This window comes from Spartinivicinus poritis (assembly GCF_028858535.1).
GTDB lineage: Bacteria > Pseudomonadota > Gammaproteobacteria > Pseudomonadales > Zooshikellaceae > Spartinivicinus > Spartinivicinus poritis.
In genome coordinates, this window is record NZ_JAPMOU010000025.1 from 1 (window position 1) to 94255 (window position 94255).

Annotated in this window: 73 protein-coding genes and 1 tRNA gene; 40 read left to right on the plus strand and 34 right to left on the minus strand. The window is 42.8% G+C overall.

What is annotated here, in order from left to right; genetic code table 11:
• Positions 1–56: 56 nt before the first annotated feature.
• The 3 genes from ORQ98_RS17835 to ORQ98_RS17845 are packed head-to-tail and all read right to left on the minus strand — an operon-like array spanning position 57 to position 6248.
• Positions 57–3302 (minus strand): toxin VasX, encoded by a 3246-nt coding sequence (locus tag ORQ98_RS17835; protein ID WP_274690165.1) that lies wholly within the window; start codon positions 3300–3302, stop codon positions 57–59.
• 21 nt (positions 3303–3323) lie between these two features.
• Positions 3324–4175, minus strand: a complete 852-nt coding sequence (locus tag ORQ98_RS17840) for a DUF4123 domain-containing protein (protein ID WP_274690166.1) — start codon at positions 4173–4175, stop codon at positions 3324–3326.
• A 3-nt stretch (positions 4176–4178) separates the two neighbouring features.
• Positions 4179–6248 carry a type VI secretion system Vgr family protein gene (locus tag ORQ98_RS17845; RefSeq protein WP_274690167.1) on the minus strand — a complete coding sequence of 690 codons (2070 nt, stop codon included), beginning with the start codon at positions 6246–6248 and terminating at the stop codon, positions 4179–4181.
• A 520-nt stretch (positions 6249–6768) separates the two neighbouring features.
• Here ORQ98_RS17845 and ORQ98_RS17850 point away from each other — a divergent pair.
• Positions 6769–7212, plus strand: a complete 444-nt coding sequence (locus tag ORQ98_RS17850; protein WP_274690168.1) for a hypothetical protein — start codon at positions 6769–6771, stop codon at positions 7210–7212.
• A 186-nt stretch (positions 7213–7398) separates the two neighbouring features.
• Here the strand turns inward: ORQ98_RS17850 and yddG are convergent, their stop codons facing one another.
• The gene (gene yddG / locus ORQ98_RS17855; RefSeq protein WP_274690169.1) at positions 7399–8304 is read right to left on the minus strand and encodes an aromatic amino acid exporter YddG; all 906 of its coding nucleotides are present in this window, start codon (positions 8302–8304) and stop codon (positions 7399–7401) included.
• A gap of 126 nt (positions 8305–8430) precedes the next feature.
• A complete protein-coding gene (locus tag ORQ98_RS17860) occupies positions 8431–9162 on the minus strand; it encodes an AraC family transcriptional regulator (RefSeq protein WP_274690170.1) in 732 nt (243 codons plus the stop codon).
• Positions 9163–9503: 341 nt separating this feature from the next.
• Between ORQ98_RS17860 and ORQ98_RS17865 the strand changes: the two genes are divergently transcribed.
• Positions 9504–10133 (plus strand): cupin domain-containing protein, encoded by a 630-nt coding sequence (locus ORQ98_RS17865; RefSeq protein WP_274690171.1) that lies wholly within the window; start codon positions 9504–9506, stop codon positions 10131–10133.
• Between the two features lie 546 nt (positions 10134–10679).
• Positions 10680–16088: a C80 family cysteine peptidase gene (locus tag ORQ98_RS17870; protein WP_274690172.1), complete on the plus strand. Its 5409-nt coding sequence runs from the start codon at positions 10680–10682 to the stop codon at positions 16086–16088.
• Positions 16089–16171: 83 nt separating this feature from the next.
• On the opposite strand, the gene pdxR is transcribed toward ORQ98_RS17870, so the two are convergent.
• Positions 16172–17638, minus strand: coding sequence for a MocR-like pyridoxine biosynthesis transcription factor PdxR (gene pdxR, locus ORQ98_RS17875; protein ID WP_274690173.1), 1467 nt, complete (start codon positions 17636–17638; stop codon positions 16172–16174).
• Positions 17639–17753: 115 nt separating this feature from the next.
• Here pdxR and ORQ98_RS17880 point away from each other — a divergent pair, with 115 nt between their 5' ends.
• The 17 genes from ORQ98_RS17880 to pdxB all read left to right on the plus strand — a co-directional run bounded on the left by ORQ98_RS17880 (position 17754) and on the right by pdxB (position 34271).
• The gene (locus ORQ98_RS17880; RefSeq protein ID WP_274690174.1) at positions 17754–17900 is read left to right on the plus strand and encodes a hypothetical protein; all 147 of its coding nucleotides are present in this window, start codon (positions 17754–17756) and stop codon (positions 17898–17900) included.
• On the plus strand, positions 17887–18516 hold the full coding sequence (locus ORQ98_RS17885; RefSeq protein ID WP_274690175.1) for an FMN-binding negative transcriptional regulator: 630 nt from the start codon (positions 17887–17889) through the stop codon (positions 18514–18516). The genes ORQ98_RS17880 and ORQ98_RS17885 overlap by 14 nt, the downstream gene beginning before the upstream one ends.
• Before the next feature lie 218 nt (positions 18517–18734).
• The gene (locus tag ORQ98_RS17890; RefSeq protein WP_274690176.1) at positions 18735–19571 is read left to right on the plus strand and encodes a c-type cytochrome; all 837 of its coding nucleotides are present in this window, start codon (positions 18735–18737) and stop codon (positions 19569–19571) included.
• Between the two features lie 74 nt (positions 19572–19645).
• On the plus strand, positions 19646–19888 hold the full coding sequence (locus ORQ98_RS17895) for a hypothetical protein (protein ID WP_274690177.1): 243 nt from the start codon (positions 19646–19648) through the stop codon (positions 19886–19888).
• Between the two features lie 140 nt (positions 19889–20028).
• Positions 20029–20910 carry a type 2 periplasmic-binding domain-containing protein gene (locus tag ORQ98_RS17900; RefSeq protein ID WP_274690178.1) on the plus strand — a complete coding sequence of 294 codons (882 nt, stop codon included), beginning with the start codon at positions 20029–20031 and terminating at the stop codon, positions 20908–20910.
• Between the two features lie 235 nt (positions 20911–21145).
• Positions 21146–22270 carry a beta-ketoacyl-ACP synthase III gene (locus tag ORQ98_RS17905; protein ID WP_274690179.1) on the plus strand — a complete coding sequence of 375 codons (1125 nt, stop codon included), beginning with the start codon at positions 21146–21148 and terminating at the stop codon, positions 22268–22270.
• Between the two features lie 256 nt (positions 22271–22526).
• Complete coding sequence (locus tag ORQ98_RS17910; RefSeq protein ID WP_274690180.1) at positions 22527–23150, plus strand: type II secretion system protein N; 624 nt, start codon at positions 22527–22529, stop codon at positions 23148–23150.
• 6 nt (positions 23151–23156) lie between these two features.
• Entirely contained in the window at positions 23157–25064 is a 1908-nt protein-coding gene (gspD, locus tag ORQ98_RS17915; RefSeq protein ID WP_274690181.1) for a type II secretion system secretin GspD, read from the plus strand.
• A gap of 71 nt (positions 25065–25135) precedes the next feature.
• Positions 25136–26620 (plus strand): type II secretion system ATPase GspE, encoded by a 1485-nt coding sequence (gene gspE, locus ORQ98_RS17920; protein WP_274690182.1) that lies wholly within the window; start codon positions 25136–25138, stop codon positions 26618–26620.
• Positions 26621–26646: 26 nt separating this feature from the next.
• A complete protein-coding gene (gspF, locus tag ORQ98_RS17925; protein ID WP_274690183.1) occupies positions 26647–27870 on the plus strand; it encodes a type II secretion system inner membrane protein GspF in 1224 nt (407 codons plus the stop codon).
• Between the two features lie 9 nt (positions 27871–27879).
• Positions 27880–28503 carry a type II secretion system minor pseudopilin GspH gene (gene gspH, locus ORQ98_RS17930; RefSeq protein ID WP_274690184.1) on the plus strand — a complete coding sequence of 208 codons (624 nt, stop codon included), beginning with the start codon at positions 27880–27882 and terminating at the stop codon, positions 28501–28503.
• On the plus strand, positions 28481–28879 hold the full coding sequence (gspI, locus tag ORQ98_RS17935) for a type II secretion system minor pseudopilin GspI (RefSeq protein WP_274690185.1): 399 nt from the start codon (positions 28481–28483) through the stop codon (positions 28877–28879). The genes gspH and gspI overlap by 23 nt, the downstream gene beginning before the upstream one ends.
• Positions 28876–29598, plus strand: coding sequence for a type II secretion system minor pseudopilin GspJ (gspJ, locus tag ORQ98_RS17940; protein WP_274690186.1), 723 nt, complete (start codon positions 28876–28878; stop codon positions 29596–29598). The genes gspI and gspJ overlap by 4 nt, the downstream gene beginning before the upstream one ends.
• 215 nt (positions 29599–29813) lie before the next feature.
• Positions 29814–31199: a type II secretion system minor pseudopilin GspK gene (gene gspK, locus ORQ98_RS17945; protein WP_274690187.1), complete on the plus strand. Its 1386-nt coding sequence runs from the start codon at positions 29814–29816 to the stop codon at positions 31197–31199.
• 9 nt (positions 31200–31208) lie between these two features.
• On the plus strand, positions 31209–32456 hold the full coding sequence (gene gspL, locus ORQ98_RS17950; protein WP_274690188.1) for a type II secretion system protein GspL: 1248 nt from the start codon (positions 31209–31211) through the stop codon (positions 32454–32456).
• Positions 32453–32926 carry a type II secretion system protein M gene (locus ORQ98_RS17955; RefSeq protein ID WP_274690189.1) on the plus strand — a complete coding sequence of 158 codons (474 nt, stop codon included), beginning with the start codon at positions 32453–32455 and terminating at the stop codon, positions 32924–32926. Before gspL ends, ORQ98_RS17955 begins: the two co-directional genes overlap by 4 nt.
• Before the next feature lie 181 nt (positions 32927–33107).
• Positions 33108–34271, plus strand: coding sequence for a 4-phosphoerythronate dehydrogenase PdxB (gene pdxB / locus ORQ98_RS17960; RefSeq protein WP_274690190.1), 1164 nt, complete (start codon positions 33108–33110; stop codon positions 34269–34271).
• 178 nt (positions 34272–34449) lie between these two features.
• On the opposite strand, the gene ORQ98_RS17965 is transcribed toward pdxB, so the two are convergent.
• From ORQ98_RS17965 to ORQ98_RS17975, 3 genes are all read right to left on the minus strand, one after another.
• Positions 34450–34614 carry a PA1571 family protein gene (locus ORQ98_RS17965; RefSeq protein ID WP_274690191.1) on the minus strand — a complete coding sequence of 55 codons (165 nt, stop codon included), beginning with the start codon at positions 34612–34614 and terminating at the stop codon, positions 34450–34452.
• A 459-nt stretch (positions 34615–35073) separates the two neighbouring features.
• Positions 35074–35505 carry a hypothetical protein gene (locus ORQ98_RS17970; protein ID WP_274690192.1) on the minus strand — a complete coding sequence of 144 codons (432 nt, stop codon included), beginning with the start codon at positions 35503–35505 and terminating at the stop codon, positions 35074–35076.
• Between the two features lie 168 nt (positions 35506–35673).
• Positions 35674–36888: a pyridoxal phosphate-dependent aminotransferase gene (locus tag ORQ98_RS17975; RefSeq protein WP_274690193.1), complete on the minus strand. Its 1215-nt coding sequence runs from the start codon at positions 36886–36888 to the stop codon at positions 35674–35676.
• Positions 36889–37099: 211 nt separating this feature from the next.
• Between ORQ98_RS17975 and msrB the strand changes: the two genes are divergently transcribed.
• A complete protein-coding gene (gene msrB, locus ORQ98_RS17980) occupies positions 37100–37501 on the plus strand; it encodes a peptide-methionine (R)-S-oxide reductase MsrB (RefSeq protein ID WP_274690194.1) in 402 nt (133 codons plus the stop codon).
• A 31-nt stretch (positions 37502–37532) separates the two neighbouring features.
• Positions 37533–38036 carry a glutathione peroxidase gene (locus ORQ98_RS17985; RefSeq protein ID WP_274690195.1) on the plus strand — a complete coding sequence of 168 codons (504 nt, stop codon included), beginning with the start codon at positions 37533–37535 and terminating at the stop codon, positions 38034–38036.
• Between the two features lie 21 nt (positions 38037–38057).
• On the opposite strand, the gene ORQ98_RS17990 is transcribed toward ORQ98_RS17985, so the two are convergent.
• Both ORQ98_RS17990 and ORQ98_RS17995 read right to left on the minus strand, forming a co-directional pair.
• Positions 38058–40442, minus strand: a complete 2385-nt coding sequence (locus ORQ98_RS17990) for a hybrid sensor histidine kinase/response regulator (RefSeq protein ID WP_274690196.1) — start codon at positions 40440–40442, stop codon at positions 38058–38060.
• 65 nt (positions 40443–40507) lie between these two features.
• Positions 40508–41245, minus strand: coding sequence for a hypothetical protein (locus ORQ98_RS17995; RefSeq protein WP_274690197.1), 738 nt, complete (start codon positions 41243–41245; stop codon positions 40508–40510).
• Between the two features lie 324 nt (positions 41246–41569).
• Here ORQ98_RS17995 and ORQ98_RS18000 point away from each other — a divergent pair.
• From ORQ98_RS18000 to ORQ98_RS18010, 3 genes are all read left to right on the plus strand, one after another.
• A tRNA-Glu gene (locus ORQ98_RS18000) sits at positions 41570–41645 on the plus strand.
• A 172-nt stretch (positions 41646–41817) separates the two neighbouring features.
• The gene (locus tag ORQ98_RS18005; RefSeq protein WP_274690198.1) at positions 41818–42795 is read left to right on the plus strand and encodes a carbohydrate kinase family protein; all 978 of its coding nucleotides are present in this window, start codon (positions 41818–41820) and stop codon (positions 42793–42795) included.
• Positions 42788–44008: an AGE family epimerase/isomerase gene (locus ORQ98_RS18010; RefSeq protein WP_274690199.1), complete on the plus strand. Its 1221-nt coding sequence runs from the start codon at positions 42788–42790 to the stop codon at positions 44006–44008. Before ORQ98_RS18005 ends, ORQ98_RS18010 begins: the two co-directional genes overlap by 8 nt.
• A 29-nt stretch (positions 44009–44037) precedes the next feature.
• Here ORQ98_RS18010 and argF read toward each other — a convergent pair whose 3' ends face one another.
• The gene (argF, locus tag ORQ98_RS18015) at positions 44038–45036 is read right to left on the minus strand and encodes an ornithine carbamoyltransferase (protein ID WP_274690200.1); all 999 of its coding nucleotides are present in this window, start codon (positions 45034–45036) and stop codon (positions 44038–44040) included.
• An 800-nt stretch (positions 45037–45836) separates the two neighbouring features.
• On the opposite strand from argF, the gene ORQ98_RS18020 reads away from it, so the two are divergent.
• Positions 45837–46484, plus strand: a complete 648-nt coding sequence (locus ORQ98_RS18020) for a hypothetical protein (protein WP_274690201.1) — start codon at positions 45837–45839, stop codon at positions 46482–46484.
• Positions 46485–46890: 406 nt separating this feature from the next.
• On the opposite strand, the gene astB is transcribed toward ORQ98_RS18020, so the two are convergent.
• The 8 genes from astB to ORQ98_RS18060 form a co-directional block, all read right to left on the minus strand.
• Entirely contained in the window at positions 46891–48228 is a 1338-nt protein-coding gene (gene astB, locus ORQ98_RS18025; RefSeq protein ID WP_274690202.1) for an N-succinylarginine dihydrolase, read from the minus strand.
• A 60-nt stretch (positions 48229–48288) separates the two neighbouring features.
• A complete protein-coding gene (gene astD / locus ORQ98_RS18030; RefSeq protein ID WP_274690203.1) occupies positions 48289–49764 on the minus strand; it encodes a succinylglutamate-semialdehyde dehydrogenase in 1476 nt (491 codons plus the stop codon).
• Between the two features lies 1 nt (position 49765).
• Positions 49766–50806 (minus strand): arginine N-succinyltransferase, encoded by a 1041-nt coding sequence (gene astA, locus ORQ98_RS18035; protein ID WP_274690204.1) that lies wholly within the window; start codon positions 50804–50806, stop codon positions 49766–49768.
• 288 nt (positions 50807–51094) lie between these two features.
• A complete protein-coding gene (locus ORQ98_RS18040) occupies positions 51095–51895 on the minus strand; it encodes a DUF1338 domain-containing protein (RefSeq protein ID WP_274690205.1) in 801 nt (266 codons plus the stop codon).
• 74 nt (positions 51896–51969) lie between these two features.
• On the minus strand, positions 51970–53007 hold the full coding sequence (locus ORQ98_RS18045; protein ID WP_274690206.1) for an arginine N-succinyltransferase: 1038 nt from the start codon (positions 53005–53007) through the stop codon (positions 51970–51972).
• A 1-nt stretch (position 53008) separates the two neighbouring features.
• Positions 53009–54238, minus strand: coding sequence for a hydrolase (locus ORQ98_RS18050; protein ID WP_274690207.1), 1230 nt, complete (start codon positions 54236–54238; stop codon positions 53009–53011).
• A gap of 793 nt (positions 54239–55031) precedes the next feature.
• Positions 55032–56258, minus strand: coding sequence for an aspartate aminotransferase family protein (locus ORQ98_RS18055; protein ID WP_274690208.1), 1227 nt, complete (start codon positions 56256–56258; stop codon positions 55032–55034).
• Positions 56259–56355: 97 nt separating this feature from the next.
• Entirely contained in the window at positions 56356–61176 is a 4821-nt protein-coding gene (locus ORQ98_RS18060) for an NAD-glutamate dehydrogenase (RefSeq protein ID WP_274690209.1), read from the minus strand.
• A gap of 442 nt (positions 61177–61618) precedes the next feature.
• Between ORQ98_RS18060 and ORQ98_RS18065 the strand changes: the two genes are divergently transcribed.
• The 5 genes from ORQ98_RS18065 (at position 61619) to ORQ98_RS18085 (ending at position 66215) form a co-directional block, all read left to right on the plus strand.
• Positions 61619–62614, plus strand: coding sequence for a GlxA family transcriptional regulator (locus tag ORQ98_RS18065; RefSeq protein WP_274690210.1), 996 nt, complete (start codon positions 61619–61621; stop codon positions 62612–62614).
• Between the two features lie 460 nt (positions 62615–63074).
• Positions 63075–63845, plus strand: a complete 771-nt coding sequence (locus ORQ98_RS18070) for an ABC transporter ATP-binding protein (RefSeq protein ID WP_274690211.1) — start codon at positions 63075–63077, stop codon at positions 63843–63845.
• Between the two features lie 61 nt (positions 63846–63906).
• On the plus strand, positions 63907–64683 hold the full coding sequence (locus tag ORQ98_RS18075) for an ABC transporter substrate-binding protein (protein ID WP_274690212.1): 777 nt from the start codon (positions 63907–63909) through the stop codon (positions 64681–64683).
• Positions 64684–64812: 129 nt separating this feature from the next.
• Positions 64813–65526 (plus strand): ABC transporter permease, encoded by a 714-nt coding sequence (locus ORQ98_RS18080; RefSeq protein ID WP_274690213.1) that lies wholly within the window; start codon positions 64813–64815, stop codon positions 65524–65526.
• A complete protein-coding gene (locus ORQ98_RS18085; protein ID WP_274690214.1) occupies positions 65526–66215 on the plus strand; it encodes an ABC transporter permease in 690 nt (229 codons plus the stop codon). Before ORQ98_RS18080 ends, ORQ98_RS18085 begins: the two co-directional genes overlap by 1 nt.
• 93 nt (positions 66216–66308) lie before the next feature.
• Here the strand turns inward: ORQ98_RS18085 and ORQ98_RS18090 are convergent, their stop codons facing one another.
• Positions 66309–66797: a DUF411 domain-containing protein gene (locus ORQ98_RS18090; protein WP_274690215.1), complete on the minus strand. Its 489-nt coding sequence runs from the start codon at positions 66795–66797 to the stop codon at positions 66309–66311.
• Between the two features lie 358 nt (positions 66798–67155).
• A complete protein-coding gene (locus ORQ98_RS18095; RefSeq protein WP_274690216.1) occupies positions 67156–67530 on the minus strand; it encodes a hypothetical protein in 375 nt (124 codons plus the stop codon).
• A 243-nt stretch (positions 67531–67773) separates the two neighbouring features.
• Between ORQ98_RS18095 and ORQ98_RS18100 the strand changes: the two genes are divergently transcribed.
• The 3 genes from ORQ98_RS18100 (at position 67774) to ORQ98_RS18110 (ending at position 70545) form a co-directional block, all read left to right on the plus strand.
• On the plus strand, positions 67774–68373 hold the full coding sequence (locus ORQ98_RS18100; protein WP_274690217.1) for a DUF1326 domain-containing protein: 600 nt from the start codon (positions 67774–67776) through the stop codon (positions 68371–68373).
• 133 nt (positions 68374–68506) lie between these two features.
• Positions 68507–69277 carry a DUF2182 domain-containing protein gene (locus tag ORQ98_RS18105; RefSeq protein WP_274690218.1) on the plus strand — a complete coding sequence of 257 codons (771 nt, stop codon included), beginning with the start codon at positions 68507–68509 and terminating at the stop codon, positions 69275–69277.
• A gap of 26 nt (positions 69278–69303) precedes the next feature.
• Positions 69304–70545 (plus strand): MFS transporter, encoded by a 1242-nt coding sequence (locus ORQ98_RS18110; protein WP_274690219.1) that lies wholly within the window; start codon positions 69304–69306, stop codon positions 70543–70545.
• Here ORQ98_RS18110 and ORQ98_RS18115 read toward each other — a convergent pair.
• From ORQ98_RS18115 to bufA2, 3 genes are all read right to left on the minus strand, one after another.
• Positions 70542–71321 (minus strand): HvfC/BufC N-terminal domain-containing protein, encoded by a 780-nt coding sequence (locus ORQ98_RS18115; protein ID WP_274690220.1) that lies wholly within the window; start codon positions 71319–71321, stop codon positions 70542–70544. The two genes, ORQ98_RS18110 and ORQ98_RS18115, sit on opposite strands and share 4 nt — an antisense overlap.
• A complete protein-coding gene (gene bufB / locus ORQ98_RS18120) occupies positions 71314–72198 on the minus strand; it encodes an MNIO family bufferin maturase (RefSeq protein ID WP_274690221.1) in 885 nt (294 codons plus the stop codon). Before bufB ends, ORQ98_RS18115 begins: the two co-directional genes overlap by 8 nt.
• Positions 72199–72282: 84 nt before the next feature.
• Positions 72283–72744 (minus strand): BufA2 family periplasmic bufferin-type metallophore, encoded by a 462-nt coding sequence (gene bufA2, locus ORQ98_RS18125; protein ID WP_274690222.1) that lies wholly within the window; start codon positions 72742–72744, stop codon positions 72283–72285.
• A gap of 551 nt (positions 72745–73295) precedes the next feature.
• Between bufA2 and ORQ98_RS18130 the strand changes: the two genes are divergently transcribed.
• Complete coding sequence (locus ORQ98_RS18130; RefSeq protein ID WP_180566833.1) at positions 73296–73520, plus strand: cell division protein ZapB; 225 nt, start codon at positions 73296–73298, stop codon at positions 73518–73520.
• 60 nt (positions 73521–73580) lie between these two features.
• Here the strand turns inward: ORQ98_RS18130 and ORQ98_RS18135 are convergent, their stop codons facing one another.
• Positions 73581–75704 (minus strand): methyl-accepting chemotaxis protein, encoded by a 2124-nt coding sequence (locus ORQ98_RS18135; RefSeq protein WP_274690223.1) that lies wholly within the window; start codon positions 75702–75704, stop codon positions 73581–73583.
• 211 nt (positions 75705–75915) lie between these two features.
• On the opposite strand from ORQ98_RS18135, the gene aceK reads away from it, so the two are divergent.
• From aceK to ORQ98_RS18155, 4 genes are all read left to right on the plus strand, one after another.
• The gene (gene aceK / locus ORQ98_RS18140; RefSeq protein ID WP_274690224.1) at positions 75916–77685 is read left to right on the plus strand and encodes a bifunctional isocitrate dehydrogenase kinase/phosphatase; all 1770 of its coding nucleotides are present in this window, start codon (positions 75916–75918) and stop codon (positions 77683–77685) included.
• Positions 77686–77795: 110 nt separating this feature from the next.
• The gene (locus tag ORQ98_RS18145) at positions 77796–82265 is read left to right on the plus strand and encodes a transporter substrate-binding domain-containing protein (protein ID WP_274690225.1); all 4470 of its coding nucleotides are present in this window, start codon (positions 77796–77798) and stop codon (positions 82263–82265) included.
• A complete protein-coding gene (locus tag ORQ98_RS18150) occupies positions 82258–82659 on the plus strand; it encodes a response regulator (protein WP_274690226.1) in 402 nt (133 codons plus the stop codon). The genes ORQ98_RS18145 and ORQ98_RS18150 overlap by 8 nt, the downstream gene beginning before the upstream one ends.
• 265 nt (positions 82660–82924) lie before the next feature.
• Positions 82925–83074 (plus strand): hypothetical protein, encoded by a 150-nt coding sequence (locus ORQ98_RS18155; protein WP_274690227.1) that lies wholly within the window; start codon positions 82925–82927, stop codon positions 83072–83074.
• Between the two features lie 54 nt (positions 83075–83128).
• Here the strand turns inward: ORQ98_RS18155 and ORQ98_RS18160 are convergent, their stop codons facing one another.
• The 7 genes from ORQ98_RS18160 to ORQ98_RS18190 form a co-directional block, all read right to left on the minus strand.
• Positions 83129–84664, minus strand: a complete 1536-nt coding sequence (locus ORQ98_RS18160) for a methyl-accepting chemotaxis protein (protein WP_274690228.1) — start codon at positions 84662–84664, stop codon at positions 83129–83131.
• 322 nt (positions 84665–84986) lie between these two features.
• Positions 84987–85334: a PilZ domain-containing protein gene (locus ORQ98_RS18165; protein WP_274690229.1), complete on the minus strand. Its 348-nt coding sequence runs from the start codon at positions 85332–85334 to the stop codon at positions 84987–84989.
• A gap of 282 nt (positions 85335–85616) precedes the next feature.
• Positions 85617–86504: an agmatinase gene (speB, locus tag ORQ98_RS18170; RefSeq protein ID WP_274690230.1), complete on the minus strand. Its 888-nt coding sequence runs from the start codon at positions 86502–86504 to the stop codon at positions 85617–85619.
• Between the two features lie 23 nt (positions 86505–86527).
• Positions 86528–87694: a carboxynorspermidine decarboxylase gene (gene nspC / locus ORQ98_RS18175; RefSeq protein WP_274690231.1), complete on the minus strand. Its 1167-nt coding sequence runs from the start codon at positions 87692–87694 to the stop codon at positions 86528–86530.
• A 23-nt stretch (positions 87695–87717) separates the two neighbouring features.
• Positions 87718–88917 carry a saccharopine dehydrogenase family protein gene (locus tag ORQ98_RS18180; RefSeq protein ID WP_274690232.1) on the minus strand — a complete coding sequence of 400 codons (1200 nt, stop codon included), beginning with the start codon at positions 88915–88917 and terminating at the stop codon, positions 87718–87720.
• Positions 88918–89146: 229 nt separating this feature from the next.
• A complete protein-coding gene (gene speA / locus ORQ98_RS18185; protein ID WP_274690233.1) occupies positions 89147–91114 on the minus strand; it encodes a biosynthetic arginine decarboxylase in 1968 nt (655 codons plus the stop codon).
• Between the two features lie 195 nt (positions 91115–91309).
• Positions 91310–92281, minus strand: a complete 972-nt coding sequence (locus ORQ98_RS18190) for a hypothetical protein (RefSeq protein WP_274690234.1) — start codon at positions 92279–92281, stop codon at positions 91310–91312.
• Between the two features lie 212 nt (positions 92282–92493).
• On the opposite strand from ORQ98_RS18190, the gene ORQ98_RS18195 reads away from it, so the two are divergent.
• Positions 92494–92961, plus strand: coding sequence for an Lrp/AsnC family transcriptional regulator (locus ORQ98_RS18195; RefSeq protein ID WP_274690235.1), 468 nt, complete (start codon positions 92494–92496; stop codon positions 92959–92961).
• Between the two features lie 165 nt (positions 92962–93126).
• Here the strand turns inward: ORQ98_RS18195 and ORQ98_RS18200 are convergent, their stop codons facing one another.
• The gene (locus ORQ98_RS18200; RefSeq protein WP_274690236.1) at positions 93127–93603 is read right to left on the minus strand and encodes an NUDIX hydrolase; all 477 of its coding nucleotides are present in this window, start codon (positions 93601–93603) and stop codon (positions 93127–93129) included.
• Positions 93604–94255 lie beyond the last annotated feature (652 nt).

Here is a 94255-nt window from a genome sequence, read left to right on the forward strand (position 1 = left end):
ATTTATACCTTCTCAATCAAATTGCCATACTGTTCAAATATACAGCAGCTAATGGCTTAGGTATAGTGATAATTAGGAAACTTTTTATAGGCCTGCAAGGCTTCCTTGGTCCAGTTAAGTTCAATTTGCATCAGGTTATTATTTGGAAAACTGATATCCATATTGTCTATAAAGTCATAAGTATAATTTTCCAAGCCTGCTTTACTTATAAGCTTTCGCTGATTATTAAATTGAGGTAGAGTAACTGCCACAACAGATAGTTGCAATGGGGTAGCTTTTTTATTAAAGCTAGCTTGGGTGATACCCATACAGTGAATAGTAATGGATAGGCTATATTTTTTGTAAACTGCATGAGGGGAATTAGCGTTTTTATCAAAATGTTGACTGGTTTTAGTAGTGGCTTCTATTTCTGCTGTGCTAATAGTTTCTGCTAATTTCTGTTGTTCTTCTTGATAGCTCCAACCTTTACTCTCATTTCCCCAAATTGAGCTGGCTAGCCAGCGCATCAGTGGCGGTCGTTTATAAAGCTCATAAACCATTTCGCCAATTAGAATTAACAATGAGCCAGCCAATAACCAAGGCCAGACCCCAGTAATCGGGGTTGCAAAGCGAGATAGGGCAGTGGTAAAGCTTTGGCCTGTTAAACGGGCAAACCGGTAGGCACGATAAGCATAAAACAGTTGCTTGGTGTTACCTATTAATACACTGATGTCACCTACTAAGCCAAAAGCAGCCCCTACTGCAGATGCTGTATCTTTGTTTTTAAGGGCCTTACTTATCTCAAAGCTTTTTACACCCAAGTCTGCTAAAGTACCTACGGCATCAAAAAAAGCAATTGTAAATGTTCCTCCAATAAATAATTTACCCAGTTTTTCAGCAAGTAGTGGGTTACTTGTAGATGTAATCCCTTCCTGAATTGGATGACGCAAGCCTTCCATTAACATGGAGGTGGTTGCAGAAACCACTCCTAATCCATCAGCGACTAATGACAACCAGTCCTCAGAATTTAATTTAGGTTTATTACTAACTTCTGAATAAGTCGACCAAAATGTAGCGATACTCATTAAACTTAAAAACAAGGGTATTTTAATGCTAGAGGCTATACCTTTGACTGTTTGGGTTCTGCCAACACCATAACCATTTAATATCCCTTGTCGTATATCACGAGCATGACCGTCTATTTCACTAATTGTTTCAGGCGTTAAACCACGTATTACAAACCCACAATTACCTGCATTGGTAGGTGCCGGTGAAATCATTTCGCTGATTAAGTCAGACCTTTGATGAATGCGTTGATTCATTTCATTAAATTGATCAGTAATCTCTTTAAGTTCTGCTTTTGCCAAGGCTATGGCAGATTCGTTATTATTTCTTGTAGCGGTTTTATATCTTTTTTTAGCTAACCTTTTTTCCTTGGCAAGATCACGAAATGGCCTGGCTAAATCATTAATTTCATCCAACGCTTGTTCAGCCTTAGCGATACTGGCTGTTGATGGGTATTCAATGGTAAAATCCCCTTCGCGAGCAGCCGATAATATGGTTTTTTTAAAGCCTGGAGTAAAATTGATCGCTAAGTTATTTAAGCGTTGATACATATTATTGCCGCTGGCTCGGGTAGCAGCTTCTTTTAGCTCATCGATATAGGCTGGAGTGAGTGCTGCTAGAATGCCACCTGCCAGTTGTGGGTGGCGTGACATTTGTTGGGCTAACTGGGGTGAAATCGCTGATATGTCAGTTACACTTATTAATTCTTGTGCATCGTTATTTGCACTAAAAGCACCTTGAGCAGAGTCCAGTGAACCCATTAAATTATTATAGTCACTAACAGCAACATCATAACCTTCTAAAAATAATGCAGCATAATTATCTCGGCCAATTTTTTCTAAATATAGCTCGCGAGCTAGCTTAATACCCTTGCCTTTACTATCTGTACATAAATGGGTAATACAGGCCAAGTGATTTTCGAGTAAGTGCTTATGTTGGTCTGAACTTTCCATGTCAAAATACCAGACCAGTTGATTAAACTTGGGGCTAAAGACTTTTCTATCGGCAATGATGTTGTCTTCCAGTTTAGTTAGGCGCCTGGCTAATGTATCCACATTGGCCATATAGTTGTCTAATTCTCGGGTTTTGACAAGATCTCTAATACGCGCACGGCCAAACCAACTGTCGTCGATATACATGGCGGTTTTTTGTTCTCGATAATCATCCGTAACTTCCATGACTTGCTCGTAGTGCGCTTCGCCCAGTTCTGCTCTGAGTTCGGCTTTTAATTGTTGTGCATCTTGCTGGTGTTGTCTGATTTCTTTGCTAAGTTGCTGGCCTCGCTTGGTTAATTTGTGCTCCCTGCCATAAGTTTCATGGCTCAGCTTTTCTTTTTTAATAATGGCCTGGTTTTGGGCTTGGGTAATACGCTCCAGCTTTTTGGCTTGTGCTGGGGTTAAGGGAGGGAAGTTTTTGGTATCTTCATTTTCCTTTAGTTGATCGGCTATTTCGTAGCCTCTGATTTTATACAGCCCATTAATAAACTTACCAGTATTTAATTTTTGTTTATTTTTTTCATACCAGTCATTTCGCTCATTAAATAATTTACCTTGCAGGGCGTCGATATCTTTTAAAATACCAAACAGGTCGTGCAAAATCAGTAGGGCACTATCATCAGGAGGCACACCATCCGTCAGGGTAGACATCGCTTCGCCACCGGATTGGCAAGCCAGTTTATCGTGAATCCAGCTAAAAGGCTTTTGCTCAAAAGGGAGCGACATCTCAGGATCTAATTGGGTTGCGGGTAAGGGTAACTGACACTCTGCCACAATATCGGCAGCATCTTTGACTGGAAGCATATCTTTACTGCCTATTGCGCAAAAAGCACTGATAGAAAATGTTTGCATATAGCGGCTACGGCAGTTGTTTATATTATTGATAATTTCGCTACGCTTTTTCTCACTCCATTTCACTTCTGAGTAAGCGGCGTGCAATGTACCCTGTTTAGGTAGTTTAATAGGTGAAGATGATAATTTGCCCTGGGCATTAATGGACTTTTCTATTAACTGTTGTGGATTATCTGAATGAATGTAATACAGATAACCTTCTCGTGGTAGTCTTACGCCAAGCGGTTTGGCTTCTGTATAATAACCAGGGTTAACTGCTAAGTGGGGTGGTGGCTGTGTTTCCACCATGGCATAACGAACAGGTATCAAATAAATAAACTTGCTTTTATAGGGGCAACTCTGGCCAGGTTGCTTCGGGTCAGTGGCCGGCTCGTTAAAAGCCGCCACATTGGCTTCGTTATATTGAGACATCTTACTACTTCTACTTCCTTTCTAACTTCTGCCTGCCACCTGTTGAGCTTTAATGGCTGCTTTCCTGATACGTTGCGAGGGTGTTAATTGGCTGCTGTGAGTGATTAACTGATGTATTTCGGGGTGTAAGGCTGGGTTCATTGCATCAGCCCCTAAATAACCAACCACATTGGTAAAAAAGAATATATCCTGAGCAGTTGTAAACTGCCGTGTATTGGCGGTATTAACCAACTTTTCTAACCAGGTTTGTTGTTGCTGTTGGTCTTTTCCGGCGAGCAAGTGAGGGAAGTAATGGCTGATATGTTTTTGTAGGCGGTTAAGAAACCCTTGGTATTTACTGTCACTAATGGCTTGCCATTGGTTGGCTGCTAACCGAAGGGAAGAGCTATAATCCCCAACAATCGGTGCTGGGTTGTGAAAGGCATGCCACTGATTGGCATAACAATGTACTTGGTTAATAGGGCCAAATAAATACGCCAGTTGTTCTGGTGTAGAGGTTGCAAACAGCCGCCAACTGAGGGTTGGATCGTATAGTCGAAATAACCCTTTACTGCCGGATGGGGTGATAACGTTTAACCACCATTGGCAGTGTTGCTTAACCGCTTCAAAAGGAGCTTCACTGAATAAAACCAGACCCCAATGCTGGCGAACCCCTCGTTCCATAAAACTATACCACAGGTCTGAATATAGCTCGGTTTGGATTAGCTCTGGTGACTGGTCAATCATGGATTTATATTTGGTCATCAAATATAAAGAAAAATGTTTGGGGTTAGCTTCTGTTTCATAAAGCCAGCGTTTTATACCTGGTTCACGTACGGTATCCAGCAGTAAATAACAAGGTAAATCAGGCCAAGCGTCATTGGGATCAACCATACTTTATTTATCCTGTCCTTGCGTATTGGCCTCATTAGCTTCCTCGCACTCTTCACATATGAGTTGCTCCCAGTTGAAGGCTTTTTTACTGTTTTGCTTTTGTGCCGGTATGGCTAAGGGTTTCTGACCCGCTTTATCTTTATCCGCTTCAGTAGCCTGAGCAGGTTCCTGAATACTCACCCCGCTGCCACTGCCTGGACTGCCACCTTCATTGATTTTAATGGTGGCCCCCTGAAAGGCGACACCAGATGGGTCTAATTTGGCAAAACTACCGCCGCCTTTTAAAGTGAGTTCCACCCCTGCATCAATGACCACTTTATCGCCCGCTTTAATATGGATTTCGTTACCTGCCTGGATCAGGGTTTTGCTGCCAGCTTTACTATGTAAACTGTCGCCTATTGTGGTATGGCTGTCTTGCTTGATGCAGGTGTATTGGTTGCCATCAATTTTTTGATGGTAATGGCCTTTGACTTGTTCATAGCTGTTATTGCCCACAATTAAGTGGCGCTCGTTTTCCACCGTTTCTCGTTTATCATTTTTGACTTGAATATCCAGGTCTTTTTCCGCATGGATAAATACTTGTTCGTTGCCTTTTTTGTCTTCAAAACGAATTTCGTTGAAACCATCACCGCCTGGGGTACTGTTGGTTTTAATGGTGGTGCGGGTTTTATGATCCGGTAGTTGATAGGGCGGTTTATCTCGACCGTTATATAAACAGCCCATTACAATCGGTTGGTCTGGGTCGCCGTTGATAAACTTGACTAACACTTCGGTGCCAATCCGGGGCACTTGTAGGTCGCCCCAGTTTTTGCCAGCCCAGTTTTGTTTAACCCGTACCCAACAAGAACTGTTCTCGTCGTGTTTTCCATCTCGGTCCCAGTGGAATTGAATTTTGATGCGGCCGTATTTATCACAATAAATGTCTTCGCCTTTGGGGCCGGTCACAAAGGCTGTTTGGCTACCCCGAATTTTGGGTTTAGCCACTAAGGGCTGGGTTTTAAATTGGTGGTCCCTTGGGGTAGCCAGAATTTGATTACGATAACTGAAACCTTTTCCAGTGTCATATTCTTCCAACACTTGGGTTTGGCTGCCCTCATGCATGACATCTGTCAGTAACCAATAATGATCGTAGCGACTGTCATCGTAATTTTTCAGCATGAAAAAATGTCCGGCGGCTACATGGGGGCAATCGCTAAACCCATCGCCGGTTCTTTTTACAGCCTGATAGGCTTTGAGGGTATTTTGCGCTTTTTGTTGCCCTGCTTCGGGGGTTTGATAGGATGCATTATGGTGATAAACCGTTAAACCGCTGAGTCCTGATTGGGTATCTTGTGCGGTGGCTTTTGTTTCCAGATCCAGGCGGGGCCGCTCAAAGTTATAGTCACGATAAATAACTGTGTTTGGGTTAGCTTTGGTGGTGACATAAAATTGGTTAATAAAATAATGGGTGGTTTCCATACCTGCCTGATATTTATACTCTAGCTCAGGGCTTACTGGAACCGGTTTAAAGCTGTAATGGCTGTCGCTAATGACCATCACACAGTTGTCGTTTGTTTGCTCAATAAAATAGTGCAGCCCGTCTTCGGCCATCAACCGGTGAATAAAAGCTAAGTCAGATTCCTGATACTGGGTGCAATAGATTCGGGTCGGTAGCTGGCCTGTGATTTGAAACTTGAAATCATCGGTTGTCAGCCCTGCATTTAACAGCACTTGCCGGATAATGGCATCTGCGGTGAGCTGTTGGAAAATCTTTAAATTAACTCGGTAATGAAGTAAAGACACTTTGGGTGTCAGTTCAAACCGATAGCGGCAAAAGCGACCAATGGGGTCAGACACTTCATTGGCATGAATAATACCGTTAATGTAACGGGGGTCGTCAGCCGTATGGATAACTAGCTGGGCAGGCCGCTGAAGTATCTCATCAAGATCCAGATCAAAATTTTCGCATACAGTGTCGATAGTAAACACATAAGGGCGGGAAATGCCTTCTTGTCCATTAAACTGGACCACCCGAAGTGTGTCTTCAACCCCTTTGATGGTAAAGGTAAAACGGCTTTGGTTTCCTAGATCCATGGCTGACCTTTAATCAATAGGTGTTGCAAAAGCTAATGGATATGGGGAGCAAGGTATTCTTCCATATCAGACACTAGATTTATTTTATGTCGCCTTTTGCGTCACCTTGATAATTAACAAAGAAAGACTGGTGGCTACATTAAAAGGCAAAGGTTAAAAGCGCAAGGGCAGGAACGGTAAGTTAGTAACAAAACGACAGATAAATACTGTTAAATTATAGTGTTTATTTTGGGTTGATGGTTTTTTGATCTATATTTATCCTGCGCGAATAAATTAAGTCAGTTGATTTATTAACCTCTGTTTTCTGAGATTTACCCCTTATTTCAGCTGCTTATATAAGCTAATGGTATGAACCTTCAGGTAGTCTTGTTACTCGAATGATCTATATAGGGTACCGCTAATAATGGTTCAAGGCCCCGTCAGCTCGCGCAGAGGTCATAAACTATTATTAGCGGTGCCCTGAATTGTCTCCCCATGGATGGCTAATTGTGTACCCAAAGCGTAGGGTTTGGAGGGGATTATGAAGAAAAGCATTATTATCGGTGCAGCGCTTGCTGGCCTGTTAATGTCAGGTTCGAGTTACGCTATTGATATTAGCGTCAGTGTGGGTGTGGGTAATGCGCGGATTTCTGCAAGCAGTTATCATAGCCGACCCTATTATGTTGATCGGGTACGCCATGTTCACCGCCATAGTGCCCATTGTGGTCACTTTAAACCAAGACACCATTATCGCAACCATCGTAATCGCCATTACCGCCCACGGCATGGCTATTATGAACAACGTCGTTACCACCAGCCCAGGCGCTATTATCGTGAGCCAAGTGGGGTTGTTTATTATCGGTCAAAGAATCATGATCGATATTCCGTAAAGCAGTACCGTGGTGGTGGGGTCTATAAAGGAAAAACCATTCGCTATTTGCCTAATGGTACTGTGATTGAAAAACGCCGGTATTATCGATACTAATATTATAATCGTTACTCAATAAAACCTCCCATTTTGACTCTGTCAACTTGGGAGGTTTTACTATTATACCCTTCCCGAAGGACTTTAATTGATAAAAAGAATGCTGGCTGGAACTCATCGCTCGACGGCCTCACCTAAAAATCCTACGCTTTGGGTATGTTTTTTGATTGTTAGGGCGAGTGAGGATCAATCAGCAACATCTATTAAATCACTATTTTTCAAGTGGCCTTTACGAGCTGGCATGGCAATGAGTGCACCTACAACAATTGCGATACAGGCAAATAATACATTGATTGTGGCTGTCGCTTGATTAAATAGAATTAAAATAATGGTTGATATCAGTGGGGTACTATAGGCAATTACGCTTAATAATTGCAAATTACCATGTTTTACTCCGTGATCCCAGGTAAAAAAGGCGATTCCAATTGGGCCAATACCTAAACCAATAATACTCAGCCATTGAAGTAAATTTAGTTGCCAGTTTGCTTCTTCTAACAATAAGTGAAAAAGGGTTGCTAGCAATGCAACACAGCCACAAAATAACCCCACAGTATCCGTTGGTACATTTTTAATAAATCGACTGGCAACTGAATAGCCTGACCATATTAAGGCACACCCAAACGCAGCAATATAGCCAATACTGTATTGTAAATTTAGGCTGGCGTTATTATTACTAATTAATAACCAGCAGCCAATCAAGGCAACAATTGCACCTATGATATATCGTTTTAATAATGTTTCATTGGGTAATAGTGAGGAAAATAATACGATAAACAAAGGCCATAAATAGCTTATTAAACTGACATCGACTATCGGTGCATTTTTAATCGCAAAAAAATAACATAAATGAAAACCAAATAACCCTCCAACCCCTATAAACCAAGCTAAGGGCGGTTGTTTAATCATACTGATTAAAGGTTGCTTGCAAATAGCCCACTTGGTGAGCATGAGTAAAAATGCAATACCAAAGGTTAGCGCCAATAATTGAAAAGGGGGAACAGGGCCCGCTAATTGTGACAATAGTGCTAAGGTTCCCCATAAAATTATTGACATTGAGCCAACAATGGTCGATTGCCATTGAGTGAGTTGCATATAAAAACTACCTGATTCGCTTGAAGGTGTAGAGTTACCCTCTAGACTATGCCAAGCAAGCTGGGTTTGTCTTTGCCGAAAAGGTGTTTTACTTTGCTGGTATGGTGAGATAACAATATATTTGGGCTAGCGGTAGTAACGAGGCGCATGACCAAAGTACCGACGAAAACGGTCACTAAAAGCCGATAAATTACCATAACCCACGGATTCCGCTATTTTTTGTATGGTCAAATTGGATGTTCTCAATAGGTGTTGAGCCTGTTTCATCCGTCGTTGAAGCTGGTAATGAAGCGGGGGTAAGCCATAAGCTTTTTTGAATACGGTTGATAATTGTCTAGGGCTGAGGTGAACCAGTGCTGCGAGCTGCCCAAGTGTGAGATTTTCAGCATAGTGGGAGTCAATGTATTCTTTCACCAGGGTAGCCCTAGCATCAATTTTGAATAAACCACTACTTCCTTGCTCGTGTAGTAACTGTATCAGTAGCTGTATCATTGCGCTTAATATCGGTGTAGTTGGGCTCATTTGATGAATAGCCAGCTCCTGGTTTAAAAATTGAGCATAATTAGCAATGCTGTGATTCATTTGAATCGCGGTGGGCAGTTGTTCAATCAAATATGAAAAGTTACTTGGAACATCAGCGACTAAAAATAGATTGTCTGCCTGGCCTTCAAAGGTATGGTCAGCACCCGCAGGGATAATCGCGCAATGCTGTTGATTAACCCATTGTTCACTCTGATTTAGCTTTAAATGCAATTGCCCTGCAACTGGTAATATCAGCTGATGAAAGTCATGGTGGTGAGTAAGTGCACCGGTTTGGTATCGTCTTTGCTCTAGGACTATGGTAGAGGAGTCATTCATGGTACGGATATAGTGAGTTTTTTACACTATACCTGACATGAGGTGATGTTTGAACCATTTTGCTCTGTAACAAGCTATACCCAATGCGAAGGGTTTTTAGGTGAGGGACGACGATATCAAAACCTAAAAGTGATTCGCGACGGGTATAAGTTGGTGTTGCTGAGATAATTATCAATGGTGAAGCAGAGGTCTCTACAGGATTTGTCCCCCCACAATCAAAGGCACTGCTCTTATAAATACTAGAGGTGCCCTTTAATTATGGCTGGTATATTTCAATTACTTGTAAAACTATTAATATAGTGATCTAGTTACAACTGTGAAATGACATTAAGGGAATAAGAATGATAAGCAATTTTTTAACAAAAATACGACTAGTACACTATATTTTGGGTATTAGCTTAATAGTAAGTACTGTTATTTTAAATGCCAATGGTAAAGAGAGTAAAAATAAATTATTAACAGCAGCAGAAATTATCGCTCATTTAAATCTACAACCTTTACCAGAAGAGGGGGGGTATTATCGAGAAACCTATAAGTCAGCAGATACTATTCAATACCATTTTACAAATGATGCTTCAACCGTCATACGGGCAGTGAGTACTGCTATTTATTACATGGTTTTACCAGATAATTTTTCTGCATTACATCGAATTAAACAGGATGAGGTTTATCATCATTATTTAGGTGAGTCGGTGGAAATGCTGTTGATTTATCCAGATGGTAATCACCAATTAATCACCTTAGGTAAAAATATTGCTAACGGCGAACAGCTGCAAGTGGTTGTGCCTTCTGGCACCTGGCAGGGGGTTAAACTTTCAAAAAGAGACTCCACTGGCTATGCATTACTTGGTACGACAGTTGCGCCAGGATTTGAGTTTGATGACTTTGAGTTAGCGAATGCCGAGCAACTGGTTGAGCAATATCCTAGGTTAAAATCATTAATACATAAATATACTAAAGGGCACCTCTAATAATTGTTTATGGCCTCTGTGCAAGCTGATGGGGCCTTGAACACGGCGGCTTGTGAAGTGTAAGGTTGGTTGCCTTTCCAAGCAAGCCAACACACTTTACACGACTTATGTGGTTATGCTAAAGCATTAACCAAAATGCTTTAGCATAATATAGTAAATATTCGTGTTAGGTACCTTGGTCTCAACAAAATTATTGCTAATTTTTATAAAAAAATCATTTGATTAATGTTAGGCCCTTTCAAATAAAACAACTGATTTAAAATTAATTTGCTAGTAGTCACTTCTTTATAATATCTTTTCCTAAGAAAATTTCTCTAGTTGCCCATGCGTAAAGTTATTTACTGGCTTTTACGTGTGGGGTGCAAACAGTTATCCATTCGTAAATGACTGTTACTAACGTATTTTGGCGATAATTCAAGTGTTATACAGTCAAACTTATTCGTTATCTTCATTTCTTCCTTGGTATTAACAAGCGTCAGGCTTAATAGAAATTCATTTACAGTGGGTAACCGGTAGTGCTTTGTTGTAAAAAAGAGGTTATTAATTATGCCAACTGATAAAAGTGCTGGTACGTCAGCGCCAACAGTAGATCTTAGTCGCCTTAGTTTTGAAGATAAGCTGGCTAACTTTATTTTAGCGACCGCCTACTCGAATGAGCATGTCGAGGGCTGGGTAGAAAATGTAGGGTCAGAAGAACCCTCCAATAAGAAATTAAGTGAAAATAAGAAAAGAGAGCTGCTTAAGATTGCCAAACAAAAATTTACCGAAAAAGTCGCTAAATATGTAGAAGCTTGGCAGCCCTATTTACAAGATGGACAACAGCTCAATGTTAGGGCATATGTTGAAAACACGTCATTTGAAGCGCAATTTAAAGCAGCAGTAAAAGATAAGTTAGATATTAATGCCTTAAGTGCTCAGCAATTAGCTGACTATATGAACCATCCTGAAACCATTCCTGGAATTGATGAGGCTTCAGTAGAAAACATTAAAAAGATACTGCCAAAGGAAATGAAAAAAGGCTTGGCGCCGGGTGGGGCCAGTGAAATTCATTATGATACGGTTGCTGTGACTGTCATTGATCGTACCCTGTACATTGCTTCTAATACCAAAACCCGTAAAGGCGTGACGCCTGGGGATACACCAACTACTGTGAATGGGTTGGGAGAGCAAAATACTTATCTGTCTTATTCGCTTTTTAATGATGGTGTGAATCCTGTAGCGGGTAATGAGGGCAACCAAGCTGCTAATCGTATTGCTGTGGTTGAGCAGTTACAGCAGGAGTTTCAAGGCATTGCAGATTTTGACAAGGTAGTCTTTATTGGTATTGGTTCTACACCACAATCGGCTGCTGAAGCTGCAAAGCCTCATGCTGAAATGCAGCTTATCTCTTTTCTGCAAAAGCAAAATAAACCACTCAATGGCCTCTCCTTTGGTATTTCAAAGCCGGCTTGTGTTTCCTGTGAGACAAAGCTAACAGAGTATGAAATACAATACCGTAATGGCAGCGAAACGGGTGAAGGAAAAAATACCAACCCTAAAAACTGGCTTGCACCTGAAAGTATTCAAACAGAAAGTGGTGAGGTAAAGATTCTTCATGAAGTTGAATTTGGTCGTGGTCAACTGATGAATGAATATCGCTCGTTGGCGGTCAATCGTTGGCGTCGACCTTCGCAAGAGAATCTTGCTCGTCCCGCAGGAAGTAGGGTAGCGGAAAATAGTTATAACAAAAATATTATTGTCCAGGTGGACGGTGACCCTGTCAGTTATCAGGCGGCACTCAATCTTTATCGAAAATACCCTACAAGCAAAGTACAATGGTTGCAGTGGAACCCAACTAAAGCTGCTATTATCGATGCAGTTTCAGGTCAACCGGCCCAGTTAACAGCAGGCCTGCAAGATCAATTGCTGTTAGTTGGTCATTCTGATGCCTCATTTTCAGACGCTATATTAAATCGTGGAACCACGTTAGCTGGAATGGACGCAAACCGCTTGACCACAGCCGTATTTGAGCAAGGATTAAAGCAAGGGCTACCACAAAAAATCAGCTTGATCGCCTGTGGTCTAGGGGCAACTGATTCGAATAATGGTGCTAGATTTGTATCAGAGGTGGCTAGCAAAATAGCTAACCTGGCTCCTAATGCAAAAGTGAAAATTTCAGCACAGGATACTTTGGTAAGAATTAATGCAGCTGGACAGCGGGAAACGCTGCGCTTTTTAGAAGATGGCAGGGTAACATGGAAAGCAGGTGATCATCAGCATAAAGTCATTATTAATACTAATGGTACGGGTGGCGTTGATGATCATGTTGTGCGTGGATACGGTGAGGGTGAAATCAGCATTGACCGGGTCAGTCAGGCGCAATTAGCCGATGTAAAACTGGAAGATGCTTTAGCTAAGGTTAAGCACTCGGCATCTGATTTAGTGGGTGTAAACAGTGACGCTTTTTTTGAACCTGCTAATGAATTAAAAGCAGCTAAGCTGTATGACCTTAAGCTTGCCAAGCAGTTTGTTGAGTCAAAACTAAAAGCGATAGGCAAGCAGCCTAATGACTTTATTGATTTTGCCGATGGAACAGACTTCAAGTCTGGTCGACTAGTTGTTCAATATAAAGATGGCCAACAGTTGTCAACCCAGACGATTGATGTTGATGCTAACCAATTTCGCACCTTTAAAACCATCAGTCGTTTTCGCCAAGAACTAGCCAGGGGGACTGCACATACCTCACGTGCCTTAGGCATTTTTATGAGCTTAAAAGGGCTGGAAAGCTTATCCAATGCGTTAGAAAAAGGGGATGCTGCTGCAATTGCGGCTAACTCAGCATTAACACTTTATGGTTTTGGGGAGCTGGCAAATGCACCACAAAAAATAGTCACGGGTGCAGGAAAGTTATTAGCAAAAGCCACGACTTACACGGCAAGTGGTTTATCCGATATTGCTGCACGAAAAGCAGCCCCTGAACTAGCTAAGTTGTTTACCCGTGTCAGCCAATCCGGTGCAGCAGGTATTAGAAGTTTTAGCAAATTATTGGGTAGAGCTACCCCGCTGGTTGGGATAGGGCTGGGGGTTCATGGCATGATTGAGGATTTAAAAGACCCAGACAAAGTAAGAGGTGTCGTCAATTTTGCTTTAGACTTTTTAGCGACTGCAACGGGGGTGCTTGCCTCAATTCCTTCACCATTATCACCACTGTTTGAAGCAATGTCGATAGGTTTTACGTTAGTAAGAATTGGGTTTGGTACACTATACGACAGTATAAAACAAAAAATGAGTGAGGTACCCGATGATGCTTCCTGGCAAGAACGGGCAGAGGCCTTTTTTGTTGGCTTAGGTGATGGTATTGAAAAGCTGTTTTATGAATTCCACCCAATTGGTAATATATTGAATGCCATTCAACGCAGTGAAGCGCTGGAAAATCAGTATCGAGAAGATACACAACTATTGTCGCTGTTAGCAGATTATCGAAATTACTATAGTATTATCGAAGCAGAAGAGGGGGGGGCTGCTACGATTGATTTTGCCAATGCCCCCGCCTCTTATTATGGTGGCAATCTGCGCTTTAAATTAGCCAATGGAGGTGCAGACTCATCCCTAACTATTGGTAATATGTCGGATGTAACGGGGCAGCAGCAAGATCGAACCTTCAATATTAAAACAGAAGGCGTCCAAAATATTATTTTAGGTCTGGGCCAGTCACCTAAGTTTGAGATGGAAACGAAAACGGTCAAAATGCTATGGACAATCCCTATTAATAGCAAAAATGTCATTAAACGAAATGAGCAGGGAGGGGTTGATACTGACAGCGCTTCAAGGCAAGGGCGTTATGAAGGAAATGATAAAAATAATGTTTTTCAAGTAATTCAACGTCAACCAACCAATGCTGAAGGTGAGCCTATTGGTGCATCGATCAGTGAATACCAGTATCAAATAATGGGTAAGGGTGGGGATGACTTATTTGTGTTAGGCCCACAAAAAATAACGGCTTCTGGCGGTCAAGGGGCTGATACATATATTGCAGGAAAGAACGCCGCGAGCTGGTTAACCATTAATAATAAAGATGAAACTCATACGCCCAAAATTGATACGCTAGTGCTTGATGCGGAGCGGGAAGATATTCAAGCATTTCGTTCAGGAGTGGGTCAGGAGCAAGGTAATCTGTGGTTAGGGTGGCGATACACAGATGATCTTATCATTATTTATAAAGATAGTGCTGACAAAGAGCGTAACGTTCGAGTCAGTGACTTCTTTAAAGGTAAAGCCTATCAACACTTACAGATAAAAACAAAAAATGGATATATTTTAAATATAAATACCCAAACATATTCAGCGTCACTTGTTTTGCCACACAATGACAAAAAGTTTTTAAATGCAGCATTTGATGAGCAAGTGGAGTTTGTTAACACGAATGGCAAAGTTAAGCTTATTCCTGTTGGGTTTGACTTATCTTCGCAGCCAGCTGATACCTTAACCGGTGCCAACTTTAATGGCCAATTATTAGCTTTTAGCCAGGTTCAACAAGTGACGGGTACTCGTAGAGTTGATCATTTGGTGGGTAATAAGCTGGGAAATATGTTAAATGGCTATGGTACTGAGACAGGTGTCGATCAATTAAAGGGCGGTAATGGCAGTGACTTTTATATGCTGCAGGCTTATTTAGATAGACGTAATAACGTTGAAATTGATAATCAAGCGTCAGATAAGGTTGCCGACTTTTTGGTATTAGGCGCTAACTATAGTCAATTATCTGCTATTACCCAAGCGGGCAATGACTTACAGTTTCAAGCTGCAGCTGACAGCCAGCTAAAGCAGCAACGAATTAATCAGCTATCAACCGTTTATAATGAATATAATAAAGTTGTGAGGTATTTAAATAACCTGCTGGAAGATAAACCTTCGTTATCTAAGGCGGAATTTGTAGATCAGCTCAATCAGAAATCATTGCTAATTAATGGGGAGGCTGTTCAGGTAGCTGAATCTGAAAGAGGGACTGCAGTTGAGCGGGCGCTAGGTGAAAACATGGCGGGTCGTTTGCGTCGATTTGCCCTTAATTTACCGCCAGCCCAACCTTTTAATCATTCGCTAAAACAACAAAAAGAAAGATATGCCAAAATTGCGGCTGAATATCAACAACAATTAGCAGAAGCTATTAACTATAAAAACAACGCTAACCTGGGATCAATGAGTGTCACATTGAAAAATTGGACAAAGAGTACTGATTATCAGCATTTAACTATTCTGACTAAGGATAATCTGACGTTAAAAGTTGATAAAAATGGGAATAACTACCAGTTTAAGGTCACCGGTTTTGATGCATCTATGTCGGCAAAGCATGTTGTGCTTGATTGCAATCAATTGACGCAGCGACATCCACTACCGGAGTTGGTCAAGTTTACGGGTAGCCGGTTTGGTGATCGTTTGACGGGTAATGATAAGAATAATGTGATGCAAGGTGGAGGGAATAATGGCAGTATTTATAGCTATGATACCCTCATTGGTGGAAAGGGCCATGATGTCTATATTTATTCACCTAAAAAAGATGGCTTGGTTGTGTTAGATACGAACGCCACTGATGCAATGATCGATCTTGCATTATTTAATGCAAATTTCGCTGATATAAAGATAACAACGGTTAATATTTCCAGCCAAGAAGCCAGTATTCATTTAGGTGAAAGTATTGGTTTGTATGTAGAAGGACAACGAGGTGGGCTAGTGATTCAGCATTTTCAGCGGGATAATGCTCATCGAAACCTTGTGTTCAAGTCTCGTGATGGAAAACTATTTAGCGTTAATCCTACTTCACTTGAAAAACAACTTGTTTCAACTGAGGATAATAGCATCAATCAATTAATTCAAAGTATCAGTGGGTTTAATAGTGAAACGGCAATGAGTGGAAATACGGTTACGGCTGTAGGGGCTACTCATACTTCTAGAAATACGGAACTAGCAGTATCACTCTAATTGTTAATCGGTTTTAAGTTCTGAAGCTATAATCATTCGAGAAGGGTATAAACAAGGCAATTGATTCATCTCAATTGCCTTGTTTAGTGTGCTTTAGTTAATTTATCTAAAACTTTTTTCATCTTAAGTACCCCATGTTCTATTTGTGAGTGAGACAGGGTTGCATAACCCATCATTAGGCCCAAATATTGTTGAGGCATTGAGTAAAGGTGATCAATCGGGTAAACAGCGATACCGGCTTTTTTTAGGCTTTGCACAACCCTTTGTTGATGCTGACCACTAAAATTTTTTAACCAAAGCAAGAGATGCAGGCCCGCACTCTCGCCTTGTATTTGTATGCTTTCTCCAAAATGCGTTGTTAATGCATTGACTAATATCATACGATTATTGTCGTAGAGGCGTCGTTGTCGGCGAATATGGCTGACATAACTGCCATTATTAATGCACTCTGCTAACATGTGCTGCTCCATCCAGCTCGAATGGCGAAACCCAAGATTAATGGCCCTGCACATTGGTTTTATCCAAGGGGGTGGAAAGATGCCATAGGCAATGCGAAGAGAAGGACAAATCACTTTGGATGTAGTGCCAACATAAATAACTCGTCCTTTTTTATCTAACGATTGTAACGCATCAATCGGTGGTCCGCTGTATCGAAATTCGCTATCGTAATCGTCTTCAATTATCCAGCACTGCTGCTTGTTGCACCAATCCAGCAGAGCTAAACGTCGATGTAAGGACATGACAACGCCAGCAGGGAACTGGTGAGAAGGAGTTACATAAATTAATTTGGGAGTAATACCTTGATTAATGGTTTTTTGTTGGAGCTGGTCAAGACAAAGGCCTTGGTCATCCACGGGTATGCTAATCACATTGACGTTGGCGAGTATTAATAGGTCTCTAAAGCGTTTGTACCAAGGCTCTTCAATGACAACCGTATCGCCTGGATCGGTGGTGAGCTGAACAATTAACGCAAACAGATGTTGCGCGCTAGAGCCAATCACCAGTTGTTCTTCATTGGTGTGGCAGCCCCGGTAAGTGGTCAAGTGAGTCGTTAACGCTTTTCTTAATTCAAGTAATCCTTGAGGGTCACCATAGGCTTGGGTTTGTAAATACGACCACTTGCTGGCGAGGCGTCGCCACTGAAGGCGGATAGACTCACTCATTTCAATATGCCCATACTGGAAGTCAACCATTAATGAGGCGTCTGATGGGGCGGTTTTTTCACGATACTGATCATAGCTATGGGACAGTGTTAACAGGCGTTGCCCCCAACAAGACCAGCTTGGTTCAACTGATGTGCACTGTGAATGTTGATCGGTTAACCAAGGTGTGTCAGGAAGATTGTGGCTTACCCGCATGCCATCGCCAATATGACTAGTCAAGTAACCTTCACTGATCAGCATCTCATAGACACGCACCACCGTATTGCGGGACAACCCTTGTTCCTTGGCCAGGGTTCGGGAAGCTGGCAAACGCTGTCCAGGTTTGTAATACCCTTGGTTAATAGCATCTCGTAAGTATTGATAGAGTTTTTGGTAGCGATAGCTCAAATTGGCACCTAATAGAAATAAAAAATTGGCTATTTTTTGAGATCCAATATTGTCATAGCATATCACTATTCAATGAACAGAGCCCGTTAATGAGTCTTGATGTGGAGTGATGATAATGGCTGAAACCCTACCAATTACTGATAACACCCGTTTTTCCAGGCTTCGTAAATGTGCCAGTTATGATAAAGCAGTGATTAACCAAATTTTAGATGCGGGGATTCTTTGTTTTTTTAGGCGAGGTATACTCGATGTTTATTCCTAAAGTGTTTGAACAAAATGACACTGATAGTTTAATTAATCTAATTCGTGAATATCCTTTTGCAACATTAATTACCATTTCTGAGGCTGAAGGAATAGAGGCGAACCCAATACCTCTGTCGTTTACACAAGATGAAAATAAGCAATACTTACAGGGCCATATTGCGAAAGCAAACCCTTTATGGAAAAGCGTCAATAATGGATCTGACGTATTAGTGGTATTTAATGGCCCTAACGGTTACATCTCCCCCAATTATTATCCAACTAAACAAGAAACAGGAAAAGCGGTACCCACCTGGAATTATGTGACTGTGCAGGTAAGAGGTCGCCTGTCATTTATTCATGATGCTGATTGGAATAGGGCAATGATAGACCGTTTAACAGTTGAGCATGAAGCTTCGCAGAAAAATCCTTGGACACTCAATGATGCACCAGAGGGCTATATTGATAAAATGTTACAAGCGATTGTCAGCGTGAAAGTTGAGATTGTTTCTATTATTGGGAAATGGAAGTTAAGCCAGAATCAATCAGAAAAAAATCGCAATGGTGTGATTAATGGTTTATCAAGTCAATCTAATGCGAGTGTAATAGCATCATGGGTGAGTGCGGCTAAACAATAATAAATATATCCTTCACCCATAAGTAAATGCTACTTTATTTTTAAACCTGAAAATGATTTAGGATGGGTATCGTACGATAGTTTGCTATTTTCGTCTTGAATCATTACTTATTTTTATATTAAAGCTATTAATTGCTAGTTGTCGTCAATAGATAAGCTTGAAGTATGGCGTTGTAATACAGTTACTTGCCTAATATAAACCTAATAAATGAAAACGACGTGATAGTTAAACCTATTCTAGTGCTAGTGACAGCTACTGTATTATCAAAAACAGCGCTGGCAATTGATGTAAGTCCTTATCAATATCATCAGCAATTAACCGATGCTCAAGCAACCGACTTGAAAAAACGTTATAAAAATAGACTAATTCAATCTTGGTATGTTAATGACCCTAACACGATTGATTCCCATAGCAATAGTCAGCTTATTCGTTATGGTATTAAAGTCCTAGATAAAACCGCAGAAACAATTGGTCCCAATGTTTCTACTATTGAGAAACGATTTTCGGGTAATAATCTAAACTGCTCAAATTGTCATCTTAAAGGGCCATCAGGATTACCGGGTACAAAATATTATGGGATTCCATTTGTTAATGTAATGAATGATTATCCTAATTTTCGGGCTCGTAGCATGATGATTGGTACTGCGGCAGATCGTGTTAATGGCTGTATGACTCGTAGTATGGGGGATGGTAAAAAGTTGCCAGAAAATTCTTTGGAAATGCGTGGCATTCTTGCTTATTTTAATTGGTTAGCGGAAGGAACAAAATTGAATCAAGCAATGGTGGGGGTGGGGCTACCGCATTTAAAACTACCCAATAGAAAAGTAAATGTAAAATCGGGTCAACGTGTTTATCAGAGCCAATGCGCTGTTTGCCATGGGCCGCATGGACTAGGGACGAAGGCTGCTGGTCTAAATAGTGGTTACTTGTTTCCGCCTATTGCTGGTAATGATTCCTATAATAATGGTGCAGGCATGAGCCGAGTGATAAAAGCCAGCCGTTTTATTTATGCCAATATGCCATTTGGTGCCACTGCGCAATCGCCCATTTTATAGCTAGAAAATCATAAAGTGACATAGTCGATTCGCTCAATAAACAGGCTGTATCTGAGGGTAGAGGCATTCTATTTATGCCACATTATAGATTTCCAGCTATATCAGTAGAGCAAGCCTATGATGTAGCGGGTTATATTAATTCGCTCGCTAGACCCGAACGAGTTAATCGGCAGAACGATTTTCCTAACCCAAGGCTTAGACCCAAAGATTACCCCGTTCCTGCTTATTTTGGTGGAGATATTAAGGCGTTAGAGAAAGCAAAATATGGTCCTTTTACATCCAGTGCGACACCTATTATTGGAGGTGCCTTTAAGTAGCATTAGTTTTTTGATCTGACCGATTAGTAGTCATTGTTTAGCTATACTTATCAAGGGCTTTTACGCTATTTTAGCCAATATTATGATGGTTAAATAAGTGTTAAATGAACCCTATTTGAGGCTGAAGAAGTGTTTGTTGTATGTATAGTCCAATCAAGCATCTACTGGTTGTATTGATAGGCTTTGTTGCATTTTCTGTAAATGTCCAGGCTGAGTTATCACTGCGTTATTTTCAATTAGACAGCCGCTATATTTACCGTATTCAACTGTTAGAGCTAGCACTAGGCAAAACAGAAGCAGAATACGGCCCATTTCAGCTTTATCCTGTGCAAAAATTGGTGACTCAAGCCAGGGGGCTATCTCTTTTGGAAAAAAATATTGGTGTTGACGTAGCTTTTCTACCTACTAGTGTTGAACGAGAGCAGCGACTATTACCCATTAAGATTCCTATTTTACGCGGTATTTTAGGTTATCGGGTGCTGCTTGTTCATGAGGATTTACAGCCAAGGTTTAACAAAGTGACGAGCCTTGATCAATTAAAAAAAGGTTTTGTGGGTGGGTTTGGTGCGCACTGGGCTGATATGGCTATTTTACAAGCAAATGGCCTTAAAGTAGTTGGCATCACCCAATATGAAAACCTGTTTAAAATGTTAAGTTATAAACGATTTGACTATTTCCCTAGAGGAATTAATGTAGCCTGGAAGGAAGTGGAATTAAAAGGTGATTTATATAAAGGCATTAAAGTAGAGGAAACCTTGGCACTTTATTATCCTTATTTGGTTTATTTCTTTGTAAGCAGAAGTCGACCAGCAATAGCTGCCAGAATTGAGAAAGGATTAAAATTAGCGTTAGCTGATGGCTCTTTTGAGCGGTTATTTAAAAAGCACCATAAGTACTTGGTTCAGCAAGCTGGCTTGGAGTCAAGGCGATTGTTTCTCATGAAAAATCCGACACTACCCGCAGGTACAGTGCTTCCGGACACCAGTTGGTGGTTAAAAAATACTGGCCAGTTTCTTAATTAAGTTTTTGGGTAATCATTTACTCAAAACACAGTGTGTTATTGACGCCTATTTGGTAATGGCTAGTTAAGGTGTGATGGACTGGCCAGTAGATTCAAACGACCGTTTCTTTGGCTGACTAAAACCTGCTACCATTAGCTGAAATAGCTAAGGCTTAGGTCTAATACTGTGTTCTTGCGAGGGACATACTGACATCTAGAGTGGGGCTTAAGCCAACCATTGTTGAGGGTAGATAAGAATGACAGCTGTGTTGATTACAGGAACTGGGCTTTATACACCAGCAGAAGGCGTGTCAAATGAAGAGCTGGTTGCCTCGTTTAATGCCTATGTCACCGCCTATAACCAGGCTCATCAAGCTCAAATTGAAGCAGGTGAGCTAGCGCCATTATTAGAGTCCAGTGCTGAATTTATTGAAAAAGCCTCTGGTATTAAGCACCGTTATGTGATGAATAAAGCAGGTGTTTTGGATGTGGATAGAATGTACCCATTCTTATCTGAGCGCTCGAATGATGAACCTTCCATTCAGTGTGAAATGGGGGTGACAGCAGCTAACCAGGCACTAGAGCAGGCAGGTAAAACGGCTGCTGATGTTGATGCGATTATTGTCGCCTGCTCAAATATGCAGCGTGCGTACCCTGCCATGGCAGTGGAGATTCAGCATTATTTACATGCCAGTGGTTTTGCCTACGATATGAATGTGGCCTGCTCATCTGCCACATTTGGTATTCAAGCTGGGTATAACGCGATTATTGCAGGCAGTGCCAAAACGGTGTTAGTGATTAGCCCGGAAATTTGCTCTGGCCACCTGAATTTTCGTGACCGCGATAGCCACTTTATTTTTGGTGATGCTTGTACTGCCGTATTGTTGGAGCGCGCATCCAACAGCCAAAAACAGTCAGAAAGCTTTAAAGTGTTAGGGACTAAGCTTGCTACTCAGTTTTCAAATAATATTCGTAATAACTTTGGTTTTCTTAATCGCTGCGATGCATCAGGCGTGGGTAAACGAGATAAGTTATTTGTACAAAATGGGCGTAAAGTATTTAAGGAAGTGTGCCCTATGGTGGCGGAGCATATTAGTCAACATTTAACAGCGCTAACGCTGGATGCACAACAGTTAAAGCGGTTATGGCTGCATCAGGCAAACTTGGGCATGAATCATTTGGTGGCTAAAAAAGTGCTGGGCCGTGAGCCATTAGCTGAGGAGGCGCCAGTTATTTTAGATCAGTATGCCAATACCAGCTCCGCAGGCTCAATCATCGCTTTTCATCAACACAACCAAGGCTTGCAGACAGGCGACCTCGGTGTTATTTGTTCGTTTGGAGCTGGTTATTCTGTAGGCAGTATTGTGGTTGAGAAATGTTGAAACTGACTCAGTGGTTGTTGGATTTGAATGATGATCTATCGAAAAATTGCCAGGTAAATAAGTAATTCTACATACTTATAAGCTAAAAAATAATTTTATACTAACTAGCCAAGCCTTAAGCTGTCTTATTTTACTGGGTTGTCTAAAAAATAAACGACAGAATATTTCATTTTTGTCATGTGACAAACTTCAATATTCCCCGTCATTTGTGTATAGTTGACAACCTAGTGTTGGATAGATAATAGGTTAGCGAAGCTTGGCCCAGATAAATAGACGACGCTTGTTGGACACCAGCCTGGCGGTTGTGATTTTGGCGGGGGTATCGGGTTATGCCTACACCCAATATCGTCAAGTCAACCAAGCCATAGCAGTGGGGCCTACAACAAGCACGACTGTCAAAGGTACACAAGGAAGCGGGGTAGACGTGGGTTTTGCTATGTCTGCTGGGCAGGTGAGTCAACTTGCTGAACAACTGTTTGGTAAGGTGGTGGAAGTGAAAGAGTCTGAACCTGTTGTAGAAGATATCCCCGAAACCACTCTCAACCTGTCACTACAGGCTGTATTTTTTTCCTCTGATCCAAGTAGTGCTGCAGCATCCGTTGCATTAAACAGCCAACCTGCCAAGTATTACCGGGTAGGCGATAAAATCCAGAATAATGTAGTTATTAAAGGAATCAAGCCTACATCCATTACCTTATTGCGGAATGGTGAGCTTGAGGTTTTATCTATTGCCCGAAATAAAAGTGATGGGGTATCTTCACCTCAGCACTATGGTTCTCATTCACCCAGTCGCTTTTCTGCTATGGGGGTTAATCCTCGAGAAGCAGAGATTAGAAAAAAATTACAAGCACTGCGTTCAAGGTTTAATCAGCGAAATTAAAGTTGTATGAAACGTTATATCGGTAGTTGTGCCGTATGGCTGCTAATAGTGACAGCCGTGCCAGTAGGATGGTCAGCCCAAAATCAGCCCAGTCCTTCCACTGAAATGAAAATTAACATGCAGGATGGTGATATCCGCAGTTTTATTCAGTGGATTGCAGAGCGAACAGGGAAAAATTTTGTTATCGATCCGCGCGTAAAAGGGCGAGTCAGTGTTATTTCTCAAGAAGTGTTATCCCCTGAAGAAGCTTACCAAGTATTTTTATCTGTATTGCAGGTCCATGGTTTTACTGCACTGAATACCGGGCAAGTGACTAAAATCATTCCAGATGCCACTGCTCGTCATAGTGGTGTGCCTGTGATGGGCAATCACAAGCCTGAACCCAATGATGAAATGGTGGTACAGGTAATAAAGCCCAAAAACATTTCCGCACAAAAATTAGTCAGCACTTTAAGGCCATTAGTACCACAAACGGGACATTTGGTCGCCCACCCAGACAGTAATGCTTTAATTGTCTCCGACCGGGCTAGAAATATTGATCAATTAGTAAAAATAGTTAAGGAAGTCGATTTAGCGGGTGGTATCGATGTTGAATTTATTCCATTACAGCATGCCAGTGCAAAGGACTTGGTGAATGTTTTAAAAGGGTTAGTACCACCCATTAAATCCGGCACCATGTTAAATCGTGGGATTAGCTTTGTTGCCGATGAGCGCAGCAACAGCATTTTAATGGCCGGTGATCCCGTTAAACGAAAAGTGTTGGCTAATTTGGTGCGTCGCTTGGATAAATCTGAGCGGTCAGATGGTGGGGCTGAAGTGATTTACCTGCACTATCAAAAAGCCAAAGATTTAGCCGAAACCTTACAAAAACTGGCGGGTAACATCCAAAAAGGGGCTAAAGACGCCAAAATTGCGGATAGGGAAGTGGCTATTGAAGCCAACGAGGCAACTAATGCATTGGTTATTTCAGGTCCACCAAAAATAATGAAAACCATTAAAGAAACGGTGAGAAAGCTGGATATTCGTCGGGCGCAGGTTTTGGTTGAGGCGGTGATTGTTGAGTTAACTGACAAAAATGTAGGTGAGATAGGAGTGCAGTGGGGAACATCTGGTGGCGCTATTAATGGAGACGGCCTGTTTGCAGGTACACGCCATTCCACCAGTGAGACAGGTCTAACTCCAAGTTTTGATGGCTTCCCAGGCGGTAAAGATGGGGCAATTGGCTTAGGCAGTGGGCTTACTCTAGGTTTCTATCGTAATGGTTCATTACGATCTTTAGTAAGAGCTTTGGCTTCTAATGATAAAGCCAATATTTTATCAACGCCTTCTTTAATAACGCTAGATAATGAAGAAGCGTCTATTCATGTTGGGAAGAATATAGCAGTAACTACTGGAGAGCAAACAGGTAGTAGTTCATCTTCGTCAACAGAACCCTTCAAAACATTTGAGCGAAGAGATGTTGGGTTAACTTTAGAAGTGACTCCTTTAGTTAATAGAAGTGACTCAGTGACATTAGAAGTTAAGCAGGAAATTTCGGATCTTATCTCTGATTCTGATGCTGATAAGGTTTCATACAGTAAACGAGAAATAAAAACACATGTACTTGTTGATGATAACTCAACTTTAGTTCTAGGTGGTTTAATTAAAGATAAAATTGGTATTGGAGAAGATAAAGTACCCTTCTTGGGTGATTTGCCTGTGATTGGTTGGTTGTTCCGTGCAGAAAAAGAAGTAAAGGAAAAAACAAACCTTATGGTATTTTTAAAACCAACCATTATTCGTAATAGACAAACAGCAGAGAAAGCTTCAAATGAAAAATATTACCAAATGAAGCTACGACAAAAAGAATTTAGAGAGTTGTTGGAGAAATTAGACAAGAAATCCAATGTGCCTCTTTTGCCTGATGTAAGCTAAATGAAATTGTAATACAAAAGTAGTATTTAAAATTTTAATTAAGCGTTTAATAAGCCGTTAGATTATTACTTATGGATTTGGCTCAGCCAGTTATTAACAATTTACCCTATAGTTTCGCTAAGCGTTATGGGGTATTGGTTGCTCCTTCGGAACAAGGAGTAACGCTATTTTATACTTCACCTGTCACGCCGGTGGTGTTTTCTGAAATCGTCCGTTTTGTGGGGCAACCTACCGCAGTTGAAGTATTATCTTCAGATGCCTTTGAGCAAAAAATGGGTGAGTTGTATCAGGGGAAAACCTCTGAAACCATGGAGGCCATGGAAGACTTAGGCGATGATATGGATTTGGCCAGCCTGGCCGATGCGATTCCTGAAACCGAAGATTTAATGGAGCAGGAAGACGATGCACCCATTATTCGGTTGATTAATGCGGTGTTGTCTGAAGCGATTCGGGAACAGGCGTCTGATATTCATATCGAAACCTTTGAAAAACGTTTGGTAGTGAGGTTTCGTGTCGATGGGGTGATGCGTAAAGTCATTGAACCTAAACGACAGTTAGCGGCTTTGTTGGTATCGCGGATTAAAGTAATGGCCCGGTTGGATATTGCTGAAAAGCGGATTCCTCAGGATGGCCGGATTGCTTTAAGAGTAGCTGGCCGAGAAGTGGATATTCGGGTGTCTACCTTGCCTTCCAATAATGGCGAACGGGTGGTGATGCGTTTGCTGGATAAGCGGGCAGGTCGGCTGGACTTAAAACACTTGGGTATGTCTAGCCGCGATCACGAGTTATTGCATGATTTATTATTAAAACCCCACGGCATTATCCTTGTTTCAGGGCCAACAGGGTCAGGAAAAACCACGAGCCTGTACGCAGGCTTAACGACGTTAAACTCTGAAACCCGAACTATTTTAACTGTTGAAGACCCTATTGAATATAATCTGGAAGGGATTGGTCAAACCCAGGTCAATACCAAAACGGATATGACCTTTGCCCGTGGGCTACGGGCTATTCTCCGCCAAGACCCGGATGTGGTGATGGTAGGGGAAATTCGGGATACAGAAACCGCGCAAATTGCGGTACAAGCCAGTTTAACGGGACACCTGGTGTTGTCTACTATTCACACCAATACGGCGATTGGTGTAGTGACTCGGTTAAAAGATATGGGAATGGAGCCCTTTTTGCTTGCTTCCAGTTTATTAGGGGTGATTGCCCAGCGACTGGTGAGGGTGCTATGTGATGATTGTAAACAACCCTTTGAAGCTAGCACTGCAGACTGCGAATTGCTGGGTGTGAGCCCAAATACCCCACCTACCTTATATCGCCCTAAAGGTTGTGAGCATTGTAACCACAGTGGTTATAAAGGCCGAACCGGTATCTATGAAGTGATTGCAGTGGATGAGCCACTAAGAACCCATATCCATGAAGGGGCTTCTGAACAGCAAATGAATGCTTATGCTCGGACCAAAGGTCCTGGTATTCGTGAAGATGGTTGCCGAAAGGTGATGGAAGGGGTTACCACCTTGGAAGAAGTATTGAGAGTCACCCGTGAAGATTAGCAAACGAGCTAGCAGGTAGTTGGATTATGGCTGCATTTGAATACATTGCCTTAACCCAAGCGGGTAAAGAACAAAAAGGGGTGATTGAAGGGGACAGTATTAAGCAAGTCCGACAGTTGTTGCGTGATAAACAACTGGCCCCAATGCAAGTAACCCCTGCTAAAGGTAAAGCTCAATCTAGTAGCAGTGTTGGCTTTTCAGTGCAGCGCAGCCACCGTATCTCAGTCCATGAATTGGCTTTATTTACCCGTCAGTTAGCTACCTTAATTCAAGCTGGCATGCCTTTGGAAGAGTGTTTGCGAGCAGTGGGTGAACAGTCTGGCAAGAATAAAATCAAGTCGATGGTGATGTCAGTACGAGCCAAAGTATTAGAAGGTTATAGTTTGGCTGACAGCTTGGCGGAATACCCCAATGTTTTTCCTAAACTCTATCGGGCTACCGTTTCAGCGGGTGAGCATGCTGGTCACTTAAATTTAGTGCTAACCCGATTAGCTGATTATACCGAAGCGCGCCATAAATCCCGACAAAAAATTAAAATGGCATTAATGTATCCCATTATTTTATTAACAGCTTCGTTATTAATTGTGGGTTTTTTGTTGGGCTATGTAGTGCCTGATATTGTTAAGGTATTTATTAATTCTAATCAAGAGCTACCTGGTTTAACCCAAGTAATTATTGCAGCCAGTGATATGGTAAAGGCTTCCTGGCATATTATTTTATTGGTGGTGATTACCTTGGTGATTGGGGTTAAGCAGGGAATGAAATTTGACGGCTTTCGTTACAAGGTTCATCGTTTTAACTTAATGCTGCCATTAATAGGTAATTTAACCAAAAATACCGAAACGGCACGGTTTATTAGTACCTTAAGTATTTTATCAAAAAGTGGTGTGCCATTAGTGGATGGCTTGCGAATCGCTGTGGAAGTAGTCAGTAATGAAGTATTAAAAGCCAAAGTCAGTAATACGGCACAAGTGGTAAGTGAAGGTGCCAGCTTACGGGCAGCTTTGGAGCAAACTGGGATTTTTGCGCCAATGGTGGTGCATATGGTAGCCAGTGGTGAATCCAGTGGAGAACTGGATGAAATGCTGGCCCGTGCCGCCGAAAACCAGGAACAGGAATTAGAAGGTTTTGTGACCATGTTAGTTGGTCTGTTTGAACCTTTTATGTTGCTGTTTATGGGAGCTGTGGTACTGATTATCGTGTTGGCGGTATTGTTGCCCATTCTTAATTTAAACCAGCTAGTGATGTAGGGCTGGATTATGCAAGTGGCTATTCATCCCCTGCAATCTGACTTAAACTCCCAGAGGCTTCGTTTGAACCAAAACGGCTTTACCCTGATCGAAGTATTGGTGGTAGTGGTAATCATTGGGGTGTTGGCATCAGTTGCGGTATTAAGCTTAGGTGACGGTGGTCGTGAACGGGAAATAAGACAGCAACTGTCTGAGCTGGCATTATTATTTGAGCAAATGCAAACGACAGCTGTATATAAAAATCAGTCTTATGGGATTAAACTAAAGGAAGATCGATTGAGTTTTTTAAGCTGGGATCGCTCTAATCGAAAATGGCAAGAGGAGGTGTCAGGAAAGGATAAGGAAATTCCTTGGAAGCCGATTAAACTAGCAGGTGGCTTAACTTTCCAAAATTTAATGATTGATTCCAAAGACTCGCCAATAGGTGATTTATTAGCAAAACAACGCAAACGACTCAAAGATAACCAGATCATTAAAAAAGAATTGGGTCCAGTGCCCGATATTGCTTTTTTGTCCAGCTATGAAGTGACCCCATTTAAACTCACCATTGTCAGTGATACTGGCATTGAGAAAACCCAATATTATTTAACCACTGATGGAGTATCAGGCTTTGATATTCTATCAGAAGAGTAATCAACAAGGTTTTACTTTATTAGAAGTGGTGGTAGCTGTCGCTGTATTTGCTATTGCAGCATCTATGTTGTTGGTGGCAGGGGGCGGTGCCATTAAAAAAACCGCTTATCTAGAAGAAAAAACCTTAGCGAATTTAATTGCTGAAAACTACCTGGTTGAATTAAAACTGGAAAATGAGTGGCCGGCTGTCGGCGAGAAAACCGAGGAAGTGGTATTAGCGGGGCGCAAGTGGGAAGTAAAACATAATGTGTCCCAAGCCGGTGATGAAAAACGGATGCGCAAAGTAGTAGTGTCAGTAGAACGTAAGCTGGACTACCACGATGGTGAGCCTCATTTATTAGCAGAGTTGCAGGGGTATTTGGTGAAGTTAAAATGAAAAATACCGCTACTGTTCCTTTGCATAATTCTCTCTCAGGATTCACTTTATTGGAAGTGGTGATTGCGGTTGCGATCTTTTCACTACTTGGGCTGGCTACTTACCAATTATTCAGCTCGGTATTAAATACCCAAACGGCTGTGTTTGAACGCAGTGAAAAAGTGATTGCCTTGCAGCGGGCAACCTTTATGTTGCAGCGAGATATTGGCAATATGGTGGCGCGTAGTGTGCGTGATGAGTTAGGTGGCAATGAAGATACCTGGTCTTGTGATGAGTTTGAACAGACTTTTGTATTTACCCATCATGCTTGGGATAACCCGTTAAATGAAGAGCGCAGTGAGTTGCAACGGGTGCAGTATCGGATGGTCCCTGATGAGGAAGCAGAAGAGCAGGGTAATGATGATTTGTTTATTTTAGAACGGGATTATTGGCGGGTATTGGATAAAGCGCCCGAGCCAAAACTCTATGAGCAGAAGTTATTAGCAGGCATTAAATCATTAAAATGGCGGTTTTTGGAAAGGAAGGAAAAAACATCCGGCTCTAGAGGTATAAATACCAATATTGATGACGACTGGAAAGAGTGTAAGGATTATGCACCATCGCCTAATCAGGGAAGTACCAACAACCGTAATCTCCCTAAAGCTATAGAAGTCACCTTTGAACATACCTTATTTGGTGAGCTACGGGTATTAATTGAAGTAGCAAAAGGTAAAGTGTGATGAAGCGAATATTAGCAAATCACCTGCCAAAATCTTGTGCAATCGCAAAAAGTGTTTTCAGCTCCCTCTCCCTTTGGGAGAGGGTTGGGGTGAGGGTGAAGTTACTATTGCTGCTAACTCAGATAGCAAGGCTATTCCTCTTCACTCAGAAAATAAAGTCTGGTGTCCGATATGGAATAACAGGCTATTCTTCCGCCACCCTTGAAGGACCATCCATGGCCCATCAAGGGTTAAAAAGGCTTCCCTGCCTTAACTATAGAACACCCTATTACTCCATATCCACTGGTTTAGGTGGTGAATTTCAGAGTAATATGAGACTGAAAAACGTTAAATCTTCTTCATTGCCGCAAAAACAACAGGGCGTTGCTTTAATTACAGTCCTACTGGTATTTGCGTTAGTGGCTATTATTGGTGCGGCAATTATTCGTCAGTTAGATCTTTCTATTCAAGCCACTACCCATCATGTTCACTCTGCTATGTTGCGCCAGTATGCGCTTGGTACTGAAGAATATGTAAAGATTCTGTTAGCCGAAGATTTAAAAAGCGATAAAGAAGACGGTAAAGAAATAGATTATTTAGGTGAAATTTGGGCGCAACCTCGTTGTTTAAAAGTCAATGACAGTGGTATTGCTACCCCTAAATTGGAAGATGAAAAAGAAAAACAAAAGCGTAAAGAAAAAGAAGATAATGAGAAAAAAGATAAAGGCCCAATAGAGTGTGAAGATGGTATTTTGATGGAAGTCAAAGATGCTCAGGGGTATTTTAATATTAATAATTTGTATTTAGAAAAAACAGTTATACGAAACAGAAACAACCAGCGTAATAGTTCAAATAATGAGGAAACAGGTGAAGAAGGGAATGATAACCCAAATAATAATGAAAATGGAAAGCAAGACAGTAAGGACAAAGAGGTAACTAATAAGGATATTGAAGCTATTTTTACTAGCTATCGAAATGTAATTGAACAACAACTTTCTCAAAAAATTCCTCAAGATTTATTGAAAGAAATTACAAAGTGGATAAACAAAAAAAATACTGATGGCTCAGAAGATTTAGAGTATTTAGGTTTGAAAACACCCTATCGTGTGGCGAACCAACCATTACAGCATGTTTCTGAATTGCAATTAGTAAGGTATATTAGAGAAAAGTCAGGTAAATCCTATTACTTGCCTTTAGCAGAAAATTTGGTTGCTTTGCCAGAGCCAGACAAAGAAAGTGATAATCAAACGCCAATTAATATCTATACAGCCTCTGAAGAGCTAATTAAAGCTGTATGTCAGATGAAAGGTAAATCGCTAGATCAATCTCATTTGGAAAAGTTCCTTGAAAAGCGGGTAAAAAAAGATCAGTACAAAAATATTGATGCAATAGGTACAGAGCTAAGTTCTTGCGGTAGAGTAGATGGGTATAAAATCAAGGATTTAGAACAAAAGAAGTTAATCAGCTTAAATAGCCGGTATTTCATCGCCCAATTTACCGTTCGATTAAACGACTATGAAACTATATTAACCAGTTATTTCTATCGCAAAAGTCAAGATGAAGTAATTGTATATAAACGGCGTTGGTTACCAGAACCGATTTTTACTAAAGAGACTTCGTAAAGTGAAGCTATGAGTGATTGTTTTATTCAATGGCATGATGAGTTGCTAACAGCAGTCGATCAGGAAAAACCTTGCCTGAGTTGGTGCTGGAGTGATGCCGAAGGAAATGCAGCAACCACTGTGGTTACTGATACCATGGCGGTGTTAGTGGAGCAGTTAAAAGCCAAGCCTAAAGCGCAGACGGTTCTGGTACTACCCAGTCAGCGTTGTACAGTGACTGCAGTGAAAGTGCCTTCTAAACAGCGTAAACATATTGAACAGTCTGTGCCTTTTTTGTTGGAAGAGCAGCTGGTTGAAGATGTAGAAGAGTATCACCTGACGTTATTGGCGGTGACTGAACAACAGCTGGTACCAGTGATTGCAGTCAATAAAGTCTATCTTGCGCAGGTGCTAGGCTATTGTCAGGAGCAGGGAGTTGAGCCTGACCGGATTGTACCTGCATCTATCTTATTAGCCACAGAAGCCAATCAACTGATTGCTGATACTGATCAGGCTGTTTTAAGGTTACCTGATTGGCAATTTAGTCTGATTAATACCCAGCAGTTGTCAATGTTGCTAGGCACTGTGATTAGTTTTGAAGAAGAATTAGCGGGGGTTTATTTAGGGGATGCAGCACTTGATACGTTGCCATCTATTCCTTTGCTTAGCTGGCAACAACAAACCATGCCAACCTTGTGTTGGATGGCAACAAACTTTTTACAAAATACAGAATTAAAGCGAATTAATTTGCGCCACGGCCAGTTTAAGCTACAGCAGGCAGATAGTGGTGTATTACGACAGTGGCGCTGGTCAATTGCAGCAGGAATGGTGGCGATTGCTTTATGGGGGAGCGGCCATTACTGGCAAATAAAACAGTTGGAAAAGCAGGCAGAGCAGTATGAAACAGCTGCTGTAGAACTGTATAAGCAGCTGTTTCCCAATGATACGATTGTGGATGTCTATGATCAGTTTAAAGCGAAGTTACAAGGTCGCCGAGTTGACCAAGGCTTAGCGTTTTTACAAGCATTACATAAATGGGGGCAGGCCCAACAGAAATTACCTGATGGCCAGATTACGGTGAAAAACATTGACTTTCGTGAGCAAGGGCGGTTTTCCCTGGAAGTTAATGCAGCATCACTGGATTCAGTCGATAAATTATTAGCTGCTGTTAAGCAACAGGGGCTGAATGCGGAGTTGAAATCAGCAAATCACAACCAAGAACAAGTGGTGGCGCGTATTGTTGTGAAAAACTTGGCTGTTAAACAGGAGGCAGGATGATTCAGCAGTACTGGCAACAAATGTCGGCTAATGATCGCCGGGCCTTAATGATATTATCAGGCTTTATCCTGATTGCTGGCTTGTATCTATTGATTTGGAAGCCTTTGGCTAGTCGTTATGCGGCGGCAGAAAGTGATTTGGCTTATTGGCAGGAAGCCTATCAATTTATGGAGCAGCGTCAACAGCAGGCAAAGCAGTTAGGTGGACAAAACCAGCGAACCAGTTTAAATGTGAACCAGCTACGTCAGTTGATTACTACCCAGGCAGCTCAACATGGGTTAACAATTAACCGTCTGGAACCTGGGCAAAGAGGGGTAACTCTGTGGCTGGAGAAGGTGCCGTTTACTTCTACATTAAAGTGGTTAAATTTATTAGCAACTCGCCATCAAGTTAATGTGAAAGCGATTCAAGTGAGCCGGCAGTCAGATGCAGGGGTTGTTAATATACGAGCGGAATTTCCTGTAATCTAAAAAAACGGCCACAAAACTACTGCGCTTGCAAATACGGCGTTAAAAACTGACTCAAAATGCTTGTTTATTAGTTATAAACTCCGCTTTCTCGTCAGTTTTTGCCTTGTCTTTGCTTCGCTCATAACGTTTTGTGGTCGCTTTTATATTGAAAAGGTCTATCCAGTTTACTGAAGAACCGATTATGAAAATTGTTGCTGACGAAAACATTCCATTACTTAATGCTTTTTTCCAGTCTATTGGGGATATTACAACTTACCCTGGACGGGAGATTGGTCCTGAGCAGGTAGCGGATGCTGATATTTTGCTGGTGAGGTCAGTTACCCAGGTTAATCAAACATTACTTGCTAACAGTAGTGTCCGTTTTGTGGGCACCTGTACGATTGGTACCGATCATATCGACTTAGCCTATTTGGAAGAGCAGGGGATTAATTTTGCTGCTGCGCCTGGCTGTAATGCTAATGCGGTGGTTGAGTATGTGGTTAGTGTGTTGGATGTGTTGGCGGAGCAGCAAGGCTTTAACTGGCAAGATAAAGTGATGGGGGTTGTTGGTAAAGGCAATGTGGGGGATCGTTTATATCAAGCATTAATCAAGTTGGGGGTCACTTGTCTTGTGAATGACCCCATTTTAGAAGCAACAGAAGAAAACGAAAGCTGTGAGTATGTTTCCCTGGATCAATTACTGGCTGAAAGTGATATTGTCACTTTACATACACCATTAACAGAGGCGGGTGACTACCCCACTTATCACCTTCTGGATGCTGCTCGTTTAGACCAGCTAAAGCCCAACGCTATTTTAATTAATGCCAGTCGTGGTGCGGTAGTGGATAATCAGGCGCTGATGAGCTCACTTTTGGCTGGGAAGCCACTGACAGTAGCTTTGGATGTGTGGGAGCAAGAGCCGGAAATTAATCGTCAACTATTGCCTTTAATAACGATCGCAACCCCTCATATTGCCGGATATAGTGTTGATGGCAAAATTGCTGGTACTGAAATGGTGTATCGAGCCATTTGTCGTGCATTTGGGTTACCTAGCCGGGTGAGAGTAGAAGGTATAAAGCCGCTACCTAAGTTAAAAGCCTTAAGTTTCAGTAGTGATGCTAGTTTGGAAGAAGTGCTATCTACCTCTATTCGCTCTGTTTACGATGTAAGACAGGATGATGCACTATTTCGTAATAGCCTTCGGGCCCTAGCAGAAGATGCCTCTACGGCTCAGGTATTTGACTCACTACGAAAGCATTATCGTAGTCGACGGGAGTTTTCTACTGTAAAAATTAAAATTAAGAAATGTTCCGGTAAGGTCAGTTCTGCACTGAAGGCGCTTAACTTTAATATTGTAACAGTTTAGTGACATTTTTTTTGCAAGTGACTATCTGAAAAGCATTCTCGAAGGTATAAAAAAACACCGCTATTGGCGGTGTTTTTATGTAGAGAGCAGATCACAGGAAACTCGCTTGTTAAGGCCTAATTATCGTGAAGCTATCGGCTATGTTGTTATAAGTGACTCGCTTTATGTGACAGTTGGGTTACTTTTTCTTATAAACCCAGGCTTTTTCCAGCCTTTTACAGGCTTTCATAATCATTTGTTCCGTAATGGGAATTTCATTACCATTTTCATCAATGATGGCTGCGCCATACAATAGGTTTTCAGGTCGTGGGGACTTCGTCGTTATCATGGGTTGGGTGCGCATAAGTTACCTCTTAGCCTAATCAGTACATGAGATTTATTACCAAAGCACCTGTTATGACTGGATTATTATTAGTTTAGTTTTACTCCAAAGTGCTAAGGCGTTTAGTGGATCACACTTTATTGTTTTTAGTCCTTTTTTTGTGAGGTTAAACGAGGATGCTTACTCCCTGCAACTACCTTGAAGGGCTTTTTTTATACCATTCAGGACTATTAAAAGAAACACTGATTTGCAAAACCTTTTATATGTAAGTATACGCTTATTTAAAACGTAGGATTTCTACTTATACAGACAACTTGTCGCTACTAGTGGTCCATGCGTAAAGTTGTTACCTTATTTTGCACATGGTCCACTAGCTGCTACAAAAGGTGCAAGCAGCCATGGCAAGAGTCACTAAAGTGCTGAATGTCATGGCTGCTGTGCGTGAGAAAGGAGACAGTCAGTATTTGGTGAAATATAGGGCTATCGGCAGTTGGTAAAAAAGGTCTTCAGTACTTGCTTAACATTGTTTGCGCTTTGGGTTTGCACGGCGTTACGCAGCTGTTGAGCCAGGGTAGCCTGTTGTTCAGCTACTGAGGGTGGAAGTTCTGGGTCTTCTGGTTGGGGTAGGTTAAGCCCTGCTAAGCGAACAAAGGACATCTCCGTTAACACTGCCTGATCAATAGCATCCTGACGGATCGTATCCTGATAGCGTAAATAACCTTCGCTGCCTAACCAAAGCATGCAACCAAAACATGCCAGGTGACGGTCATGGGGAATGCCAAACTCATCAGGTGTATAACTACCAATGATATCATCCACATACAGTGTGCTGCTGCGGGGAAAAACCCGATACAGCCGAAGTAAGATGTGAGCACAATCATGATAAAAGTCGTCAATATGAATATCGGCCATAGGTTAACAACTATATAGTTTGGGTCAGCGGTTTATTGAAAATACTATCTTTAAAACAGTATCAAGAAAGGCAACCTTTAGTGATGCCCACCAATGAGTGGGGTGCATCACGGTGTAGCTACCTATAAGAAAACTTAGTTGACTTGTCGTCAAATTGTCACGCTAAGTTTAACGGAAATATTGTTCTAAAAATTCGCCAAAGCGAAGAATGGCATCTTGTAGGTCTTCAGCATGGGGTAAAGTCACAATGCGAATATGATCGGGCTCTGGCCAGTTAAAGGCAGTGCCTTGTACCAACAAGATTTTTTGCTGTAGAAGTAAGTCCAGTACCAGCTGTTCATCATTAACGACAGGGTAAACCTTTGGGTCCAGCTTAGGGAAAGCGTATAAGGCGCCCGTTGGCTTAACACAGCTGACCCCTGGAATTTCATTGAGTAACTGCCAAGTGATGTCGCGTTGCTCTTTTAAACGCCCGCCAGGTAGCACTAAGTCATTAATACTTTGATAACCACCTAGAGCGGCTTGGATAGCATGCTGGGTAGGCATATTGGGGCATAACCGCATTGATGCCAGCATGTCTAAGCCTTCAATGTAGCCTTTGGCCTTTTGCTTGGGGCCGTTGATAACCATCCAGCCTGAGCGAAAGCCTGCAGCTCGATATGACTTAGATAATCCGTTAAACGTAACTGTGAGAATATCATCAGCCAGACTGGCCAATGAGTGGTGTTGGATGTCATCGTATAAAATCTTGTCGTAGATTTCGTCAGCAAAAATAACCAGTTGATGCTGTCGGGCAAACTCAACCAGCTCTTCTAAAAATGCTTTAGGGTATACGGCACCTGTTGGGTTGTTAGGGTTGATAATGACAATACCGCGGGTTTTGCGGGTGATTTTTTGCTTTATATCATCAAGGTCAGGGTACCAGTTGGCTTGCTCATCGCAGCGATAGTGTACGGGCTTGCCTCCTGATAGGCTTACTGCGGCTGTCCACAGGGGGTAGTCTGGAGAGGGAATTAATAGCTCATCACCATTATTGAGTAGCGCTTGCATGGCCATCACAATTAATTCACTAACGCCATTACCAATGTAGATATCATCAATGGCAACATCCAGCATGCCTTTTTGTTGGTAATATTGCATGACGGCTTTACGGGCAGAAAATAAGCCTTTAGCGTCACCGTACCCTTGGGCTTGAGGTAAGTTATGAATGACATCTTGAATTAGCTCTTCAGGTGCATCAAAACCAAAAGGGGCGGGGTTGCCGATATTCAGTTTAAGTACGCGATGGCCTTCGTCTTCGAGGCGCTTCGCTTCATTGAGTACGGGACCACGGATGTCATAACAGACATCAATCAACTTCTCAGACTTATCTACCAACTGCATGGTATGACCCTGTAACAAGAAATTTTCCTGAGAAAAAGCCGTTCTATGTTGGTTGAGCAAGGTTTATTGACCAAACATCAATAAAGGCTTTTTCCAAATTAATCTAAGCCTGTGGATACCAACGATTTGGGTATACTTCTTCATATGGCTGAGATTAAGCAGAATTGTAATGGGTAAAGATAGATAAATCACTGGCTAATTGAGGTCAATTATGGCAAAAGTTGACAAATCAGACTCCCAATGGCAGCAACAGTTAACCCAAGAGCAATACCGGGTATGCCGACAAAAAGGGACTGAGCCACCGTTCTCTGGACAATATGAGTCACATGATAATGAGGGTATTTACCACTGTGTTTGTTGTGGTCAGGCACTTTTTGACTCAAACCATAAATATCACTCTGGGTCTGGTTGGCCAAGCTATTGGCAACCGATTAGTAGTGGTGCTGTTGCAGAAGCGGGTGATAATAGTTTAGGAATGCAGCGCATTGAGGTGCTTTGTAGTCAATGTGATGCTCATTTGGGACATGTATTTCCAGATGGTCCAGAGCCAACTGGACTACGGTACTGCATTAACTCTGTTGCTTTAGATTTTTCACCGAAAAAACAGTGTTAATCATAATCAATAAATTGAGTGAGAGTTATTCATGGATGGAATCTACCAAATAGCCTGTCAAACTATTGATGGACAGTCAGTTATGCTAGCTGACTATGCTGATAAAGTGATGCTGGTTGTTAATACCGCCAGTCAGTGCATGTTTACGCCACAATATCAGCAGCTAGAACAACTACACCAGCAATACCAACACCAAGGGCTGGTGGTATTGGGTTTTCCTTGTAATCAGTTCAGACACCAGGAGCCAGATAGTGAATCGGATATCCAGCAATTCTGTACCACCCGCTATGGAGTAAGCTTCCCTTTATTCGCAAAAATTAACGTCAATGGCGATGAGGCGCATCCTCTTTTTCAACTGTTAAAGCAAAAAGCACCTGGCTTATTGGGTAGTCAGGCGATTAAATGGAATTTTACAAAGTTTTTGGTTTCCCCCGAAGCCAAGCATATAAAACGTTATTCCCCGCAAACTCTACCCGAAGCAATTGAGCCGGATATTAAAAAATACTTAGCGATGCAAAACAGTCAAGCAGCCTAGCTTAATATCAGTTTGATTAATTTAGGCTGTTTTCTGGCTAGGTTTGGGGGGAATCCATTTATCAATGACTTGACGCAGCTGCTCACTTTTAAAGGGTTTGGCAATGTAGTCATCCATGCCCGCATTAAGGCACTTTTGCCGGTCATGACTTAACGCATTGGCCGTCAACGCTACTATAGGAATATGTTGGGTGGCTGAATTATGGCGTAGCTGATGGGTGGCGGCGTAGCCATCCAGCACTGGCATATTGCAGTCCATAAAAATTAAGTCAAAAATATTTTCTTCGCAAAGGTCGATACAGTCTTGGCCATGGCTGGCTAATGTGACCTGATGACCGAGCTTTTCTAGCATCCCTTTAGCAACCATTTGATTGATATGGTTATCTTCTACTACCAGTAATTGGTAAGAAGGCGCATGTGTGTCAGTTGTCGTTTGTATTGGCGTGATATTGCTTTCAGGCGTAGAAATATGGAATGTAGTTAATAAGGTTTGGTATAAATCATTTCGCCTTAGTGGCAAAGGAAGTTGCTGATTAATATGCAGCAGCTCTACTTCCTGCCGGGTAAGAAGTGATTGGTGAGGGGTTGCATAAATAATATTGATGTCAGGTGCCAAATTGTAAAATTCCTGAATAACGCCTGGGTTATCCAGAATAATGCAGGAATAGGGCGCTAGCTGTCGATCTTGTAGCTGGCTGACCAGTGGCGTTTGATTTTCTAGTAGGGTATGGGGCATCTGCCAGTAGCTGAAGTAATGGCTCAGCGTTTCTTGTAGTGCTTCGTGGCAATAAATAAGGACATGATGCTGACGTAGCTGCTGATCAATTTCTATATGGTGTACCTGCTCTGGTTTAGGCAGTGGAAGAATAACGGTGAAGGTGCTGCCTTTATCAAGCACTGATTGTACTTTTAAGCTACCTCCCATGGCTTCTGCCAGGTTTTTACTCAGTGCTAAGCCTAAACCTGTACCACCGTACTTGCGATGTATGGACTCATCTGCCTGGGAAAAAGGCTTAAATACTTCATCAATGGTTTCCTGGCTGATGCCAATACCCGTGTCAGAGACTTCAAATTGAATAGCAAATTCAGCAGGACTTTCTTTTAAAATAGAGGCAGCTACTTTTACACAACCCTCAGCAGTGAACTTGATAGCATTGCTTACTAAATTACCTAAAATCTGATGAATGCGGGTAGGGTCGCCTACCAGGTTTTCGGGAATGGCTGGATCAATATCGCACTCAAGAGAAAGGTGTTTATCCGTAGCATTTTGACTAAATAAATTGACAACATCTTCGATCGTATCTCGTAAGTCAAACTCTACTTGCTCTAGCAGTAATTTACCTGACTCAAATTTCGATAAATCTAAAATATCATTTAATAGTTGAATGAGTACTTTGCCAGAATTATAAGCGATGGTGAGCTGCTGTTTTTGTTCAGGTGTAAGGTCTGTGTCGAGGGTTAAACCAATCATCCCTAATACCCCATTAATAGGAGTACGAATTTCATGGCTCATATTAGCTAAAAATGCAGCTCGGGCATTGGCCATACGCTCAGCCTCTTGCCTGGCCCGATTGAGCATATCATTGCTGGACTGCAGTTTTTTGTTGGCGGCTAGTAGTTCACTGGTTCGCTCGTCCACGATAGTTTCTAGCTCGGTCAGGTAGTGACGGAGCTGGTCTTCTGCTTGATGACGCTTTTTCAAGTGAGAGCTAATACTCGTAAAATGCTGATTGGTGCTACTTACCAGCTCGCCAATTTCGTCTCTTTCATGACCTGGCGGGCAGGGGAGTTTAGCTGTTTCATCCTGCTCAGGATCAAGTTGTCGCATGGACCTGATGATGCCTACCAGTGGTTTAGTGAGCATGGCATAAAATAGCAGGAGTAATATGATGGATAAAAATAAGCTACGAATAAAACCTGTAATCAAGGTCATAGCGGCACGCTGAAGGAAGTTTGCTCCAATAGCATAGGTGTCAATTTCAATTTCCAGAATGCCCAACCGCTCTTGAGGGTTGTAATCGATATGCAGTATTTCGCGATAATGTCGGGTTTTACCAAATAGGAAATCACTTAAGTCTCGATAAGGCGCTGCTTGTACTGGTTCTCGTGCTTGGGCAAGGACTACGCCACTATTATCCAGTAATTGAGCACTGATAATGGTTGGTGACTCTAACAGTCCATTAACCAGCTCCTGGGAAAGCTCGGTATCTATGTTATATGCCATTCGTGCAGCAGGATTACGGGTAATATCAATGATGCTTTTTATTTGATGATCAATAAACGTTTTCTCATAACTGAAGTCCATTGCCACCTGTACAAAACTGAGCAAAGTACCAATAAAAAAAGCCAGCAACACCGTGTTTCTGGCTTGTTTGTAAGAGAGTCGCTCGGTAAATTTAATATTCATTGACTATATACTGCATTACTTCTTCAGTTTCTCAGCTTAGCAGCTGCCGCTTTATGCTCTATTGGCTAATCGTAAACATTTTTCTTTTTCCAGTCTTCATCTGAGCCTTTTATGTCATCTAATTGATCAAGCAGTTGACCACTGCCTTCAGCCATACCTGCCTTTTCACTCTCTTTTTGTTCAAGAGTGCGAATCAACGATTGTAACTGCTTAATTTGCTCAACGTATTGTTGTTTTTGGTTGTGTTTTTTCAGTTCATCCAGTGCTTGGGTATAATAACGAATGGCTAATCGGTATTTTTCTTGTTTCTCTGCTTCCTTGGCGAAAGAGCTGAATAATTCTACAGAAGTAGTGATAATCAAGCCTTTAATCTGCACAGAAAATTTATTGGCATCGGCTTTATTAAGGCGATTACTTTTGTAACTATCTGATACTTGGCGATAGAGTTCGTGTAATAGTGATTGAATTTCTTTAGCCCGCTTTTCAGAGGTGATGGCAAAGTGCTCTTGCTGTTTATTAGCAATCTCCTGTTGTATGACGCCTAGCCGTTGTTTCACCTCTTCCATTCCCTTGAGAACATCGGGAGTTACTTTTCTACCACATAGTGTTTTGATGCACTCTAAAGCCTGTTGCTTTTCTTCTAGTAGAAATACCGCTAGGCCATTACTGAGCATTTGTAAGGGGATATCGTTAAGCAAGTAGTCAGCCCGCCGAACTCGACTGTTAAATTCTGATAATAGTCGGGCCTTCTCTAGTCGAGCATTTTCTAGAGAGTGTTTGACGTATGCAATGATAGTGATCACTACAATTACTGCTACGATTGCGATAACTATGCTAAATGGTGCCACTGTCTTCCCCGTTTGGTTAGACAAAAAATAATAGTTACTGCTGAAAGCATAGCTCACCCATCAGGTGTCATGCATCTTACCGGGAGCAAGTGCTGTTACTTAGCTATTTCAGCGAGTCTTGGACACTTAACTATCTGCTGTAACTGAACTCGTCATCCCATTGTAAAAAATAAGAAAAAAACTTGACGCTGCTTATATAACTCTCTACTATAGCGCCGCCTGCTCGCGGTGGCGAGCAGCAGACGTTGAAGTATCTAGTTGAGTTAAAATCAACTGATTGTCCCCTTCGTCTAGTGGCCTAGGACACCGCCCTTTCACGGCGGTAACAGGGGTTCGAGTCCCCTAGGGGACGCCACATATTAAAAAAGCAGCCAAACTTGGCTGCTTTTTTTGTTTAATCCCTTTGTCAATGCTCTCATCCCTAGCTTTATCTTGATCGGTGAGCTTTAAACTCAACAGCAGCCGTCGTATCCTCTCACTTTACATCCCCTATTAATTTCACAACCTTTTTCATAAAGGGTATTGCCATGAGTATGGTTTATTCATTTGGTGAGCTGCTGGTGGATATGCTGGCACAGCTTGATTCGCAACAAAGTGTTAATTATCGGCCATTTCCGGGTGGGGCTCCAGCCAATGTAGCGGTGGCAGTGGCAAAGCTGGGGGGCGAAAGCCGCTTTGTGGGACAGGTAGGCGATGACTTTTTTGGTCATTGGCTGGTTGACGCAGTCAAGCAGTATGGTGTGAATAGTGATTATCTGCTTATCACTAGCCAGGCTAAAACTGCACTAGCCTTTGTTAGTTTAGATGCTCAAGGAGAGCGCTGTTTCAGCTTCTATCGAGATCAATCCGCAGACCTTTGTTTTGATCAGGCATGTTTGGATCAGGTTGACTTCTCTTCAGCTGCTATTTTTCATTGCTGTTCCAATACTCTCACCCATGAACCTCTAGCAAAAATTACCCAGGAAGCATTACAGCGTGCTCGACAACAGGGAGCAATTACCAGTTTTGATATTAATTTACGGCCAGCACTCTGGCCTGATGATCGATCGCCACAAGCAGTGATTACGGACAGCCTTAAGCAAGTTGATATCATTAAAGCCAGTGTTGAGGAGTTAGCTCAGTTAAAGCCAGATTGGAACCTTAGTCAGTGGCAGGATCTATTTTTAAATAACGGTACTCAACTCATTATTTTGACTGATGGTGCTAGGCCTGTACAAGTGGTGACGCCTGATAGTCAATTTGAGCAGGCGACACCTACGGTCAAGGTGGTTGATACCACCGCTGCCGGCGATGCTTTTGTGGGAGGCTTATTATTTGGTTTGGCTAATGGGCTCAACCAAGGACAGTCATTTACCGATTGGTTAACCTCTGATGCTCTTAAGAAGGCTGTTGCCCTGGCTGTGGCTTGTGGTGCGTTAACGGTGAGTCGAGTGGGGGCTTTTCCAGCATTGCCAAGTCTGGCAGAAGTTGTTGAGCTTATGCAACGGGGACAAGGCAATGAATAAAACAGATATGACTAAAAAAAATATACCTGATTTTCGAAGCCCTGACTTTTTATTAACCCATATTCGCTCAATATTAGGGTTTTACGACAGCCGTTGTATGGATAAGCGGCGTGGGGGTTTTTATCATCACTACAAGGATAATGGTGATATTTACGACCAGGATACTCGACACTTAGTGTCTAGTGCCCGTTTTGTATTTAATTACGCAAAAGCCACTCGTTTTATTGATCGTCAGCAATACCTGCCTTATTTGAAGCATGCTATTGCATTTTTAGAGCAAGCTCATTGGCAGTCAGATACCAGTGGTTATGCCTGGCTGCTAGGGGCTGATAACCAAGTGCTTGATGGGACTAACCATTGTTATGGCTTAGCTTTTGTGCTGCTGGCTTATGCAGAGGCGCTTCAGGCAGGTGTTGGCTCAGCTGAAAAAGTAGCGGCTGTCTTCGATTTGATGGAACAACACTTTTGGGATGCACATGATCAGTTGTATAAAGATGAGGCCTCTGCGGATTGGCAGGCCATTTCTCCTTATCGTGGTCAAAACGCCAATATGCATAGTTGTGAAGCATTAATCGCAGCCTACCAGGCCACCGGTGAGCAGCGTTATCTGTCTCGTGCGCAGTGTTTGGCTAAGAAGGTGACCCAGCAGCTAGCCAAGCAGGGGGAAGGTTTTATTTGGGAGCATTACAATACGGATTGGCAGATTGACTGGGATTATAACCGAGACAACCCACGTCATTTATTTCGTCCTTGGGGCTTTCAGCCAGGCCACCAAACTGAGTGGGCAAAACTGCTATTAATCTTAAACCGTTATCAACCTGCAAACAGGTTGGTCAATACGGCAGAGCAGTTATTTAATGAGTCATTAGCTATTGCTTGGGATAAGTCGCTTGGTGGGATTTATTATGGCTTTGATCCTGACCACCGTATTTGTGATAGCGATAAATATTTCTGGGTGCAGGCGGAAAGTTTTGCTGCTGCTGCATTATTAGCTGAAGCAACCAACAATACTGATTACTGGGGCTGGTATCAACGGATCTGGCAGTTTAGCTGGCAGCACCTGGTTGATCATCAATATGGTGGCTGGTTTCGAATTCTTGATGGGAAAAATCAAAAGTATGATGATTTAAAAAGCCCCGCTGGTAAAACGGATTATCATACCATGGGGGCTTGTTATGAAGTGCTTAACGTGCTTGGCCAGCTTTCTGGCTAAGCACCATTGTGATTTCTACTCATCAAGTATTAAGCCAGGGTTGCTACCATTACTGACTTAATGGTATGCATCCGGTTTTCTGCTTGGTCAAAGACAATAGAGTGGGGTGACTCAAATACATCTTCTGTCACCTCCAGCCCATCAAGTCCGTATTTCTCATAGATGGTTTCACCGATGGCTGTCTCTCGATTGTGAAAAGCGGGTAAGCAGTGCAAGAATTTCACTTTGGAGTTGCCTGTTAAATTCAGCACCTGTTTGTTGACCTGGTAAGGGCTAAGCAGTTTGATGCGTTCTTCCCAAATAGACTCTGGTTCGCCCATCGACACCCACACATCGGTGTAGAGAAAGTCGACACCATGGACGGCAGCTGCCACATCTTCAGTAAAAGTGAGGGTAGCACCAGTATGGGCTGCAATAGCCTCTGCCTGTTCAATCAGTTCTGGTTGAGGACGGCACTGAATAGGGCAAGCCATGCGGAAGTCTAAGCCCATTTTAGCGGCACCAATTAACAGCGAATTTCCCATGTTATTAGCTCCATCACCCAGGTAACAAAGTGATTGGGCTGATAACGCTTTGGTGCTGTGTTCTGTCATGGTGAGAAAATCAGCCAAAATTTGAGTGGGGTGGAACTCATTGGTTAGGCCATTCCAAACAGGTACACCGGCATACTTGGCTAGCTCTTCAATGGTAGCTTGGTGATAGCCACGGTATTCAATGGCGTCATACATGCGGCCCAGGACACGGGCAGTATCTTTCATTGACTCTTTATGGCCAATTTGGGAGCCACTAGGGGCTAAATAGGTCACCTGAGCCCCTTGGTCATAAGCAGCCACTTCAAAGGCACAGCGAGTTCGGGTTGAGGTTTTTTCAAAAATCAGCGCAATATTTTTTCCTCGTAACCGAGGTGCCTCGTTACCAATGTATTTAGCTGACTTTAAGTCGCTCGCTAAATTGATTAAAAACTGAATTTCGGCTGGGCTGAAATCAAGTAGCTTGAGGAAATGCCGATTGCGCAAGTTAAAGGCCATGATGATTTCCTTGTATTAAATCGTCTGGCTAATTAATAAAAAAGGGTAAATAAAATAACCGTTAACATCATGAAGGTGCTGTTAACCAAGCCGGTAAGGTTAACATGAAAAAATAGCCTAGCCCGAATTTTTCATCAGATATCGAAGAGGGTGCTCTTCCATCCACTTGACAGGACGTGTATGATTGGCCGCCTATACTTGTAATAAGGATAATGTCAAGTGTTTAGGGCTTGTTGTTTTAGTGCATTTTCTGGCAAGCGACATGCTTTATTTCAGTAGTAACAGGCCTTATATATCATCCAACAGCAGCTTAAATACACCTTATTAGTGCCTTAATCCGTCGTAAACCGTTGATTGCTGCGCTTTAGGTCTTTATAATCCGCCGGGAACTTACTCTGGGTGGGTCTTTCCTGCTGTTGAGTGCTTTTAGATGGGGTAACCTGTCAGGACTGAGTTTAAATAATCACAGCTTAATGTATCTCCCACACTTTTATTTAAGTAACACAGTTGTCCTGGGACATAGCATGTCAATAGGTTGTTACAGCATTACGGGAAGATGCCGTAAATGATGGTAAGCAAAGTAGCTTTATGGCAGCTTCATTGGGGGAATAACGTGTGGGGTGTGAAATAAACCAAGTCAACCTAACCTGCCGAGTGATTAGCTTGGCATCATGTTGTCGCGTTTGGCTTTGCTGCTGAGAGGATCGTTAGTGTATTGATGCTGCTACTGGTCAGTGAAGGTCAAGCCAATCCAATCCATTAAACTTTAACCAAGACCTGGAGAAGTGAACTAGGCACTTATGATGACAGAAATTAGTAACCTGGAACAAATTGAGCGTTTAGAACAATTAATGGCAGTAGAAGAGGAAGTACGTTCCTCTTTCGAAGAGCAAATTGAGGGCTACGAAAAACAAATTCAATTATTACGTAAGCAATTACAGTCAGCTAAGTCTGAAAATAAGCAAATGCACAATCAGACTGAGCAGCTAAAAAAACAGCTGAAGCAAGTTAATCCAGAGCGAGCAAAGCGCAAAGCGCTGGAGCAAAGAAAGCGTAACGAAGAGCTGACCAAGGGTAACCAGCTACTTAGAACCAAAGTAAGTGAGTTGAAAGAAAAAGTAGCGGCTTTGAGTAAAGACTTAGAGCAGGCCAAGCAAGAAGCAGAAACAGGTAAAGACGAAGCTGATTCAACGCAACCAGAGTCGCCAGTAACATCAGTTACGAGCAAGGTTGAGCCTGTATTTGTTTCCTCCAATGAACACTGGAAAGTGTATCCTATCGAAGCAGCGATCGCTGATGACCACCCAGAAAATGCTAAATACATAGTGCTTGATGTAAGAACAGGCTGCACTAAGTTAGCTGTGTTAGAAGAGGGTGAAGTCAACTTCCCTACCATGAACCGTTTACCTCAGGAAGTAAAAAACTTTATCCAGTCAGAAGGCGCGTAAAGTCGGTAAGCTGACCGTTACTCAGCCATAGTTGGTTACTAAAGAGGCCATTACCAGCCATCATGTAAAATTCATCATGATGGCTGGTAATGGCCTTTTTAGTTATTTTCTGTTTATTTGGGTTAAAACATGTCTTCGTGTCATTTGCCTGTTTGTTTTAGACAAATGAGCACTAGATTATAAGTAATTTTAGTGTCTGATATGGAATAACAGGATATACTTCCGCCACTCTTGAAAAACCATCCCTGGTTCCAGTAGCACTTTTATCCCAATTAAAGGCGCTATCGCAAGTTTCACAGTAGTAAACTTGCCCATCAAGATCTAAAAAGACATCCATGCCTTAGCTACAGAACACCCTGTCACTCCATATCCACTGAGTTTTGTGAATGGTTTTAGAACAGTGCTATTAAAGCTGGAAGGGGTAGACTGAGCCTAACTCTAAAATATCAGTCAGCTCATCAAGGGCTGCTCGTGACTCAACCAACAGTTTAGGGTCAGCTAAGTCAGCTTCGGTTAAGCGGTCACGATAATGCTTTTCAATCCAGGTATCTAACTGTGAAAACAAATGATCGCTCATTAAACAGGCCTGATTGATTTCTGCTTGTTCGACTTCGGTTAAAACCACTCTTAGTCGCAAACAAGCAGGTCCACCACCATTGCACATACTTTGTTTAAGGTCGAAAAATTTCACCTCTTTTATTGGGTTACTGCTCTCAATAAGCTTTTGTAGGTAGTGGTAAACAGTTGTATTTTCACGACACTCTTCGGGAACAATAATTGCCATACCACCTCTGGGCAAAGCAATTAATTGGCTATTAAACAAATAAGAGCTAACTGCATCAGCAACTGAAACAGCATTGGTAGGCACCTCAATAAAATGAAAAGGTGAATCGCCAAATGCAGCTGTAATGTCTTCTTTTACCTGCTGTTTGGACAAAAAAGCTTCTTCATGGAAAAACAGAGTATTTTGATTGCCAACTGCAATAACGTCGTTATGGAATACACCGTGATCAATTACTTGGGGGTTTTGTTGGGCATAAACCACTTTGCTGGGGTTTAGCTGGTGTAATCGAGCAATAGCCATCGAAGCTTCATAAGTTTGCCTAGCAGGGTACTTGGTAGGCGCAGGCTTGCTGGTATCAAACGCATATTTACCAAATACAAAGAACTCAACACCTGCATCATTATAGTTTTCACAAAAGCGGGTATGGTTGGCAGCACCTTCATCGCCAAAGTGATCTGCACCTGGTAAGGCCGCGTGATGGGCAAAATGCTGCTCATTGTCAAAAATAGCATTTAAAATACGCCCAGTAGTATGGTGCTCAATAGAGCGGTGAAACTTATTGGTTAAGTTGGCTGGGGTAAAGTGTACCCGGCCATCACTGGTATCAGCACTAGGTGATACAGTAGCTGCATTGGCAGTCCACATACTGGATGCAGAGCAACAATTAGCAAGCACTCTTGGTGCATGTTTGGCTGCCTCTTTTAGAACTGCTGGATCTGAGCCGGTAAAACCAAGCCGACGCAGAGTATGAATATCCGGGCGCTCTTGAGGGGCTAGTACGCCTTGCACCATCCCCAGGTCATATAGCGCCTTCATTTTCTTAAGGCCTTGCTTAGCAGCTTCTTTTGGGTTGGAAGCTGCTTGCTGATTTTGCTCTGATGCGACATTGCCATAAGAAAGGCCGCTGTAGTTATGGGTAGGCCCAACTAAGCCGTCAAAATTGGCTTCAACTGCTTGCATGGATTACTCCTAAATATCGTAGGGGTATCACCCTGAATCATGTAATTAGAGTAGATGAAATTAGTGTTTCGGGATTGATAAGCCAGGTGCTAATTTTTCTGGCAAAGTCACTTCATCTGCCTCTAAGCTGGCAACAGGGTAAGCACAATAGTCGGCTGCATAATAGGCACTTGCCCGGTGATTGCCGCTTGCACCAACGCCGCCAAAAGGCGCAGCACTGCTTGCTCCAGTGGTCTGTTTGTTCCAGTTGACAATGCCTGCTCGAATTCGGCGCAAAAAGTAATCATAACGCTCACGGTCGGCACTTAATAAACCGGCGGATAAACCATAACGAGTATTATTGGCAGCAGTCAGTGCTGCATCAAAGTCGTCATAACGAATGACTTGTAGCAGTGGACCAAACAACTCTTCATCAGGAAGTTCAGCTACTTCAGTGACATCAACTAAACCAGGGCTGAGCAAGCCCGTACCTGGCTTTAACTTAGCGGCTTTGACGAGTGGCTTACCACCTAGCTTTTCCAGATTCGCCTGGCCTGCGAGGATATGATCAGCCGCAGCTTCAGTGATGAGAGAGCCCATAAACGGTTGGTCTTCAGCATCATAAAAACCTACTTTGATGTGCTGCATAGCTTCTTGTAACCGAGCTAAGAAGGTGTCTCCTTGCTTGGTATTAGGCACAAACAGGCGTCTAGCACAGGTGCAGCGTTGGCCAGCTGAAATATATGCAGATTGAATGGTGTCATGAACTGCAGCATCAATATCATTCACCTGATCAAAAATGAGCGGGTTATTACCTCCCATTTCCAGCGCCAGGATTTTGCCAGGATTACCCGCAAATTGCTGATGCAACAGGTGGCCAGTATTGGAGCTACCGGTAAAGAATAAACCATCAATACCTGCATGATTGGCTAAGGCAATACCTGTTTCTTTTTCCCCTTGAACTAAGTTTAATGCGCCGGCTGGAATACCTGCTTGTTCCCACAGTTTAACCATTGCTTCAGCCACTTTTGGGGTAAGCTCGCTGGGCTTGAATACTACGGTATTACCTGCCAGTAGGGCAGGTACAATATGGCCATTGGGGAGGTGGCCTGGGAAGTTATAAGGGCCAAATACTGCTACTACTCCATGGGGACGATGACGAAGCACTGCTCGGCCTGCAGGTAATTCAGCGGTTTTGGTGCCCGTCCGTTCATGGTAAGCCTTAATGGAAATATCAATTTTGCCAATCATTGCCGCCACTTCCGTGCGGGTTTCCCAGAGAGGTTTACCGGTTTCTTGGGCAATCAGCAGTGCTAAAGCTTCTTTTTCTTGGCTTAGCAGGTGCGCAAACTGCTTGATAATCGCTTCCCGCTGCTCATAGGCTACATCTGACCAAGTTAAAAAAGCATTACGGGCGGCACTGACGGCGGTATCGACCTGAGCGGCGGTGGCGCTATTGCCTTCCCAAATAACAGTATTTTTAGCAGGGTCTATAGACGTAAATGGTTTGCCTTCACCCGCTTGCCAGTTGCCATTGATAAATACGGTTGATGTCATTTTAAACTCTCCTACCACTGGATAAAGGTACCACCCGTACAGAATCACCTTCTTCAACTTGAAGGCTGGCAGCAACTGTCGGCGTAATATAAATCAGGTTTTGTTTATCTTGAGTAATGGGGCTCATGCAGCAGCGGAAATTCTCAAGGGAGGTGTTGCTAATTAAATGTAATTCACCCGACTGATGATGAGCCTCTTCGCTAATGCGAATTTTTACATAATGGCTTTCTCTAATGGCCCGAATTTCATCAAAACGAGCCGTAATGGTGGGCCCCGCATCAAAAATGTCCATATAACCTTCATAGCGAAACCCTTCAGCTTCCAGCATTTTTAATGCAGGTAAGGTATTTTCATGCACTTTGCCAATCACTTCTTGGGCACTCTTCGGTAAAAGATTGGTATAAATGAGATGCTTAGGCATTAATTCAGCAATAAATACTTTTTCACCAATACCAGTTAAATAGTCGGCCTTAGAAAAATCGATGGAGAAAAAGTGACGGCCCAGGCCTTCCCAAAAAGGTGAAATACCATCCTTGTCAGAAATACCGCGCATTTCTGCAATCACTGTTTCTGCGAACCGTTGAGGAAATTCTGCCATAAATAAAAAGCGGGATTTTGACAGCAGGCTGCCATTCTTACTGTGCCGATAATCCGGATCTAGAAACAGGGTGCAAATTTCTGAACAGCCGGTATGGTCATTGGTAATACTCAGGGTGTTAACAATATTGTGAACATTCAGCTCACGGGAAGAGTGCATTAAAGTTCCCAGCCGATAGTTATACCAGGGTTCGCTGAGGCCAACGCCAGCCATAATGCCGCAAATACCGGCTACTCGGTCATTTTCGGTATCTTCTAAAACAAACAGATAGCTTTCTTCGCCTGGCTCTTTAACCTCTTTGGCAAAGGCAACTAATGATTTTTCAAGACGGTTTCGAACCAGCTTTTCATTAGGCTGCAGAGAGGTAAACCCTGGGCCTGTTTTTTCAGCAAGTTCATACAATCTATCGTAATCGTCAGCTGCGATAGGTCGGATGATCATCATAATGTGGTTACTCACTCGCAAGTGAAACTATTAAACCTCAAAAGATATAAAACCAAAAACGACAGTCGCTTTATATGAGGACTAATAGAAGACACTTTACATGTTATACCTTGATTGGTTTCATTTGTTATTTATATCCCACATTTTGCAGGTTATCGCAAAAAGTGAGTGGATATGGGACAACAGGGTATTTTGTCGCTGTTATTCCATATCAAATAGTAAATTAATTTTTAACACGCTACTGCAAAGTCCTCTTTGGGTATATAAATAGATGCTATTGGTCATCAATTACCTGGCATCGGTACTTTCAAAAATTTTATCAGCTGACTGAGCAACAAACCCTTGGTATAGCTCTCCTGAAGGTAATGGATAGCGACGTGCAAATTCATAAAAACAACTAGGAATTGCTACAGTTTGGTCGCTAAACTGAACCGCTGTTTTATTGGCTAGCGTTGCTGATTGCTCCAGATAGACGTCAGGTGCCCCTTTAATTAGTCCACCACTGGTATTAAGCTCAAACCCTTGGTCAAGCAGAAATTGATTAACATCTTCCAGTGACTGATGGGATTTTAGGGCATTAATATATACTGTAAAGTGGTTGGGGCGATAGCCAAATGCACTCATCCAGGCGGCATATTCACTTTCTGCTAATAACTGCTGATAAGTCGCATAATCGGTATTCCAGTGGCGACCAGAAAAACAGAAGTCGTCAGTGGTTACTGCATCTGTTGGAATTTGCTCAACTAAATACTCAATGATGGCGCGGGTTTCTTGAGAAAGCTGTTCAACCAGTAATTCGCTGATAAATATTTTTGGTAAAGTCGGGTCTTCATGCTGAAAATGCTTAGCATAAAGCTTCTTTTCTTTAAACTCATATTCTCCAGCAGCCTCATAACCTGCTTTAAGAAATGGCTTTGCTACTTGATTTATTGAGACTTTGGCTGAATTAAAAGTGCGTAATGCAATATGATCATTAATGATTTGCCCATCATTCTGGTCAAAAAATAACTGATAAATTTTCTGTGCATCAGGGTTGAGGCTTAAATAATCTTGCCACATGGCATTCATTAACTGGTCAATTTTTCTCATGACAACTTCCTATTACTACTTAATTACTATCAGTTGCTGTGTTTCTTCACGGCTAAAATTTTTGGTTAAATTAGTTAATTAGGGGTGCTTAATTGAACCGGTGAGTACTGGATATGGTCACCTTTTGATAGCAGTAGTGCACTGGCTTCTGCTTCTGACAGTACGGGTTGATCAGGGTTAAAGGGAATTAACATACAACGATATTGGGGTTGTAATTGGTTGCTGACTAAGTACCACTGATCAATGGATGGTTCTATGTTGGCTTTTTCACCAATGACTGGCTGACATTGTTGGCTATGACTAATGGTTTTAAGCTTTTTGGTATCCGCTTCTAACGTTGGGCCAGCATCAAAAATATCGATATAACCTCGGTGTTGAAAGCCTTCTTGCTTAAGTAATTCCATGTTGAAAGTAACATCTTCCCTGGGCTTACCAAGAATTGCCTGAGCTTCTTTGCTCAGCAAGGGAGCATAAACAGGGTATTGGGGCATTAAAGTAGCAATAAATGCATTGGAGTTAATACCCACTAAATAAATCGCTTTGGCAATATCCATACTGAAAAAATGTTTGCCTAGACACTCCCAAAAGGGCGATTTCCCTTCTTTATCTAGTACTCCCTGCAATTCAACAATGGTTCGCTCAGCAAATCGGCTTAATGCCAAATTGATAAATAATAAGCGTGCTTTTGACAGGAGCTGGTAGTGGTGCTCCCGCTGACATTGTGGGTCAATAAATAACGTACATAATCGAGTAGAGCCGGCGTAATCCTGACAAAGGTGTAATGCTGGAATACGGTTATGGATTTGTAATTCAGGTGACGCATGGACAACCGAACTAATCCGGTAATTGTAAAAAGGCCACTTTAAACCAATCGCGGCTTCAATACCGGATACGCCAATAATTTCCTGGGTGGCCTGGTTTTCCAGTACAAAGTGGAAGCTCTCGCCACCGGGCTCGTGATTTAACTGTTTTAGCGAACGCTGGGTGGAGCTGATAATACTGCTTAAATGGTCGCGATTAGCAGGCAGGGTGGTTAAACGGCCTCCGCAAATAATTGCGAGTCGCTCTAGCGCGGGTAAATCATTATGAGTCACAGGCCGGACAATTAGCATACTAGCGCTCCAGCCAGGTTTGCTGGTCACCAGTGGCCAGCTTAAACAGTAATAAGGCGGATAATTTGGTGCGAGTGACCAGGCTATCGACTTTTAGATACTCTTGATCACTGTGAATATTACCCCCTTGAACGCCCAAGGTATCAATATTGGGTAGGCCATGGGCTGCTAGGTTATTGCCATCGCAACAACCTCCGGTTGGTTTCCAGGTAATATGTAAACCTAATTCTTGACCACAGCTTTGAGCTAGCTCAAACAGTTTGGTATTGGCGTTAGATAGCACTTTCGGCTTACGGCCAAATTCCCCATGTAAGGCTAAGCTAATTCCATTCCGTTGATTAATCTGTTCAACCAGTTGATTAAGCTGTTCTAAACACCAGTTTTCATCAGCAGGGTCATGGAGGCGAATGTTGAATTTGCTGATACACAGGTCTGGCACAATATTGACTGGGCCGCCCCCTTGGATAAAGCCTGGGTTGATAGTCACCCCATCTCGCTGGCCATTTAAGTCATCCAACTGACTGATAAAGTCGCTGAGGGCGCGAATCGCATTGCGACCCAGGTGATGCTCACGACCAGCATGAGCGGCTTTGCCTCGGCATACCACGGTAAAGTTGCCGCTACCTTTGCGTGCACCCGCCAGGTCGCCATCAGGAAAGCAGGGCTCATAGATTAGCCCCACATGGTTTCGCTCTGCACAACCGGCAAATAAGGTTTTCGAGCCAGGTGAGCCGATTTCTTCATCGGGGTTAAACAGAATTTCCCAGCCAATTTTTTCAGCAAAAGGGCTGCGTTCGAGGCACTCTAATGCTTTCAGCATCACCATGATGCCACCTTTTAAGTCGGTAATTCCGGGGCCATTGAGAGTATTGTCATCTAGCCAGCGAACAGATTGAAAATGGTGGTCAATACCAAACACCGTATCCATGTGGCCACAGAGAAATACCCGAAATGGGGCATCTGGGCGCTTTACAATGCTGAGCGCATCACCCAAGGGTGAATAGATGACCTCGCCCTGATCATTGATTTGTTCATAGTCAGGCATAGCTATGATGGTTTGCTCACCATTAAGCGGGCGAGTCAATTCAGCCAACTTTTGGCGAACTTGATTAACACCTGCGGCATTGAGACTGCCAGAGTTAATATTGGCCAGTTCAATGGTCTGACTAAGCATGTCATCATGCTGGCTATCGAGCCAATCCAGGTAGGGAGCAAAGGTATTATTATTCATTTAACCACTTATCATTGTCTCAGCTTTCCTTACTGCACATTATTTCGAAAAAAGGACATAGAGACTAGAGAAGGAATGATGGAATTGCGACGGAATTTATCAGTAAAAGGTCGTAACTTGCTAAATGAGGACTAATTGCAGCAGTGATTTTTAGTATGTAGGGGGCTTTCCTTAGTGAGTTGTCGTAAAAAAGGCGGTTAGCATTCTGGCACTATAAAACTTCCCTCTTTGGAGACTGTCGCAAAAGGGTGTTGAAAATAAGTCTAGTGTCCGATATGGAATAACAGGCTATTCTTCCGCCGCTCTTGAAGTGCCGTCCCTGATTCCAGTAGCGCTTTTATCCCAATTAAAGGCGCTACCGCAAGTTTCACAGTAGAAAACTTGCCCATCAAGCGCTAAAAAGGCATCCATGCCTTAGCTACAGAACACCCTGTCACCCCATATCCGCTAGCTTTCACAGCAGCCTCTTTGAAACGTGTCGCAAAAGCTGTTCCCCCCTTTAATAAAGGGGGGCTAGGGGGGATTTAAAGTGATCGTGGTTTTGAGCCATCTCCGCTTTATTTGCTTGTAAAAATCCCCCTCAATCCCCCTTTTTCAAAGGGGGAAGCTGGATTGTGCCATAACTCTAACTCAGCTGTTTCTTGCAGCAGCTTCAGAACACCCTATCACTTCACATTTCCCAGCTTTTCGACACCCTCAAAAGGGAGGATTAAAACGGTGGCACTACCAAGCCTCTCTTTTCAAAGAAGATTTTCCAACACCTTCAATAACTGAGAGGTGCAGATTGCAGGCTTTAAGCATCTGGTCCTGCAGCTACAACGTCAGCAACACCTTTTTCAAGCCCTGCTAAACCCGCTTTAATGTCTTCATCTGGAATCACCAAAGACGGTGCCATCCGAATGACATTTGGGCCGGCCACGAGGATCATAGTGTTGTGCTCTCTCGCGGCAGCTAAGAACTTAGCTGCTTTGCCGTGCCACTCAGGTTTGAGCGCTGCACCAACTAATAAGCCTTTACCTCTTAACTCAGTAAATACTTGATACTTTTCATTAATTGCATTCAAGCCATCTTCGAACAGTTGGCGCTTTCTTAATACATCTGCTAGCACTTGTGGGTCATTGATAATATCAACCACTTCATTAGCGACGGCACAAGCAAGTGGGTTACCACCATAGGTGCTGCCATGGGTACCAAAGCCTAAGCTTGGAGCAACCTTATCAGTGGTTAACATGGCACCAACCGGAAATCCGCCACCTAATGCTTTAGCGGTGCTGAGGATATCAGGCTCAATGCCATAACCCATGTAGGCATAGAGTTCACCCGTACGACCCATACCACTTTGGACTTCGTCAAAAACCAATAAAGCGTTGTATTGGTCGCATAGCTCACGAGCACGCTTAATAAAGGCTGGATCACCACAGATAATGCCTCCTTCACCTTGCACAGGCTCCATCACTACCGCACAAGTTTTATCGGAAATAGCGGCTTCTAACGCGGCAATATCGTTGTAAGGGCAGTGGGTAATACCACCGGGTACTGGCTCAAAGCCTTTCCGGTATTTTTGCTGACCTCCCACAGAAACGGTGAATAGGGTGCGGCCGTGGAATGATTGAGTAAATGAAATTATTTCGTTTTTCTCTGGGCCAAAGTGGTCATAAGCATATTTACGGGCCAGCTTGAAGGCCGCTTCATTGGCTTCCCCACCAGAGTTAGCAAAAAATACTTTGTCAGCAAAAGTCAGCTCAGTGAGTTTTTTGGCTAGAGCCAGGGCGGGCTCGTTGGTGTAAACATTACTTAAATGCCATAGCTTGTCAGCTTGTTCTTTCAGTGCAGCCACCAAGCGGGGGTGACAGTGTCCCAAAGCATTGACTGCAATGCCACCAGCAAAATCAATAAACTCGTTGCCTTGCTGGTCCCAAACTCGAGATCCTTTACCGCGTACTGGAATGATGGCTTGTGGATTATAGTTAGGCACCATCACATCATTAAAAAGATCACGAGTCAGTGTTTGATCTGTCATTATCATACCTCTTTAGTTTTCTTGATTACTCAATTAGCACTTGAGTAATTCCTTGGTGTTGCTCTGTGGCTACCAGCTTGAACTGGCAGCCTATCAATCAAGTTAAACGGCGTAACTCTTTAACAGCCACAGATAACATGGCTAAGTCTTGCTGAGGGGCCGCTTGCATCTCAGTCATCAGTGACTGGCTGTGTTTCAAGCGAGCCATATTATTGTTGTACCAGCAGTTCAAACGTTCACTGGGTTTTGTCACCGTATCAGTTTGTAAAATCAATTGGATACACACTTGCCTTAAGGCTAGGTCTAACTCATCTGCCAGCGTAATACGCGCTTTGCGCTGCCATAAGTTACGCTGGGGCAGGGTGCTAATACTTTGCCTGAACCAAGACAGGTTTAACTGGTTATCTAAAGCAAAATACAGAGAGGCAACGGTGGTGACGGGTTCACCCTGGTTCAAGGCCACTGCCACAATATCCAGACTGCTATAGAGGTAGCGGCAGGTTGCCAGCGATGAAGCCAGGTTGGCAGGTACCCCACTTGCCGTATAATGGTTAAGAAGCTGACTAAAGTGCTGAGAGTTGCTACCAGTCAGGACTCTTGGTAGTACTTCAACCACACTGTTTAATGGCTCACGGTACTTCTCAACTACTTTGTTAATGGGGAGTGGCCAAGTTTCATGACGTAGCAGCCAAACGGTCACTTTTTCAGCAACCTCCTGAAGGCCAAGAAATAGCTCATTAAGGACTGAGTGGGTGAGGGTGGTTTGTAAACTATCAACTGCTTGCCAGAGATTATCCAGCTTAAAGACGGCATTAGCTGTCATATAAGCGCGCACAATATCGGCTGGACTGCTGTTAATCTGCTCTTGTACTCGTAGGCAGAAAGTGGGGCCCATCCGGTTAACCACAAGGTTAGTTAAATGGGTCGCTATAATTTCTGACTTGAGCGGATGACTGCCCAAGGCTTGTTGGCACTGGGTAACTAAGGGCTTGGGAAAGTAATCTGCCAGTAGTTTGCTGATATCTTTATCTGAGCTGATATCTGATGCGACCAACTCATCATGCAGCTTTATCTTGCTATAGGCCAGTAGCACACTCTGTTCTGGGCGAGAAAAGCCTTGTTGATTTTGCTGGCGCTCAGCTATTTGCTCATCATTGGGGAGAAATTCCAGTTTACGCTTTAAGCGTTTTTGCTTTTCCAGTTGATGAATTAACTGAGTGTGCTCAGGCAGTAATTCTGCTGCAAACTGGTTGGTAATGCTGAGAATCTGGCTTTGCTGATAATTGTGTTTTAACACTAGCTCAGCGACTTCATCTGTCATATCTGCCAATAGCTGGTTACGTTGCTTAATGGTCATATCGCCATTTTCAACTACTTGGCTAACGGCGATCTTGATGTTGACCTCATGGTCTGAAGAGTCAACCCCAGCAGAGTTGTCGATAGCATCAGTCGTCACATAGCCACCGTGCTGGGCAAACTCTACCCGGGCCAGCTGGGTAAAGCCTAAGTTACCGCCTTCACCAATTACTTTGCAGTGCAGCTGGTTAGCATTGACTCGCAAGGCATCATTGGCACGGTCACCCACCTCAGCATCAGTTTCAGAGCTGGCCTTCACATAGGTGCCAATCCCGCCATTCCAAAGCAAGTCAATTGGTGCTTTTAAAATGGCCTTAATCAGTTCACTAGGGGTTAACGTAGTGCTTTTCAGGTTTAGTGCCTGCTGAGCCTCTGCTGATAAGGTAATTTGCTTCGATGATCGCTCATAAATGCCGCCACCTTTAGAAAGTAAGCTCTGGTCGTAATCTGTCCAGCTAGAGCGGGGGAGCTTAAAGAGCCGCTGTCGTTCGGCAAAGGTTGTTGTTGCATTGGGATTTGGATCAATAAAGATGTGTAGATGGTTAAAGGCAGCTACTAGGCGAATATGCTCAGAAAGCAACATACCGTTACCAAAGACATCACCTCCCATATCTCCAATCCCCACGCAGGTGAATTCTTGCTGTTGGGTATTGATGCCTTGCTCAAGGAATAACCGTTTAACTGATTCCCAGGCCCCTCGGGCAGTAATCCCCATTTTCTTATGGTCATAGCCATTGCTGCCCCCGGAAGCAAATGCATCCCCTAGCCAGAAGCCGTAATCATTGGCGATTTGGTTAGCAATGTCTGAGAAGGTCGCGGTCCCTTTATCTGCAGCCACGACTAAGTAAGGGTCATCCTCATCATGCCGTACCACTCGGTTGGGTGGCGTTACCTGGCTATGAACCAGGTTGTCAGTAATATCCAGCAAGCCTGAAATAAACGTGGTATAGCAATGGACCACTTCTTGCTGAATCGTATCGCGATCAGCCGCTTCTGGAAGCTGTTTGGCAACAAAACCACCTTTTGCCCCAGCAGGCACAATGACCGCATTTTTTACCATTTGGGCTTTTACCAGGCCAAGAATTTCTGTTCGGAAATCCTCTTTACGGTCTGACCAGCGTAAGCCGCCTCGGGCTACTTTGCCGCCGCGCATGTGGACCCCTTCAACCCAGGGTGAGTAAACAAATATTTCAAACATGGGTCTGGGCTGAGGTGCAATAGCTATTTGGGTAGGCTTCAGCTTGAACGAAAGGTAGCTTTTCGGTAAATGGTCGTTGCCTAGTTGATAATAATTGGTTCGCAGCATTGCCTGGATAACGCTGAGATAGTGGCGCAGAATCCTGTCTTCATCCAGGTTGCTCACTGAGCTGAGAGATTGCTCAATATTATTCTGTAGCTGTTCGATCCGAGATTCCCGCTCTTCATCCTGATGATAGGGGTCAAACTTCCAGCTAAACAGCTCAGCCAATAGGCGAGTGATAACTGCATTGCGAGCCAGGGTTTGCTCCATATAGGTTTGGCTAAAAGGCACCTTAAGCTGTAATAGATATTTGCATACTGCTCTGAGCATCACAGCTTTACGGCATTTCAGCCCAGCTGCAACGACTAACTTATTGAAACCATCGTTTTCAATGGCGCCGGTATAGGCTTTAACAAAGGTATCCTGAAACTCGTCTTTACAACTGGGCACATCCAGGTCAACCGCGCTATCAGTAGCGATGTCAAAATCGATAATCCAGGCAGGCTCATGATCTTGTGGCGAAATGGTGTAAGGGCGTGCAGACAACACTCGGACGCCCATTTGCTCCAGAATGGGTAATACGTCAGATAAAGCCATGGTTTGACCACGACCAATCACTTTAAAGTGCAGGTTACCAAAGCTGCCTTGAGGGCGATAAAGATAGGTTGACAGAGGGTGATTATCATCAAGCTGTTCTATGCGCAAAATATCCACTAGGGCTTGAGTAGTAGCAAAGTCATCCCGATAAGCAGCTGGAAAAGCTTTTTGATAGCTTTTGTAAATACGATTGGCTTCGGCCTCTCCTAGTTTTTCTCTCAGTGCAATTTTGACATTATCCATCCATGACAACATTGCCCGAGTCATTTGGTTTTCAATTTCTTCGGTGTTGAACTGGATTTCCTGGGCATTTTCACAATGAATGGTAAATTGAACCCGAGCAGAAATTTGTTCTGAAAACTGCACATTAAATTCGACGCTGTGACCATTAAATATTTTCAGTAATAAATTCTGCATTTTTAACCGTAGCTCGGTGTTATACCGATCACGGGGAACATAAATGATTGCAGTAATAAATCGCCCATAAATATCAGGCCGAATAAACACGCGCAGCTGGCGCCTTTCTTGGGTTTCTAAAATGCCAAGGACGGTATCTTCAAGCTGCTGAAAGTTGGCCTGCATCATCTCATCACGAGGATAATGATTTAGAATATTGCGCAGGGTTTTCCCTTTATGGCTATTCAGTGGAATATTGGCTTTTTCTAAAATTTGTGCGGCTTTTCTGCGTAATAGTGGAATAGTAGAATAAGGTGTCGTATAGGCAGTGGAAGAATATAGCCCGAAGAAGCGCCACTCGCCTATGACTTTGCCCGTCTGGTCATAACGCTTTATCCCTATATAGTCTAAGTGAGCTGGCCGGTGTACGGTGGAGCGACTAATGGATTTGGTTAATACGAGTAAGGATGGCTCCAATAACCGCTCCGTCATATAAGGCGACAGTTTTAGTACTTTAGGTGTGTCTTCCCCCAGTGAACGAAAGGTACCTAAACTAGATGCGGTATCAAGGGTCAGGGAACAACTGCCGTCTTGTGGATCGCAACTCAGTTGGTAGACGCGAAAGCCTAAAAAAGTAAAATGGTGGTCAGCTACCCAACGTAAAAAATCTATCTCTTCTGCTAGTTCTTCTGCTGGTAAGGGTAAATTGGCTTGTTCAGCACTGTGAATGGCTTCGTTGAGTTTATTCACCATAGCTGGCCAGTCATTGACAGCTTGGCGAACATCACTCAGCGTTTGCTGGGTTTGCTTCACTATTTCTGCCAGCTTGGCTTCGTCGCTTTCTCTCTCAACTTCAAAGCGCATTGCCGCTTCAGTAGTCGTCACTGAGGTGTCATGGCGCGGATAAACCTGTAGCAGTTCTCCGTCATCACTTCGGCTAACAGCAATCACTGGATGGGTGATTATTTCGATAGCACAATTCAGTCGATTTAACGCCATTGAAATAGACGACACTAAAAAAGGCATGTCATCAGTAATAATTTCTACGATGGTATGACGTGATTCCCAGCCATGGTCTTCAAATGTCGGGTTGAATGCTCGTATTAATGATGTCTCAGGGGTTCTGTGTTGAAGGTAGTCCCACAGAGATAAAACACTGCTGCTGAGGCTTTCAAAGGGCTGTTTGATAATTTCATTGGTGATACTTTCAGCTAAAAACCGCTGAGCAAACTCAATGGCCGCCGATTGCGATTCAGCTGGTAAGCGTTCTTGAATAACAGCAATGACTTTGGCGATCGTATCTTGTTTTTTAGTTGTTACACTACTCATGACTGGGTCTTTTCATACCGCGAATGAATGATATTGCCCAAAACAGTTGTTGCCTAATTACAGCAGCTTCTTTGGGAGGTATCGCACTAGTACTGCCTCCTATCAAAATGCCTCTTATTGATAGGAGGCAGCACGATTAAATTATGGGGTAAAGCAACCCATAACGATAGTCACTCAATATAAAGAAAGCGACCTTGATTTTAAATGGCATGACATTTTTTCTTTTTTAGTAAGGTTGTTTGCTCCTCTAATCTGGCTATAATTGGCCAGATAGTCTCTTAGCGAACACTTTTAGGTGTCGCAAATTTTAAAACTAACCAGTACTCATTTGAAAAGTGCTCAGAGCTAAACATAACTCACTACAGCAGCTAGCTCATGGTTGGCTCTGAGTCGGTTATGTCAGTGCTCGTAATCAAGTGTAGTATTTTAAGGCTTTGCATGAATGGTCGTTACTGATTTAGCCGCTATTAGTAAAACAAATCAACCACTGCATTTTGGCTTTTTACTGTTGCCGAATTTTTCCCTTATTGGCTTTTCGTCTGCGATTGAGCCTCTGCGTATGGCGAATTGGGTAAGCGGTAATAACCTTTATGAAACGGTCACTATCAGTGCGGAAGGCGTTGCAGTAGCCAGCAGTTGTGGTGCAGCGGTTCAAGTAGATACAGCACTGGATCAGATTCCACCATTGGATGCCTTGTTTGTGGTAGGAGCCAGTCCAGTGGCCAGAACAGGTAATGAGTCAGTGATTGCCTGGTTAAGGCAACAGGATAAAAATCAGCAGATCGCTCTAGGAGGAATTGGTACTGGCAGTTATTTGCTGGCTTGTGCTGGGCTGTTGGATGGTTATCGGGCCACAATTCATTGGTGGGATATTGCTAGCTTACGGGAAGAGTTTCCTCAAACGATAGTGTCTAATCACTTGTTTGAAATTGATAGTAACCGATTTACTTGCAGTGGTGGTACTGCTGCAATGGATATGATGCTGTTTTTAATTGGTAAACACCATGGGCTGGAACTGGCATCAGCCATTTCAGAGCAGTTTGTCTGTGAACGCATTCGTCCAGGTGAAGACCCTCAGCGAGCACCACTAAAAGTACGGATTGGCACCAGTCATAGCAAGCTGGTGGAGGCTGTTGCCTTAATGGAAGCCAATATCGAGGAGCCTTTAAGCACTGATGATTTGGCTTTTCATGTGGGGGTGTCTCGGCGACACCTAGAACGTCTATTTAAAAAGCACCTGCAAAGTGTCCCTTCAAAATATTACTTACAGTTGCGTTTGGAGCGTGCCAGGCAGCTGTTACAGCAGACTGACAAGGCTATTGCCCAGGTAGGGTTAAGCTGTGGTTTTGCCACAGCATCACACTTTAGTACCACCTACCGGAGTCACTTTGGTGTGACCCCTCGACAAGAAAGGCAGCAGTTGTTGAATGAGAAGTAATCAAAATTGTATTCGCCTTTGCTAAGGTGAGAAATGTCATATTTCAAAAACTTTTTGGCTAATTGAGTATAAAGTGGTCGCCATAATAAAACTTTTTGGCAAAATATCGACATTCCTTATTGAAATATTTTGGTAATGTGGATGACAGAGCGAGGATTAAACCGTTACCATCTTCCCTGCCTGAGTTGCAAATTCAGTTATTAAATGGGCGCAATGTAACTCAAGATTGTTTTATCCACACAGTATTTTGCTGTGCTTAGCAAATTTAGCTGTGTTTATTGCTTAATTAAAGCAACGGGGAGGGTGTAATTACAGCTAAAATAATGATAGACAAAGAAAAACAATAGTTTAATCAAACACATTAACAGGGCGCTTACAAAATATTATGATGTGTTTGCTCATTTGTAGTATTTAATGAAGTGTATAGTGGAGTGTGCTTTAAAGGCGCGAGAAAACAATAATGTCAGATATACCCGCATTAGAATTAATTGATATTCATAAGCACTTTGGCAAGGCTGAGGTGTTAAAAGGAGTTTCGCTTACTGCCCGCAAAGGGGATGTAATTTCCATGATCGGTTCGTCCGGCTCAGGTAAAAGTACCTTTTTGCGTTGTGTAAATATGCTAGAAATTCCAACCGCTGGTGAAGTTAAAGTACATGGTGAACCCATTACGATGAAAATTGGACGTCGTAAGGAGCGTGTGCCGGCTGATATGCGTCAGGTTGAAAGAATTCGCTCGCGGTTATCCATGGTATTTCAAAGCTTCAATTTATGGTCACACATGACCATTCTTGACAATATCATTGAGGCGCCTATTCGTGTTTTGAAGCTATCTAAAGCTGAAGCCATCGAACGGGCAGAAGCCTTACTCCATAAAGTCGGTATTTATCAACGTAAAGACTACTATCCCAGTCATTTATCAGGCGGGCAGCAGCAACGTGCAGCCATTGCACGGGCACTGGCCATGGATCCTGAAGTCATGTTATTTGATGAACCTACTTCCGCGCTTGACCCTGAGCTGGTTGGCGAAGTGTTAAAGGTCATGCGAGGTTTAGCAGAAGAAGGGCGTACAATGTTAATTGTTACCCATGAAATGGCTTTTGCTAAAGATGTGTGTAATCACGTGATGTTTTTACATCAAGGCACCATTGAAGAACAGGGCGCACCGGATGAGTTATTTAATCATCCAAAATCTGAGCGCTTAAAACAATTTCTAGCGAGTAGCTACTAGAGCTAGCAGATCATTCGATCACTGGCTAGGGTTAATAACAATAATTGAATGGGGGTTATTCATGAGACCTTTGAAGTTAATAGGGGCAGTATTACTGGCCGTTTGTGCAACAACTGCAACTGCTAAAGAATGGAAAAAAGTGCGAATTGGCGTAGAAGGCGCTTATCCTCCATTTAGCTGGACAACAGAAAAGGGCGAATTAAAAGGCTTTGATATTGATATTGCCAATGCGTTGTGTGCAGCAATGAAAGCCGAGTGTAAATTGGTACCGCAGGATTGGGATGGAATTATTCCTGCTCTGCTTGCTCGCAAATATGATGCTATCGTTGCATCTATGTCGATTACTGAAGAGCGGAAAAAGAAAGTCGCTTTTACCAACAAATATTACCATACGCCTGTAAAATTTATTCGCAAAAAAGGCTCAGCTATTGAAGTAACCGATGCAGGCTTAAAAGGCAAAACCGTTGGTGTCCAACGTTCTACCGTTGCAGATAAATATATCACTGAAAAATACGGTGAAGTGGTGACAATCAAGCGTTATGGCACCCAAGATGAAGCTTATCTAGACATGAAAGCTGGCCGATTGGATTTATTATTGGGTGATATTATTCCATTAAACGATGGCTTCTTGAAAAAAGGTAATGACGATAAATTTGAGTTTGTCGGACCTGACATTACTGATAAGCGTTGGTTTGGTGAAGGAATCGGGATTGCCTTGCGTAAGCGCGATAAGGACTTAAAAGATAAATTAAATATGGCGATTGAGCAGATTCGCAAAGACGGCACTTACGATAAAATCAGAGCCAAATATTTTGACTTTGATATTTATGGCGACTAATCAATAAGCTTAGTTGTTACTGTAAAAAGAGGTAATCCAAAAGGGCACAATTTAATGATAGTTAAGGTGCCCTTTATTATTTTATATCCTTCGCGAATGACTTTTCATTGTGCATATTGAGATAGTTGTATGGCGCAAGCAAGTGACGCTCCACACCCAATTGATTATGCCAGCTCAATTTTAGATGGTGTATTATTAACCATTGAGTTGGCATTATTATCCTTATTTATTGCTGTTTTACTTGGCATGTTAGCAGCGCTGGGTAAACTCTCTAGAAACCTGTTAGCCCGCTGGCTGGCTAGTGTCTATACCACGGTTATTCGTGGTATTCCTGAGCTGGTATTAATGTTTTTGGTATTTTATGGTGGCCAACTGTTAATTAATGATTTGGCAGCCAGTATCGGCTATGACGATTATATTGATATCGATCCCTTCATTTCTGGCGTAATTACTATTGGCTTTATTTATGGCGCCTATATGGGAGAAACCTTTAGAGGGGCGATTTTAGCGGTCGATCAAGGCCAGCTGGAAGCTGGCAGTGCTTATGGGATGACTCGCTGGCAAGTGTTCCATCGGATTCTATTTCCACAAATGATGCGTCATGCGTTACCGGGCCTAGGTAATAATTGGCTGGTTTTGCTAAAAGCAACGGCTCTCGTTTCATTAATTGGTTTAGAAGATATGGTGAGGAAAGCGCACCTAGCATCAGGCTCAACTCAAGAGCCGTTTATCTTTTTCTTAGCTGTTGCTGTCATTTTCTTAATCTTTACTTCCATATCAGTAGCGCTGTTACAGTGGGCTGAAAACCATTATGGTGCTTGTGTTAAACGGGAGACCCACTAATGGATTTTGATATTATCAAGGATAATTATCCTCAGTTGCTGGAAGGGCTACTGCTGACGGTAGAGCTGGTTTCATTATCCCTGCTGATTGGTTTTATCTTAGCGGTGCCAATGGCGCTCATGCGTAATGGTAAAAACGTATTTTTGCGCTGGTTTGCCTGGGGTTTTATCTATTTCTTTCGCGGTACCCCGTTACTGGTTCAGTTATATTTAATTTATTATGGGATTGGCCAAGCTGAATGGGTAAGAGACACTATTTTGTGGGGCTTTTTTAAAGAAGCTTATCTGTGTGCTTTATTAGCTTTTACCCTGAATACAGCGGCTTATACGGCTGAAATTTTACGTGGTGCTATTAATACGACAGATCGTGGTGAAATTGAAGCCGCTAAAGCTTATGGAATGACACCTTGGCAAACCTTTTACCGTATTGTTTTTCCCAGTGCATTTCGCCGAGCATTACCTGCATACGGAAATGAAGTGATCTTTATGCTCCATGGCAGTGCTATTGCTAGTGCAGTGACACTGGTTGACTTGACTGGTGCAGCAAAATTAATTTACTCAACTTACTACAGCCCCTTCGAAGCCTTTATTGCTGCAGGTGTGTTGTATATGATCGTGACGTTTTTTATTGTGGGTGGTTTTAAAATGCTAGAAAGACGTTGGCATGCCCATTTAAGGCCAAGAACTTAGTCTAACTTTGCTGCCTATTTCAACATAGGCAGCTTTTTACGTTTACATACTTATCGATAAGCTTTTACTTAGTTTTCTTCGGTAAAAAGTGCATTAAAACTGTTGTTTTGCTGAGTCGATTTTCGCATAAGTTTGCGTGGTGCCATCCTTCATTAGCAGTATTACCTGATAAGGCATAAAGTTATTTTCAACTTCCATCCCTGGGCTGCCTACCGGCATTCCAGCGACACTGAGTCCAATGGCATTATCGGGCTGCTCCTGTAAAAAGCGCTTGATGACTTTTGCAGGAATATGTCCTTCAAATACATAACCCTGCTGAGACACGGCCGTATGGCAAGAGCGTTGCTTGGGTGCGATAGCAAACTGCGTTTTAATCTCAGCTAAGGCATTGGTGTTAATAACCTGGGTAGTAAACCCTGCTTGTTCAATATGATCTACCCATTTAACACAGCAACCACATTGTGGGCTTTTATAAACCTGCAGTAATGTATCCACAGTGGGTTTGTCTTGAGCAAACGTGATGATACTAAACAGTGACAAGCAAAAAATGACAGAATGACGAAGAAGATAAATAACATTCATTTCTGAAAATACCTTAATAATTGCATAAAAATACTTTTCTCTTCCCTTAGAGGCTGTTGCAAAAGCTAGTAAATATGGAATGATAGGGAATTCATCATATTTATTCGCTAATACTCTTTCGCGACACCTTCATTAAAAAGAGTCATGAAAGAGGATAAATATAAGTGTAGTGTTCGATAGGGAGCAACAAGCTATTCTTCGCCACTCTTGAAAGACCATCCTTGGTCTATCAAGAGCTAAAGCGATGTCCCTATCGCTGCTACATAATACTTTGTTACTCCCTATCCTCTATCTTTTGTGACAGCCTGTATGGAAGATACTTATAGTTTGGTTACAACAGTAAATTGGATCAGTTGAATTAGCAGTGTATTGGTGGGCGCAGTAGGCGCTCGGGAATAGCTTCAGTGAGTTGAACGGTGAGTGTTGAATAGTTGGGTATTGATGCAGGCAACCTATGCAACGGAGGCTGATTAATTAGCCCTGTTGTATTGGAAGTGACACAGGCACTGCAATCTGAGCAATGGTTATCTATTGAACTGGTTTTGTTAAAGGGGCTATTGATTGGTTTTAATTGGGGCTCACAGGCTTGACAGCTGGCATGATGGCTCGCAACGTTCAATAGCATTTGCCCTTGATTGCAGTGGCCTGCCTGCACAATAGACACTGTCATTAGTTGCCACAGTACTGTTAGCACTAACGTCGTTATCCATCGTTTAGTCTGCAATGCTTGCACTTTTTTTACCAACCAATTTAGTTATCAATCAATTTAAACTGTCATTTTGTGCAGGTTCCTTAGCTTAACATAGTATTTATTTGTACAGTAGTATTGTGTATACAGTTAGTAGCCGTATAAGATGGTGATCTCTGGTAGGCTGTAGACAAGTATCAAATTAGATACAACCCCTGAAATTATTCACAAAAAGTATATCAATTAATAAAAATAGAACGTTGATACTCATTAATTAAGGAAGATGCAATGGGTTATAAATTAGAAGGAAAACTACTCGAAGTGTGTGACTGTAATATTTTATGTCCCTGCTGGGTAGGGGAAGACCCTGATGGTGAAACCTGTAATACGATTATTGCCTGGCATATGGATAAAGGTGATATTAATGGTATTGATGTCACTGGCTTAACTATTGCGGTTACCGCTCATATTCCAGGTAATATTATGGAAGGTAACTGGCGAGTCGTTATGTATGTAGATGGCAATGCCTCGAAAGCCCAGGAAGAGGCTTTACTACAAGTCTACACTGGTGAGCTGGGTGGTCCTGTAGCCGATCTGGTACAACTCGTTGGTGAGGTGGTTGCTGTAGAGCGCGCTAACATCGAGTTTGCAGTGCATGATGGCAAAGGCACGATTCGAATTGGCAGTGATATCAGTGCAGAATTGCAGCCTTTTGAAGGCCCCACCGGTAAGTCCACTTTATCTGATACAGTATTTTCTACTGTGCCCGGTGCGCCTGCTTATGTGGGTAAAGCATCTGACTATAAAATGAAACAACCACTGTTGGGCCTTGATATTGATATGCAAGGGCATAATGCTATTCAAGGTCAGTTTTTATTTGAAGCGTGAGTTCACCCTAACAATACATTTTTTCTCATCACTTTACTGCTTTTCTTAAGTTGGTTCGCAATTTCAATCAGTGGAGTGATGAATGATTTTGCATTTATTCCCAGCGGCTAAATTTCACAAAAAATAATTTCAAATGAAAGCAATAAAATTTCAGCAGTCACTATTTGTGCCTACTACTGTCGTGTTAGTAGTGGTTGCCTGGTTGGTATTGTTTTGGTGGGAGCAATCCCCATACAGCCACTATATATTACATGGACCAGCAGCCAGTCATGGCATGCATCATCATGGGCCAGTATCACCTGCGGTAGTAATGTATTTATTAGGGTGGATGTTAATGTGTATTGCCATGATGCTGCCGACTACTTTACCGTTAATCCAGATATTTCACCGAATTGCTGCCTCACACTCTCATCGTTGGCTGTTAGTCAGCTTATTAATTTCTGGGTATTTACTGGTGTGGTTGCTGTTTGGTGTTGTAGCCCACCTTGCTCAATGGGGGGCTACTCAATATTTATTTGGTCACCATGGTTTGGGTGATAAAGCTTGGGTGCTAAGTACTGTATTACTTTTAACCGCCGGTGCCTTTCAATTCAGCCAGCTAAAATACCAATGTTTAGACAAGTGTCGTACACCATTAAGCTTTGTGATGAGTTATTGGCGTGGTAGTCATTATTATCGGCAGGCTTGGTTATTAGGTTTACATCATGGGTTGTATTGTGTCGGCTGTTGTTGGGCATTAATGTTATTAATGTTTGCCGTGGGCACTGGGAGTGTGGCCTGGATGCTGCTATTAGGTGCTGTGATGGCAATTGAGAAAAATGTGAGTTGGGGGAAACAAATGGCCAAACCAGTGGGGTATATACTGCTGCTTTGGGGCGGTGGGCTAGTTGCACAAAATATTTAAAAGAAAGTAAATTGGGTAACAATATTATGTTTGAGCAACGGATGGCTACCTCCAATATGATGACTTCTAAATGGACGGCAATTGCAGTCTTAGTAACTTGTGAGGTATTGGCATTAACCTTGTGGTTTTCGGCAACCGCTGTTGTACCTGTATTAAAAGAGGAATATCAACTGGCCAGCTGGCAGGCTTCGTTATTTAGCAGTAGCGTTGCTATTGGCTTTGTGATGGGCACGGTGACCAGTGCTTTGCTCGGGCTAGCTGATCGAATTGATCCCAGGCGATTTTTTTCAATAGCCGCGTTTGTTGCGGCAGGCTGCAATGGGGCTATTTTAATGCTGGAGCCCACTTCCTGGTTAGTGATTATCTGCCGTCTAGCTACGGGTATCTGTATGGCGGGCTTGTATCCCGTTGGGATGAAAATAGCAGCAAGCTGGGCAGAAAAAGATACTGGGTTGTTAATTGGTTTGTTAGTAGGCGCATTGACATTAGGCTCTGCTTCTCCCCATTTATTTAATGCGCTGGGTGGTATTGATTGGCAGCTGACCATTCAGTTGTCGTCTATTTGTGCACTAATTGCTGGTGGGCTGATCCATTTCGTTGTTCTTGGGCCGCAACATAGTTTAGCGGCCTCATTTAATGGGTCACTAGTGCTTCAGGCTTGGCGGCATAAACCACTTCGGTTGGCTAATTTAGGCTATTTCGGCCATATGTGGGAATTGTATGCCATGTGGGCGTGGATTGGGGTATTTTTTCATGCCAGCTTTGCTCAGCTAGGCTGGATAGAAACCACAGCGTCTTTCTACGCTAATCTTGCCACGTTTTTGGTCATTGCAGCTGGAGCTGCCGGTTGTTTATTTGGGGGATTATTTGCAGATAAATTAGGCCGAACCACACTCACTATGTTAGCGATGGCAATCAGTGGCAGTTGTGCATTGGTAGTTGGCTTTTTATTTGGCAGTAATCCTTGGTTATTAACTTTCATCTGTATTATTTGGGGAATAACCATTGTGGCGGACTCGGCTCAGTTTTCGTCTTGTGTCGTGGAGTTGTCAGAACCAGCCTACCGAGGAACTATGTTAACGATTCAAACCTCTATTGGCTTTTTGTTGACATTGGTTACTATTCATTTAATTCCCATTTGGGTAGAGCAAGTGGGGTGGGAGTATGCTTTTGGTTTGTTAGCGATTGGGCCATTTTTAGGGGTGGTTGCTATGTGGCGGCTACGACTTCATCCAGAGTCGGTAAAACTAGCTAATGGCAAGCGTTAATTATTATAGGCTAATAACCCTCGTTCTATCCAACTCAATAAATAATTGACAATTAACTGGCTGGTATTTTCCGCAGGGTGGTTCGCCAATAAGGCTTCACACATCATAGCTAACGGCTTGCCTTGCAAAGCCAGATGGATTAACTGATGCTCTTCAGGGGGTAATGAGTGAAATTCGGTTAAGCGTTCATTATTACGCCAGATAACCCATAATGCTTGAGTGGTAGTTGCCGCTGGTGGCGTTTGACTTGCCTTAAGTGCTTGCCATACTTCAACTGTATTCCAGCTGGCACTGAAAATTTGCATACTTGGGTGAAAAGTTAAACATAAATTGGGCCACTGCTCAGTAGGCAAGGTAGTTAAATGCTCTGGTGTCATGCGTTGTTGAGTATCTGCAGCATCAAATGCTGTTAGTAGTCGCCGCTCAAATGCAGCTAATTCGCTGATAACCGGGTAGTCAATAAAGGGTGAGTTGGTGGCTAGATAGTGGGGAAGTGAGTCGGCAAACTGACGAAGTGACGTATAGTTTGAAACATGGTTATTAAGATAACCCTCAACCATTTCATCAAATAACGCATCACCTAAATAGCGGCCTAATATTTCATGGTCGGTTTCAATGGTTTTTTTCAGCCTTATTCGATAAGCATTGCGGTAAATATCCAGGCGAGTAGTGATTGAAACATTACCCTGATGCACAATGTGGTCGCTAATAGTACTGCTTTGACCTAACAGGTACGCTAACAATTGATGTTGGCGAGTAGCGAGTAAACTATCCATAAAATGCTGTTTCTATAGGCATTGGCTCAGAAGCGGGTGTTTTTTCAGTGATTGTTAAGTCTACAACATCATTGGCAATGTGCTTGGCAATGGACAGCTCTGCTAATAATTCAGTTAATGGGGGAATGTGGTCATCACGCTCAATCATCGTGCTGACAGCGCCAAAGCGATGTAATGCTGTTTGGTAAAGCGACCAAACCGGATCGCAAATTGCGTGATCGTGGGTATCAATAACATAATCACCATAGTCTGTATGGCCTGCCAGGTGAAACTGTCGTACGCGTTGTGGATCAATGTAATTCAGATAGTCAGTAGCTGAGAAACCATGGTTACGGGCGCTGACATAAATATTATTAATATCCAGTAGCATATAGCAGTCTGCTTGCGTGACGACCTCTTGATAAAAGACCCATTCCGGCATTTCCGAGTCTTGATAGGACAGATAGCTTGAAACATTTTCAATCAAAATTTGTCTGCCCAGAAAATCCTGCACCTGTTGTATTCTAGTTGCAACATGATCAATAGCTGCTTGAGTATAGGGGAGGGGGAGTAAATCATGGCTATTCGTGTGGTTGACCCCAGTCCAACACAGGTGATCTGAAACCCAAACCGGTTTCACTTCGTTAATTAACACTTTAAGCTTTTTTAAGTAATCCAAGTTAAGTGGATCGGTTGAGCCGATGGATAATGAGACACCATGCATGACCATCGGGTATTGCTCACGAATTTTATGTAAGTAATATGTTGGCTTACCGCCAGCCACCATAAAATTTTCAGAAATAATTTCAAACCAGTCAACAGCAGGTTGGGTGTCGATAATTTCTTGGAAATGGTCGGTCCTAAGCCCCAAACCGAAACCGAGGAAGTGTTGGTTCATATTTTATTTTGCTGGTGTTGTATTTGTTATTAACGGTCCTCTATGCACTAGCAGTTTAACGCACAGAAAGAACCGTTCAAAATACTAACCCACTTTGCCGCCAATATCTTCACAGGATTTTTGAGGGGTTAACACAAACCCCTGGCCTTTACAGGATGCTTGACCTGCACAAGCATTATTAGCGGTTTTGCAGTCATTATGACCTTTACACAGATTCACATCATAACATTTGACTAAGTCTGCTTTACTCACTTGACCACGCCAGTCGTCTTTTACTTTACCACCTACATCATTGCAGGCCTTGGTTGGCATCGCGACAAAGCCCTGGCCTTTACAGGAAGCTTGGCCTTTACAAGCATTATTAGCGGTTTTACAGTCATTATGCCCACCACAGATATTTACTCCATAACAATGGGCTAAGTCAGCTTTGCCTGTGGCTGCAGCAGTTGAGTGTGTAGATTTGCTGGGGCCAGCGCAACCACTGATCAGGCTGGCAGCAGCCATGGCAATTGCTACCCCGGATAAATTGAGCTTGGTTTGTTTCATTGGCTTCCTTTCCTCTTATTTTCCCCTCCCTGGTGAAATTGTCGCAATACTTAGTTGATATGGAGTGACAGGGTATTCTGTAGTTAAGGCATGGGTGCCTTTTTAGCTCTTGATGGGCGAAGGGATGGCACTTCAAGAGTGGCGGAAGAATATCCTGTTATTTCATATCAGACACTAAATTGACTAATTGCCTCTTTTTGCGACTCCCTCTGGTAGGGAAGTATATGAAGTACACCTCTTGAGGTGGTTACTTCATCGTGGTTATCTTGTTTAAAAAGAATATGCACTATAAGACAAGGATGAAATCAACCATGAGTCAAATAAAAAAAATAGTTAATAGGTAGCTTACAGTTTGGTGACGCTGTTTTGATAAAAAAGTAGGCAGCAAGGTTAAGTGTATTGAAAGCAGTGATATGTTTTAATTGTGGTATGTTTCAAAAAAGAACAACTGTTATTGTAGATTGGCTAAGATAATCTTTAATTTTTTAACTTAGTCACACTATAATATAAAACTTATTACATTACTTTTGTTAAATTGACTGAGAACCCTTATGTCTACAGATCATTTAGCTCGGCTGGAAGAAAAAATCCAACAAGTTGTTGATACCGTTAGTTTGCAACGGATGGAAATTGAAGAGTTGCGCGAAGAAAAAGCCCGCCTGGAAGAAGAAAATAACATTTTGAAGGAAGAAATGGGCCAGTGGAGCCAACGGGTTGGCTCTATTTTGGGCAAGCTGGATGCAATGGCTGAAGAAACTGAGGCAGAGGAAGCGTAAACGTTAGTTGTCTTTAAGGGGTAATCGGAGGCACTCTGTTACAGAGAGTGCGTCATAACCCTAAAACTTAAAGCGATTAATTTTACTTTGTAACTCAGTTGATAAACGGCTGAGCTTATCACTTTCTTCGCTGGCATTGTGCGCGCCGTTTGCGACTTGACCTGCTACATCACTAATGGTGGTGACATTGCGGGTGATGTCTTCAGAAACGGCGTGTTGCTCCTCAGCTGCACTGGCTATCTGAGTGGCCATATCGGTGATTTGGCTGATAGCACTAACGACCTGCTCCAGTCGGCTGGCTGCTGTTTCCGCTTGAACCACACTTTCCTGGGTCATGGTTTGGCCACGGCTCATAGTGGAAACCGCTGCTTCTGTTCTTTCTTGTAAGCTATTAATGGTCTGGCGTATTTCGTCTGTAGAACTTTGAGTGCGACTGGCGAGTGTTCTGACCTCATCCGCAACTACCGCGAAGCCTCTGCCTTGTTCACCAGCCCGGGCAGCTTCAATTGCTGCATTGAGTGCTAATAAATTGGTTTGCTCGGCAATGGATATAATCACATCCAGGATTGAGCTGATATTTTCACTATCTTCTTTTAACTGATTAATTACCTGGACAGCATCTTCAACTTCTACCGATAAGCGGCGAATGGTATTAGCACTTTCATTGACAATGGATTGGCCTTCTTCAACAGAGTGATTGGCATCATTGGCTGAGTGAGCGGTTTGTGCAGCATTTTTAGCCACATCGTTAGCGGTGGCTGACATTTCATTAATGGCTGTTGCCACCTGGTCAATTTCTTCTCGCTGGCGCTGAACACCACTGTTGGTGACTTCGGCAATATTGGCGCTTTGGTTGGCAGAGCCATTGACTTGTTCAATAGAGTGGGCGACGTCTTTAATCATCAATTGGATTTTCTCAATAAACTGATTGACCCAATGAGCTAATGCACCGACTTCATCTGCCCGCTTGACATTTATTCGGTGGGTTAAGTTACCCTCTTGAGAAGACAGGTCTTTAATTAAAGACACCACCTGTCGAATGGGTCTAGCAATAGAAATAGACACACGCCATAACAATAGTAATGAGATAACGGTGGCTAGAACACCAATGCCCACTTGCAGTAGTAAATTATTATTAAACAGCTCCTGTAGACTTTGTTTAAAGGTATCAAGCTCAGCAAAAACAACGGCTTTGGGAACATCAATAATCATACCCCAGTAGGTGTTGGAGGTGCCGACGGTAAAGGGCTTAATAACTCGAATATTTCCCCCGGTTTCTTGAATGCTGGTCTGGCCTGATTGAATTAAACTAATGATTTTATCCCAGTCAGGCTGACCGGCAACGGACTGGCCAATTTGTTCAGGGGTTGAGGTGGAGGCTGCAACAATACCTAAGCTGCTGAGAATGGAGACCTGGCTCTTGGCTTCATAAATGGATTTTTTTAACCCTAAGCTCATCTCTTGGAGAAAGTTCATGGAGTAGTCGATACCGGTCATACCAACAAACTGGCCTTTGACAACTATAGGTACGACAAAGGAGGTTAATAACGTTTGAGTGCCTTGGATATCATAAGATGCTGGATCAATAATACACTCGCGTTTTTGATCTTTAGGGCAGAGATACCATTCACTTTGTCTGACGCCGTTAGCCTGCTTGGTGGTGTTATAAAAACTCCCTAAGGCTTGAATGGCTAAGTTACCTGCACTATTGCGATTCCAGTATGGCGCAAATTGACCAGTATCCTTTTGTGAGTGCTTAATTTCTTGATCTTTGAATTCATCATCCTTGCCATCAAACAGGTTGGGCTCCCACCCTGTATAGGTGCCAAGAAAATCAGGGTTATACTCCGTCATACCCTTGATCATATTGGAAACATGTTCTCTGCTATTTTCTGCTTGACTGGTAAACTCGGTGGATTTTAATGCGGCAAATGTTTGAGCCAGCGAACGTGCTGCTACCATCGCTTTTTCCATGCGGGTAACCATAATGCCAGTTTGAGCACTGGCAATAGCATCTAATTTTTCTTTGGTGGCAGCTGAAATCAGCTCTGAGGAGTTCTCAGTTGCGAGGCTTTCTACCTGCTTACTGGAGATAAAGCTGTAACCCACAATCGCTGTAATCGCTAAAATTAAACAGAGACCGGAATAGATTAATATTTGAGAGGATATGGATTTAAACTGCATTGCAAACAACTTCTAGGTGACTGGAATTTAGGTTGATAGCCGTTGGCAGAGTTCATCAGCCAAGCTAAAAGCATTTAGCAAAATAAATGCCCTAATATCGCAGTATGGCACAGAATAGATGCTTTGCCAGGTTGACCTCTAAGTCAGGGCTTTAACCTGCGCTTTACCAAGGATTTAGCCACAATAGCAAAAAATAGCAGGGAGCAAGTGGGTGGAAAAACAACAGGCGGCAGAGCAAATTGCTGACTTAGTATTAACTGGCTTTAGTCATTATCGTTTGCGTTTTAGTGAAATTACCTTAGGGGCACGGCGCCGTTTTGAACGTGCTGCCTGGGGAGAAGTGCAGCGTGCATCAAGTGGGCGGATTAATTTATACGATAAAGCGGTGGCTGAAGTGGTGGAGGATTTATCCCTGCATCTGCCAGATGACTGTTTATCATTGGCCATTTGGCGACATGCCAAGCAAGCCTATCATCAGCTAATCGCCAGTCGTACCGACTATGAATTGGCGGAGACATTTTTTAACTCAATTTTTTGTCGGGTATTTCGCCACCATGCCATCAGTGAAGACAATTTATTTGTTCAGTCTTCTTTTCCTGCCCCACCGTTGGGAAGTCAGCTGCCTATTTATAATCGTTATCAGCCGCAACGCGGGTTAGTGGCGTTAATTAAACAAATATTAATGGATTATGCCTTTGCAATTCCTTATGAAAATTTACGTCGCGATATTAGCCAGATTATTTACTGTTTAAAACAAGAAATGGGAGAGGCATTCTCCAACGAAACTGTCAGCCATGTGGATATTATTAAGTCAGTTTTTTACCGCAATAAAGCAGCCTATTTAGTGGGGCGTATTGTCACTGAAAACATTACCACAAAAAACATCGCCATTGAAAAGGTGGCCACAGAAAAACAAGTAAAACCTTTTGTGCTGCCTTTACTCAATAATGGCCAGAGGGCTGTTTATGTAGATACATTAATCATGGACCCGGATGAAGTCAGTGTTATTTTTAGCTTTACTCGCTCCTATTTTATGGTGCTGGCTCCGATTCCCTCTGAATATGTGCAGTTTCTACAAGAGTTGTTACCCTGGAAACAGCGCTATGAGTTGTATATTTCGATTGGCTTTTATAAACATGGTAAGACAGAGTTTTACCGTGATTTTTTATCCCATTTAGCGGAAACCGATGATCAATTCATTATTGCACCTGGGGTAAAGGGGATGGTGATGACGGTATTTACATTACCTTCCAGTCAGACCGTTTTTAAGGTCATTAAAGATTATTTTGACCCGCCCAAAGAAGTGAATAAAGCGCTGGTAAAAGATAAGTATCACTTAGTTAAAGTCCATGACAGAGTAGGGCGGATGGCCGATACTCAGGAGTTTTCTCACTTTGCGTTTCCTAAACAGCGTTTTGCACCGGAGTTATTAACTGAGCTGGAGAAAGTTGCGCAGTCGAATATTACCATTACTGATGACCAAGTGATTGTCCATCATTTATATACTGAGCGGAAAATGACCCCACTCAATTTATATATTAAAGAAGTGAGCGGTAAAAAGTTGGAAGCGGTTCTGGATGAATATGGCAATGCCATCAAACAGCTGGCCGCAGCGAATATTTTTCCGGGTGATATGCTCTTGAAAAACTTTGGTGTTACCCGTCATGGCCGAGTGGTATTTTATGATTATGATGAAATTTGCTATTTAACCGAATGCCGGTTTAGGAAAATCCCTCCACCCCGTTTTCCTGAAGATGAGCTGGCTGCTGAGCCTTGGTACTCCGTGGCACCCAATGATGTTTTTCCTGAAGAATTTGGTGTATTTCTATTTGCTGATCCTAAGATTCGTCAGCAATTTACTCAGTTACATCCTGAATTATTTGATGCAAATTACTGGCAGGAGCTCCAGCGTTTAATCGAGCATGGGCAGGTGATGGATGTTTACCCTTATCGGCGCATTAAGCGATTTAAGCAACACTAAGCAAATCAAAAGAAAAAACCCTAAAAAAACAGCCGTGAATTAGATAGCAAGCAGCTACACTTAGATTACAGTCAGTAGTCGTTAAGATCTGCAGAGAATAGGAATGAGGTTTGGCAGGCAACACAGGTTATCGCTATCAGCTAGGGTTATGTCTGTGGGGGATTTTCAGTTGCTTGTTTAGTCAGTGTTGTTTGGCAGTTTATCAGGCTCAGTTAGTTGATGAGGTCAGTGTTCAGCTACCTCAAACAACCTCCACGGAACTTCAACCCAATATCAGGCAAAGACTTAGCCAGGCTAGCCACTGGCGGGTGGGTACTCTGGCTGATACCAACGCACCCTATGTCATCCTTAATGATCGCAATGAGCTGAGGGGTATTGAGGCCAATTACCTGGCTTTACTTGGTAAACAGTTAGGTATTGAGTTCAGCATCACCGTTTATTCGACGGCTGAAGCGTTATTGAAAGCGGCAGACCAAAAAAATGTTGACTTGGTATTTGCCAGTGAGCCTGACAAGCACTTTCATCGCCGGTTTACTTTCCTGCCAGCCCTAATACAAACACCTATGGGGCTGTTTACATCTCGCCAAACCAGTCCTGTCAGTATTGACCGCTTGCAAGATAACACCATCGCAGTGCTTGGTAAGCCTACTTGGCTGCCATTAGTTAAATCTCAATTACCAGCATCAACCACTGTCAGAGCCTTTAAATCATTTAATACGGCGTTAAAAGCAGTGGAAAGACGAGAAGTCGTGGGGCTGCTGGGAGATAGTGCCATGGCTAATTACTGGCTTAATCAGGTGAATGTACATAATTGGCAATGGCAACCTGTCAAAGGATTAGCCAGCTTAAAATGGTTTATGGGTAGTCCGCCGGATGACTTGCCGTGGCAAGCGGCATTACAAGAATTTTTGAAGCAGCTCAGAGATGACGAGCGGAAACTATTGAATGGGCCGTGGCTGAAAGAGGAAGCTGCCATTGGCCGCGGAGCATTGGCACTCACCCAGGAGGAGCAAGCTTGGTTGAAGTCTCACCCAGTCATCAGGTTGGGGGTAGACCCCAACTGGCCTCCCTTTGATGCACTGGATGCTGAAGGGAAACATATAGGGATTGCTTCCGAGTATGCCAAGATTATTGGTCAGCGCCTGGGAATATCGGTTCATGTTGTGAAGCATCAAACCTGGAGTCAGCAAATGAGAGCCATTCAGTATGGAGAGATAGACTTATTGGCGTCTGTATCAAAAACCCCCAGCCGTGCTCAAAATATGCTGTTTTCCAGACCTTATGCGAAAGTGCCGATGGCGATTGTCACTGCAGTTGATGCGGGCTTTGTTGAGGGGCTTCAGGATTTGGCTGGAAAAAAAGTAGTGGCGGTGTCAGATTATGCCAGCTATGAAATGCTGCGTTTTGACTACCCCTTTGTTCCTGTGATTGAAACGGATTCGGTTAAAAATGCACTGAATATGGTGGCCAAAGGAGAGGCAGAAGCGACGATAGGCAACCTGGTGGTGATGAGTCAAATGATTCAGCAGCAGTTTTTAGGCAAGTTAAAAATCGCTGCCCCTGTTCAGGATCATCAGCAGGATATTCGATTGGCCGTAAGAATGGACTGGCCTCACCTGGTTCAGCTGGTTAACAAAGTGTTGGCTAGTATGACCCCACAAGAACATCGGGCGATTCAGCAAAAATGGTTAGCTGTTCGTTATGAGCATGCTGCTAACTGGCGGCAGGTGCTGACCTACTTGATACCTATAATGGTGGTAATTTCTATTGCCTGGGCTTTGATTCTCTGGTGGAACAAACGACTATCAAGTGAAATTGAAAAACGTTGTCAGTTGGAGTTGCAGCTTTCCGCCCAGCTGGACTTTCAAAAAGTGCTGCTTGATACCATCCCAAATCCGATTTTTTTTAAAGATCGAGAAGGTAAGTACATGGGGTGTAATCGGGCTTATGAAGAAGCGTTTGGTATCCATCGGGATGAGCTTGTAGGCAAAACAGTATTAGAAGTCCACCAAGACCCAATTAAAGCAGATGAATATGATACGGATGATCGCTCGTTGTTAGATGTTGGTGGTGTTACCCACTGTGAGACCCAGGCACACTATATTGATGGGATGGTGCATGATGTGCTGTTTTGGAAGTCTACCTTTGGTGGTCAAACAGGGCAGCCCTCTGGGTTACTGGGCGTGATCGTTGATATTTCTGAGCGTAAAGCAGCTGAGCGGGCTCTGGAGCAAAGTGAAGAGCGCTATCGTAACCTGTTGAGCAACTTGACCGGAGCAGTATTTCGCTATCAGGTCAACCAAGACTCCACCATGTTATTTATCAGTGATGCCATCGAATCATTAAGTGGGTATCCGGCGACTGACTTTATCCATAATAAAGTACGCAAGTTTGCTAGCATTATTCACCCTGACGATGCTGAGCAGTTAAGAAAACAAGTACTTCAGCAAGTGATGAAGCAGCCTACCTATAGCATTGAATATCGGATGGTGGATAAAACCAGCCAATTACACTGGGTGTTTGAGCGGGGTAAAGCCATCTATGACCATAATAAATCGCCTCTTTTTATTGATGGTGTGATTGTTGATATTACTGAGCGTAAAACCCAAGAAGAAGCGCTTGCCAGAGCCAAAGAAGAGGCTGAGGCAGCGACTCAAGCGAAGTCTGACTTTTTGGCTGTGATGAGTCATGAAATTCGTACCCCCATGAACGGGGTGATGGGGATGTTAGAGCTGCTTTGCTATACCTCACTGCAAGCGGATCAGCAACGGTTGGTGGATACCATGCGTGATTCTGCCACGGCATTGATGCAAATTCTGAATGATATTTTGGATTTCTCAAAAATTGAGGCTGGCAAGCTCAAGCTAGATTACCACCCAGTTGATTTCACCACATTATTAGAATCAGTTGCAGGTACCTTTGCGGCTCAGGCGATAGAAAAGCAGGTTGAATTGCGCTTGTTCATTGATCCTTATCTGGCGAAAGAAGTCACAGCCGATAGTGTCAGGATTCGGCAGATTCTATTTAATATGCTGAGCAATGCCATTAAGTTTACGGATATGGGATATGTCAAAGTCAGCCTGGAGTTGCAGCGAGCGACTGCCCAAACTCAGTGGCTCGCGTTGACAGTTGAAGATACAGGAATAGGTATTAGTAAAACTAAGCAGGCCAAACTATTTGAGCCTTTCAGTCAAGCAGAAGCCACCACCACTCGCCGCTATGGTGGTACAGGGCTGGGGCTGGTTATTTGTCGGCGACTGGCTGCAATGATGGGTGGGGAGATCAGCCTAACCAGTACGGTAGGCAAGGGAACCATGATTAGCTACCAACAACCTTTTGATATTTGTACACCCAGTGAGCCTTCGGTGGTGCTCAATAAACAAACCGTTCTGGTATTAGTGCAGGATAGTTTTTTAAACAGCAGCATTAATAAATACCTGGGGGCTTGGGGAGTAGAGCAAGTACGGCCTGATAAGCTACCTCAATCGGCAAATGAAATTCCTAGCTTATTACAAGCTAACAAAGTCAATGCCCTTGTTGCTCAACAGTATGTCATTCAACATTACTGGCAACTGGATGATACCCATAGCTTAAATTGGCTTGCCAGCCTGGAAGTACCAGTTGTGTTGCTGTCACCTAACTATGACCAACAGATAGAGGAAATAGAGAAGGTAGGGGTTAAGTTGGGTACACAGCCCTTGTTTCCTTGTTTATTTTATCGGGCACTGAAAATTGCCCTAGGCGTTGAAGACTATCTAGCTGATCGATTGACCACTCTACCCAAAGTGGAGGTGCCTAAACTCAATTTTACTGGCCGGATTTTAGTCGCTGAAGATCACCCAACCAATCAGCAGGTAATTAGACAGCAGCTCAAACTGCTGGGGGTGAATGCTTGTATAGTGGAGAATGGTGTAGAAGCGCTGAAGGCTTGGCGGACAGGTGACTTTGTGCTCGTCATATCAGACTGCCACATGCCCGAAATGGATGGTTATACCCTCACTCAAACAATACGAGAAGAAGAACAGCGACTGGGGTATGGTCGTGTCCCAATTATTGCACTGACGGCCAGTGCACTGGCTGATGATGCGCAAAAATGCCGAGATGCTGGGATGGATGACTTTATTACCAAGCCTGTAACAATTCCTGACTTAGGCAAAATTCTTAAATATTGGCTAGGTAAAGCCATTATCAACCAGCGTCATAAAGAAGATGTTGTTCAGCCAGCGAGTGAAGCCTCTGAGGCCGCTATTCAGCTGAGCCAGTTATTGTCATTGTTTGGTGACCAGGCCATGGTTAATAAAATGCTAGGGGATTTCATCAATCAAACCCAGCAAGATATAGAAAAACTCTCGAATGCAGTGGAAGCCCATGAAGCAGTAGTCGTTGCCGAAACCGCTCACCGAGTGAAGGGAGCAGCTAAAATTATTGAAGCAGATGCACTGGCAGAAAGCAGCCGTTCCCTAGAAATGGCTGCAAAAGGGGAGGACTGGTCAGGTATTGCCCACTATATCAGCCAGGTGAAACAGGAATATGAGCACTTACAGCAGTATATAAAACAGTTTTTGATCAGGAATGAATAAATCACTCGCTGACCTCACGATTATGGTGTTGGAAGATCATGAATTTCAGCGCAACTATTTGCGGCTACTATTACAGCAGCTCGGTATTAGCAACCTGCTAGAGGCTGAAGATGGCCAGACTGCGTTAACGCTGGTAAGTAATCATTCAGTTGATGTGGTGATTTGTGATTTAAACTTACCGGGTATGCATGGTGCTGAGTTTCTTCATCACTTAGGTAAGCGAGGCTTTAGTGGCGGTGTGATTATTGCCAGTGAGGAGCAGCAGGCAGTGCTAGAAAATAGCTGCCAAATAGCCAATATGGTGGGATTACAGGTTATTGGGACAATGGCTAAACCACTACGGGCTGATTGGCTGGAGAGTACCTTAACCCACTTCTGTACGGAGCGATCCTAGTCATAAAAAAGCCGACCTGATGGGCCGGCTAAAGTGTTACCAAGGAATTCTCTCATTCGTTACTAATCAATCACCAGGTTGCCGCTGGCTAGCAGGCTATCAAGGATAGCTTGGTTGTCCAATAGCATTTGAATTTATTGGGGTACCGCTTTGCTGAGTTGTCATGAGAAATTGACCTCCTACCAAACGGCTAAAAGAACTGGCAGTAGCATAATCAAATAAAGTTGATGAGGTTCGCAATTGTACTAAGGTACGTATCACTTAAATGCCGTGTCGTATTTTTATTAAAGGGTTCATAAAACACCTGTTAGAGCGAATTACTCGTTGTTTTTTTGAACGATTAATTAAGCAAGGGAGGGGAGAAGACTGGGAAAAAATAGATAAGTTTATGATTGTGCTATGGCAAGTGAGCTAATAAATAAGACAGTTGATGGATAAAAAATGCTTTAGTAAAAAAATAAAGTGCTGCTTAAATTTTAAACCGACCAACCACAGCTTGTAGCTGATTGGCTAACCCTTCAACCTCATTACTTTTACTCAGGGTTTCTTTAGATCGCTCGACAGTTTCCTCTGCAACCACAGAAATATTAACAATATTTTCGTTAATTTCGCTAATTACCTGACTTTGCTCTTGAGAGGCTTCAGCAATATGGGAGTTCATTTCGGTAATGGTATTAACGGCATCTAGAATTTTAGCAATGGCACTACCGGCTTCGGTTACTTTTTCTACGCCGCTATTCGCATGATGCTCTAGGTTCACGATTCCTTTTTCAACCGTTTCGCTACAAGAGCGTAGGTTTAAAATACTTTGGTGAATTTCGTCGGTAGACTCATTGGTTTTTTGAGCCAAGGTACGAACTTCATCTGCAACAACGGCAAAGCCTCGTCCAGCTTCACCAGCGCGTGCTGCTTCTATTGCTGCATTTAATGCTAGTAAATTGGTTTGCTCGGAAATACTTTTAATAACATCCAAAACCGTACCAATATTTTCCCCTTCAGTAATTAATTGTTGCGTGGCATGAGTAACAGCAGTGATTTCATCAGCCAATGATTGAATCGCATTAACTGCTTGGCTAACCACATGGGTACCCTCGGATGCTTTATTGTTGGCATCTTGTGCAGACTCTGAAGCAGAGTTAGCGTTGTCTGCTACTGAACTGATGGATTGAGACATTTCTGAGGTAGCGGTGGCGACCATGTCAATTTTTGTTTGTTGGCTTAAAATACCTTCAGTTTGTTCATTGATAATGTTGCCACTGTCTTGAGAAGAAGACAGCAGTTGTACGGAAACATGACTTAACTCGCGGATAATTTCTTGTAATTTGGCAACGAATGCATTAAACCCTTGGGCAAGCTCACTCACCTCTGTGGCACTGCGGGTTTCCAGGCGTTGAGTTAAGTCACCGCCACCACCGGCGATATCGTTAATTGCATCAGTGACATTGCGTAAAGGTGTGACCACAATACGGCTCACGATAATCATGATTAATCCAGCAATGAGAATATCTAAAACCACACCTTGAACAACTTGAATAATCAGGTTTTCCCGTAATTTGGCTTTAACGAAAGAATCGTCAATATACATCACGACCGTGCCTACATTTTGTTGATCACCGTCATCATCAAAAATAAGCTCTTTTTCAATCGTTGATGAAACTTTTGCTGGGGGGGCTTTAGCTTTAATTATTTTTTTATGATCGGCTTCATCTCTGCCATACAGGGCTAATACATCACTTTTGGATTTCACCTGAATACCAGCAATGAACTTGGCTGCTTGCATTTCAGAGATAACATTACTGTTAATAAACTCAGGCTCATAGTTCCAGATAGGACCAGGTAAGCTGACGCTGAGTCGTTTAGTTGCATTGGCGGCTTGAGTGGTTAACTCTTCTTCCAGGCCGCTTTTAGTAATGCTGTAGTTGTAGTAGCCAAAAGCAAACAGCACGATAGAAACAATGGCTATAAACAACAAAATAAAGCGGGCACGTATACTTTGCGGAATCATAGAACTACCTGGTACTCGTTGCAGCCTGTTAATCAAGCTTTGTTATTACTGTCACTCCAAAACGGTAAGTAAAATACCGTTCTTCATAGCCGAACCCGTCCCAGCTATGAGCTTAATTCTCAGTCTAGTACAGCTTGCCAAGGATGGAAGCAAAAGCGAAAAAATGCTGTCATATCCACTGGTTATTTGTTTGAAATATAATTACTTTTTAGTAATTAATAATACTGAGTTATTTCATAAAGATAACTTATAACAATAAGCAAAATTGCTTGCTTATGGGGGGCTTAGCATGGCTAAAATAGGTAGTACAAACTTGGTTTGCCTAGATATCCAACTCGTTGTGCTCAAGGTAGCTTTTTATAAACTGTTGATGACGCTTTTCTATTTCAGTGAACTGTAAGCCAATATAAAAGTTGTTATTTCGCATGGTGACATGTCGAACCAAAGCCCGTGCATAAATAACCGATCTGTATTTATCGTACCTTGCTCTTATCATTAAGGCGATAGGCTTATTCTTATTAACATTAAGGCTGGACCCCACTAGTGCGCCTTGCTCTGAAATGTTAAGAATCTGTACTGGAATAACAGCATCTTTTACTTTCAGTGCGGCATTCCATGTGGTTTTTTTACGGGGAGCACGGTTGTCTTTATTAAATAGAAAACTATCCATAAAACATCCTACTAACAGGGTAATTGCTAGCTGATACACTGCCTGACGGGCTCTTGCACTGTGTTGGTTTGTTTGTAAAGGCAACCAGCCTTACATTGCACAAGCCGTCTTGTTCAAGACCCCGTCAGCTTGCGCAGAGGCCATAAACAATTATTAGAGGTGCCCTTAATATAACAACTTGCGGCTAGCGCGTCTGTTAAGAAAATATGATGAGGGTTGTTAGGTTAGCAGCAGTTAACCCTTTCAATGTTTTGATTTGAAAGGGCTTATTAGCAAAGGTTGTTAAGAACGGGCTGACTGGGTGCGTTGGGTGATACCCATTAACTTATAAGTCAGTAAAGAAGCTGCAAAGTCATAGGCATGGAAGCCTTCGATAGGTGCAAACTCCATAATATCGAAGCCAATAATCTCACGTTGTTTAGCCACTGACTCAAATAAATGTAGGGTTTGATACCAGTCTAAGCCGCCAGGGACCGGTGTGCCTGTTGAGGGGAATACAGAAGGGTCCATGCCATCAATATCCAAAGTAAAAAATACTTTGCTGGGGAAGTCAGCAGGTAGCTCAATGGCTTGAATGTTTTGCGGTACCAGCTCATCTGCATCTTGAAAATAGACGCCATGCTGTTGACGTACTGCCATTTCTTCTTCACAAAAAGCGCGAATACCTAACTGGTAGAGAGGAATCCCCATATCCACACAGCGTTTCATGACAGAGGCATGACTGAGTGGGTCTCCTTCATAAGCATCGCGCAAATCTGCATGGGCATCAATTTGCACAATACCAAAGTCATCAAACCCAGCGGCTTTTAAGCCCTTAATTACGCCGTAGGTGACGGTGTGTTCACCACCCAGTACAACAGGCATTGCCCCTTGTTTAACAATATGGGCTGTCGCTGCAGCTATATTATCAACGACCTGCTCTGGGGATACTGAACAATCAACTGGCTCGCAAGTATAAATCCCTTGCTCACAGGGTTTGCTTTTGCCATCCCATTCCTCCAATTGCCAAGATGCTTTTAAAATCGCAGAAGGGCCTAAACAGGTGCCTCCGCCATAGGAAACGGTTTTTTCATAGGGGACGGGTAGTACATGAAAATAAGCTTGCTCGGGGGCAGGCTGGTCAATTTCAGAGCCTAGAAAAATAGGGTAATCACTGGTTGGTTCACTCATTACTAATCACTCACAACTACTTCTTACGACAAACGATTTTTAAAGTCTTCGTAACCAAAGGTTTTGACAACTTTCAGCTCATCCGTTTGCGAATTCCACACCGCTAAAGCCGGCAACTTAGTGCCATTAAAAGTGGTGGTTTTGACCATGGTGTAGTGGGCCATATCTTCAAACAGTAACCGCTGTCCCACCGTCAACGGCTCGACAAAGCTGTAGTCACTAATCACATCACCCGCTAGGCAGGTGAGACCACCCAAACGATAAGTATGAGCAAACTCATTGGCTTCACCGGCACCTAAAATATCCGGGCGATAGGGCATTTCGAGTGTATCAGGCATATGGCAGGTAGCGGAGGTATCTAGAATGGCTTGGTTTAGTTGGTTCCAAGTAATATCCAGCACTTCACAGCTTAATACCCCGGTACCGATTGCTACAGCCTCACCGGGCTCTAGATATACCTGCACATCGTACTTTTGGCTAAAGGCGTTAATCCGCTCAACCAATTTATCGACTTGGTAATCCGGGCGGGTAATATGGTGGCCACCACCAAAGTTAACCCACTCCATCTTTGCTAATAAATGACCAAATTTGGCTTCCACAACATCTAGAGTACGAGCCAGTGGACTGAAGTCTTGTTCACAAAGAGTATGGAAATGTAGACCACTGATGCCGTCTAAACTGGACTCATCTAACTCAGATAGTGGAATCCCCAGCCGAGAGCCAGGTGCACAGGGATCATAAATCGGCACGCTCCCTTCTGAATGCGCTGGATTAATCCGTAAACCGAATTGCAGCTCAGGTCGTTTGGCTTTTGCTGCCTGAATCAATGGTTGAAAACGCTGCCACTGACCACAGGAGTTAAAAATAATGTGGTGAGCAAACGCTAATAGCTCAGCTAAATCCGCCTCGCTATAGGCAGCTGAAAACACATGAACTTCACCACCATATTCCTCATGGCCTAAGCGTGCTTCATGTAAGCCGCTGGCACAGGTACCACTTAAGTACTTTGCGGTTAGCGGTGCCAGGTTCCACATGGAAAAAGCTTTGAGTGCAGCTAAAATTTTAGCCCCACTCTGATCGGCCACCTGTTTCAGAATGGCCAAATTTCGCTCGACAGCCACTTCATCCACTACAAAGCAAGGGGAGGGAAGACGGCTTAAATCCAATTGACTGAAGTCAGTAAACTGCATGGCTAATTGATCCAGTCTGGTGTTTAGTGGTCCAGGTTAAAGTTATCTAATTCGATCACCTTCCAAGGTAAGCCGTGCTGATTCATATCCGCCAAGAATGGATCAGGATCAAACTGTTCCATATTCCAGACCCCAGGTTTCAACCACTTGCCTTCCAGCATCATTTTGGCACCAATCATAGCCGGTACCCCAGTGGTGTAAGAAATGGCTTGGGATTTAACTTCCTGGTAGCAGGCTTGATGATCACAAATATTATAGATGTAGACCACTTTTTCTTTGCCATCTTTGATACCACGAGCCACACAGCCAATACAGGTTTTACCTTTGGTGCGAGGGCCAAGGCTAGATGGGTCAGGCAGTAATTTAGCCAATAGTTGAATAGGCACGATCTGTTGGCCATTGTACTCAATTGGTTCAATGCTGGTCATGCCCACATTACCTAGTACTTCTAAATGCTTGAGGTAGTTGTCAGAGAAGCTCATCCAAAACTGTGCCCGCTTTAATGTGGGGATGTGTTTGGCCAATGACTCTAACTCTTCGTGATACATGCGATAGATGTCGTATTCACCAACCCCTTCTGGGCAAGTAAAGCGGGCTTTTTTCGACATAGCGGGCGTGGTAACAAACTCACCATTTTCCCAGTGACGGCATTCGGCTGTCACTTCGCGGATATTAATTTCAGGGCTGAAGTTAGTAGCAAAAGGATAGCCATGGTCGCCACCATTAACATCAATGATGTCCAGTTCATGGATTTCATCAAGATAATGCTTAGCCAAATACGCAGTAAACACATTAGTAGCACCTGGATCAAAACCACTACCTAGTAGTGCGGTTAAGCCTGCTTTTTCAAACTTTTCTTGATAAGCCCACTGCCACTTGTATTCAAACTTAGCTGTATCCAATGGCTCGTAGTTGGCTGTATCCAGATAATGAACACCCGCTTCTAAACAGGCATCCATAATGGTTAAATCTTGGTAAGGAAGCGCAACGTTAATGACCAGGGTTGGCTTTTCTTGTTTTAATAATGCTACCAGTTCTGGCACATTATCCGCATCAACCTGAGCCGTCTTAATTGGGCGATCTAATTGGGCTGCAATTGCCTTACATTTTGCTTCCGTACGACTAGCTAAGGTAATTTCTGTAAATACTTCAGGTAATTGCGCACATTTATGGGTGACGACACCACCCACACCACCAGCACCAATAATTAACACTTTTGACATGTTTGTTCTTCCTCTAACGTATATGAGTAATACTCAACTTGTCGGGATTATTCTTTTTAAAGGATTATCACAAAAATAAATGGGTATGGGGTAATGGGATGTTATGTAGCGAAGGCATGGATGCCTTTTTAACTCATGATGGGCCATGGAGGGCCCTTCATGAGTGGCGAAATAATATCCTATTACTCCATATACTCAAAAAACTTTCCTTAACCTTTTTAAGCGGTAATTAACGTTCAAAGTAGGTATAGCCCTGTAGGCTCTCCCGAAAAGCTTTTAAAATCTGTTGACGCATGGTCACCGTAATCTTGCCTTCACGTACCGCTGCTTCTGCATTTCGCCGCAGTTGCTCTTGCATGCTTTTAGGATCGTATTCCACATAGCTAAGCACATCAGCAATGCTGTCGCCGTGAAACTCACGAACAAAACTATAACTGCCATCTAGGTTAACCCGGACACTCACCACATTCGTATCGCCAAATAAATTATGTAAATCGCCCAGGGTTTCCTGGTAAGCACCCACTAAAAACACCCCTAAATAATATTCTTCATTCGCTCGTAAGGGATGTAATGGCAGTGTTGAGCGAACCCCATCAGGTGTCGTGAATTGATCTATTTTACCATCACAATCACAAGTTATATCCGCTAAGATCGCTTCACGAGTAGGCTCTTCATCAAGGCGATGGATTGGCATAATCGGAAATGTCTGGTCAATGGCCCAAATATCCGGTAGCGATTGGAATAAACTAAAGTTGCCATAATAAATATCGGATAATAATGTGGGCAGGTTTTCCAGCTCGGAGGGAAACCTTTCAACCTGTGGTAACAGTAGCGCAATTTCCTCAAAAATAGCTAAGGCGATATTCTCTGCTAAGGCACGCTCACGTAGGTTAATCTGGCCTCGGCGAAATAGCTCTCGTACCTCATCCCGATAATACAAGCAGTCGTTATAACTCTCTTGTAGTTTTTTGACTTGAACGTTGTCTTTTACATACCAAAGATTTTGTAATTGCTCATGGCTGTTTTCGGGCAGTGACTCAGGCAAATTGGTTGGCTTATGGTCCCGTACATCCAGGATGTTAAATAACAGCATCGACGAGTAAGCGACAGTGGCACGACCAGACTCAGTAATAATGACAGGGTGTTCAATATTTAAGGGGTCTAGATTTTCCCGAATGGTTTCTACAATATCTACACAATATTCATCCAGTTGATAGTTCATACTGTGGGTACTGTTAGAACAGGAGCCTTCATAGTCAACCGCTAAACCTCCACCCATATCCAAAAAGCCCATCGGCGCACCTTCTGCAACCAAGCCACTGTAGTAACGGCAGGCTTCCAGCACTCCACTCCGGATGTTACGAATATTAGGGATTTGCGAGCCTATATGGCAATGGAGTAATTGAAGACAATGCAGCATGTTGGCGGCTTTTAGCTGCTCAACGATATCTAGCAGCGCTGCAGTAGATAAGCCAAAAATAGAACGATCGCCACTGTCTTGCTCCCAATGTCCCTCAACTGCCACTGACAGCCTGATTCGCACCCCAATTAAGGGCTCAATGCCCAGTGCTTGGCTCTGTTTAATAATGATCGGCAGCTCTGCCGGGGTTTCTACTACAAAAAACGTACGAATACCCATTTGCTTGGCATAAAGGCCCAGCTCGATGAACTCCGCATCTTTATAGCCATTACACACAATAAAACTGTCGTGATCTTTTAGTTGGGAGAGGGCAATAATTAATTCCGCTTTACTACCTGCCTCAAGGCCATGGTGAAAACTACCGCCAAAGGTAGCAATTTCTTCAATAACGTGGCACTGCTGATTAACTTTAATTGGAAAGACACCACGATAATGGTTACGGTATCCACACTCTTTAATGGCGCGGGCAAAAGCTTCATTTAGCTGTTTAATTCGATGATCCAACAGGTTCTCAATACGCAGCACTGCGGGCATTTCCAGCCCTCGCTCTTGCATACCCTTAACAATATCGATAATGGGGACAGATACCTGCTTGCCACTGCCATTGAAGTCGACAGTGACTACCGCATCACCGTTATCAGATACATCAAAATAGCCAGCCCCCCAGTGGCTGGTACCGTACAACTGGGCGCTGTCTTGAACAGTCCACTCCGATGTATTGCGGGTTGGCTCGTTGGTGTTGGCTTTCCCAGTTGAGTCGTTAATATACGGCATCATTAATCGAACCCCAGGAGCTGTTGATATTTTCAGCAGAGGTGTTGTTGCGTTTGAAACAATATCGTTCAGGAAGCATCAACAGCCTCAAATCTGATGGCGAAATAAATTGCGCATTTTCTACATCTTACCCCCTTAGGGGAAGTATTATTTTTATTTTTTGTCATTGAAGAATAGTTGAATACTCATATTGTTTGATTAAGGAGCAGGAGAGTTAAATAAATAACGCTGATAGATTGATTGGCTGCAGCGTTTAAGCCAAAAAGTAATCAGCACGGTTACGATGAGTGCAAAGGCCAGTCGTAACCAAAGTACACCTGAAATATGCGCACCCAACAGCATGATTAACAAAGTGTCTTCTATTACGCTGTGAAATAGACCAAGAAAGCTCATTGCAGCAAAAATATCCTGTTTAGTTAGCTCACCAGTTTTTGCCTCTTTGATTAATAAACCACCACCATAGCTTAAACCAAGGGTAATCCCCACAATAATAATAGAGGTGGCTTTGGCGCTAATGCCTAAACAACGCAAGAGAGGGGTTAATAGCCAGATCAATAAGCGTTCGATATGCAACAGTTTGAGCACTTTCAATAAGGTCAATAGCGCACTGATAATGACAACAACCATCCCCAGGCTCTGAAGAAAACTGAATAGCCAGGCGGAGAAGCTGGTATCGGTTTGGGTGGGTTGCCAGATCAACTGGTTAGGCTGCTGTAGCCAGTCACCGTAGTGGAATGTTTGCTGTAACAGCCAACCAAATAATAAAGCTCCGCCAATCCGTAGTAATAAGGTAAAAGCAATCCGTACACCTGCCAGTTGAGCCACTCTGGCTTCAATGGGAAGGGAGTGGGCAATCAGCAACATACCACCCAGTACAGTCACGTCGGCGACAGTGAAAGCTTGATGTTGAGCCTCTAAGAAAAATACCAGCATTCCGGTATAGAGGTTGGTGAGTAACGTGGTTGCCCAAACCAACCCCATTGATTCAGGCAGTCCTACCCAATCCATCAAGGGAGTGAGTAGGTAGCTAAGATATTCAGTGCCACCCAGCTCATCTAATAGTTTTACCAGTAACGTAATGGGAATCATGACTTTAAATAGCGTGCTGGTGACTTCGTAGATTTCTGCTACCAGCTCCTTAATAAAGGGAAAGACAGAGGCTTTAACCATTTCAACTCCTAACTTCTGATACGGTTACTTGAAGGTGGAGGTAAATGATAGCTGATCACTATGAAATAAAAGTAGAAATACAATCAGCAAAATATAATATAATTTTTTATTTTAGTTATAATATTTAATTATATATTGAATAGATTATAAATTATAAAATAAAATTTCTTTATGTTTTGTTGGTTTTTTGCTCATAAATACGTGGCTATGAAATGAATGACTTGGGATTAGATCAAATTGATCGTCGAATTCTCAACTTGCTGCAGCAAGACAGTAGTATCAGTAATGTGGTCTTGGCGGATCAGGTAGGGTTATCACCACCAGCCTGTTTGAGGCGAGTGAATCGATTGCGAGAGATTGGCGTGATTTGTGCTGAGGTCGCCTTATTAGACCCAAAGAAGGTTGGCTATCAGCTGAATATTATTGTAGAAGTTGAACTTGAACGAGACCGACCGGATTTGTACGATCAATTCAGGCGCAAGGTGCTGGATGCCCAAGAAGTCACCCAATGCTATCAAGTGACAGGTGAAGTGGATTTTATCTTGATTGTTGTTGTACCTGATATGCAAGCCTATGAAGCCTTTATTCAGCGGGTACTGTATACCGAAACCAATATGCGGAAATTTCGTTCACTGATTTCATTGCACAGGGATAAGTTCGAAACGGCAGTTGTGGTTTGAAATAACGCTTTTTATCAAGTGTTGCTGTTGCTTTATTGATCGAAGTAGTTGGCTGTGAAGTAGCAATCCTTGGTTTCCAAACAAGAGGCTTGGTTTTAAGCGTTGACTAAAACACGCTGCATTCCAGAGAATGCCTTAGGAAGTGGAATCCTGTGAAATGCTATATTATGTGGGTAATTCGTTGATCTTAATATACTCAGTTGACTCTGGGAGGTCCTGTAATCCTGTTATCAGAAAGCTTGGTTTTAAAAAATACGCACTGAGCTTTGATTTTGGAACCCAACGAAAAATCAACTCAACATTTTCTTCTATGCTACTGAAATCAAGCTCTGAATTGATCATAGGCTCTTCATCGAGTGATACTAAAAAGTAGTTTGCTACCTCGTGAAACTGCTTACCACTGAGCTCGAAGAAGTTTTCCGCATACCACAAATGCCGCTTTACTGTTGATTTAACACCTAACTCTTCTTCTAGCTCTCTAAGAACTGTGTTTTCAGACGTTTCAAAAAATTCCACCCGCCCGCCAGGCAAAGTCCAAAAATCATCAGCAACTGCTTTATGTAATAAAATATGATCTGAATGAATTACAACGGCAACACTTCGAAAGTTAAATCTATTATTACCTATATCAAAGCGTAGCATTTACTCTTCCCATACATAATTATTGGTGAACGTGACGTTGATGAATAATAACCGAATATATGGTAACCAGGTTCTACATTTGTTACTAGACCAATACTACACTCAATGTGAATGATTTTTATACTCGAAAAATTAACATTTTTTAGTTTAACGGTGTACAAAAACTTTATGTGTTGTTTATGGTAATCAATCAGACTAACCCATGGAAGTTTTGAATATGTTACAGGAATAGTTGATCAGACTTTTAAAATGACATTGAAAAACGGACTATAATTAAACTCAGAATGTACATCATCAATAAATACTTCTTCTAGTTGATATTGATAGAGGTTGAAGCCGATGCATGTCGCTACCTGTGAAAAGTGTGACCAAAAATATTATTGGTATGAAACCAGTGCTAACCTTGAAGGATGTAAAGATAGTGAATATATCATTTGTCCCTATTGTTATCACGAAAAGCAAGGCCCGTGGGTGACAAGTGGATATTTTATGACAGAGCCTTTGGTAAGTAATTTAGGACGTTATCAGTAAAAGAGGTGACAATTAAAGTTTGTAAAAATCTAGGTGATTGGTAGCAGCCCTTTCAAGGTGATTTTTTAGCCGCTTTTAAAAGCCTTGCTGTTGAAATATGGGGCTGGATTTTTATTTGTTT

Excerpts from the sequence above, each read along its gene's own strand:
- pdxB (WP_274690190.1), top strand. The coding sequence starts at position 33,108 with ATGAAAATTGTTGCTGACGAAAACATTCCATTACTTAATGCTTTTTTC.
- ORQ98_RS18130 (WP_180566833.1), top strand. The coding sequence starts at position 73,296 with ATGTCTACAGATCATTTAGCTCGGCTGGAAGAAAAAATCCAACAAGTT.
- ORQ98_RS18135 (WP_274690223.1), bottom strand. The coding sequence starts at position 75,704 with ATGCAGTTTAAATCCATATCCTCTCAAATATTAATCTATTCCGGTCTC.
- gspE (WP_274690182.1), top strand. The coding sequence starts at position 25,136 with ATGGATTTGGCTCAGCCAGTTATTAACAATTTACCCTATAGTTTCGCT.
- ORQ98_RS18050 (WP_274690207.1), bottom strand. The coding sequence starts at position 54,238 with ATGAATAATAATACCTTTGCTCCCTACCTGGATTGGCTCGATAGCCAG.
- ORQ98_RS17970 (WP_274690192.1), bottom strand. The coding sequence starts at position 35,505 with ATGGCCGATATTCATATTGACGACTTTTATCATGATTGTGCTCACATC.
- ORQ98_RS17850 (WP_274690168.1), top strand. The coding sequence starts at position 6,769 with ATGAAGAAAAGCATTATTATCGGTGCAGCGCTTGCTGGCCTGTTAATG.
- ORQ98_RS18010 (WP_274690199.1), top strand. The coding sequence starts at position 42,788 with ATGAATAAAACAGATATGACTAAAAAAAATATACCTGATTTTCGAAGC.
- ORQ98_RS17975 (WP_274690193.1), bottom strand. The coding sequence starts at position 36,888 with ATGCAGTTGGTAGATAAGTCTGAGAAGTTGATTGATGTCTGTTATGAC.
- ORQ98_RS18105 (WP_274690218.1), top strand. The coding sequence starts at position 68,507 with ATGAAAGCAATAAAATTTCAGCAGTCACTATTTGTGCCTACTACTGTC.
- ORQ98_RS18045 (WP_274690206.1), bottom strand. The coding sequence starts at position 53,007 with ATGCTAATTGTCCGGCCTGTGACTCATAATGATTTACCCGCGCTAGAG.
- ORQ98_RS17870 (WP_274690172.1), top strand. The coding sequence starts at position 10,680 with ATGCCAACTGATAAAAGTGCTGGTACGTCAGCGCCAACAGTAGATCTT.
- ORQ98_RS17880 (WP_274690174.1), top strand. The coding sequence starts at position 17,754 with ATGGCTGAAACCCTACCAATTACTGATAACACCCGTTTTTCCAGGCTT.
- gspF (WP_274690183.1), top strand. The coding sequence starts at position 26,647 with ATGGCTGCATTTGAATACATTGCCTTAACCCAAGCGGGTAAAGAACAA.
- yddG (WP_274690169.1), bottom strand. The coding sequence starts at position 8,304 with ATGCAACTCACTCAATGGCAATCGACCATTGTTGGCTCAATGTCAATA.
- ORQ98_RS17840 (WP_274690166.1), bottom strand. The coding sequence starts at position 4,175 with ATGGTTGATCCCAATGACGCTTGGCCTGATTTACCTTGTTATTTACTG.
- astA (WP_274690204.1), bottom strand. The coding sequence starts at position 50,806 with ATGATGATCATCCGACCTATCGCAGCTGACGATTACGATAGATTGTAT.
- ORQ98_RS18155 (WP_274690227.1), top strand. The coding sequence starts at position 82,925 with ATGCCGTGTCGTATTTTTATTAAAGGGTTCATAAAACACCTGTTAGAG.
- ORQ98_RS17990 (WP_274690196.1), bottom strand. The coding sequence starts at position 40,442 with ATGAATATTAAATTTACCGAGCGACTCTCTTACAAACAAGCCAGAAAC.
- ORQ98_RS18190 (WP_274690234.1), bottom strand. The coding sequence starts at position 92,281 with ATGGTTAAAGCCTCTGTCTTTCCCTTTATTAAGGAGCTGGTAGCAGAA.
- ORQ98_RS18005 (WP_274690198.1), top strand. The coding sequence starts at position 41,818 with ATGAGTATGGTTTATTCATTTGGTGAGCTGCTGGTGGATATGCTGGCA.
- ORQ98_RS17965 (WP_274690191.1), bottom strand. The coding sequence starts at position 34,614 with ATGCGCACCCAACCCATGATAACGACGAAGTCCCCACGACCTGAAAAC.
- speB (WP_274690230.1), bottom strand. The coding sequence starts at position 86,504 with ATGAGTGAACCAACCAGTGATTACCCTATTTTTCTAGGCTCTGAAATT.
- ORQ98_RS17900 (WP_274690178.1), top strand. The coding sequence starts at position 20,029 with ATGTATAGTCCAATCAAGCATCTACTGGTTGTATTGATAGGCTTTGTT.
- ORQ98_RS17905 (WP_274690179.1), top strand. The coding sequence starts at position 21,146 with ATGACAGCTGTGTTGATTACAGGAACTGGGCTTTATACACCAGCAGAA.
- ORQ98_RS17835 (WP_274690165.1), bottom strand. The coding sequence starts at position 3,302 with ATGTCTCAATATAACGAAGCCAATGTGGCGGCTTTTAACGAGCCGGCC.
- argF (WP_274690200.1), bottom strand. The coding sequence starts at position 45,036 with ATGGCCTTTAACTTGCGCAATCGGCATTTCCTCAAGCTACTTGATTTC.
- ORQ98_RS18080 (WP_274690213.1), top strand. The coding sequence starts at position 64,813 with ATGGCGCAAGCAAGTGACGCTCCACACCCAATTGATTATGCCAGCTCA.
- ORQ98_RS18160 (WP_274690228.1), bottom strand. The coding sequence starts at position 84,664 with ATGATTCCGCAAAGTATACGTGCCCGCTTTATTTTGTTGTTTATAGCC.
- ORQ98_RS18100 (WP_274690217.1), top strand. The coding sequence starts at position 67,774 with ATGGGTTATAAATTAGAAGGAAAACTACTCGAAGTGTGTGACTGTAAT.
- bufA2 (WP_274690222.1), bottom strand. The coding sequence starts at position 72,744 with ATGAAACAAACCAAGCTCAATTTATCCGGGGTAGCAATTGCCATGGCT.
- astB (WP_274690202.1), bottom strand. The coding sequence starts at position 48,228 with ATGCAAGCAGTTGAAGCCAATTTTGACGGCTTAGTTGGGCCTACCCAT.
- ORQ98_RS17955 (WP_274690189.1), top strand. The coding sequence starts at position 32,453 with ATGATTCAGCAGTACTGGCAACAAATGTCGGCTAATGATCGCCGGGCC.
- ORQ98_RS18040 (WP_274690205.1), bottom strand. The coding sequence starts at position 51,895 with ATGAGAAAAATTGACCAGTTAATGAATGCCATGTGGCAAGATTATTTA.
- ORQ98_RS17865 (WP_274690171.1), top strand. The coding sequence starts at position 9,504 with ATGATAAGCAATTTTTTAACAAAAATACGACTAGTACACTATATTTTG.
- nspC (WP_274690231.1), bottom strand. The coding sequence starts at position 87,694 with ATGCAGTTTACTGACTTCAGTCAATTGGATTTAAGCCGTCTTCCCTCC.
- ORQ98_RS17860 (WP_274690170.1), bottom strand. The coding sequence starts at position 9,162 with ATGAATGACTCCTCTACCATAGTCCTAGAGCAAAGACGATACCAAACC.
- ORQ98_RS18150 (WP_274690226.1), top strand. The coding sequence starts at position 82,258 with ATGAATAAATCACTCGCTGACCTCACGATTATGGTGTTGGAAGATCAT.
- ORQ98_RS18060 (WP_274690209.1), bottom strand. The coding sequence starts at position 61,176 with ATGAGTAGTGTAACAACTAAAAAACAAGATACGATCGCCAAAGTCATT.
- ORQ98_RS17895 (WP_274690177.1), top strand. The coding sequence starts at position 19,646 with ATGCCACATTATAGATTTCCAGCTATATCAGTAGAGCAAGCCTATGAT.
- msrB (WP_274690194.1), top strand. The coding sequence starts at position 37,100 with ATGGCAAAAGTTGACAAATCAGACTCCCAATGGCAGCAACAGTTAACC.
- ORQ98_RS18055 (WP_274690208.1), bottom strand. The coding sequence starts at position 56,258 with ATGACAGATCAAACACTGACTCGTGATCTTTTTAATGATGTGATGGTG.
- ORQ98_RS18165 (WP_274690229.1), bottom strand. The coding sequence starts at position 85,334 with ATGGATAGTTTTCTATTTAATAAAGACAACCGTGCTCCCCGTAAAAAA.
- ORQ98_RS18075 (WP_274690212.1), top strand. The coding sequence starts at position 63,907 with ATGAGACCTTTGAAGTTAATAGGGGCAGTATTACTGGCCGTTTGTGCA.
- ORQ98_RS18020 (WP_274690201.1), top strand. The coding sequence starts at position 45,837 with ATGATGACAGAAATTAGTAACCTGGAACAAATTGAGCGTTTAGAACAA.
- ORQ98_RS18085 (WP_274690214.1), top strand. The coding sequence starts at position 65,526 with ATGGATTTTGATATTATCAAGGATAATTATCCTCAGTTGCTGGAAGGG.
- astD (WP_274690203.1), bottom strand. The coding sequence starts at position 49,764 with ATGACATCAACCGTATTTATCAATGGCAACTGGCAAGCGGGTGAAGGC.
- speA (WP_274690233.1), bottom strand. The coding sequence starts at position 91,114 with ATGATGCCGTATATTAACGACTCAACTGGGAAAGCCAACACCAACGAG.
- ORQ98_RS18065 (WP_274690210.1), top strand. The coding sequence starts at position 61,619 with ATGGTCGTTACTGATTTAGCCGCTATTAGTAAAACAAATCAACCACTG.
- gspK (WP_274690187.1), top strand. The coding sequence starts at position 29,814 with ATGGCCCATCAAGGGTTAAAAAGGCTTCCCTGCCTTAACTATAGAACA.
- gspL (WP_274690188.1), top strand. The coding sequence starts at position 31,209 with ATGAGTGATTGTTTTATTCAATGGCATGATGAGTTGCTAACAGCAGTC.
- ORQ98_RS18195 (WP_274690235.1), top strand. The coding sequence starts at position 92,494 with ATGAATGACTTGGGATTAGATCAAATTGATCGTCGAATTCTCAACTTG.
- bufB (WP_274690221.1), bottom strand. The coding sequence starts at position 72,198 with ATGAACCAACACTTCCTCGGTTTCGGTTTGGGGCTTAGGACCGACCAT.
- gspD (WP_274690181.1), top strand. The coding sequence starts at position 23,157 with ATGAAACGTTATATCGGTAGTTGTGCCGTATGGCTGCTAATAGTGACA.
- ORQ98_RS17985 (WP_274690195.1), top strand. The coding sequence starts at position 37,533 with ATGGATGGAATCTACCAAATAGCCTGTCAAACTATTGATGGACAGTCA.
- ORQ98_RS18200 (WP_274690236.1), bottom strand. The coding sequence starts at position 93,603 with ATGCTACGCTTTGATATAGGTAATAATAGATTTAACTTTCGAAGTGTT.
- ORQ98_RS18070 (WP_274690211.1), top strand. The coding sequence starts at position 63,075 with ATGTCAGATATACCCGCATTAGAATTAATTGATATTCATAAGCACTTT.
- ORQ98_RS18090 (WP_274690215.1), bottom strand. The coding sequence starts at position 66,797 with ATGAATGTTATTTATCTTCTTCGTCATTCTGTCATTTTTTGCTTGTCA.
- ORQ98_RS18180 (WP_274690232.1), bottom strand. The coding sequence starts at position 88,917 with ATGTCAAAAGTGTTAATTATTGGTGCTGGTGGTGTGGGTGGTGTCGTC.
- ORQ98_RS17845 (WP_274690167.1), bottom strand. The coding sequence starts at position 6,248 with ATGGATCTAGGAAACCAAAGCCGTTTTACCTTTACCATCAAAGGGGTT.
- ORQ98_RS17885 (WP_274690175.1), top strand. The coding sequence starts at position 17,887 with ATGTTTATTCCTAAAGTGTTTGAACAAAATGACACTGATAGTTTAATT.
- gspJ (WP_274690186.1), top strand. The coding sequence starts at position 28,876 with ATGAAAAATACCGCTACTGTTCCTTTGCATAATTCTCTCTCAGGATTC.
- ORQ98_RS18115 (WP_274690220.1), bottom strand. The coding sequence starts at position 71,321 with ATGGATAGTTTACTCGCTACTCGCCAACATCAATTGTTAGCGTACCTG.
- ORQ98_RS18110 (WP_274690219.1), top strand. The coding sequence starts at position 69,304 with ATGTTTGAGCAACGGATGGCTACCTCCAATATGATGACTTCTAAATGG.
- gspH (WP_274690184.1), top strand. The coding sequence starts at position 27,880 with ATGCAAGTGGCTATTCATCCCCTGCAATCTGACTTAAACTCCCAGAGG.